General features: G+C 41.0%; 99 protein-coding genes, 2 tRNA genes and 2 pseudogenes (1 of these 103 running past the window's edge). 61 read left to right on the top strand and 42 right to left on the bottom strand.

From position 1 onward, the window contains the following. Positions 1-573 precede the first annotated feature (573 nt). The 7 genes from queG to sufB form a co-directional block, all read right to left on the bottom strand. Positions 574-1521 (bottom strand): tRNA epoxyqueuosine(34) reductase QueG, encoded by a 948-nt coding sequence (gene queG / locus QZR76_RS01055; RefSeq protein ID WP_294139614.1) that lies wholly within the window; start codon positions 1519-1521, stop codon positions 574-576. Between the two features lie 63 nt (positions 1522-1584). Beyond that, positions 1585-1899 (bottom strand): iron-sulfur cluster assembly protein, encoded by a 315-nt coding sequence (locus QZR76_RS01060; RefSeq protein ID WP_294139615.1) that lies wholly within the window; start codon positions 1897-1899, stop codon positions 1585-1587. Positions 1900-1912: 13 nt separating this feature from the next. Beyond that, positions 1913-2329 (bottom strand): SufE family protein, encoded by a 417-nt coding sequence (locus tag QZR76_RS01065; RefSeq protein ID WP_294139616.1) that lies wholly within the window; start codon positions 2327-2329, stop codon positions 1913-1915. A 64-nt stretch (positions 2330-2393) separates the two neighbouring features. Next, positions 2394-3614 carry a cysteine desulfurase gene (locus QZR76_RS01070; protein ID WP_294139618.1) on the bottom strand — a complete coding sequence of 407 codons (1221 nt, stop codon included), beginning with the start codon at positions 3612-3614 and terminating at the stop codon, positions 2394-2396. Between the two features lie 7 nt (positions 3615-3621). Then, positions 3622-4983 (bottom strand): Fe-S cluster assembly protein SufD, encoded by a 1362-nt coding sequence (gene sufD / locus QZR76_RS01075; protein ID WP_294139620.1) that lies wholly within the window; start codon positions 4981-4983, stop codon positions 3622-3624. Positions 4984-5039: 56 nt separating this feature from the next. Next, entirely contained in the window at positions 5040-5807 is a 768-nt protein-coding gene (sufC, locus tag QZR76_RS01080; protein WP_294139621.1) for a Fe-S cluster assembly ATPase SufC, read from the bottom strand. Positions 5808-5890: 83 nt separating this feature from the next. Further along, a complete protein-coding gene (gene sufB / locus QZR76_RS01085) occupies positions 5891-7336 on the bottom strand; it encodes a Fe-S cluster assembly protein SufB (RefSeq protein ID WP_294139623.1) in 1446 nt (481 codons plus the stop codon). A 214-nt stretch (positions 7337-7550) separates the two neighbouring features. Between sufB and thiL the strand changes: the two genes are divergently transcribed. After that, positions 7551-8600, top strand: coding sequence for a thiamine-phosphate kinase (gene thiL, locus QZR76_RS01090; protein WP_294139625.1), 1050 nt, complete (start codon positions 7551-7553; stop codon positions 8598-8600). An 11-nt stretch (positions 8601-8611) separates the two neighbouring features. Next, positions 8612-9220, top strand: coding sequence for a hypothetical protein (locus QZR76_RS01095; RefSeq protein WP_294139627.1), 609 nt, complete (start codon positions 8612-8614; stop codon positions 9218-9220). 36 nt (positions 9221-9256) lie between these two features. Here QZR76_RS01095 and QZR76_RS01100 read toward each other — a convergent pair whose 3' ends face one another. Continuing rightward, positions 9257-9562, bottom strand: a complete 306-nt coding sequence (locus QZR76_RS01100) for an RNA-binding protein (RefSeq protein WP_041502244.1) — start codon at positions 9560-9562, stop codon at positions 9257-9259. A gap of 238 nt (positions 9563-9800) precedes the next feature. On the opposite strand from QZR76_RS01100, the gene QZR76_RS01105 reads away from it, so the two are divergent. From QZR76_RS01105 to QZR76_RS01135, 7 genes and pseudogenes are all read left to right on the top strand, one after another. Then, positions 9801-9873, top strand: a tRNA-Phe gene (locus QZR76_RS01105). A gap of 104 nt (positions 9874-9977) precedes the next feature. Continuing rightward, positions 9978-10370, top strand: coding sequence for an ASCH domain-containing protein (locus QZR76_RS01110; RefSeq protein WP_294139629.1), 393 nt, complete (start codon positions 9978-9980; stop codon positions 10368-10370). A 14-nt stretch (positions 10371-10384) separates the two neighbouring features. Further along, a pseudogene (locus QZR76_RS01115) lies at positions 10385-11060 on the top strand (DUF5712 family protein); the annotation flags it as partial. A 416-nt stretch (positions 11061-11476) separates the two neighbouring features. After that, positions 11477-12514 (top strand): nucleoid-associated protein, encoded by a 1038-nt coding sequence (locus tag QZR76_RS01120; protein ID WP_294139630.1) that lies wholly within the window; start codon positions 11477-11479, stop codon positions 12512-12514. Beyond that, positions 12511-13944 (top strand): hypothetical protein, encoded by a 1434-nt coding sequence (locus tag QZR76_RS01125; protein WP_294139631.1) that lies wholly within the window; start codon positions 12511-12513, stop codon positions 13942-13944. Before QZR76_RS01120 ends, QZR76_RS01125 begins: the two co-directional genes overlap by 4 nt. A gap of 2 nt (positions 13945-13946) precedes the next feature. Further along, complete coding sequence (locus tag QZR76_RS01130; RefSeq protein ID WP_294139632.1) at positions 13947-14987, top strand: nucleoid-associated protein; 1041 nt, start codon at positions 13947-13949, stop codon at positions 14985-14987. 455 nt (positions 14988-15442) lie between these two features. Next, positions 15443-15631, top strand: a complete 189-nt coding sequence (locus QZR76_RS01135) for a TetR/AcrR family transcriptional regulator (protein ID WP_294139634.1) — start codon at positions 15443-15445, stop codon at positions 15629-15631. Here QZR76_RS01135 and QZR76_RS01140 read toward each other — a convergent pair. The 3 genes from QZR76_RS01140 to QZR76_RS01150 form a co-directional block, all read right to left on the bottom strand. Beyond that, positions 15601-17757, bottom strand: a complete 2157-nt coding sequence (locus QZR76_RS01140; RefSeq protein WP_294139635.1) for a tetratricopeptide repeat protein — start codon at positions 17755-17757, stop codon at positions 15601-15603. The two genes, QZR76_RS01135 and QZR76_RS01140, sit on opposite strands and share 31 nt — an antisense overlap. Before the next feature lie 90 nt (positions 17758-17847). Beyond that, a complete protein-coding gene (locus tag QZR76_RS01145) occupies positions 17848-18255 on the bottom strand; it encodes a pyridoxamine 5'-phosphate oxidase family protein (protein ID WP_294139637.1) in 408 nt (135 codons plus the stop codon). A gap of 88 nt (positions 18256-18343) precedes the next feature. Beyond that, positions 18344-18892 carry a DJ-1 family glyoxalase III gene (locus QZR76_RS01150; RefSeq protein WP_294139638.1) on the bottom strand — a complete coding sequence of 183 codons (549 nt, stop codon included), beginning with the start codon at positions 18890-18892 and terminating at the stop codon, positions 18344-18346. Between the two features lie 287 nt (positions 18893-19179). Here QZR76_RS01150 and QZR76_RS01155 point away from each other — a divergent pair, with 287 nt between their 5' ends. From QZR76_RS01155 to QZR76_RS01170, 4 genes are all read left to right on the top strand, one after another. Then, entirely contained in the window at positions 19180-20055 is an 876-nt protein-coding gene (locus QZR76_RS01155; protein WP_294139640.1) for a hypothetical protein, read from the top strand. A 195-nt stretch (positions 20056-20250) separates the two neighbouring features. After that, entirely contained in the window at positions 20251-21108 is an 858-nt protein-coding gene (gene map, locus QZR76_RS01160) for a type I methionyl aminopeptidase (protein WP_294139641.1), read from the top strand. Between the two features lie 242 nt (positions 21109-21350). Further along, the gene (locus QZR76_RS01165; RefSeq protein WP_294139643.1) at positions 21351-22223 is read left to right on the top strand and encodes an AraC family transcriptional regulator; all 873 of its coding nucleotides are present in this window, start codon (positions 21351-21353) and stop codon (positions 22221-22223) included. A gap of 242 nt (positions 22224-22465) precedes the next feature. Continuing rightward, positions 22466-24385: an AAA domain-containing protein gene (locus tag QZR76_RS01170; RefSeq protein WP_294139645.1), complete on the top strand. Its 1920-nt coding sequence runs from the start codon at positions 22466-22468 to the stop codon at positions 24383-24385. On the opposite strand, the gene QZR76_RS01175 is transcribed toward QZR76_RS01170, so the two are convergent. Next, positions 24372-24734, bottom strand: coding sequence for a DUF2023 family protein (locus tag QZR76_RS01175; RefSeq protein WP_294139647.1), 363 nt, complete (start codon positions 24732-24734; stop codon positions 24372-24374). The two genes, QZR76_RS01170 and QZR76_RS01175, sit on opposite strands and share 14 nt — an antisense overlap. Positions 24735-24809: 75 nt before the next feature. Continuing rightward, complete coding sequence (locus QZR76_RS01180; protein WP_294139648.1) at positions 24810-25316, bottom strand: flavodoxin; 507 nt, start codon at positions 25314-25316, stop codon at positions 24810-24812. 259 nt (positions 25317-25575) lie between these two features. Between QZR76_RS01180 and QZR76_RS01185 the strand changes: the two genes are divergently transcribed. Beyond that, positions 25576-26085 (top strand): bacterioferritin, encoded by a 510-nt coding sequence (locus QZR76_RS01185; RefSeq protein WP_294139650.1) that lies wholly within the window; start codon positions 25576-25578, stop codon positions 26083-26085. 56 nt (positions 26086-26141) lie between these two features. Here the strand turns inward: QZR76_RS01185 and QZR76_RS01190 are convergent, their stop codons facing one another. Both QZR76_RS01190 and QZR76_RS01195 read right to left on the bottom strand, forming a co-directional pair. Further along, positions 26142-27440 carry an NAD(P)/FAD-dependent oxidoreductase gene (locus tag QZR76_RS01190; protein WP_294139652.1) on the bottom strand — a complete coding sequence of 433 codons (1299 nt, stop codon included), beginning with the start codon at positions 27438-27440 and terminating at the stop codon, positions 26142-26144. A 261-nt stretch (positions 27441-27701) separates the two neighbouring features. Then, positions 27702-29087, bottom strand: a complete 1386-nt coding sequence (locus QZR76_RS01195) for an outer membrane protein transport protein (RefSeq protein WP_294139653.1) — start codon at positions 29085-29087, stop codon at positions 27702-27704. Between the two features lie 185 nt (positions 29088-29272). Between QZR76_RS01195 and QZR76_RS01200 the strand changes: the two genes are divergently transcribed. The 4 genes from QZR76_RS01200 (at position 29273) to QZR76_RS01215 (ending at position 33531) form a co-directional block, all read left to right on the top strand. After that, positions 29273-29479, top strand: coding sequence for an RNA-binding S4 domain-containing protein (locus QZR76_RS01200; RefSeq protein ID WP_294139654.1), 207 nt, complete (start codon positions 29273-29275; stop codon positions 29477-29479). A 399-nt stretch (positions 29480-29878) separates the two neighbouring features. After that, positions 29879-31972 carry an RNA degradosome polyphosphate kinase gene (locus QZR76_RS01205; protein WP_294139655.1) on the top strand — a complete coding sequence of 698 codons (2094 nt, stop codon included), beginning with the start codon at positions 29879-29881 and terminating at the stop codon, positions 31970-31972. Next, positions 31965-32870, top strand: coding sequence for a Ppx/GppA family phosphatase (locus QZR76_RS01210; protein WP_294139657.1), 906 nt, complete (start codon positions 31965-31967; stop codon positions 32868-32870). The genes QZR76_RS01205 and QZR76_RS01210 overlap by 8 nt, the downstream gene beginning before the upstream one ends. Positions 32871-33066: 196 nt before the next feature. Then, the gene (locus QZR76_RS01215) at positions 33067-33531 is read left to right on the top strand and encodes a GNAT family N-acetyltransferase (RefSeq protein WP_294139659.1); all 465 of its coding nucleotides are present in this window, start codon (positions 33067-33069) and stop codon (positions 33529-33531) included. Here QZR76_RS01215 and QZR76_RS01220 read toward each other — a convergent pair. Next, the gene (locus QZR76_RS01220) at positions 33526-34431 is read right to left on the bottom strand and encodes an AraC family transcriptional regulator (RefSeq protein WP_294139661.1); all 906 of its coding nucleotides are present in this window, start codon (positions 34429-34431) and stop codon (positions 33526-33528) included. The genes QZR76_RS01215 and QZR76_RS01220 overlap by 6 nt on opposite strands. A 159-nt stretch (positions 34432-34590) precedes the next feature. On the opposite strand from QZR76_RS01220, the gene QZR76_RS01225 reads away from it, so the two are divergent. Genes QZR76_RS01225 through QZR76_RS01245 form a run of 5 tightly spaced genes read left to right on the top strand, consistent with a single transcriptional unit; the run spans position 34591 to position 40393 of the window. After that, positions 34591-35847 (top strand): TolC family protein, encoded by a 1257-nt coding sequence (locus tag QZR76_RS01225; RefSeq protein ID WP_294139662.1) that lies wholly within the window; start codon positions 34591-34593, stop codon positions 35845-35847. Positions 35848-35857: 10 nt separating this feature from the next. Further along, positions 35858-36748: an HlyD family efflux transporter periplasmic adaptor subunit gene (locus QZR76_RS01230; protein ID WP_294139663.1), complete on the top strand. Its 891-nt coding sequence runs from the start codon at positions 35858-35860 to the stop codon at positions 36746-36748. Between the two features lie 2 nt (positions 36749-36750). Further along, positions 36751-38211: an ATP-binding cassette domain-containing protein gene (locus tag QZR76_RS01235; protein WP_294139665.1), complete on the top strand. Its 1461-nt coding sequence runs from the start codon at positions 36751-36753 to the stop codon at positions 38209-38211. Between the two features lie 10 nt (positions 38212-38221). Beyond that, positions 38222-39319: an ABC transporter permease gene (locus tag QZR76_RS01240; protein WP_294139667.1), complete on the top strand. Its 1098-nt coding sequence runs from the start codon at positions 38222-38224 to the stop codon at positions 39317-39319. Positions 39320-39334: 15 nt separating this feature from the next. Next, complete coding sequence (locus QZR76_RS01245; protein ID WP_294139914.1) at positions 39335-40393, top strand: ABC transporter permease; 1059 nt, start codon at positions 39335-39337, stop codon at positions 40391-40393. Positions 40394-40440: 47 nt separating this feature from the next. Here QZR76_RS01245 and QZR76_RS01250 read toward each other — a convergent pair. The 5 genes from QZR76_RS01250 to QZR76_RS01270 all read right to left on the bottom strand — a co-directional run bounded on the left by QZR76_RS01250 (position 40441) and on the right by QZR76_RS01270 (position 45349). Then, positions 40441-40513, bottom strand: a tRNA-Lys gene (locus tag QZR76_RS01250). 119 nt (positions 40514-40632) lie between these two features. After that, a complete protein-coding gene (locus QZR76_RS01255) occupies positions 40633-41238 on the bottom strand; it encodes a YigZ family protein (RefSeq protein ID WP_294139669.1) in 606 nt (201 codons plus the stop codon). A 28-nt stretch (positions 41239-41266) separates the two neighbouring features. Beyond that, complete coding sequence (dnaA, locus tag QZR76_RS01260; RefSeq protein ID WP_294139671.1) at positions 41267-42694, bottom strand: chromosomal replication initiator protein DnaA; 1428 nt, start codon at positions 42692-42694, stop codon at positions 41267-41269. A 368-nt stretch (positions 42695-43062) separates the two neighbouring features. Continuing rightward, positions 43063-44250: an MlaD family protein gene (locus QZR76_RS01265; protein ID WP_294139673.1), complete on the bottom strand. Its 1188-nt coding sequence runs from the start codon at positions 44248-44250 to the stop codon at positions 43063-43065. 10 nt (positions 44251-44260) lie between these two features. After that, complete coding sequence (locus QZR76_RS01270) at positions 44261-45349, bottom strand: N-acetylmuramoyl-L-alanine amidase (RefSeq protein ID WP_294139675.1); 1089 nt, start codon at positions 45347-45349, stop codon at positions 44261-44263. Positions 45350-45515: 166 nt separating this feature from the next. Here QZR76_RS01270 and QZR76_RS01275 point away from each other — a divergent pair, with 166 nt between their 5' ends. Beyond that, complete coding sequence (locus QZR76_RS01275; protein ID WP_294139677.1) at positions 45516-48080, top strand: putative LPS assembly protein LptD; 2565 nt, start codon at positions 45516-45518, stop codon at positions 48078-48080. A 31-nt stretch (positions 48081-48111) separates the two neighbouring features. Here QZR76_RS01275 and rlmB read toward each other — a convergent pair whose 3' ends face one another. Together rlmB and QZR76_RS01285 are read right to left on the bottom strand one after the other, a co-directional pair. Next, a complete protein-coding gene (rlmB, locus tag QZR76_RS01280; RefSeq protein WP_294139679.1) occupies positions 48112-48855 on the bottom strand; it encodes a 23S rRNA (guanosine(2251)-2'-O)-methyltransferase RlmB in 744 nt (247 codons plus the stop codon). An 11-nt stretch (positions 48856-48866) separates the two neighbouring features. After that, positions 48867-50825, bottom strand: coding sequence for an ABC-F family ATP-binding cassette domain-containing protein (locus QZR76_RS01285; protein ID WP_294139681.1), 1959 nt, complete (start codon positions 50823-50825; stop codon positions 48867-48869). Between the two features lie 294 nt (positions 50826-51119). Here QZR76_RS01285 and pruA point away from each other — a divergent pair, with 294 nt between their 5' ends. After that, entirely contained in the window at positions 51120-52751 is a 1632-nt protein-coding gene (gene pruA, locus QZR76_RS01290) for an L-glutamate gamma-semialdehyde dehydrogenase (protein WP_294139683.1), read from the top strand. 72 nt (positions 52752-52823) lie between these two features. Here pruA and QZR76_RS01295 read toward each other — a convergent pair whose 3' ends face one another. After that, positions 52824-53432, bottom strand: a complete 609-nt coding sequence (locus QZR76_RS01295; protein WP_294139685.1) for a recombinase family protein — start codon at positions 53430-53432, stop codon at positions 52824-52826. Positions 53433-53771: 339 nt separating this feature from the next. On the opposite strand from QZR76_RS01295, the gene QZR76_RS01300 reads away from it, so the two are divergent. Next, positions 53772-54065 (top strand): HU family DNA-binding protein, encoded by a 294-nt coding sequence (locus QZR76_RS01300; RefSeq protein ID WP_294139687.1) that lies wholly within the window; start codon positions 53772-53774, stop codon positions 54063-54065. 101 nt (positions 54066-54166) lie between these two features. On the opposite strand, the gene pyrI is transcribed toward QZR76_RS01300, so the two are convergent. From pyrI to bamD, 5 genes are all read right to left on the bottom strand, one after another. Further along, positions 54167-54625, bottom strand: a complete 459-nt coding sequence (gene pyrI / locus QZR76_RS01305) for an aspartate carbamoyltransferase regulatory subunit (protein WP_294139689.1) — start codon at positions 54623-54625, stop codon at positions 54167-54169. A 14-nt stretch (positions 54626-54639) separates the two neighbouring features. Further along, positions 54640-55551: an aspartate carbamoyltransferase gene (gene pyrB, locus QZR76_RS01310; RefSeq protein WP_294139691.1), complete on the bottom strand. Its 912-nt coding sequence runs from the start codon at positions 55549-55551 to the stop codon at positions 54640-54642. Positions 55552-55777: 226 nt separating this feature from the next. Next, on the bottom strand, positions 55778-56977 hold the full coding sequence (coaBC, locus tag QZR76_RS01315) for a bifunctional phosphopantothenoylcysteine decarboxylase/phosphopantothenate--cysteine ligase CoaBC (RefSeq protein ID WP_294139693.1): 1200 nt from the start codon (positions 56975-56977) through the stop codon (positions 55778-55780). A gap of 100 nt (positions 56978-57077) precedes the next feature. Further along, on the bottom strand, positions 57078-57434 hold the full coding sequence (locus QZR76_RS01320; protein WP_294139695.1) for a DNA-directed RNA polymerase subunit omega: 357 nt from the start codon (positions 57432-57434) through the stop codon (positions 57078-57080). A gap of 17 nt (positions 57435-57451) precedes the next feature. After that, positions 57452-58327, bottom strand: coding sequence for an outer membrane protein assembly factor BamD (gene bamD / locus QZR76_RS01325; RefSeq protein WP_294139697.1), 876 nt, complete (start codon positions 58325-58327; stop codon positions 57452-57454). A 196-nt stretch (positions 58328-58523) separates the two neighbouring features. Between bamD and QZR76_RS01330 the strand changes: the two genes are divergently transcribed. Beyond that, positions 58524-59774 (top strand): aminotransferase class I/II-fold pyridoxal phosphate-dependent enzyme, encoded by a 1251-nt coding sequence (locus QZR76_RS01330; protein ID WP_294139699.1) that lies wholly within the window; start codon positions 58524-58526, stop codon positions 59772-59774. Positions 59775-59810: 36 nt separating this feature from the next. Here the strand turns inward: QZR76_RS01330 and QZR76_RS01335 are convergent, their stop codons facing one another. From QZR76_RS01335 to QZR76_RS01345, 3 genes are all read right to left on the bottom strand, one after another. Further along, on the bottom strand, positions 59811-61199 hold the full coding sequence (locus QZR76_RS01335) for a DUF5723 family protein (RefSeq protein ID WP_294139701.1): 1389 nt from the start codon (positions 61197-61199) through the stop codon (positions 59811-59813). Between the two features lie 18 nt (positions 61200-61217). Then, the gene (locus tag QZR76_RS01340; RefSeq protein WP_294139703.1) at positions 61218-62795 is read right to left on the bottom strand and encodes a hypothetical protein; all 1578 of its coding nucleotides are present in this window, start codon (positions 62793-62795) and stop codon (positions 61218-61220) included. Positions 62796-62884: 89 nt separating this feature from the next. Next, positions 62885-65614 carry a WD40 repeat domain-containing protein gene (locus QZR76_RS01345; protein WP_294139704.1) on the bottom strand — a complete coding sequence of 910 codons (2730 nt, stop codon included), beginning with the start codon at positions 65612-65614 and terminating at the stop codon, positions 62885-62887. Between the two features lie 91 nt (positions 65615-65705). On the opposite strand from QZR76_RS01345, the gene hydE reads away from it, so the two are divergent. Then, positions 65706-66767: a [FeFe] hydrogenase H-cluster radical SAM maturase HydE gene (gene hydE / locus QZR76_RS01350; RefSeq protein ID WP_294139706.1), complete on the top strand. Its 1062-nt coding sequence runs from the start codon at positions 65706-65708 to the stop codon at positions 66765-66767. On the opposite strand, the gene QZR76_RS01355 is transcribed toward hydE, so the two are convergent. The 4 genes from QZR76_RS01355 to QZR76_RS01370 all read right to left on the bottom strand — a co-directional run bounded on the left by QZR76_RS01355 (position 66768) and on the right by QZR76_RS01370 (position 70756). Next, entirely contained in the window at positions 66768-67427 is a 660-nt protein-coding gene (locus QZR76_RS01355) for a LysE family transporter (RefSeq protein ID WP_294139708.1), read from the bottom strand. A 13-nt stretch (positions 67428-67440) separates the two neighbouring features. Next, positions 67441-69237 (bottom strand): lysophospholipid acyltransferase family protein, encoded by a 1797-nt coding sequence (locus QZR76_RS01360; protein ID WP_294139710.1) that lies wholly within the window; start codon positions 69235-69237, stop codon positions 67441-67443. Positions 69238-69260: 23 nt separating this feature from the next. Then, complete coding sequence (locus tag QZR76_RS01365; protein ID WP_294139712.1) at positions 69261-69527, bottom strand: DUF721 domain-containing protein; 267 nt, start codon at positions 69525-69527, stop codon at positions 69261-69263. Between the two features lie 122 nt (positions 69528-69649). Continuing rightward, a complete protein-coding gene (locus tag QZR76_RS01370) occupies positions 69650-70756 on the bottom strand; it encodes a DNA replication/repair protein RecF (protein WP_294139714.1) in 1107 nt (368 codons plus the stop codon). 191 nt (positions 70757-70947) lie between these two features. Between QZR76_RS01370 and QZR76_RS01375 the strand changes: the two genes are divergently transcribed. After that, positions 70948-71634, top strand: a complete 687-nt coding sequence (locus QZR76_RS01375) for a tetratricopeptide repeat protein (RefSeq protein WP_294139716.1) — start codon at positions 70948-70950, stop codon at positions 71632-71634. Positions 71635-71688: 54 nt separating this feature from the next. On the opposite strand, the gene pyk is transcribed toward QZR76_RS01375, so the two are convergent. Together pyk and aroQ are read right to left on the bottom strand one after the other, a co-directional pair. Continuing rightward, on the bottom strand, positions 71689-73089 hold the full coding sequence (pyk, locus tag QZR76_RS01380; protein WP_294139717.1) for a pyruvate kinase: 1401 nt from the start codon (positions 73087-73089) through the stop codon (positions 71689-71691). Between the two features lie 113 nt (positions 73090-73202). Further along, positions 73203-73616, bottom strand: a complete 414-nt coding sequence (gene aroQ, locus QZR76_RS01385) for a type II 3-dehydroquinate dehydratase (RefSeq protein WP_294139719.1) — start codon at positions 73614-73616, stop codon at positions 73203-73205. A 263-nt stretch (positions 73617-73879) separates the two neighbouring features. On the opposite strand from aroQ, the gene xerD reads away from it, so the two are divergent. Continuing rightward, positions 73880-74794 (top strand): site-specific tyrosine recombinase XerD, encoded by a 915-nt coding sequence (xerD, locus tag QZR76_RS01390; RefSeq protein ID WP_294139721.1) that lies wholly within the window; start codon positions 73880-73882, stop codon positions 74792-74794. Positions 74795-74857: 63 nt separating this feature from the next. Further along, positions 74858-75424 (top strand): hypothetical protein, encoded by a 567-nt coding sequence (locus QZR76_RS01395; RefSeq protein WP_294139723.1) that lies wholly within the window; start codon positions 74858-74860, stop codon positions 75422-75424. A 46-nt stretch (positions 75425-75470) separates the two neighbouring features. Here the strand turns inward: QZR76_RS01395 and miaA are convergent, their stop codons facing one another. Continuing rightward, a complete protein-coding gene (gene miaA, locus QZR76_RS01400) occupies positions 75471-76388 on the bottom strand; it encodes a tRNA (adenosine(37)-N6)-dimethylallyltransferase MiaA (RefSeq protein ID WP_294139725.1) in 918 nt (305 codons plus the stop codon). Positions 76389-76555: 167 nt separating this feature from the next. Between miaA and QZR76_RS01405 the strand changes: the two genes are divergently transcribed. Together QZR76_RS01405 and QZR76_RS01410 are read left to right on the top strand one after the other, a co-directional pair. Then, positions 76556-77077 carry a GNAT family N-acetyltransferase gene (locus tag QZR76_RS01405; RefSeq protein WP_294139727.1) on the top strand — a complete coding sequence of 174 codons (522 nt, stop codon included), beginning with the start codon at positions 76556-76558 and terminating at the stop codon, positions 77075-77077. A gap of 112 nt (positions 77078-77189) precedes the next feature. Continuing rightward, a complete protein-coding gene (locus QZR76_RS01410; RefSeq protein WP_294139729.1) occupies positions 77190-79163 on the top strand; it encodes a hypothetical protein in 1974 nt (657 codons plus the stop codon). Between the two features lie 15 nt (positions 79164-79178). On the opposite strand, the gene QZR76_RS01415 is transcribed toward QZR76_RS01410, so the two are convergent. Both QZR76_RS01415 and ligA read right to left on the bottom strand, forming a co-directional pair. Further along, positions 79179-81680 carry an ATP-dependent Clp protease ATP-binding subunit gene (locus QZR76_RS01415; RefSeq protein WP_294139731.1) on the bottom strand — a complete coding sequence of 834 codons (2502 nt, stop codon included), beginning with the start codon at positions 81678-81680 and terminating at the stop codon, positions 79179-79181. A gap of 77 nt (positions 81681-81757) precedes the next feature. Further along, complete coding sequence (gene ligA, locus QZR76_RS01420; protein ID WP_294139733.1) at positions 81758-84280, bottom strand: NAD-dependent DNA ligase LigA; 2523 nt, start codon at positions 84278-84280, stop codon at positions 81758-81760. A 207-nt stretch (positions 84281-84487) separates the two neighbouring features. Here ligA and QZR76_RS01425 point away from each other — a divergent pair, with 207 nt between their 5' ends. The 12 genes from QZR76_RS01425 (at position 84488) to QZR76_RS01480 (ending at position 96817) form a co-directional block, all read left to right on the top strand. Further along, positions 84488-87487 carry a hypothetical protein gene (locus QZR76_RS01425; RefSeq protein WP_294139734.1) on the top strand — a complete coding sequence of 1000 codons (3000 nt, stop codon included), beginning with the start codon at positions 84488-84490 and terminating at the stop codon, positions 87485-87487. An 80-nt stretch (positions 87488-87567) separates the two neighbouring features. After that, positions 87568-87912, top strand: a complete 345-nt coding sequence (locus QZR76_RS01430) for a DRTGG domain-containing protein (protein WP_294139735.1) — start codon at positions 87568-87570, stop codon at positions 87910-87912. Positions 87913-87921: 9 nt separating this feature from the next. Then, a complete protein-coding gene (locus QZR76_RS01435; protein WP_294139736.1) occupies positions 87922-88338 on the top strand; it encodes an anti-sigma regulatory factor in 417 nt (138 codons plus the stop codon). 21 nt (positions 88339-88359) lie between these two features. After that, entirely contained in the window at positions 88360-89703 is a 1344-nt protein-coding gene (locus tag QZR76_RS01440; protein ID WP_294139737.1) for a [Fe-Fe] hydrogenase large subunit C-terminal domain-containing protein, read from the top strand. Between the two features lie 18 nt (positions 89704-89721). Then, positions 89722-90057, top strand: coding sequence for a DRTGG domain-containing protein (locus QZR76_RS01445; RefSeq protein WP_294139738.1), 336 nt, complete (start codon positions 89722-89724; stop codon positions 90055-90057). 5 nt (positions 90058-90062) lie between these two features. Continuing rightward, complete coding sequence (locus QZR76_RS01450) at positions 90063-90776, top strand: PHP domain-containing protein (RefSeq protein WP_294139739.1); 714 nt, start codon at positions 90063-90065, stop codon at positions 90774-90776. Between the two features lie 281 nt (positions 90777-91057). Continuing rightward, on the top strand, positions 91058-91450 hold the full coding sequence (locus QZR76_RS01455) for a response regulator (RefSeq protein ID WP_294139740.1): 393 nt from the start codon (positions 91058-91060) through the stop codon (positions 91448-91450). A 223-nt stretch (positions 91451-91673) separates the two neighbouring features. Further along, positions 91674-92231, top strand: coding sequence for an ATP-binding protein (locus QZR76_RS01460; RefSeq protein WP_294139741.1), 558 nt, complete (start codon positions 91674-91676; stop codon positions 92229-92231). Positions 92232-92240: 9 nt separating this feature from the next. Continuing rightward, positions 92241-92630 carry a (2Fe-2S) ferredoxin domain-containing protein gene (locus QZR76_RS01465; protein ID WP_286359426.1) on the top strand — a complete coding sequence of 130 codons (390 nt, stop codon included), beginning with the start codon at positions 92241-92243 and terminating at the stop codon, positions 92628-92630. Between the two features lie 74 nt (positions 92631-92704). Continuing rightward, positions 92705-94495: an NADH-quinone oxidoreductase subunit NuoF gene (locus tag QZR76_RS01470; RefSeq protein ID WP_294139742.1), complete on the top strand. Its 1791-nt coding sequence runs from the start codon at positions 92705-92707 to the stop codon at positions 94493-94495. Between the two features lie 61 nt (positions 94496-94556). Beyond that, positions 94557-96329 (top strand): NADH-dependent [FeFe] hydrogenase, group A6, encoded by a 1773-nt coding sequence (locus QZR76_RS01475; RefSeq protein WP_294139743.1) that lies wholly within the window; start codon positions 94557-94559, stop codon positions 96327-96329. A gap of 11 nt (positions 96330-96340) precedes the next feature. Further along, complete coding sequence (locus QZR76_RS01480) at positions 96341-96817, top strand: NAD(P)H-dependent oxidoreductase subunit E (RefSeq protein WP_294139745.1); 477 nt, start codon at positions 96341-96343, stop codon at positions 96815-96817. A 34-nt stretch (positions 96818-96851) separates the two neighbouring features. Here QZR76_RS01480 and QZR76_RS01485 read toward each other — a convergent pair whose 3' ends face one another. Next, on the bottom strand, positions 96852-97979 hold the full coding sequence (locus QZR76_RS01485; RefSeq protein ID WP_294139746.1) for a response regulator: 1128 nt from the start codon (positions 97977-97979) through the stop codon (positions 96852-96854). A gap of 257 nt (positions 97980-98236) precedes the next feature. On the opposite strand from QZR76_RS01485, the gene QZR76_RS01490 reads away from it, so the two are divergent. The 16 genes and pseudogenes from QZR76_RS01490 to QZR76_RS01565 all read left to right on the top strand — a co-directional run. Further along, the gene (locus QZR76_RS01490; protein WP_041502301.1) at positions 98237-98602 is read left to right on the top strand and encodes a response regulator transcription factor; all 366 of its coding nucleotides are present in this window, start codon (positions 98237-98239) and stop codon (positions 98600-98602) included. 379 nt (positions 98603-98981) lie between these two features. Further along, a pseudogene (locus tag QZR76_RS01495) lies at positions 98982-99757 on the top strand (sugar transferase); the annotation flags it as partial. A gap of 16 nt (positions 99758-99773) precedes the next feature. After that, a complete protein-coding gene (locus tag QZR76_RS01500) occupies positions 99774-100508 on the top strand; it encodes a TolC family protein (RefSeq protein WP_294139747.1) in 735 nt (244 codons plus the stop codon). 7 nt (positions 100509-100515) lie between these two features. Continuing rightward, entirely contained in the window at positions 100516-102696 is a 2181-nt protein-coding gene (locus tag QZR76_RS01505; RefSeq protein ID WP_294139749.1) for an exopolysaccharide biosynthesis protein, read from the top strand. Further along, the gene (locus QZR76_RS01510; RefSeq protein ID WP_294139751.1) at positions 102677-104170 is read left to right on the top strand and encodes an O-antigen ligase family protein; all 1494 of its coding nucleotides are present in this window, start codon (positions 102677-102679) and stop codon (positions 104168-104170) included. Before QZR76_RS01505 ends, QZR76_RS01510 begins: the two co-directional genes overlap by 20 nt. Further along, positions 104154-105050: a glycosyltransferase family 2 protein gene (locus QZR76_RS01515; RefSeq protein ID WP_294139753.1), complete on the top strand. Its 897-nt coding sequence runs from the start codon at positions 104154-104156 to the stop codon at positions 105048-105050. The genes QZR76_RS01510 and QZR76_RS01515 overlap by 17 nt, the downstream gene beginning before the upstream one ends. Before the next feature lie 3 nt (positions 105051-105053). Beyond that, complete coding sequence (locus QZR76_RS01520) at positions 105054-106217, top strand: glycosyltransferase (protein ID WP_294139755.1); 1164 nt, start codon at positions 105054-105056, stop codon at positions 106215-106217. Between the two features lie 31 nt (positions 106218-106248). Further along, complete coding sequence (locus QZR76_RS01525; protein WP_294139758.1) at positions 106249-107367, top strand: glycosyltransferase family 1 protein; 1119 nt, start codon at positions 106249-106251, stop codon at positions 107365-107367. Next, entirely contained in the window at positions 107364-108197 is an 834-nt protein-coding gene (locus tag QZR76_RS01530) for a hypothetical protein (protein ID WP_294139759.1), read from the top strand. Before QZR76_RS01525 ends, QZR76_RS01530 begins: the two co-directional genes overlap by 4 nt. A gap of 5 nt (positions 108198-108202) precedes the next feature. Then, positions 108203-108904, top strand: coding sequence for an OmpA family protein (locus QZR76_RS01535; protein ID WP_294139762.1), 702 nt, complete (start codon positions 108203-108205; stop codon positions 108902-108904). An 11-nt stretch (positions 108905-108915) separates the two neighbouring features. Next, on the top strand, positions 108916-109542 hold the full coding sequence (locus tag QZR76_RS01540; RefSeq protein ID WP_294139764.1) for an acyltransferase: 627 nt from the start codon (positions 108916-108918) through the stop codon (positions 109540-109542). 21 nt (positions 109543-109563) lie between these two features. Further along, positions 109564-111045, top strand: coding sequence for an oligosaccharide flippase family protein (locus QZR76_RS01545; protein ID WP_294139766.1), 1482 nt, complete (start codon positions 109564-109566; stop codon positions 111043-111045). Further along, entirely contained in the window at positions 111038-112264 is a 1227-nt protein-coding gene (locus QZR76_RS01550) for a Coenzyme F420 hydrogenase/dehydrogenase, beta subunit C-terminal domain (RefSeq protein WP_294139768.1), read from the top strand. The genes QZR76_RS01545 and QZR76_RS01550 overlap by 8 nt, the downstream gene beginning before the upstream one ends. Further along, a complete protein-coding gene (locus tag QZR76_RS01555) occupies positions 112261-113358 on the top strand; it encodes a polysaccharide pyruvyl transferase family protein (protein WP_294139770.1) in 1098 nt (365 codons plus the stop codon). The genes QZR76_RS01550 and QZR76_RS01555 overlap by 4 nt, the downstream gene beginning before the upstream one ends. A 9-nt stretch (positions 113359-113367) precedes the next feature. Continuing rightward, positions 113368-114294, top strand: a complete 927-nt coding sequence (locus tag QZR76_RS01560) for a glycosyltransferase (protein ID WP_294139771.1) — start codon at positions 113368-113370, stop codon at positions 114292-114294. Positions 114295-114298: 4 nt separating this feature from the next. After that, a protein-coding gene (locus QZR76_RS01565; RefSeq protein WP_294139773.1) for a glycosyltransferase family 2 protein crosses the window boundary here: on the top strand, positions 114299-115343 show its 5' portion. The gene runs 2 nt beyond the window's last position; the window shows 1045 of its 1047 coding nt (coding positions 1-1045); the start codon lies at positions 114299-114301; its stop codon straddles the right edge of the window (only 1 of its three bases is visible, at position 115343).

Here is a 115343-nt window from a genome sequence, read left to right on the forward strand (position 1 = left end):
TTGCATGTGTTAAGCCTGTCGCTAGCGTTCATCCTGAGCCAGGATCAAACTCTTCATGATAAAAAAATTTTACTTTGTCTTCTGTCCCGGTCTCGATTTAATTCGTGCCCCGCGACGTCTCTCGACGCCAGGGGCAACGCTCGCTTCTTTGTCACTTCAATATTTTTAAGAACTCGTCTATCTCTTTTTGATGCTCCCCCCCTTTTTTCGGGGCGAAAGCGGACGCAAAGATAACACCTTTTTATACTTCCCTCCAAATTTTTCCACCTTTTTTTTTAAACTTTTTTCCAACTCCCTCGTTACATCCCTCTTCACCCGGTGTTAACGTTTTTCCTCTGAAAAACGGCGACAAAGATATAATTTCATCTTCTTCTTTTCCAATTTTTTTACCTCATTTTTTCGAAAAAAATCAACCTGATATCTACCTTTCTATTTATCAATAGCTTATTCCTTGTCAAAGTCGGTAATTATAAATTATAGCATTTTGTACTCGTCCGAAGTAAACCTCAAGTACTAACAAGTATAGTGAAAAAAGCGATTTCGTCATTTTTAAATCCGAAATTACAAATTCCATCATTCTCCAATCAGAGGATCACCTAATCCACAAGATTTATCATCAAGGTTATTCTGTAGTTTGTTTAATCCGGCACGGGCCAAAGGACTATCTTTAAAGCACATTTCAAATGTTTTTTCATCTAATTGAAGCCACTGCTCCTTTGTCCATTCCATGATCTCTTTTCCGGGTTGAAACTCAACTACCTCATTAAATACTCTTTTCTGATTCCAGGGACAAACCTCCTGACAAATATCACACCCGAATATACGCGTACCCATTTTCTGCCGAACAAAATCCGGGATTTCTCCCTTGTTCTCTATTGTATGATAAGAAATACACCGTCGCGCATCCAAGGAATAGGCCGTTAATGCTCCCGTCGGGCAAGCTTCCACGCAACGATTACAGTTTCCACAAAAACTACCCTCGAAAGAGGGAGAATAAGTATCAAACTCCAAATTCGAAATAATTACCCCGATAAAACAAAAAGAGCCCCATTTTCGGTGAATAAGCAAGGTATTCCTACCGATCCAACCCAACCCGGCCCTTCTGGCCCATTCATGCTCAAATACCGGAGCAGAATCAACAAACACACGTCCGTGCACGGAAGCACTCGCCTTCTCTTTTAATAAAGCAAACAACCTATGCAATCGTTCCTTCAGAACAAGATGATAGTCCTTCCCATAAGCATAACGGGCAATCGTCGGAGTTCCCTCTGCCTGTCGATGGAATGGATAATAGTTCGTCAGGGTGACAATAACCGAACGGGCTCCTTCAATCAACAATCCCGGATCACCTCTTTTTTCAATATTATTTTCCATATAGGACATTCCGGCATTCTTTCCTTCTTCAAGCCACCCGAGCAAACGTTCTTTCTCCCGCGGCAAAGACTCTGCCAGAGCTACACCGCAGGCATCAAAGCCGATCTCTTTCGCGTATTCCTCCAATGTCGAAGAAGATAAAACCATATTATCATTTATTAAAAACAAAGAGAGTGTTTAACCACCCTCTTTCCATATCTTCCGAGTAAATCAAATTCCAAATCCCAACTCTAACTTAGCCACCTCACTCATTCTCTCCGGCCCCCAAGGCGGATCGAAAACCAAATTAACAGTAGCTTCCTCTATGCCATCAATCGTCATCACGACATCATGCACCTCCTGAACGATCTGGTCGGCAATAGGACATCCCGGGGCCGTTAAGGTCATTGTTACGATCACTTCATCTTTTTTCGGGAACTCTATGCCGTATACCAAACCCAACTCCCAAATATTTACCGGAACTTCCGGATCATAAACGGTCATTAATTTTTCTATCACCAAATCTTCCATTAAACTTTTTCCCATAATCCCCGATTTTTTATGCTTTCGAATAAGCTAAAGCATAATATTTTATTTGTTTGATCATAGACAATAATCCATTCGAGCGGGTCGGTGAAAGATGTTGCGTCAAACCGATCTGGTCAATAAAACTCAAGTCTGCATCGACAATATCTTTCGGATATTGCCCGGAAAAAACCCGTATCAACAAACCTGCAATCCCTTTGGTTATGATCGCATCGCTATCAGCCATAAAGTAAAGCTTATCGCCCTTCATCTCCGCGTGAAACCATACTCTGGATTGACATCCCTTAATCAGGTTATCATCCGTTTTATAAGTCTCATCCATAGGTTCCATTCCCGTACCGATCTCAATCAGATAGGCATATTTATCCATCCAATCATCGTACATGGAAAACTCTTCTACGATCTGATGCTCTATCTCTGCTATTGTCATTTTAATCCTGTTATTTACCTGTTTCCTGTTTATATCACAAAATTATAAAAAAACGGGAAACATACTACATACGGAAAAGCTTTTCCACCTTTTTCACTCCCTCACACAACCCATCGATCTCTTCTCGCGTATTATACATTCCGATAGAAGCTCTTACCATTCCGGTCACTCCATAATGCTGCATCACCGGTTCGGCACATAGTTGGCCCGTCCGCACGGCAATTCCCATTTTGTCTAACAAGGTACCCATATCAAAATGATGTATTCCGTCAATACCGAAAGAAACAACGGAAGATTTTTCAGGTGCCTCCCCGTATAATTTAATATTCGGAATTTCCCGCATACGCTCCATGGTATATTGCAACAACCCGTGCTCATAAGGAGCGATTTGGGACAAGCCTACGGAATTCACGTATTTAATTGCTTCTCCTAATCCTATTATTCCTATAAAATCAGGAGTCCCCGCCTCAAATTTAAAAGGAAGTTCATTGTAAGTTGTTTTTTCAAAACGAACCTCCTTGATCATCTCTCCTCCCCCTTGCCAAGGAGGCAACGCTTCCAACAGACTCTTTTTCCCGTACAAAACACCGACACCGGTCGGCCCGTATATCTTATGACCGGAAAATACGAAAAAATCACAATCCAAGGCCTGCACATCAACCGGAATATGCTGAACAGCCTGAGCCCCATCGATCAACACGTAAGCACCGAAAGCATGAGCCGCTTCTATTATTTGTCTTACCGGGTTTATCGTACCCAACACGTTTGAAACATAAGCTACCGCTACCAACTTCACCCGCTCACTCAATAGAGCAGAAAAAGCCTGCATATCCAGCTCTCCGTTATCTTTAAACGGAACGACTTTTAACACGGCCTTTTTCCGTTCACATAACATCTGCCAAGGCACGATATTAGCATGATGTTCCATTTCCGTAATCAAGATCTCGTCCCCTTCATGAATAAAAGCTTCTCCAAAAGAATGGGCCACCAGATTAATGCTTTCCGTTGTTCCCCGGGTAAAAATCACCTCTTCTACAAAAGCCGCATGGATAAACTCCCGAATAATCTCCCGCGCTTCCTCATTCGCATCCGTACATTTATTACTTAAAAAATGTACCCCCCGGTGCACGTTCGAATTATAACGAAGATAGTATTCGGTCATTTTTTCCACAACGCCACGAGGCCGCTGCGAAGTCGCACCGTTATCCAAGTAAACCAAAGGTTTACCGTACACTTTCTCTTCGAGTATGGGAAAGTCTTTTCTTATTTTACAGACATCCAACATAATCCCTCTATTTTTTACAATGCATCACACAGTTGTGGCATTTAGTCAACTCCCCTCTCAACCTTTTTTCTACCAATTCGTCAATCTTCTCCCGTAAAGGTTCCAGCTTCACCCTTCTTACAATCTCATGGGCAAAACCAAACATCATCATCAATCTCGCTTCGGCAGCGCCGATTCCCCGGGAACGCAAGTAGAACATAGCCTCTTCGTCGATTTGTCCTACCGTAGCCCCGTGGCTACATTTTACGTCGTCCGCATCGATCACCAATTGAGGCTTTGTATTCACTTGTGCCGTATCCGTCAGCAACAAATTATTATTAGCCTGGTAAGCTTCCGTTTGCTGTGCATCGGGACGAACCGTAATTCTTCCGGCAAAATTAGCCACGGCGGCGTCATCCAATACGCCTTTAAAATGCTCATTACTCGTACAATGAGGAGCTATATGATCTATCGAGGTAAAATTATCCACGTGCTGCTTTTTATCCGAGAGATACATCCCGTATAAATTACATTCGCACCCCTCTTCGGTTAAAGCCGCAAACAAATTATTCCGGATAAACCCTCCGTATAAAGATATAACATTTGCATCATAGCGAGAATTACGCTTTTGCGTAACAAAAACACTATTGATCTGAGAAGCTTCTATATGCTGATTCTGCACGTGATAGTACTCGAAAGTGGCATTTTCTCCCACCATGACCTCAGTCGTACTATTGGAAAGAAAAGTATCATCCGACAAAGTATGATCGCAAACCAAAATCGTTGCCTTAGCCTCTTTACCGACAATCACCAAATTACGCTGAAACGACATCAAATCCGCGTTCGCCCGCATCAAATTAACCACCTGTAAAGGCTTATCCATTATTACCCGATCCGGAACATAGACAAATATTCCGTCCTGAGCAAAAGCCGTGTTCAGCGAAATCAAACCATCATTTTCACCCGGCTTCGTGTATTGATTATAATGGGTTTCAAACAACTCTTTATACTTCCGACTCGCTTCCGCCAGACTGCAAACGACAACCCCTTCCGGTAAATCCGGCTTATTGTTGCCATCGAAGAACCAGCCATTTATCGTCAATATCAGGTTCGTATCCAGATCCGGAACATTACATTGAAAAATCTCTCCGACATCTACACCCTGCTTTATATTTTTCAATACGACTTTATAATCCCGGTCAAAAACAGGAAGCAAGTTCGAGTAAAGGTAATCTTCTGTCTTATATGGAATCCCTCCGACGGTTTCAAAATGACGAAAAGCCTCTTCCCGGTATCGATTTATAATCTCCCCGCACCCCTCTCTCAACAAATCCTGTCCCTCTCGAAAAAGAGTCTTAAAATCAGTATTTATTTTCTCTATTTTTTCCATTCCCAGTAATTTGCATTTATTTTAGTTTTCCCTTCCGGAATGACTTTATGCCTCATCTATTTAGACTCTTCAATCTCTTTCTTAATCCAATCGTAACCGTGTTTCTCCAACTCCGTAACCAATTCCTTTCCGGCCGTCTTCACGATACGTCCGTCATACAACACGTGCACTACATCCGGTATGATATAATCCAATAAACGTTGATAATGTGTAATCACAATAGTCGAATTATCCGGTCGTTTCAATTTATTCACTCCGTTGGCTACAATTCTCAAGGCATCGATATCCAACCCGGAATCCGTCTCATCCAAAATAGCCAGCTTAGGTTCCAAAACGGCCATTTGAAAGATCTCGTTCTTTTTCTTCTCCCCTCCCGAAAAACCTTCATTCAGGGAACGGTTCAATAATTTACTATCAATCCCCACCAATGCCATCTTCTCCCGAATCATCTTCAAAAAATCCCCGGCAGGATACGGCGGAAGTCCTTTGTATTTACGATGCTCGTTCACGGCTGTTTTTAAAAAATTCACCGTACTCACGCCCGGAATCTCCACCGGATATTGAAAACTTAAAAATATACCTTCACGAGCCCGGTCTTCTGCCGGCAACTCCAACAAATTTTTCCCGTTGAACCAAACCTCTCCTTTGGTAACCTCAAAACACTCCCGCCCGGTCAACACGGCAGACAAAGTACTTTTACCGGCTCCATTAGGCCCCATGATAGCATGAACCTCTCCCGCCTTCACGTCCAGATTGATTCCCTTCAATATCTCTTTTCCGTCTATAACGGCATGTAAATCTCTTATCTTTAATAATTCTTCCATAATCTTAGATTTTTATTGATTCTGTGATTTCCGATTTTTAATCGTTCGATCTCCCATCACTTCATCATTCAATCATTTTATTTTTATCCGACACTACCGGCTAAACTGATCTGCAACAACTTTTGAGCTTCTACCGCAAACTCCATAGGCATCTTGTTGATGACATCCCCCGCGTATCCTTTAATAATCAATCCTATCGCATCTTCAGTAGATATTCCGCGTTGATTACAGTAAAATATCTGATCTTCACCGATTTTGGAGGTAGTCGCTTCATGTTCCACCTGTGCCGTCGGATTAGCAACTTCCAAGTACGGGAAGGTATGCGCTCCGCACTTGTCACCCAACAACAAGGAATCACATTGAGAAAAGTTACGGGCATTCTGGCAACTCTTCACAACCTTCACCTTCCCCCGGTAAGAATTAGAACTATACCCCGCGGATATTCCCTTCGACACGATACGGCTACGGGTATTATTTCCGATATGGATCATTTTAGTTCCGGTATCTGCCTGTTGATAATTATTGGTCACGGCCACGGAATAAAATTCACTCACGGAACCGTCCCCCTTCAGTATGGTACTCGGATATTTCCAGGTAATAGCCGATCCGGTTTCCACCTGCGCCCAGATCAACTTGGAGTTGTCTCCCTTACAAATTCCCCGTTTTGTCACGAAATTATAAATTCCGCCCTTCCCGTTCTTATCACCCGGATACCAATTTTGAACCGTACTGTATTTCACCTCCGCATTCTTCTCCACAACGATCTCGACAATAGCGGCATGCAACTGGTTTTCATCCCGTTGTGGCGCCGTACATCCTTCTAAATAACTCACGTAACTCTCCTCTTCCGCCACAATCAGCGTCCGTTCGAATTGTCCGGTTTTTGCCGCGTTGATCCGGAAATAGGTGGATAATTCCATCGGACAACGTACTCCTTTAGGGATATAGACAAACGACCCGTCGCTAAATACTGCCGAATTCAAAGCCGCAAAGAAATTATCATTGTAAGGTACCACCGACCCCAAATAACGCTTAATCAAATCCGGATGATCTTTCACCGCTTCGGAAAACGAACTGAAGATCACTCCCCGTTCGGCCAATGCTTCCTTAAACGTCGTTTTGACGGAAACACTATCCATAACGGCATCCACCGCTACCCCCGAAAGTGTTTTCTGTTCGTCCAAAGGAATTCCTAACTTATCAAAAGTAGCTTTCAACTCCGGATCCACGTCATCCCATGATTTCTTCTCCTCTTTTTTAGGAGCCGCATAATAAACAATATCCTGATAATTAATAGAAGGTATATTTAATTTTGCCCAGGTAGGCATTTTCATTGTCAACCAATGACGGTAAGCCTTTAATCGGAATTCAAGCAACCAGTCAGGCTCCCCTTTCTTTTCCGATATCAACCGAATGACCTCCTCGTTCAACCCTTTCCCGATCATTTCGGTCTCTACATCAGAAACAAAACCATATTTATATTCACCCTCGGTTACTTCATTCAATATCTCGTCTTGTTCTTTAGCCATAACTTTACATAATTGAAAAAATAAGAATTGGGAATTGAAAATCATCCACTTCACCAATCCGTGCAAAAGTACAAAAAAATCTCACCCGCCCAACCGGATCGGAGTAGATAATATCTATTACGTGATAAATGTACGTTATGGTTCAAAATCGACTCTTTTGTTTATTGCGTCGTTCATCATTTTAAACTACTTTTGTTGAAATAAAAATTATAACATGAGCGAGAAAAAGCCACTAACCCAACTCTCCACTTTAGGGGAATTCGGGTTGATCCGACACTTGACAAAAGATATAAAATTAAAAAATCCATCTACCCTAAAAGGAGTGGGCGACGATGCTGCCGTTCTGGATTATAAAGACAAAAAAATCCTCGTCAGTACAGACATGCTGATCGAGGGCGTACATTTCGACCTCACCTATACCCCGCTCAAACATCTGGGGTACAAATCGGTAGCCACAAACGCCAGCGATATATTCGCCATGAACGGTACACCCCGGCAAATCACCGTCTCTTTAGCTCTTTCCAATCGTTTTCCCCTGGAAGCAGTCGAAGAGCTATACGCCGGTATATATTTAGCCTGTGAACATTACGGAATAGATTTGGTAGGTGGAGATACCACCTCCTCCAAAACAGGTATGTGTATCAGTATCACCGTTATCGGAGAGGCGGAAGAAGACGATATCGTTTACCGGAACACGGCTAAAGCAAACAACCTGATCTGTGTCAGCGGCGATCTGGGAGCAGCTTACATGGGACTCCAGTTATTGGAGCGGGAAAAAACCGTATACACCGGAAACCCGGAAGCACAACCCGACTTTACCGGTTATGAATACATACTGGAAAGACAATTGAAGCCGGAAGGCAGAGGAGATATCATTCGCCTGCTACAAGAAAAGAAAATCAGGCCTACTGCCATGATGGATGTTTCCGACGGACTCTCGTCCGAGATATTACATATCTGCCACGATTCGGGTATCGGTTGCCGGATTTACGAAGAGAAAATTCCCATCGACTACCAGACTTATAAAATGGCGGAAGAGTTAAATATGAATGCCACCGTCTGTGCTCTCTCCGGAGGAGAAGACTATGAACTGTTATTTACCGCACCGTTGGAATACCTGGATATATTAACTACTCTCGAAGATATCAGTATTATCGGGCACACCTGTAAAGCCGAAGAGGGTTATACCCTTGTCACCCGGGACGGGAACGAATTCGAATTAAAGGCACAGGGATGGACCAATTTCAATACAACAGAAAAATAAATTAAATCGACATGTCCGATCTAAAAGAGATTTTACACGAAATAGAGCAACACAGTAAAAACGGCAACCGGAAAGCTTTGTCCGCATTATTAAAAAGAAGCATTCCGGACAGACTGAATTACTACCATGAAAGCCAGAAGATCGCCCGTCAGGAAGCATTTGCAGATATGTTGTACAAAACGCTTTTACTCGAACTGGACGAGGAAGAAGACGAGAGCATCGAGATGGCCGAGTTAGCCTATTTAGGGATGAGTGAAGGCATCAGCGGTTTGCCGGAGGATATTTACGAAAGCGTCAAAAAACGCGTTATCCTTTTACACTATTTTGCCGACTATTTCACCGATAGTTTGATCGAACTTTTCTTGAAAAAATACAGGAAAGATAATCTTTTAACGGCCAGAAACCTGGCGCTGGAGTCCATTGCCCGCATGCAGCTCTCCGACCTGTTCTACATAGAACAGCATTTCGGGGAACGAATCGACAAAGACGAACAGTTAAACGATGTTTCCAACGCCATTGAAATAGCTCCGAATCTTTCCGACGAAGAACTAAAGGAGGCAGACCTGATGCACAAGGTCTTGTATGCCTACCTGAAAGTAAAGTATAAAAAACACGCGTAAAAAAAGCGCTGTTCAGGTCGAACAGCGCTTCATTCATCAATCTTCTGAATTAAATCTTCTTTCTCTGTGATATCTCTGGCCTCTAGAATCGCCTCCCTCTTCTTTAGGTCTGGCTTTTTTTACAACAATTTTTCTTCCTTTAAATTCTGTTTCATTGAGGGCATTGATAGCGTTGAAACCTTCCGTCTCATCCTCCATTTCAACAAATCCAAAACATTTAGAATTTCCAGTTTCTCGATCCGTAATTACTTTGGCAGAAGAAACGGTTCCGTGCTCTGAAAATAGAGCCTGCAAGTCCTCTCCGGTGGTAGTGGAACTTAGCTTTGCAACAAAAATATTCACAATAAAAAAATTAAAATTAATAATACATGTAGAAGGTTACGTAGAGATATATCTTTGGTTTCAACGATACAAAACTATTTTCTTCTATCGGGACAAATATAACTAATTTATTAATAATCAAAAAGAATATTATATTTTGTTGTCTTATAAAAAAAATATTTTTTCTGCTTTTTCCTTTTTTTCCACGAAAACACTTGCAGATTCCCGAATTTCCATTACTTTTGCACCCGTCAATGATGGTGCCATAGCTCAGTCGGTAGAGCAAAGGACTGAAAATCCTTGTGTCCCCGGTTCGATTCCTGGTGGCACCACAGCAAAGAGAGTCACAAAAGTGATTCTCTTTTTTTATTATACAAATGTTATTTAAGGGTAACAAAACCATCCGTTCTATTTAATCAAACCTAAAAATCATATCATGGAAATAAAACATAAAATTCAATTCGGAGATCAAACGGATGAATTAGCTCAAAAAGTATTGCTCGGAATAAAGACCGCAACTTCATCCCTATATTATCACTATTGTCTAAATCTGAAAAAGATATCGAAAGTAAATGACTACGCCTCCGTCCTAGATTCACTCGGAAACGAAATATGTATTATAAGAATAGAAAAAATTAAAATTATACAATTCCAAAATATAACAGAAACATTTGCCATAGAAGAAGGAGACGGTAATTTAGAGAACTGGTTAAAAATACATACAAAATATTATTCCGGATTATTAGAAAAAATTGGAAAGAAACTCACTCATGAAACGGAACTAGTATGTGAATGGTTTAAAGTTATAAATCCCAATGATATTAAGTGACATTCCCACGTCGACCTTCGGAAAAAGAGCTTCGAATAATGGATAACACCGAACAGGAACAAGCGAAATAATGAAGCAATATATCCGAGAAACGGTTTCCCTGAATATGCAATAAACTTCAACAAAGGACTATCCGAAGCGGATATAAAATTTTATGGCAAAATCCATTTTGACCGTAACCGTTCCGGCAATAAACTAAATATGCACTGCCATTTGATAGTCAGCCGGAAAGACCAAGCCAACAAAAAGAAACTGTCACCGCTTACGAATCATAAGAGTACTAAAGCAGGGACAGTCAAAGGAGGATTTGATCGTGTAAATCTATTCCAACAAGTAGAAAAAGGCTTTGACAATCTATTCAATTATTCCCGCCAACTAACTGAAACGTTTGATTTACATAATACAATGATGAACGGTTCTATCTCCAAACAACTTGAATTACAGGAACAATATTTTACTGGCGAAAAGAAAAAAGAGACGGAAGATGTAAAAATAGGCAGGTATGCATATAAGCAAGCAGATTTGACTGAAAGGAATATTGCAAATAAGCAAAATTCCAATCCGACTGAATTTGGATTATCCTCTGCATTTTCAATCCTTCCTTCGGCGGCGGATGTCAATCCGGTGGACGAGCAACAACCGCTAAAATCCAAGAGAAAGAAGAAACCAAAACGGGGATTCAGGCAATAGTCTGTTCAGTTCCAAAGTTATTTCCAGTTCATGGTTTCGCAGCCTTTTAGAGGAGCGGAAGACGGTGAGAATAACTTCTACCATCCGCATAATAGTGCTCCTGAAGTCGTTTAGAGAAAACTAAATAACAATTCTATTGATTAGTTAAATTCTAATTATTACATTTGCAAATTACCTCAACGATTTGATGAATGGAGCTGAATAGATTAAAGTTGTACTTGTGGAGAGGAAGCGCACGAGCAAATAGCTTGCTGAAGCATTAAAAAGAAATGAAGCAACAGTTTCTCGTTAGGGTACAAACGGATCAAAACCGTCGCTTAAAACACTGTTTGCCACAGCGAAAGCGTAGAGAGTGGATGTAAGAGAACTGTTTGTGAGTACAAAATAATGAAAGACAAATTCTAAAACATAATTCTATGCCTAAAGAAAGTGTTTTATCAGTAGCAGACAAAGAAGCTATTGTAATAGAAAAATTAATATTCCATATCATTTTGAAAGATGATGTACAACCCTATTTTTTGGATGAATTGGAAATTACGAAAGAGCAAACAAAGTTCTTTAAAGACCGATTAGCCGATTCAGCACAAGGAAGGCAATATATATTCACAAGTGAAGATGTTGCAGTTCGTAAACTGGCTCAAACCATCATAAAAGCGCCCGATGCTAATTTTATCAAAGCATCAAAAGATTTAACCGACAGGTTTAAAACTTCACATACAAGTAATACAAATGACGGAGTATTTGTTATTGCTTTGGCATCTATCAAAAAAAGAAAACTTTTATTTATGGTAAAACTCGACCATAAGAAAGTATATGAATACAAATTGAAGGGGAATAAAGCACTTTTGAAAGAAATACAAAATACATTTGTTGAAGACAAAAGCGCCATTCAAAAGGTGGCTTTAATCGATATCAGCGCAAATGTAGTATGGGATGTTTTAGTCTATGATAGAAGCAAACCATCTTCTATTACCGACTATTTTCGGAATTTTTTATCTGTGAATCCAAGAGAAACAGAAAGTCAGCTTACTTCAAATGCAGTTTCTTTTGTTCTTAAGTGGGCAAGTGAAAATAGAAATTTATTAGACCCTGAACAAGAACCATCTCAATATAAAAATCGGGCTATTGAACATTTATGGAATATTGATACATTTGAAACAGATGCTTTCATTAAGTTCGTTGTAAGGGATGATGATAGCAACCGAAGAAGTCGCTTAGAAGCCTCCTTACATGATTTTTTAACAGAAAAAGGACTTGCAGGTCAGTCTTTTGACGTTAATCGCAACGCACTTACGAAGAAAACAAAAAAGAATGTACGGCAAACAGCCGAAGGCGTTAAAATCGAATGGACGGGAGAGCCACAAGACCACAACATAACCATTCCAAATGAACCTAATAACAATGGTATATATTGTATTGTAATTGAAACAAGCGACATTCAAGAAATACAATGATGCTTACTGGAATATTCGATATACTGGATAAGATAAAAAACAGTTTTCAACCAATATGGACTGAGAACTGGGGCTATCTCACTATTTCAGGAGAATATGGCAATGAAAATAAATCCTCATTTAATGAGTTGAACAATATTTTCACAACAAGTAACATTCAATCTGCTCTTACCTTTTTTATTGGGTCAAATAGCTATTCTGCCAATGACTTTATCAATGACTTGCAAAATAATGATTCATGGCGGATAAACATCAACAAAGAGGTTTTAATCAGAAAAGAACAAGAAGGAGGATTTCATTTAAACTTTTTTTATTCGCAAGAAGAGTTTTCAAAATGGAGTTCAAAAGCAAACCCGTTTGAAGAAGCTCATCCGTTCAATACATACAGTCCCATAAAAATAGTTGTTAAGGACATAAAATGCTTTTGGGGAGGTCCCAATATTCTTATTTGCAATCAAAATAATCTTGATTCAACATTTGCTGTATCTAATACAAAATTTCCTACAAACAGGGATATATTAGATATTGTTCATGTGATTTCTGAGAAGCCGTTTTGTATTCATCTAGAAAAACATTTAATTACATTCAGCGAACCAGAAAAATCAATACCAAATGATTTTCTAAAAAATTCCGCAAAAATTCTTCTTTGCTGTTTAGTTAATGAAGTTCAAAAGGATGATAAGGTAATTCTTAGAGGTGTTAGACGGTTAGATATGGTCTTATGTGGGACTGAGAATATTCCTATCAATTTGAAGTTTAATAATGAATTAATGGATGCGGTTCATTGGATTTATGGAGAAAAAGAGAGACGAGATTTACGATTGAAATTATTACTTGAAAGAATAACACTTGATATTGATTTATCAAAGCCTCTTCTTGTTGGATTGCCACATGTGCTTGAAAATAGTCTGCAACAAGCGAAGGAGCGCTATTCATATATTGTATATGAAAGAAAAGATTCTTACCAAAAAGAACTGAAAGATCTTTTGAAAGATTTAAAAAGTCTTTCAGACCTATATTCTAATAAAGTTCGCTCCTTATTGAGCAATTTACTTCGGGATGTACTTGCAGCGTTTATCTTAGTCGGTATTACACTCTTTTCCAAAGCAACAGAAATATTAAAACTTTTTGAAAATAAACTAATCCAATATGTGTTTATCGCATTTGGAGGATATTTTATTATATCGGCAATTTTTCAGATGATTGCTGACTTTTATGATATCCGAAGGAGTAGCAAAGAATTTGATTATTGGAAAAATGTCAGTAGAGAATATATGTCCCAGAAAGATTTTGAAACTCATAAGTCAAAAACGCTCAATAAAAGGGCAAGAGGGAGCATAATTATATATTTGATTATAATAGCGTGTTATATCGCAATTGCTTTTGTATGTTTTAACTTTCCATGTATTTGGAATAAAATAGTGAATTAAAGATGATACAGTTTTACGAAACAAGTATTCAAAGTGTTGCAATCCATCTTGTTGGCAATAAAAATAATGATGAACATATTAAATGCTCTCATTCGGTCTTAGGATTAGACGAAAAAACAAAGAATGTATTGATAAATTATTTTATCAAACCATTTATTCAAAAGCAAGAGTATTATACATTTTGTCATGATATTAACCTAAACATGAATGAGGTTTTTGCTTGTGTTAGTGAAATTTTTGATAATGTGGAATATCTACATAAACAATCTATAAATCTCGCCAAACACTTGTATGAACAAAGTTTTCACCCAAAAGTAAAGGCTGGCGAATTTTATACAGTTTATTTCAACGATTGTATCATAGATGGCGAAACGGTTGATGCTGTTGGATTATTCAAATCCGAAAATAAAGACACCTTCTTAAAAGTTTTCCCATCAGGAGACGATTTTGACGTAGATAGCGAACAAGGCATCAACATCAATAAGTTAGACAAAGGTTGCTTGATATTTAATACCGAACGTGAAAACGGATATATTGTAGCTGTAGTTGATAACACAAATAAAGGAGCGGAAGCGCAGTATTGGATGGATGATTTCTTGCATATTCGCCAGCGAAAAGATGAATACCATAACACACAAAACATTCTATCACTTTGCAAAAACTTTGTAAAAAATGAATTGCCACAGCATTTTGAAGTTTCCAAAGCCGACCAAGTGGATTTGCTAAATAAATCGGTAAAATTCTTTAAAGAGAACAAAAGCTTCAATATGACAGAATTTGCAAATGAGGTAATCGGTCAACCTGATATTATTAACAGTTTTAACCAGTTCAAATCGTCGTTTCAACAGAATTATGATGTGGAGATTGCTGATAATTTCGCAATCTCGGAAAGCGCTGTCAAGAAACAAACCCGTTCGCTGAAAAGCGTTATAAAACTGGATAAGAATTTTCATATTTATATTCATGGAGACCGAGAGCTTATAGAACAAGGTGAGGATAAAAAAGGTAAATTCTACAAGGTTTATTATCAGGAAGAAAATTAGAATATGGCTAAAAAAAATATATAATAAACTTCTACCTTTTGTAAGATCCTAAAAAACAACTACCTTTGCCCTCAGTATTCTCCATGAGCAAACTACAGCAAAAGCACGTAGCAAATTAGTGGGATAAATCATGGGATATGCTTGAAGTTAAAAATATAAAGTTTTTAAATATCAGCATGGTAACTCCGATAGAAGAATTCCAGACGATATATAAACAATGAGATATTTAAATAAAGAATCGTTCTTATAGTAAGCAAAACGATAAAACATAATCATGTGCTAAACATATGGATTCCCAAATTTAAAAAAACTATTAAACGTTGGTAATCAAACAAGAGAAGACAAAAATTCTCTTGCAGGTAAAGTACAAAAAGAGAATCACGAAAACGATTCTCTTTTTTGACGATTGTAGATCGGGAATGGAAGTTTTTAATTTGCAATTAACATTATAAAGATTGGAATTCGGTAAATGGGATGTTTTATGGCTACTTGATAGCACTTTAACCCCGTCCCCAAGTGTTACCCAAAAGCTATTTCTGCGGAAAGGCTATCTGAAAACCTCTACGCGGGAAATTACAAAAAGGGCCGATGTCGGTTTGGGTGATATATACAACTATTTTTCCAATACCTTACCTGCCCGGTAAAGATTCATAACATAAACAATCAAAGGATTATCCGAGTAATACTGAGCCTCACGTAAAGCAAGCGACAACTGAGATTTTCCTTCCCGTTCCTTCCCCGTTTTGATTTGATAGATTCCCCAATAAATATCCGAGACGATCTGATAGGGAGTATAAATAGAAGAACGAATAAGGCTATACTCCGACGCCAAACGCCGTGCTTCCTGAAGATAAGAAGCCGATTCTGTCAAACGACGATCCAAGAAAGAGACCGAACCTAAATTCAATAAAACGGTGATTTTATAAGATGCATAACCAATGGAATCCGACTGAAACAAACGATCGTAAATTTGTAGTGCTTCTCTATAACATTCTTCGGCTCCCTCCTTATCGTTCATTTCCAAATTAACCGTTGCCAGGTTTGTCCATATTTCGGCATAGACGGATTCGTCTCCGGGAGTATCTTTTCTTTTCAAAACCTTTCCATCTAAAGCCGTTTGCAAGCAATCTTTCGCTGTTTTCCACTCTTTTTTATACATATATATCCCTCCCAAGCGAGAAAGTATCCGCATATAGTCCTCTACTTTTAACGAGGAGTCATCTCCTTGAAGCAAATACATATCTCCCGCCTCTTTATAATAAAGGAGGGCATTTTCCGCATTTCCCCCTGCCGCAGCCACCTCCGCTCCTAAAAAACAAACATCGGAGAGAAGAGAAGTATTATTCAACAGATCAGATTCATACAACTGCTTTCCATGTTGCAGGAGTTCAGGCATAACCTCCTGCATACTTTCCACGTCTTTTTCTTTATATGAAAAAAGTGCAAAATCCCGTTCACACGCTACAAACACCCCAAAATATTTTTCTTTATCGCTTACCGATAATTTTTTCATAACCTCTCCGACCTTCCGGAAATATTCATCCGACTTGAGCCAATCGTTTTTCCCTTCGTATAACTTACCTACAAAACAAAGACTCTCCGTGTAAAAAACGGAATACCCGGAAGGATCGTTCTCGTAAAGCTTCCGGGTCATAATTTCCCATTGTTGAAATAAGATCAAAGCTTTATCCCATTGACGGGATAAAGAGTACCACCGGATACAATTCCTCATCGAATTTCGTAAAGTCACGTATCCGGATTCATTTTCTTCGGCTATCTTTCCCCGAATGTTAATTACCTTATCCACACAGGAGTTCATCTCCTCATAAGCTCCTTCCCGAATCAAAAAAGGAATCAACATTTCATACAAATTCGCCAATTCGGCTCTATAACATCCGGAAGTAAATTCCGGCAACCCCTCAGCGATCCCGATCTCCTCCCGATACAATTGTACTCTTCCGTCATTCTCCCTATCTCCCAAGAACATATGGATATCAACAAGGTCGACCAACATCGACGATTTCTCCGTATCATTCTGGACACGATGCAAATCCCTCATCCATTTTTTCCGAAGAACATCTGCCTCCTTTTTTCTTCCGGTGCCCTCATTCAAAGCCATCTGTAAAGCATATACTTTAGTCCTTTCGGCAGGTGTTCGGGCTAATTTCAACGCACGTTTGGCTTCCACCGAAGCTCTTTCAAGTTTTTTTTGTTCTGCCAGAGCATAGGCATATTGAAAAGCATTCCCGTAATTTTTTTTATCGGAAGAAGCCAAGGTTCGATAGATCGTTAAAGCCTTATCTCTATATATTTTCTCTCCCGTAAAAAGACAGAGTACCGCATAGCGGCGTAATATCTTCGCTTCCGAAAGTGCAATTTTTTTTCTTGCCTCCCCGATTTCTCGTATGACCGGCTCTTTTTCGTAAACACGAAGAGCATTCTCAATATCCCCTTCCACGAGCAAACCATACACCTCTTGCTCCGTATCGTTTAGCTCTTTTCTCTCCCGAGAAGCCCAAAAAGAAGAATATTTTTTTAATAAAGTCCGACAAGTCTCCATCTCCCGTCCCAAGGCAATCAATCTCAATTGTCTCTCCTCTTCCGTGATCAGATGCTGGTCGGCCAATGAATCAATCTCACCCTTTTCTCCGATATACCTTTTACTATTATAAAGACTACCTATCCGGTACAGTTTTTCTTCTGACAAAACGGTTCGATCGACCGACACGACATCCCTTTTCAACGTGTCCGTCAAATTATCGTTCTTCACGCACACCCCTTTTTGAACGCCTACGGATAATAATAACAAAAACAAAAGAAAGCTTCTCATACCAATAAAAAGAGACCGTAACAAAGCCGATTATAATTTCTCTTTCACAAACTCGTTCGCAATATAATAAGTAGCCTTCTCCGCCGTAAATTTTAAGACACAATATTCCGGGTCCTCCACTCCTCCGGGAAAATGTTCCAACATCCAATCCTGCCAGAGGGCTCGTCTTACCTCCAAATCCGATATTACCTCCACTCGCCCCGTCAAAGCGACCATATCACCGTTTTCCGTATAACATACTCCGGCTTTCGGATTATTCCGGAAATGCCCGGTTTTTTCTGAGTTTGTTCCCGTGGCCATCCAGATCACATTCATATTTTCCGCCTTCAGTTTAGCCATTACCACGGGACGGGGATATCCCTCCTCGTCTACCGAGGCTAACATTACCACAGGACAACGTCCCAACATATCTACTGCTTTTTGTCGAATCTGTTCCATTGTTTTACACCTAAAATACCGGACAAGGAAAGCGCAGGACGTTAACCATCGCCCTGCAACCTTATCCGCTATCGTTAAACCTAAAAATTTATCTTAACATACCCTGAGCTACTTCGTCGGCAGCCTTTTGAGACTCCAATTCCCGTAACACCGTCAACCCGAAATCCAAGGCAAAAGCCGGTCCTTTACCTGTTACGATACGTCCGTCAACGACAACCCCGTCCGCAACAACATCCACATTGACCAGGTATTTTTCGAATCCCGGATAGGTCGTCATCCTATATTTTCTATCGGTTTTCAGCTTACTCAAAACCAAAGCCGGCGCTGCACAGATAGCCGCAACACGTCCTCCCCGGTCAAAATGATCTTGCAACAATCGAATCAATTGAGGGGAATCCGATAAATTTTGCGCCCCGGGAAGGCCTCCGGGAAAAATCAGGCATGCCGCATCTTCTTTCGTCACTTGATGCAATACGGTATCCGCTTCCACCGACACGCCGTGAGCACCTGTCACGCTCAATTTATCCGAGAGGGACACGGTCTTTATATCGACACCACCGCGACGCAACACGTCGACAATCGCAATAGCTTCCATCTCCTCAAAACCTTCTGCCAAAAAAAGAAATGATCTCTTCATAATTCTCTTGTATTAGTTCAACTTTTCAAATTTATAAAAAAAAGATGACTTTAACAGCATATTCCGCTTTTATCCGAATTTTATCTTTCGTTCTCCACTCCCCAATCGATATGTAGAGAAATTCCACAGTGTGGAACGGGTATTCCTCACTTTCAAATCTCTCCGCCCAAACACAAAAACAATCAAACACCTATATATCAACACGATAATAAAAACACATTATTTTGGCACACCCCTTGTGCTAAGAAAAGCAGCACGAAAAAATGTAAACTTAAAAATTAACAATCATGAAAAAGATTTTTTTATCAATCGGAATATTCTCTCTGTTATTCCTCGGCAGTTGTGTTGAGAGCTCACAAAAATACAAAACTCTAGTCGCCAAATACGACTCATTAAACACAGTGAACGCAAATCAGAATGCAGAGATGGAGAGTGTACTCTCCGGTCTGAACGAGATCACGGCGGGAATGCAATCCATTCGCGAAGCAGAACATCTTTTAGCCTTGGAATCGGCTAAAGACCAAAAGACAAACACGACAAAAGAGCAAATTGCCAAATTGAAAGACGACATCAATGCTCTTTCCGGAGCAATCAGCACCTATAAGGATCAGATTGCCAAATTGGAAAAACAAAACAAAAATCAATCGGCCCAATTCAAGAAATTGATTGCCGGCTTAAACGAAGAGTTGGATCAAAGTAAGGCTAAAGTACAGGAAATGACTCAGCTGTTAGCAGAGAAAGAAAAAGAATTAGGCATTAAAAACCAACAAATTGCAGAGTTAAACCAAAATGTTTCCAATTTACAGGAAGAGTCAACCTCTCAGAAGGAAACCATTTCAAAACAAGATGCCGATATTCACACGGGACATTATCTGATCGGAAGCAGAAAGAATTTGAAAGCCGCTAACGTTATTTCACGCCAGGGGATCTTCTGTCCGCCGATCGTCTCCACTCAGGCCCAGAACGCACGATTCGAGAACATCGACATTCGCGAAACGAAATCAATTGCTTTGAACTCTAAAAAAGCAAAAATATTATCCACTCATCCGGACAAATCTTATACTTTAGAAGCCGATGAAAACGGAATGCAAAAATTAAATATCAACGACGAAAACGCTTTCTGGAAGCAAACAAAATACTTGGTTGTAATGATTTCAGAATAACACTTCACACATAATCAACACACACGACGGTAGATGTCCGGAAAAATTTTCCGGGCATCTTTTTATTCTATTTTACCATTTGACACGGAATAATCTCTAACAAAAATCCGTACCTTAGCGACAAACTTTTAAGAAATTTCATCTTTGCCTCCAGAGTCTTTTTTTCTCCGGGACAATTATTAAAACATTGCAAACATGCTATTCAAAAAAAGCAACGGTTCACAACCTATGAAAGATTTCAAAAGTCTTTCGTTCGAAGAAAAGCTACAGGTATACAGACGTTTGGGTTGTACTGTTCCTCCCCGAAAAATCATAAAAAACGCGGAACAAATTCAAGGTATAAAAGAGAGTGCCCAAATAAATACGGCGGTATTGGATCATGTGTCACAACATATCCGGGCAGGTATTTCCACGGAAGAGATAAACTCTATGGTGTATGATTTTACAGTCGCTCATGGAGCTATTCCGGCACCTTTGAATTACGAAGGATTCCCCAAAAGTGTCTGCACCTCCATTAATGATGAAGTATGCCACGGAATTCCCGATAAAGATATCATCTTGCAAGAGGGAGATATTATTAACGTGGATGTCTCTACCATTTTAAACGGTTATTTTTCGGATGCCTCCCGCATGTTCATGATCGGGAAAGTCGATAAGAAATTACAAAGATTGGTAGAGGTAACCAAAGAGTGTCTGGAAATAGGCATCGCCGCTGCCAAACCCTGGGGATTTTTAGGAGATATAGGTGCTGCCATACAGACGCATGCCGAAACCAACGGTTATTCCGTAGTTCGAGATTTTTGCGGACATGGAGTAGGCTTACAGTTTCATGAAAAACCGGAAGTGGAACACGTGGGCAAAGCCGGGACTGGAATGGTATTAGTTCCCGGAATGATATTTACCATCGAACCGATGATCAATATGGGCTCCTACGAAATCTTTATCGACGAGGACAACGGATGGACAGCTTTGACGGAAGACGGCTTACCGTCAGCTCAATGGGAAAATACGATTTTAATAACAGAAACAGGAGTTGAAATTCTTACCTGGTAATTAAAATAACCGAAACTATTCGTTTCTATGTTTTTACTTGCTTCGGGTTCAAAAAGAGCTCCGGAGAAAGTTAAAGTATAGAATTTATTTAAATATAACTAATTAATAATAAGCAACATAAAAATAACTTTTTATTCCATTTATCACATTGAGCTTATTATGAGATCATTTGACCTCTTTTCATACATTTAAAACATTCAAAGCTGATACTTTTGTATAAATCAAAAGGTGCAAAATCGGTTATGAATACAAACCTATGTAATCAAAAGGATTGTTCATATTACAATTCTCAAATCGTTAATGGATTTGAATTATATAAAATTCCGGCCAATCAAACGATTCTCCGTAAAGGTGATCAGAACACACATTCACTCTTTTTTATATTGTCCGGAAGTGTTTCTCTTTCACTAAGTACCCACCCGACCCTTGTTTTCGAAAAAGGAAGTTTACAATTAATCCCCAAGGGATATTCCGTTACTTTCCAAACCGGAAACGAAGAGTGTGAAATTCTTATTCATCGGTTCACCGGTCTTGAAATATATTGCAAACAAATTAACCTGGCTTCAGTAAATCAAAATAATCATTTTGATTATAAGTTCCAGCCTTTTCAGATAGAGTCTCATATGTTAAAGTTCCTCGAATACATCCGTTATTCTTTGGACACAGACGCATCCTGTCAATTAGTGAATGAATCTTCCAGAAAAGTTTTAATCTCTATATTCATTCAATATTATTCAAAAGAGGATATCTATCAAATTTTCTATCCCATTATGGGGAAAAATGAAAATTTCAGGTCTTTGGTTATTCAAAACTATCATAAAGTGAATAATATCCCCGACTTTGCCAAAGAAACGGGTTGCAGTTTATCCACTTTTAAACGAAAGTTTAAAACCACATTCGGAGAATCTGCCTATAAGTGGTTACAAACCCAAAGGGCAAAAGAGGTGGAAGCCTATTTACAAGATATAAGAATTGATTTCGCAGATATTATCGAAGAATTCCGATTTACTTCACATAAAGCCTTATACCATTTTTGCAGGATGTACCTGGATGCAAGTCCCTCGGAAATCCGCAAAAAAGCCACGTCATTTTTAAAACAGGAACAAGTGAAATAGATCTTTGAAGAGACATTAAAAGTAAGCCAATCAGGGGTTGATTTATATTATTTTTAATGTAATCACAGGCGTTGGGGTCGCAGACTATTAATGCTGCACCCCATGCCTGTTCAAATAAAGAAATCTCTTTTAGCTGCTTTATTCTCAAAAAATCTTCCCCGGGAACGATTCATTTCCCATTATACGATATTCGGTTATGAGAATAATGTATACTTTTGTGCCTGAAATATCCCTCAAGACGCATGAAGCCCGAAATCAATATCTCTCCATTAGTCGACCTGTTACAACAATACAAACTATTGCAACAGGAATACGAGTATGAGAAGGAACTATTTTTTCAGCAAACCCAGTATGCCGGAATAATAAAAAGAGTCCGGCAAGGAGTATGCTGGCATCCTGTGACCGTCCACAAAAGTTATTATAATTCGCTAAATCAATTTACGATAGAGATCAGACGGGAAGAAGGAGAAGAGACCGAACACAACTTTGAATACGGACGCCCTGTTTGCTTCTTCAAATCGGATACTGCCACGGGACGACTTCATTATTTCAGCTTCACGGGCGTCATCAGTTACGTGCAAGAAAACAGCATGTTGGTCGTCATGCCTCATTCCAATGTACTTCTTGATTTACAAGGCGACCACACGTTAGGGGTACAACTCTATTTTGACGGGACTTCATACAAAACAATGTTCTCCGCCCTAAAAGAAGTCATGGAGGCCAAAAACAATCGATTAGCACATCTGAGAGAAATCATTTTAGGAAATACACCCTCTCAATACAGAGAAATACCGGACACCCGTTTTTTCTGGCTGAACCGATCACAAGAAAAAGCCGTCAATCGGGTCATCCGGGCAAAAGAGATAGCGATCGTGCATGGACCTCCCGGAACAGGTAAAACGACGACTTTAGTAGAGGCTATTTACGAAACGTTACGACGGGAAAATCAAGTTCTCGTGTGTGCTCAAAGTAACACGGCAGTAGACTGGATATCCGAGAAGTTACTGGACCGGGGGGTAAACGTCATGCGTATTGGTAATCCGACCCGGGTAAACGAAAAAATGCTCTCCTTTACCTATGAACGGCGATTCGAATCACATCCCGCCTACCCGGCTTTGCGTAATGCACGAAAAAACATTCGGGAGATCATTGCACAAATAAAAAAGACAAAAGGCGATAAAAGAGAGACACTTCTATCCCGTCTACGCCAATTAAGGGAAAAAAATATCGAATTGGAACTCCGCATAGAAGAACAGCTTTTCGGAGAAGCACGTGTCATTGCCTGTACTCTTGTAGGATCGGCCAACAAAACACTAAATGGGAAAAAATTCTCAACCCTTTTCATCGATGAGGCCGGACAAGCATTGGAAGCTGCTTGCTGGATTGCCATCGCCAAAGCCGAAAGGGTTATCTTAGCGGGAGACCATCATCAACTTCCACCCACGATAAAATGTTACGAAGCAGCCCGTCAGGGATTAGACAAAACCCTTCTTCAAAAAATTATTCAACGGAAACCAGAGACCACCTCCATGTTGGAAATCCAATACCGCATGCACGAAGAGATCATGCGCTTCCCCTCTTTCTGGTTTTATCACAACTCCCTAAAAGCATCTCCCGAGGTCTCACGACGGAATATCCTTGAATGGGATACTCCTATCGTCTGGTATAATACGGCATCTTGTGCATTTACAGAAACTTCGGTTTCGGAGAATTTCGGACGCATCAATAAACCGGAAGCAGAACTATTGGTTAAAATACTTCAAGAGTACATTGAGGAGATCGGTATCGGACGGGTTATCGACGAGCGTATCGATTTCGGACTCATATCACCCTACCGGGTTCAAGTCCAATACCTGAGGCAACTTATCAAAAAAAATCATTTTTTTATTCCCATCCGAAAATTATTAACTATCCATACCGTGGACGGATTCCAGGGACAGGAGAGAGATGTCATTATGATTAGCCTTGTCCGGGCCAACGAAAAAGGAGAAATCGGATTCCTAAACGATCTCCGCCGAATGAATGTCGCCATCACGCGAGCCAGAATGAAATTGATGATCATAGGAGATTCTTCCACCCTAACCCGCCATCCGTTTTACAAGGCATTGTATAAGTATATTGCAGAAAACGGAAAGGTCTCAGAGATTTTTAAGCCCGAATAGCATTCCTCTTTTTTTGTTGAAAGAAACGTTCGCATTGTTGGCAGATATCATACCCTAATAAAGTTCCGAGAATAAAATCCTCTTCCGGAGTCAAATCATTCAACGGGCGATCCACGAAAGTCCGCACCACGTTAAGACACTCTTTACACCCGAAGAAAATATTGATATACCCGTTTCCTACCTCCTGACAACAATAATCTATTTCACGTTCTTGTAAACGTCGAACGGCAAAATCTTCTTCTTTTTTTGACAAAGTACACAAGACCATAGAGCGTATTCCCTTTTGCAACTCGTATATGTGATGCAAAAAGATTTTTATATTTCCAGAAAAAGAATTATCAGTCAACATATTCCATATTTTTATTTACAATAAACTAAAAGGCGTTCCGAAACAATTTCCGAACACCTTTTAGAAACAAACGACCTATTCGAGCTCCATCTTCATACTATCCAACCAGGAATCTATCCGTTGGTCCGTATCATCGGGTTCATTACTCTCATCTATAGGCAACCCCACGAATTTTCCATCGACATAGGCTTCTGAAGCATCAAAGCTATACCCTTCAGATCCTATGGCCCCGATAAACTTACACCCTGATCCTTCCAGTTCATGATAAATAATCCCGATAGCATCACAAAACGAACCGCCGAAAGAGACGGAATCTCCACATCCGAAAAGGGCAACACTTTTTCCCGTTAAATTTTCTTTTTTCAGTTTATCTAAAAAAGAGTGCCAATCATCCTGCAATTCTCCAACTCCCCAGGTAGAAGAACCCAAAAGCAAAACATCATAATTCTCGATTGCATTTACAGCCGTATCAGCCACGTTGTGTACATCCGATGCAGCTATATTCAGGCGATCGGCCATTTTTTCTGAAATAGCTTCCGTTACCCCAGTCGTTGAACCATAAAATATTCCTATTTTTTTCATTTGATAAATTGTTTAATGATTACTCTTGTTCATCTTATTCAACATCTGATCAATATTGCATGACAAAAATAAAAGAGAAGAACGTTCCGGGAAATCCCCATTTGTAGTTAAAAAACAATACTCTCTCCCTACAAATGGGGAATACTTGCAAAAATCGATCAATCGGTATTCTCAAAATGCGGTAAGATTTTATGTTTATTTACTTTTTTTTTCTACCTTGCATCATAATAGATTGTATAACTACTTATTTCAAAAAATTATGAGCAAAAAAGAAAAAAGCATTGAATTATTAAACAAAGCCGTTGCGGATGAATTAGTTGCCGTTCATCAATATATGTATTTTCATTTCCGTTGTGACGACATGGGATATGATTTACTATCCGGCTTATTCAAACGCACGGCCATCCAAGAGATGATGCACGTGGAACAACTGGCTGAACGCATTCTTTTTCTAAAGGGAGAAGTTGAAATGAAGCCCGCTTCGGATATCAAGCATATTCACGATCCGAAAGAGATGCTGGAGACGGCAACGGCGATGGAAGAAGGCAGCGTGAACGACTACAACAAATGGGCGAACGAATGTGCTGCCAATGCAGATTCCGTATCTAAAAAATTATTTGAAGCCCTGGTTGCGGAAGAAGAGGTACACCAGGATCAATACGAAACGGAGTTGGATAATCTCGGTAAATTCGGGGCAAACTATTTAGCACTACAATCCATTGAACGCAGCAAGAGTGTAGCAACCGGAGTTCAACCCACCGGAGAGTAAAAACAAAATACTCAAAGCACTGCCTAAATAATAAAATTGGACAGTGCTTTTTGTTTTCAAGAAACTTTTTTCTGTTTCTCTTCCGGCCTTATCCATAAACGCAAAGCCTGGTCATAGGTGACATAGCTCCACATCCAATTGATAAAAATAAACAAACGATTTTTCACGCCTACAATACTCATCAGGTGGACAAACAGCCATAACAGCCAGGCCATTATCCCGCTAAAACGTATTTTATTCAATTCCACCACGGCAGAATTACGCCCGATTGTTGCCATCGATCCTTTATTCCGATACTTGAACACCCGCAAAGGACGCCCATGAAGCATACAATACAGATTCTTAGCCAATAACCGGGCTTGTTGTATAGCCGGTTGAACGACCTGAGGATGCCCGTGGGGATTTCCGGAAGTAATCATTACGGCCGTATCCCCTATTGCAAAAATGTCCCCCATTCCCTTTACCCGACTAAACTCGTCCACGATCAAACGATCTCCCTTACCGTATGTATCAGGTGAAAAACCTTTTAGCCCGTTTGCTTTCACTCCGGCCACCCAAAACACGTTACACGTTTCAATCGATTCCCCATTTACAAAAGTCAACACGTTACCGTCATACTCCTTCACCAAGGCATTCAGACGTATTTCAACACCCCTATTCTTCAAATATCGTTCCGCGTAACCGGAAGACTTCGGTGTAAAGGCTCCCAACACACGATCCGCCCCGTCGGCTAAAATAATCCGCATTTTATCTACATCCAAATCCGGATAATCCGAAGGGAAAACGAACCTTTTCATCTCGGCCAAAGCTCCGGCCAGCTCTATTCCGGTAGCCCCCCCACCGACAATAACAAAAGTCAATAAACGCCTTTGTTCTCCCTCATCCTCACTATTCAAAGCCTTTTCAAAACTCTCAATGATTTTGTTCCGGTCAAACAATGCTTCCGAAGTATTTTTCAACTGCATGGTAAGGGCTCCCAACTCCTGATTCCCGAAAAAATTAGTCTGACTTCCCGTGGCAATGACCAAGTAATCGTAATCGACGAAACCGATCGAAGTCAATAAGCGGTTTTCATCGGGAAAAACTTCCTCTGCCTGACATACCCGAATATGGAAATTTCTCCGGTGTTTAAAAATCCGACGAAAAGGAAAAGAGATTTCACTCGGCTCGATAGCAGAAGTAGCGACCTGATACAAAAGCGGTTGGAACAAATGGTAATTATTTCTATCGATCAATATAATTTGAAATTTTTTATCATCCAATTCCCGGGCTAATTTCAAGCCACCGAACCCTCCACCGACAATCACCACTCTTTTCTTTGTTCCCTTTTCCGGAATATGACTCATTTTTTCCATACTTATCATTTTTATACAATATACGTATCGTAATAAAAAAAGTCATAGACCTCCGAATATTTATTCTCTTTGTTTAAAATTTATTCTCCACAGAAACGGAATATGATTCATATAGCAGATTCGCAAATTTGGACGGATTCCGTACTCTTAAGCACAATCCGATATAAAACGCCTGTAAGGTTTGTCGTACCTTACAGGCGTTTTAAATACTATTTTCATTTACCACTTAATGAAAAAAATTTATACTTTTCGGTATTTTTATTAAAATCGGTACGCGATTCCCAAAGAAGGTGAGAACGCCGTAGATTTATATTTTCCGGAGAATACATCTTTCTGTCCGGGAATAACTACATTCTGAGAGGTATAATTTCCATGGCGGCTGAATCCCTGAATATACAAAAAGGCAAAATCGATCTCCAGGTTTTTGTAAGGAGAAAAAGTTAGCCCGGCAGAGATACCTAATTTATTCATTCCCGGAGTCTCCGGATTATAGTGATTTTTCCGTATCGGACTTTGATCGTAGTAAATTCCGGCACGCAGATCCAAACGATCCGTTGTCTTGTATTTGGCTCCTATCCGGTATATCATGGTGTTCTTATAATTTTTCTGTGCCTTAATAGGCTTAATTCCCAGTTCCGCTTCATTAAAATAGACGTTCAGAGAATCGTAGGCCTGCCATCCCACGTATTGTAAATCCAATGCCAACTCCCAACGATCGGTAGGACGATAACTAACGCCTAATGTCGTATTGGAAGGTAAAGGCAGTTCGGCATGGAAAGTACCTTGATCGTATTTAGGAATAGACAAGTTCGGAACAATAGCCCCCAATTGTCCTAATAAATTTTCAATACTCTGGTTAGCATAGGTCAATTCGGCTTCCCCCTCTTTTACCCTCATTTCAATTTTCGAGCGATAAGAGAATCCTATCGTCACTTTTTCACAAGGTTCATACATTACTCCCACATTAAAACCTACCCGCACATGAGCTTTCCCATCCAAACGAGCGTAAGCCGGAGGGACTTTGGTATCCTTAATCAATTGGACAATCGCTTCTTTTTGTTCATCGGGAATAGGAAGAGGTGCAGCTTCTATCATTTTTCCGACAGTCTGAAACTCGTTAACACTCAGCAATGCACGTGAAAGATTTACCTCACCGAAGGCCAATTGCAAACCAAAACCTACGCTCAAACCGTCCATAATTTTATAAGATAAGGTAGGTTGAATCACATAGGCTTTTAAGCTGATATCTTGAATCAGATTGGCACCTAACCAATTTTTAGGCCACTTCAAAGAGTTACCGTAAGGAGTATTAAAAGCAATACCGGCAGCCAAATTATCATAGATTCGGAATCCGGCATAAGCATATATCGGGGTACTAACAGGATTATCCGTTTTAACGGAATACCCATCCGATGAATATTTTGCTTGCGCCATGACAGCCGACATTCCAATCGAAAGATCTACGGACTGATTCATAAAAACCAGCCCTGCCGGATTAAAATGCATACTTTCCGCCCCTAACTTCATTGCCACTCCGACGTGTCCCATTCCTGTCTGTTTAGTGCTTAACAAATTGACTTGGAAACCTTCAGCAAAAGAAGACAAACTACATATGCATACGAATACAAATACAAAAAATTTTTTCATGCTAATCTATTTTACATTAAAACTAACCGAAGGTCTTTTTCAACCTTCTCCCCCCCCTTTTGAAAAGGAAAACAATCCTTTATCATTTTTAAGAGATTGCAAAAATAACAAGTCGAACTTCAAGTTGTTTCTACTTTACGGTATGCTGCAAAAAATAGTTACCTTTGCATCAAATTTACAACATTATGATAACGTTCGAACTTACTACCGAATACATCGAGTTAATCAAATTACTGAAGATTACCCGCATTGCGGAAAGCGGCGGTATGGCAAAAGTATTAGTGGAAAATGGAGAAGTACGCCGGAACGGAGAAATCGAAAAACGGAAAAGAGCCAAAATAATAAAAGGAGAAACCATTACAGCATTAGGAAAGACCGTCCAAGTCATCTGATCCGTCCACCTTAAAAACAGAAAGAGACCCGAAGGTCTCTCCGTTTTAGTTGGTAAACTAAGTGGTGTTAACAGTACAAATATAAAAAAAATCTTGTCAGAAAAAAACATACATTTAATACAAATTACGTATTTTCTCTTGTCTTTGTTCAACCTCAAGGCATTACAAAATAAAAAATTTATTGATATTCAAATATTCCTGTGATTTTAACACTTATCCCTTAAAGACAACGATACCGGAACAAATATATCATTCTTTCCCCCTCATTTCGTTATCCCCCCTCTTCGTCAAACCGGATTATAGCAGCTCGATTATTACAATAAATATAACCGAAACGTAACAGGTATGTAACCTGTCCGTTCTACTTTTGAGCAAAAAATCAGGAGCAGTCTCCAACGTATGAAAAAGAAAGAAAATTGTATATCCGAAACATACATAGAAAGGGATATTAGCTGGATGTATTTTAATCAACGTATCTTATTGGAAGCACAGAAAACCTCCGTACCTTTGTTAGAACGACTCTGTTTCCTTGGCATTTACTCCAACAATTTGGATGAATTTTTCCGGGTCCGGGTAGCCTCTCTTAATCGCATTATCGAGTACGAGGGAAAATCTTTAAATAACGAACGCAAAATCGCCTTAAAAACATTCAAAGAAATCAATCGTCTTAACTCCATCTATTCCGATAGCTTTGAGAAAACCTTTCAGAACATAGACAATGAATTGAAACGAAACAATATCTGGATATTAAATGAAACGGAGTTAAACGATGAACAAAAACAATACATTCGCCAACTTTACGACAACCAACTCAACGGATCGACCAATCCGTTATTCATATCCAACTTCCGACAATTAAACGATCAACCTGACGACGATATCTACCTCGCCGTTCAACTCTCGATAAAAAACACGAATCGAACCGTACAAAAAGGAAGGAACTACGCGTTAATCGAACTACCGGTAAAAGAGTTCGGACGATTTTTACGTTTACCCAATATAGACGATAAAATATGTCTGATATTCCTCGACGACGTGGTCCGCTTTTGTTTGCCGTTTATCTTTGAAGGTACCCCCTTTTCTTGTTTTGACGCCTACACTTTCAAATTTACCAAAGACGCCGAAATGGAATTGGAAACGGACCTTCGCAATAGCGTGATGCAAAAAATTGCCAAAGGGGTAAAAAGCCGTAAAAAAGGAGAACCCATACGTTTAGTCTATGATGCCCAAATGCCCGCGGGCATGCTTCGCCGTATTACCCGTATGCTTAACATCGATCGATGGGATACGCGTGTAGCCGGAGGCAGGTATCACAATATGAAAGACTTGATGAAATTTCCGAACTGTAACCGACCGGATCTGAAATATGCACCCATACTTCCGATCCTCACGCTCAAATTCGGTGCCGAAGAGAGTTTACTGGAACACATACGCGAGAAGGATCGTTTCCTGCATTATCCCTACCATAGTTTTTCTTCATTCTTGCGACTCTTACGTGAAGCCGCTATAGACCGGAACGTCCACAGTATCAAAATGACCCTCTACCGATTGGCCAAGGACTCTAAAGTCGTCAAAACATTGATATGTGCGGCTCGAAACGGGAAAAAAGTAACCGTGGTCATCGAACTATTGGCCCGATTCGACGAAGCTTCGAACATCAATTGGTCCAAACAAATGCAAGATGCCGGAATCAAAGTTATTTTTGGAGTGGAAGGTCTTAAAATACATTCTAAGCTTCTCCACATCGGAAGTGCGAAAGGAGATATTGCTTGTATCAGCACGGGCAATTTCCATGAAGGAAACGCAAGTCAATATACAGACATAACCTTACTGACGGCTCGCAAAAAACTGGTACAAGAGGTAAATTCGGTTTTTGACTTCATTGAAAAACCTTATACTCCGGTACGTTTTCGTGAATTAGTAGTATCCCCGAACGATACCCGCAAACAATTAATACGCCGGATCGACCGGGAAATTCGAAACGCGAAAGCCGGAAAAATCGCCTATATTCAAGGTAAAGTCAACCATATCACGGATCGGACTATCATTGAGAAACTATACGAGGCTTCAACTGCCGGGGTAAACATAGAGTTATTGGTCAGGGGAAATTGCTCCCTTGTCACCGGAATCCCCGGCCTTAGCGATCACATTCGCATCAACGGAATTATCGACCGTTATTTGGAACACTCCCGTATCTTTATTTTCGCGAACGAGGGCAAAGAGACCTACGTCATCGGCTCGGCAGACTGGATGCCCCGCAATTTTGACAATCGAATCGAAGTTATGGCTCCCATTTACGATCGGGATATACAAAAGGAACTCAAACAGATCATCACTTACGGATTACAGGACAATTTTCAAGGACGAATCGTCGACGGTTCCGGCCGGAATCTTCCCTGGACGATCTCTTCGGGAGAAGCTGTACATTCACAAGAGGCCCTCTATAAACATTATTTGCAAAAAACAGAAATAGAAATCAACAACCATGAGTAAAGTAAATTACGCCGCTATCGATATCGGTTCAAATGCCGTCCGTTTGCTGATTAAAAGTATAAATACGGAATCACTCGTTCCTCTTTCCAACAAGGAACAATTAGTGCGTATTCCCCTGCGACTGGGTGAGGATACTTTTTCCAAAGGCGAAATATCCGAAGAAAAAGGGAAAAAACTACAACGCCTGATGAAAGCCTACCGGCAACTGATGAAAATATACGATGTGAAAAAATACCGGGCTTGTGCCACTTCTGCCGTCCGGGATGCCGTCAACGGAAAAGAGCTGATCAAAGAGATTTCGCGTAAAAGCGGCATTCAAATCGAGATCATCAATGGCGAAGAGGAGGCTCGTTTGATTTATGATAACCATATTGAAGAGTTACTCGACAAAAATACCAACTATATTTATGTGGATGTGGGAGGAGGAAGCACGGAGATCAGTCTGATTCACGAAGGCAAACTTAAAAACTCCCGGTCTTATAATATCGGTACCGTTCGTCTTCTCGAGGGAAGTGTAAAAAAAGAGGTCTATTCCCGTCTCCGCCGGGATCTCTCACAATTCAACATACAATATTCCGACATTCAAATTATCGGTTCCGGTGGAAACATCAATAAACTATTCCGTCTCGCCCGTACCCCTGAAAAAAACAATATTGAATTTCCGGTAGAAGAGCTTCGTCGACTCAATGCCATCCTGAAAACGTTCACGACGGAAGAACGCATGCGGAAATTCAATCTTCGTCCCGACCGGGCCGACGTGATCACCCATGCTGCCGATATTTTTCTGGAAATCGCCGACCAGACCGCATCCTCCCTAATCCTCGTCCCCACGATCGGATTAGTAGACGGCATCATCGACAATCTATATACACAAGACCAGGAACAAAGTCAGGAATAAAGGAATCTCAAAAGAGACTCCTTTATTATTTCAAAAAATCCTATCGAGACAAGATGACAGACCGTATCGCTTACCGGACAACGCACCTTAACCGTTTTTACCCGTTTTTCCCAATAATTTATCCGTATTTAAGTTACCGGATAACTTTAAATACATAATTAATGAATATATTTGACAAATCTAACGGAATAAACAGATGGAAACGATGCAGGTAAAAGTCTTATCAGTAAGGGAAAATCCCGAAATTAAAGATAAAGCGATAGAGTATATCAGCAGCAAATGGTCTTCTGTCTCCCGGATTATTTATGACGACTGCATATCCCATTGCATTACGGCTTTCGCTTCCCTGCCCCAATGGTATATTCTCGTAAAGGGGAATGAATGGATCGGATGCGCAGGGCTTATCACGAACGATTTTATCAGTAGGATGGATTTATATCCCTGGCTTTGCGGTTTGTTTATTGAAGAACACCACAGAGGGCATGCTTACGGACATTTACTGGTCAAAAGGGCCATGCAGGATGCCCAAAGCGCAGGTTTTCAGAATTTATACCTATCAACCGATCACGTGGGGTATTACGAGAAATACGGGTTTAAATATATAGGTATCGGTTACCATCCGTGGAATGAGGAATCGCGAATTTACGGGATAACGTTATAACTCCTGCCGGTATTCATGAGGTGTTTTCCCCGTCATACGACGAAAAAACTTGCAGAAAAACGAGGAATTCGGAAAATTCAACTCATCGGCAATCTGATAGACCAATTTATCACTATGACGAAGTAATATCTCCGCTTCCTGGATAACAGCCTCGTTCACCCAATCCATGACCGTACGATTACTCACCTGACGTATCAAGGTACTTAAATAACGAGGCGTCAAACAAAGATGCCCGGCATAAAAAGAAACGTTGCGTTCACGAATAGCGTATTTATTCACCAGATCGACAAACCGGTTGAATATCTCTTCCTGGCGTGTACATTTATACTGTTCCCCGGAATCACTACTTTTCTGGAGAGAAGCTATCTGATGAAACAACACGGATATCAGATTTTGAATCATCTCCTTTTGAAAAGGAATATCATGCAGAATATCCCACAGAAGGGAGAACAGGGTTTCCAGGCGTCGTTCAGCCGTTTCTTCCAAAGGTAAATAGAGATAAAGCCGTCCCTGCAAATAAGCCATTAACGACTCTTCTTTCTGCCAACCCTCCATAAAGCTATTAGCAAATGCCAACATGGACAAGTCGCAATCCGGAGACATCTCTATCAACTGAATCACGGTACCGGGAGAAGCTACCACCAGATGGCGAGGCGTAACCGTCAACTCGCGCAAATTAGCACGCATGCGGATGTACCCCGAACGTAAATACACAATACGCCCTTCGGTCAACCGGTAAGGTAACCCAAAAACGATCAATGAACCGTTCAGTTCCTGCATTCCCGCAACAGAGCGCACAAACCCCAAGTCCGCAGAAATAAAACGATAGGCATTACAAGGTTCCACCGGGTAATCGTGAACCTGCTTTAAAGCCAAAGCCAATAATCCATTCCGATTCATAAAATTCATCTGATATCCTGCAAAGATAATATTCCATGGTGATACAAGCTATAAGATAATAAAAAATCGAACAAATAGAACATATCATACAACTAATAGAACCTTTGCGTATATATGAAACGTTTACTTTTGTAATAGAAACAATAAAAAATCGATTGTATGATACGGAGCTTTTTTCTAATACTATTTATCTGTCTATGTACACATACGTTCGGACAACTGACATTGGACAGCTGCCGGCAGAAAGCGCATGCCAATTACCCTCTTGTCCGCCAATACAAATTGATCGAGCTATCGGAAAATTATAGCTTAGCCAATGCAGCCAAAGGCAATCTGCCGCAAATCAGCCTCAGCGGGAAAGCCTCTTACCAGAGTGATGTCACCACATTACCCGTTCAATTGTCGGGACTCTCTCTTAAAACCTTACCCAAAGACCAATACCAAATCATGTTGGAAGTAAAACAAAATGTTTGGGACGGCGGACACATCCATTATCAGAAACAACAGATCAAAGCTTCATCGGATGAGGCGGAGCGTCAATTAGACGTTAACATGTACGCACTGAACGAACGGGTAAATCAAGTTTATTTCGGTATTCTTTTGTTGGATGAACAGCTTTTACAAAACGCATTATTGCAGGAAGAACTGGAACGGAACTTGCAAAACATCATAGCCTACCGGGATAACGGAATTGCAAACGACGCTGACGTGGATGCCGTACAGGTAGAAATTCTCAACACCCGTCAACAACGGATCGGTTTGGAGACAAACCGGATTGCCTACCTACGTATGCTTTCCTTATTGACAGGTGAGGAGCTGGCCGCAGACACGAAAATCTCAAAACCGGACATTCCGCAATATCCTCTTCCTCTCACTATTAACCGACCCGAACTACTATTCTACACGGCACAGGAACACCATTTGAATGTAAAAGAACAGTCCCTACGAACCGGATATCATCCCCAATTCAGTCTATTTGCACAAGGGGCTTACGGAAATCCGGGATTAAACATGCTGAAAAATGCTTTTGAACCTTATTACATCGTAGGCGCACGCCTGAGCTGGAACTTCGGCAGCCTGTATACCTTAAGAAACGATAAACGCAAATTGGAAACCGAACGACAGCAAATACAAAGTAATCGAGACCTTTTCCTGTTCAATACCCGTATGCAATTAGCCGAACAGGAAGGAGCTATTACCACTTTACGGAAGCAGATGGAAACAGACAATGAAATTATACGTTTACGTGTCAATATTCGCAAATCGGCTGAAGCGAAAGTAGCGAACGGTACCCTGACCGTGACTGAAATGCTGCGGGAATTGACCAACGAAAGCTTGGCGAAGCAAAACAAAGCGCTTCATGAAATACAATTACTCATGGATATATACCAACAGAAACATTTAACCAACCTATAATAGAGACGCTATGAAATTCTCAAATACTCTCCTTGTCATTGCATTGGCCAGCTTATCGGCCTGCAAATCCGAAAAAGAATTCGACGCCACCGGAACTTTCGAGGCAACAGAGATCATTGTTTCTTCCGAAGCCAACGGCAAATTATTTTACCTGAATGCAGAAGAAGGCAGCAAACTGACTCAAGGTACAGAAGTCGGACTGGTCGATACCGTACAGCTCTACCTGAAGAAGCTCCAATTGCAAGCCAGTATGAAATCGGTCGACAGTCAACGACCCGATATCCGGAAGCAAATAGCAGCAACCCAAGAACAGATTGCCACAGCCAAGCGCGAGAGGACACGCGTAGAGAACCTATTAAAGGCAAATGCCGCCAATCAAAAGCAATTGGACGATTGGGATTCTCAGCTTGCCGTATTGCATCGACAATTAGATGCACAGATCTCCTCCTTACAAAACAGTACCGTCAGCCTGAACGAACAGAGTTCCTCGGTTGCCATCCAAATCGCACAGATAGAAGACCAACTACAAAAATGCCGGATTCTGGCCCCTATCGACGGTACCGTACTGGCCAAATACGCTGAACCGGGAGAATTGGCCTCGACCGGAAAACCGCTTTTTAAAATAGCCGATATGGAAAACATATACCTGCGCGCTTACATCACCTCGGCTCAACTATCATCTGTCAATTTGGGAAACAAAGTGAAGGTTTTCGCCGATTTCGGTCATGACAACAAAAAAGAATACGAAGGTAGCGTAACTTGGATAGCCGATGAAGCGGAGTTTACCCCGAAGACCATCCTGACGGACGACGAACGTGCCAATCAGGTTTACGCGGTCAAGATCGCCGTTCGCAACGACGGAACCATTAAAATAGGCATGTACGGCGAGATAAAATTCTAATCATGAAATACGCGATAGAAGTCGATCATATCAGCAAACACTACGGGGAGACAGAAGCCTTACATGACATATCCTTTCGGGTAAGCAACGGTGAATTGTTCGGGCTTATCGGACCGGACGGTTCCGGTAAAAGTACGCTTTTCCGTATCCTTACCACTTTGTTGGTCGCCGACGAGGGAGAGGCACGTGTTAACAATTACGATGTCATCAAGGAATATCGGCAAATACGGAGTAACATCGGTTATATGCCCGGCAAATTCTCACTTTACCAGGACTTGACGGTTGAAGAAAACCTAAACTTCTTTGCCACGGTCTTCCATACCAGTGTCAAAGCTCATTATGAACAAATCCGGGAAATTTACGAACAAATTGCTCCTTTCAAAAATCGCCGGGCAGGAGCCTTATCGGGTGGGATGAAACAGAAACTTGCCCTCTGCTGTGCATTGATTCATAACCCGGACGTACTTTTTCTGGACGAACCGACTACCGGCGTCGACCCCGTATCACGGAAAGAGTTTTGGCAGATTCTTCATCGATTACAGGAACGAGGTATCACGATCGTCGTTTCAACCCCCTTTATGGACGAAGCCAAGCAATGCGAGCGCATTGCTTTTATCCAGAACGGACATATCAAAGGTATCGACAAGCCGGAAGTCATCCTGGAAGAGTTCAAGGAGATTCTCTGTCCGCCGGGTTTAGAACGAAACACGATGCTACAGAAAGAAAAATCCGTTATCCGGGTTGAGCAACTGGTGAAACAGTTCGGTAATTTTACGGCTGTCGATCATATCTCGTTTGAGGTAAAACGAGGTGAAATATTCGGTTTTTTGGGAGCCAACGGTGCAGGAAAAACCACGGCCATGCGTATTCTTTGCGGGTTAAGCCTACCTACCTCGGGTGAGGTAGAAGTCCTGGGCTACAATGTCCGCACTCAAAGCGAAGAAGTGAAAAAACACATCGGTTACATGAGTCAGAAATTTTCCCTTTACGAAGATTTGGAAGTATGGGAAAACGTACGACTTTTTGCGGGAATTTACGGAGTACCTGCTTCTGAAATCGCACCTCGTACCGAGCAAATGCTAAAGCGTATAGGCTTACACGAAGAACGGAACACCCTCGTACGCGAGCTTCCGTTAGGCTGGAAACAGCGTCTTGCCTTTTCCGTCTCAATCTTTCATGAACCGCAATTGGTCTTCCTGGACGAACCGACCGGAGGAGTAGATCCCGTTACCCGTCGCCAGTTCTGGGAATTGATTTATCAGGCAGCCGACCGGGGGCTTACTGTTTTCGTGACCACCCATTACATGGATGAAGCCGAATATTGCGACCGTATTTCCATGATGGTCGACGGACAGATCAAAGCCCTGGACACTCCTGATTCTCTAAAAGCCCGTTTTCATGCCAAAGACATGGACGAAGTCTTTCAGCAGTTAGCCCGGCATGCCACCCGTTCATCAGATTAATGTAATTATTATGAAACAGTTTATCGCTTTTATCAGAAAAGAGTTCTACCATATTTTACGCGACCGACGTACGTTACTTATTCTCATCGGTATGCCCGTCGTGCAAATCATCCTTTTCGGATTTGCCATATCCACCGAGGTGAAAGATGTACAAACTGCCATCCTGACTTCATCCATCGATTCGGATACCCGTCATATCATCGACCGCATAGATGCAAGCGAATACTTTACGGTAAAATACGTGGTTCATTCTGCCGAAGAACTAAATCGTTTGTTCCGGCAGAATAAAATTGAACTGGGCATCGCCTTTCCCACGGCATTAAACCAACGGCGTTTTGACACAGAAAACATTCAGATTATTGCTGATGCAACCGATCCGAACTTAGCCGTTACCCGCGGTAGTTATGCCAACGGAGTGATCGCTACAGCTCAAGCCGAGTTAGTAGAAACCGGACTAAAACCCGCATTGGCCGTACACACCAAACTACTATATAACCCTCAAATGCGAAGTGCTTATAATTTCGTACCGGGAGTTATGGGATTGATCCTGATGCTGATTTGCGCCATGATGACCTCCATCTCTATTGTCCGCGAGAAAGAGACCGGAACCATGGAGATTCTGCTGGTCTCACCTATGAACCCGTTGTTTGTCATTCTTTCAAAGGCCGTACCCTATTTTGCTCTCTCCATCCTGAACCTGGTTATTATCCTGCTGTTGTCCGTTTTCGTATTAGACGTCCCGATAGCCGGAAGTCTCCTTAGCCTGATAGGAGTATCATTGTTATTTATTTTCGTATCGCTGGCACTCGGACTGCTGATCTCCTGTATCACCCGTACGCAGGTAGCGGCCATGCTGGCCTCCGGAATGGTACTGATGATCCCAACTATTATTTTATCCGGCATCATTTTCCCGATAGAGAGTATGCCTCGTATCCTTCAAGGAGTCTCCTGTCTTATCCCGGCACGTTGGTATGTCACCTTAGTCCGTAAGTTAATGATAGAGGGCGTTCCTTTCGGCTACGTATGGCAGGAAACGGCCATCCTACTGGTAATGGCTATCGTCCTGATCTGTATTACTACCCGCAAATTTAAAAACCGTTTAGAGTAAGGAGGAATCACCATGATATTGCGTTATCTCATTGAAAAAGAATTTAAACAATTGAAGCGAAATAGCTTCCTGCCCCGTCTTATCCTGATATTCCCCTGCATGATGATGCTCGTCATGCCGTGGGCGGCCACATTGGAGATAGAAGACCTGCGACTGGCTATTATCGATAACGATCATAGTCCGTCGTCGGATCGACTGATTCACCGTATAGAGGCTTCCCGCTATTTTAAACTCACAGAACTCCCGTCCACATACGCGAAAGGACTAAAAGCCATTGAAAAAGACAGAGCCGATATGTTATTGGAAATCCCTCGCGGTTTTGAAAAAGAACAGGCCAACGAACGTCCGAGCTCCGTCCTTATCGCCGTAAATGCCGTAAACGGTACGAAAGGCGGATTGGGAAGTGCCTACCTACAACAAATCCTTACACCGCAAAACACTTCTACTTCCATCCGTTATCAGTTTAACCCGCACCTGAACTATAAGGTCTTTATGGTTCCCGCACTTATGACCATGATATTAGTCATGCTCTGCGGTTTTCTTCCCGCGTTAAATGTCGTAAGTGAAAAAGAAGCAGGGACGATCGAACAAATCAATGTAACACCGATCAGTCGTTTTACCTTTACCTTAGCAAAACTATTACCCTATTGGATCATCGGCTTTGTAATCCTGAATCTTTGTATCGGCTTAGCCTGGCTCATATACGGACTCACTCCCGAGGGAAGCATTTTTACCATTTACATTGCAACGCTGATTTTCATACTGGTAGTCTCAGGGTTAGGATTGGTCATCTCTAATCATTCGGCCACCATGCAACAAGCCATGTTCGTCATGTGGTTCTGTATGCTGATTTTTATCCTGATGAGCGGCCTGTTTACCCCCATCAGCAGTATGCCGCAATGGGCACAATATATCACTTATGCCAATCCGCTACGTTACTTTATGGAGATCATGCGTACGGTTTACCTGAAAGGAAGCGGAATCGGAGATATTACGCTCCAGTTAGGCGTACTGGGAAGCTTTGCCGTCGGACTCTACTGCTGGGCCATATACAGTTACAGGAAGCAACAATAATACAAAAAACCCAGATCGTTCATCGTATCGATCTGGGTTTTATTCCGTGATCCAGCTGGGATTCGAACCCAGGACCCCAACATTAAAAGTGTTGTGCTCTACCGACTGAGCTACTGAATCGTCAATTGTTTTTCACAATTGCGGTGCAAAGATAGTGATTCCTATTGATTCTACAAGGATTTACGGGGAAAATTTCAAAAAAGTTTTCGGTATAAAAAAAATTCAGTACCGTAAGAAAGTCAGGTTTCGGGTATTTCCAAATTCAGGGATTCGATTTTCAACAAACGCTCCTGAAGACGAATGGCATCTTTTTTTCTAATACTTAACAACATATCACAATCCATTTCAAAAGTTCGCTCCAAAATCTCCGGTTCCTCCTCTTTCAATACTTTCATCACGTCATTCATCACCAGGTAGCTGAATCTGATACGAAGTAATTCATTTACGGTTTTTTCAATAATCGTGGCATGTGCGATCGCATCAAAGGCCGCTTCTTTATAGGCCTGAATCAAACCGGAAACACCTAATTTTGTCCCCCCGAAATACCGGATCACGACAATCAGGACATTCGTCAGCTCGTGGGCATGGATTTGTCCGAGAATCGGCTTTCCGGCCGTGGAAGAAGGTTCACCATCATCGTTAGCCCGAAATCGCAGTCTGTCTGTACCCAAGCAATAAGCGTAACAATGATGGCGGGCATCGTAGTATTGAGTCTTCAGACCGGCAATAATCTCTTTAATTTCTTCTTCGTCAGATACCGGATAAATATAAGAAATAAAGCGACTGCCTTTTTCCTTGTACAGGCCTTCGGCAATCGCTTCTACTGTCTTATAGGTATCTTCCATGAACAATTACAATACGCTATTGTTTAGGTTAATTATTACAATACAATTTTTTCTGTAACTCCTCCACCTGAGAACGGAATGCCCGATCCGTTTCCATTTGGTCGGCCACGGCCTTGCAAGCGTAAAGGACAGTCGTATGATCTTTTTTTCCGATCTGGTTACCAATATAGGAAAGGGAAGCATTGGTAAAATTTTTGCTGAAATACATGGCTAACTGACGAGCCTGTACCACCTCCCGCTTCCGGGTTTTCTCCTGCAAAAGTTGAGCCGGCATATTAAAATGTTCACATACCACCTCCTGAATACGCTCCACGGTAAGCTCTGCCATTTGCCGTTTCACCATTTTACCCAAGATCTCTTTCACGACTTCTACCGTCAGATCCTTCCGGTTAAAAGTGGACTGTGCCAAAAGAGAGATCATCGCACCCTCCAATTCACGTACATTATTATTCACGTACTTACAAATGTATTCCAGTATCTCATCCGAGAAATCAATTCCATCCTTCTTCGCCTTAAAGCGGGCAATCTCCATGCGGGTTTCAAAATCCGGAGACTTGATCTCTGCAGACAAACCCCATCTGAAACGAGAAAGCAAACGCTCTTCCAGACCACTTAATTCAGCCGGAGCCCGATCGGAAGTCAAAACCAACTGTTTACCGGATTGATGAAGATGATTGAAAATATGGAAGAAAGTATTCTGTGTTGCGGTTTTTCCCGCCAATTCATGAATATCATCCAGTATCAAAACGTCTATCAGTTGGTAAAAATGCAAGAAATCGTTGATTTCGTTTTTACGAACAGCTTCAGTAAACTGAGTTTGAAAAACATTCGTCGTAACATAAAGTACTACCTTATCCGGAAAGTTCTGTTTTACCTCCAATCCTATTGCCTGGGCCAAATGCGTTTTTCCCAAACCGGAACCACCGTATATCAGTAAAGGATTAAAAGCGGTACCCCCGGGACTTTGTGCAATAGCAACACCTGCAGATTTCGCCAAACGGTTGCAACTTCCCTCTATATAACTCTCCAACGTGTAAGAAGGATTCAGCTGAGAATCGATTTGCAAACGATTATTACAACGCTCAAATGGATTTTTTAAGGCGGTTCCATTTGTCGTCTTATCGTAATAGGCCGTATTAGGTTCGACTTTTTTCGTATTGCTGGATGACATCTTTACAGATAAAGGTTCCGTACGACGACTCTCCTCAACGACAACGGAATATTCCAACTTCGCCGTCGGACCGATCACCGCACGAATGGCATTCCTTAATATCTCCACGAAATGCTCTTCCAAACACTCGTAAACATATAAACTCGGAACCTGAATAATCAACACATCTTGTTGAAAACTCAAAGCACGTATCGGCTCAAACCACGTTTTAAAGGTCTTTGGCGGTACCTGCTCCCGGATCAAACTTAAACATTCTGACCAAATACTATTACAATCCATTCTCATTTGTATATCGTTTAGATTTCACCTCGTGGTGAAATGGAATGCTAAATTCGAAAAAAAAAATCAGAAAAAAAATGCCGTTTTTGTTTGTTTTTTACCAATTCCGGCTTACAAATTAGGTATCAACAGCTTAGATTCAACTATTTGATAATAAAAGTATTACATAAATAACTTAACATAAAAACCTTACGTCATTAATTCAAATCACTTAACATAATTGTAACATAATCGAAGGGCATTCAAAAAAGGTAAAGCTTTAAAACATAGAGAAGAGAAACAATTTATTTTATCTTCAAGATACAAAATAACACACATAATTATGTTAAATGAAACAAGTACTCGTTTTTACTATTTAGAATAATTCTATTTTATTAAATAAAGTCGATTTTAACAATATATGCGTTATCGTATCGTTTAATAACATTATCCAATTGACGTTGTGCTGACCTCAACTTTTTATACGTATTCCAAATATATAAATATTTTCCCTTATATCTAACTTCTTTTAAATCAGGATTTTGTTTATAAAGTTCAGCATCAGGCAATAAGCGATTTTCCGATTCGTAAATCACAATGCCATACTCCATAGCGTCCTTTTTACCGGAGGAAAAATCTACTAACGAAAGGTTAATAAACTTTTTAGGATTATACCTAAACTCAACTAAAAGGCGATTCAGATTTTCTGATACCTGATTCAGATTGTAATAAAATTCATCATTATTAACAAATGCACCTAAGGTTCCTCTACCCTCATTCAGTTTCACTAATATGGAATCCACCTCAGACAATGCGTTTTGCAAAACAAGTAAGGTTTGCTTCAAGTTTGCTTGTCGAATAGAATCGCTAATTGCGGCAAAATTGGATAAAGTTCTTGAAATCTCTCCGTTGTTCTGTTCCAGATTAGCCGTTATACTATTTATATGGGCTAATATCTGGCTGATACGCCCGGCTTCCCCTTCTATCAAGGTATCCAGATTTCCCGAAGCTCCTTCCAAATGGTGTAGCGTCCGATCAATACTACGAAAGCTATTAGCCAAATTTTGTTTTGTATCCTCATTAAATAACCCCTGTATGATGGAAAGAACAGAATCCAAAGATGAAAAAAGGTGTTCGGCCTTTTGTTTTAAAGGTAACATCTGGTTACTCACCTGTTCCATTAGTCCCTGTTCCAACTGAGTTCTTAACGTATCTCCGTTAACCGCCAGTTGTTGAGCATTTCCCGGAATCAAATTAATGATTTTCGATCCCATTAAGTCCGCACTTTGAATATAGGCGGAAGTATTCCGGGCCAATTCCAATCCTTTTTTGACAGAAAATTCCACTAATACCTTATCAAAACGCTCTCCGGTAAAAGAGATCGAAAGTACTTGCCCCACCTGATATCCGCGATAAACAACACCACTTGAAACCTTCAGTCCGTCAACCCGGTCATAAAGTCCGTAAAAAATATTTCTGGACTCAAACAAAGAACTTCCTTTCAGAAAATTTATTCCCCAAATCAAAATAATTACCGCCAACAATGCCGTTATCGCTAATTTAACCTCCCTTTTTATCTTCATAAGTTACATTTTATTTCTTTTCCCATTTTTTCGCTTCGGACAGAGGCACTACCCGACCGTTCGAAATAGCAATTACGAAACAGTCTTTTACGCTTTTACGCAGTCGCTTTTGTACTTTTAGAATCTCCTCATAAGAAGAAGATTTACCCACATAATATTTATATCGACCGTCACTATGTATCTCCTCGATCTTATCTTTCAAATGTAAACGTTTCAGGTCCGTAACCTTAGTAGCAGAAGAGAGCACCTGTACGGCATAGAACCACTCTCCGTCGGGCGATACGGACTTAGGTTCTCCCTTTAAAACGATACTATTTTTCTCCATCTTATTTTTGTATTCCCGAAATGCATTAAAAATCGCCTGAGCTATTTTTTGTTGTCCCGATTCACTCGTCAGGTATTGCAAATCTTTCGCGTTGGAAATAAAACCGGTTTCGACCAATATGGCAGGCATGCCGACATCCATCAACACGATAAAACCGGCTTGCCGTACTTCCCGATTGACCGATCCTAAGCTTTTCACCAACTCCTGCTGCACCGGGGTTGCCAGTTCAATACTATTGATCAGGTAACTGTTCTTCATAAAGTTGAACATGATATACGACTCCGTTTTTTGAGGATCGAATCCATCGTATTTCACCGTATAGTCTTCCTCGTAATGGATGGCTTCATTTTCTTTCATCGCAACCTGCAAACTGGCCTCCGATTTATGTAATCCGAGTACATATGTTTCCACTCCCCGGACCGTCGGATTCTTAAATTTATTCACATGGACCGAGATAAACAACTGAGCTTTTTCCTTGTTGGCAATCTTCCCTCTTTCTCTCAAATCAACCGCTACATCCTTTTTACGGGTATACACTATTTTCATATCAGGATAGTTCTTGTGGATCAAATTCCCTAACTTCAGGGCAATAGCCAAAGTAATATCCTTTTCCTTAATCTTACCATTTATCGCTCCCGGGTCCTTTCCGCCATGCCCTGCATCAATACAAATACAGGAGATTTTTCCCAACTGATCCTGTGCAGACAGGTGGCCGAAAAAACCAAACAGACAACAAATAAGCATTAAAACTATAATCCTGTACCGATTTATCATGTTATTTAAAACTTTTTAAAAAGAAACATGAGTATTAACATCAATATTTTTTACTTTTGCAAAGCGAAAAGCTATATCGCGTCAGCAATATTAGTCACAAAAATAATATATTAAATTGCAAATTAGATTATATACAGGGCTTTTTATTAAGAAATGCATCATTTTTATGGCTATTGCCCTGCCTATTATACTCTCGTCGAATAGTTTTGCTGCCGAATATTTATTCGGGGAATCACTATGGAATATGACGGCTGATACGACCGGACAACCGGGAGACAGCCTTCGGATCGTGTATGATTCCATCGGAAATCCTGTCGACACCATCCGGAGAGATAGTGCCCCGGAGGCAAAACCGTTATTTGACGATCTGATTACATACGAATCAACGGACTCTGTTAGATTTTCCATTGCCGACAAAAAAGTTTTCTTTTACAAAGATGCCAACATCAAATACATTAGAACGGAATTAAAAGCCGATTATATCGATCTTGACATGGAAAAAAAGCTGGCCTTTGCTTCCGGAGTCCCGGATTCGGCCGGAACCCTGATCGGAAAACCGCACTTCAAAGACGGAGGACAGGAATTCGACAGTAAAGAGCTACGGTATAATTTTGAAACCCGCAAAGGTTTCGTAAAAGAGATCATCACACAGGAAGGAGAAGGATATCTGCAGGGCAAACTGACTAAAAAGCAAAGCGACTCGGTCTATTGTGTAAAAAACGGGTGGTATACGACCTGTGACGAGCACGACCACCCTCATTTTTATTTCCGTATGAGCAAGGCTAAAATGATCAAAGACAAAAAAGTTTTTGCCGGTTTTACCAATTTAGTACTGGAAGATGTACCTCTTCCGCTTTTCCTTCCATTCGCTTATTTTCCGATTACCAAAAAAGGAACATCCGGTATTATCATACCGACTTACGGAGAAGAAAGGATGAGAGGTTTTAACTTACGCAACGGGGGGTACTACTTCGCGATAAACGATTACATGGATCTCACCGTTACCGGAGATATATACACGAACGGTTCCTGGGGCGTGCGACTGGGATCGACCTATAGGAAGCGTTATAAATTCAACGGTAATTTCGATTTTTCGACGAGCAAGAACTACGTTAGCGAGAAAGGAATGCCCGATTATCAAGAGTCGAGTGACTGGTCCGTACGCTGGACTCATTCGCAAGACGGGAAAGCAAATCCCTACAGTACGTTTTCTGCTTCCGTGGATATGTCTTCTGCCAACCAGAACTACTTTAATTCCACCAACATCAACGAAATAGCCAATCAACGAAAGCAATCCAGTATCTCATGGAGCAAGAAATGGCCCGAAAAACCGTTCAGTTTAAGTGGTTCTTTCAATCATAACCAGAACAGCCAGGACTCATCCATATCCGTTACCCTACCCAATCTGAGCTTCCGAATGAGTCAGATCTATCCCTTCCGTAAAAAAGGGAAAGTAGGAGAGATGAAATGGTACGACAATATCGGTATCTCTTATTCGGCCGATTTAAAAAATAATATTCAAACCAAAGAGGACAAGCTGTTCAAATCCTCTTTTACCAGAGACTGGAATAATGGTTTTAAACATAATATTCCTCTCAGCCTCTCTTTTAAACTGGCAAAAGACGTCACGCTCACTCCTTCGCTCAACTATAACGGTTACTTGAACCTAAAAACAATTGAAAGGGTATGGGTTCCGGACACCACCGCAAACGGGGGACATTTCATCCAGCGAGACATTCCGGGCATCAATTATTCTCATGATTACTCCGCAAGTGCTTCCATCGGCTATACACCGACCATATACGGTATGTTCCTATTTAAACCGGGTTCTAAGGTCTATGCCATCCGGCATGTGATCCGTCCTACACTTTCGGCTTCCTACACTCCTCCGATCAACCCATTGGGGAGCTACACGAAGACCTACACAGACGGTGTCACCGTCACGGAATATTCCATATATGAAGGTATGACTTACCGTCCTTCCACGCAGACCAGCAAACAGTCGGGAAGTATCAGCTTTAGTGTAGATAACAATATTGAGATGAAGGTGAGAAACGATCAGGATACAACCGGGGAGGAACAATTTCGGAAGATCAAACTATTGGAAAGTTTCAGGATACAAGTCAACTACAATCCATTTGCCGATAAATTCAAGTTCAGCACCATCGGTTTGAGTGCCCGGACAAAACTATTCAACAGCAGGATTGACCTTAACTTCAACGGGACTTTAGATCCTTATGCCTTGGATGAAAACGGAAATAAATTGAATAAGTATCATGGAGGAATCGGACGACTCACCAATGCTTCTCTCAGTACAGGAATCAACTTTTCCGCTGATAACGGTAAAAATAAAGAGGAAAAAAACGAAATGATCGGGGGATACTATGACCAATACTTAGACTTTGACGTACCCTGGTCCATCAATATAGATTATACATTCAATTATAGTAAACCCGCTTTCAAATCTACGGTAACGCAGATGATGGGTATCAACGGAGACTTCTCTCTAACACCCAAATGGAAAATCAGCTTCAGCAGCGGTTATAACTTTGCCACCAAAGAAATTTCAGCCAGTAGCTTTCAAATTACGCGCGATCTGCATTGTTGGGAAATGAGTTTTAATTGTATTCCGTTCGGACAACACCAGTCCTATAATTTTCAGATCAACGTACGTTCCAGTATGCTAAAAGATTTAAAGTTAACCAAGAGAGCTTCCTGGTATGACCTATAAAAAAAAGCATTCCGAACGGAATGCTTTTTTTTTATCCTCTTTGTCTGACGGCTTCATACAGGACAATTGCTGCCGCCGCAGATACATTCAACGATTCGATAGCTCCTTTTTGCGGGATTTTAATCTGCTCGTGAGCGTGTCTCAGTAACTCTTCGTCAATTCCGGTATCCTCCGAGCCCATAATGATAACGCACCCCTCTTTCATGTTCACCTCCGTGTAATATTTCTCTCCTTTTTCACTGGCAGCATACACCATCATACCCCGCCGTTTTAATTCCTTAATTACTTTCTTCAGATTTTGTTCCCGGCAAACCGGCAAATGATAGAGCGCACCCGCGGAAGTTTTAATCGCATCAGACGATATCTTAGCCGAATTCTTGTTTGGAATAATAAGGGCATGTACACCGGCACATTCTGCCGTACGGGCAATTCCACCCAGATTACGGACATCCGTGATTCGATCCAATACCAGTATCAACGGCATTTCCCCGGCTTCAAGCACCCGATCCATCACCTCGTTGATATCCTGATAAGTGATAGGGGAAACTTCCGCCAACACGCCCTGATGATTTCGCCCCTCAAAAGGTTTGAACACCTCTTCGGGTACATACTGAAAAGGAATCCCCTTATCTCTCACCATAATAAATAGTTTCTGAAAGAGTTCTCCTTCCCGCAACCCCTTTTTAAATACCACTTTATCAATCTCCTTTTCTTGTTGGATGGCTTCGATCACAGCACGAAGTCCGAATATACACTCTTGTTTATATTTTGCCATAACCCATTGATTTACGATTTATAATTTTTAATAGTAGATTTTAAATTCTCCAGATGCTCGTTCTCTCCGCTCCATTCACTCATGCATTGGTCCAACCTTGTCTTTTTCTCCTCATATGCTCTCAAAAGCTCTTCGTTTACAACTCCTTCCGACATTTTTTCTTCGATATTTGCGATCTCTTTTTCCAACGTCGCAATCTCCTCCTCCAACTTCCCGACCCGAACCTCCACCCGCTTTATCTCCTTATTGAACTGCTTCCGTTCCAGAAATGCCTGTTTATTTTCCGAAACATTCTCTTCATTCTCTTCCGTTCCTATAATCTTGCCGCACCCCGGATGCATTTGTTCGTATTCCCGGAAACATTCCAATTTTTTTGTTTCCAAGAAATGAGTGACCCCACCCAAATACTCCTTTATTCTTTTATTCGCAAATTCATATACTTTATCAGCCAAACCCGTCAAAAAATCCCGGTCATGCGATACAACGATCACAGTCCCTTCAAATTTTTTCAAAGCCTCCTTCAATATATCCTTTGTCCGCATATCCAGATGGTTGGTAGGCTCATCAAGGATCAACACATTGTAGGGCTCCAGCAATAAACGAACCATGGCCAGGCGTGTCCGCTCTCCCCCGGAAAGTACCCTTACCCTCTTTTCCACATCCTCTCCGGAAAACAAAAATGCACCCAGGATATCCCGGATCTTTTTCCGGATCTCTCCAACAGCTACCTGATCTACCGTATCCAATACACTCAAAGAGGGATCCAATAAATCGGCTTGATTTTGTGCGAAATAACCGATATTCACGTTATGGCCGATTTTTAGTGTCCCTTCATACGGAAGCTGGTCCATGATCATTCGTACCAACGTCGTTTTTCCCTCACCATTACGCCCCACAAAAGCCACCTTCTCCCCCCGCAATATATCGATATCAACATCTTTCAACACCAAATGATCTCCGTAAGCCTTAACCAGATCCCGACCGTGAACGACCACGTCTCCGGAACGAACAGCAGGCTGAAAACGCACGTTAATCCGGGCCTTATCTTCCTGTTCTACTTCTATCCGCTCTATCTTATCCAACTGTTTAATCCTGGACTGAACCTGCACCGATTTGGTCGCTTTATAACGAAAACGTTCAATAAAATCTTCCGTATCCTTAATCTGCTTCTGTTGGTTCTCGTAAGCCCTCATCTGTTGTTCGATGCGCTCCTTTCTTAATTCCGTGAACTTCGTGTAGGAAACCTTATAATCGTATATTTTCCCCAAAGAAATTTCTATCGTACGAGTCGTAATATTATCCAAAAATGCCCTATCGTGCGACACCATCACAACAGCACCCGGGTAATTTTGAAGAAAAGACTCCAACCAGGAAATAGATTCTATATCCAGATGATTGGTAGGCTCATCCAATAGAAATACGTCAGGATGTCCCAGTAATATCTTCGCCAACTCTATACGCATCCGCCATCCCCCACTAAACTCTTCGCATCGACGATCCAAATCCTCTTGCTTAAATCCAAGACCTTTCAAAATAACTTCAACTTCCCCATTCACATTCTCTCCCCCCCGCATCCTTAATTGCTCGTCTTTCACATTCAATTGATCGATCAGCTTCATATAGCCGTCCGACTCGTAATCCGTACGTTCGGCCAACTCCAAGTGTAAACGTTCGATCTCTTCCCGCAAGGCCAGGACATCGTCAAAGGCCGATTCCGCTTCTTTTCTGACGGTCTTACCCTCGGCATACACCTTGGTTTGAGGCAAATACCCGATTTTCAAATCAGAAGACATGGAAACACTCCCTTCCGAAGGTTCCTGTACTCCGGCCAGAATCTTTAATAATGTAGATTTACCTGCCCCGTTACGCCCCGTCAAACCGATTCGATCTCTCTTATTTACCAGAAAAGAAATAGATTCCAACAACGAGAAACCTCCAAACAAAACGCTAACACTATTAACAGATATCATATCCCTTTAAAAAATTAAATGAGCCGCAAATATACGAAACTTATTTTTATTGAATCACACAACCAAGGCGTATCGTTTTAATTTGCCCACAAATAGTTTATATCCTAAATAAAGCGATCGCGGAAATAGAGCGGATTACCTCCACGATAAATTCATTTTTATTTAGCCCGATTTCAAAAACTGACATTTGTCTTGTTTTATAAGTCAAATATTTTTTATATTTGAAAAATTCATTATAAAACAAGGAGTACAAATTTGTACAAACATAATATTAACTGCTTAAATTGATATAAAATGCCTAAAGGAGTTTACAGACTACCAAACATTACCAATGAACCGATCAAAAGCTATGCTCCAGGTTCACCGGAAAGAAAAGAGTTAAAAGCACAAATCAACGAAGTAAAAGCAACAACCGTAGATCTTCCTATGATTATCGGAGGTAAAGAAGTTCGTACGGGAAAATTGGCCGATATTCGTCCTCCTCACGATCACAAACATCTGTTAGGACATTATCATCAAGGAGATGCCTCTCATGTACAAATGGCTATCGATGCAGCATTAAAAGCCAAACCGGCATGGGAGAAAATGGGATGGGAAAGCCGGGCCGCCATTTTCTTGAAAGCCGCAGACTTGCTTACAGGCCCTTACCGTCAAAAAATGAATGCTGTTACCATGTTGGGACAATCCAAAAATGCCTTCCAGGCAGAGATCGATTGCGTGTGTGAATTGGCAGATTTCTTTCGTTATAACGTAAAAAATATGTATGAGATCTACCATATGCAACCCAATTCCGCCCCCGGAATTTGGAACCGTACCGTATGGCGTCCTTTAGAAGGCTTTATTTTTGCACTCACTCCATTTAATTTTACTTCTATCGCCGGAAACTTACCGGGAGCTCCCGCACTTATGGGAAATGTGTGCGTATGGAAGCCATCCAAAACCGCCGTCTACTCGGCACACCTGATCATGGAGATATTAAAAGAAGCCGGACTTCCTGACGGAGTAATCAATCTGGTATATTGTTCCGGACCTACTGCAGCCGATGTTATTTTTAAACATAAAGACTTTGCCGGGGTACATTTTACCGGTTCGACAGCCGTCTTTAATGATATTTGGGCCAATATAGTGAATAACATCAACAAGTATCGCTCTTACCCGCGAATCGTAGGAGAAACCGGAGGTAAGGATTACATATTCGCTGATCCTACCGCTTCAGCAAAAGAGGTTGCAACCGCAATCGTAAGAGGAGCCTTTGAATACCAAGGACAGAAATGTTCCGCGGCTTCCAGAGCATATATTCCTTCCAATCTATGGCCGGAAGTCGAAACTTTGGTAAAAAAAGATTTAGCGGAAATTAAAGTCGGAGGAATCGAAGACTTCAGAAACTTTGTAAATGCCGTAATCGACGAAACCTCATTCAACAAACTATCCGAAACCATCGATGCGGCCAAGGCCTCAAAAGATGCAGAAATTGTTGCCGGCGGTACTTACGACAAATCTGTCGGATATTTTATACAACCAACGGTCATCCGCGCTTTAAAACCGGACTATATTACCATGCAGGAAGAGTTATTCGGACCGATTATTACCATTTACGTGTATGAACCGGATAAGGTTGAAGAGACTTTGGATATTCTCGACAAGGGTTCCGCTTACGCCCTTACGGGTGCCATCTTCTCCAACGACCGCAGTCACATAGAAAAGTTAACAGAGCGCTTGACGCACACGGCCGGTAATTTCTATATCAACGATAAACCGACCGGCGCCGTTGTGGATCAACAGCCATTCGGCGGAGGACGCGCATCCGGAACCAACGATAAAGCAGGAACCGTATTCAATCTGTTGAGATGGGTATCCCCCCAAGCCATTAAAGAAACTTTCGTTCCGGCTACTAATTATATGTATCCGAATTTCTTGGAAGAATAAACGACTATAACTGTCGATTAAGAGATTTTACGGAATTACTAAATCAGAATAAAGGTGCTGAAAACAGCACCTTTATTCATTCCGTTTAAGAATATGATAATTGCGGTCTGCCATATAAAATGTCTCTCTGGAAACCTTATAGTGGCGACAAATATGAGAAATAGACTTACCCGCCTGATACATTTTCTCTATCTCCTTCTGATGTTTAAACAAAAAATCTTGTTTGGTCGTACCTCTGGGACGTCCCAATTTAACTCCTTCCGCCTTTCTTACGGCTAAAGCCTCCTTGGTTCTTATCGATATCAGATTATGTTCGATCTCCGCAACTAAAGCAAAAGCAAATGCCAAGACCTTGCTATTGATACTATTGTCAAAAGCATAACCGTCTTTGGTACTATAAATAACAATTTCTTTTTCAAGACACCGATTCAGGATAGACATGATATCCAATAGTGTCCGACTCAAACGGGAAAGTTCCGTGACAATCAATACATCTCCTTTCTGCAAACTTCCCATTAATTTCCCTAATTTTCTTTCTCTTTCTTTCTTCTTTCCGCTTACAATTTCTGTTACCCAACGTTCAATTTTTAATCCTTTTCGTGAAGCATACTTCACAATTTCTTCTCTCTGATTAGCTAAGTGTTGTTTTCCCGTGCTAACCCTCAAATATGCGATTACCATAATTATCCTATTAAAGTTTACAACACCTATATAAAGAATTGCAAACCTACACATATGTAAAAAGCTAAATATCAGTAATGAAAAATAAGATAATTTGTCTTACAAAACGTTCGCTTTTTTGGACAGGGATTATATTGTTTTTATAGATAGAATTTATACTCTTGCTATTTTGATTAAGTTCTTTATATAGAATATTTTTAAGTCGTATTTTTTCTTTATTTTTAAATTTATTATATTTGTCCATGACAATGAACGATTATTATGACAGAATTGTTTGAAAAACAATCACAAATTATCTAAATAAAATCATTATAACGTTAATCATTATTTTAGGCCGTCATGAACAAAAAAGAACTTACCAAAAAAGTTGCCTCAAAGAGTGGGCTGACCCAATCATTAACTGCCAATATCGTAAATACGGTCATTGAAACGATTCGAGAATCTCTTGCAACAGGAGAAAGTGTTACAATTCACGATTTCGGAACCTTAGCCGTAAAAAAACAAAAGCCAAGGGGACGTTTTAATCTAAACACCCACGAAGTAGAAGATGCCATCCCCAGAGAATTTATTAAATTCATCACCAGCAAGTCTCTTAAATTACAACAAAAAAACAAAGCACATGTTTCGAATTAGAGAAGTAGTGAAACTCTAAAAAATGAGGGTAAGATTTTATATCTTACCCTTATAAATCAAAAACCGCCAACACTAAACGGTCTCTTTTTCTTATCCGTTAATTAAATAATCACGATATGTTCCTGATCCGTCAATTTTTCACAGTAGTGACATTTCAGCACGATAGGAGCGCTTCCTACCACGGCAAATTTTGTCCGGACATGCTGATTATTCGTAATGCATTTCGGATTCACACATTTCACAATACCCTCTACGTGTTCCGGAACACTAACCGTCTTTTTCTCTGCCACTTCAAAATCTTTGATAATATTGATTTTGGCAGAAGGAGCTACCAAAGCCAGCTTATTAATTTCATCGTCTCTCAAAAATTTATCGGAGATTTTAATAATCGCCTTTTTACCGAACTTACTACTTGACAAATTATACCCGAAAGTAACGGTATTCTCCGTGTGTTCAATACCTAAAATATTAATCACGTCAAACAACTTATCAGCAGGGATGTGGTCTATCACCGTACCGTTTTCAACGGCACTTACCTGTAATTCTTTTTTTGCTGCCATATCTTTTTTCTTTATTACCATTTTAAATCTAATGCCTTAAATATAATCGCCTGACGGGTGTAAACACCATTCAATGCTTGTTGGAAATAGTAGGCCTTTTCATTTTCATCCACATCCTCGTCGATTTCGTTTACCCGGGGTAGCGGATGTAAAATACGCATATTCGGTTTGGTCCCACTCAACATGGCGTTCTTTAAAATATACACGTTTTTCACTTTCTCATACTCTAACGGATCAGCAAATCTTTCTCGTTGCACCCGTGTCATATAAAGGATATCCGCTTCATTAATCACATCGTCCAATTCCGTATGTTCATAGTAGGGAATATGCAATTCATCCAGAAACAATTTATAAGCAGCCGGCATTTCTAACTCTTTGGGTGAAATGAAGTGGAATGTCGGATTGAAATGACTCATTGCTTGTAGTAAAGAATGTACCGTTCTCCCGTATTTTAAATCTCCTACCATAAAAATATTCAGATTCTCCAGGGTTCCCTGAGTTTTATAGATAGAATAAAGATCAAGCATTGTTTGAGTCGGATGCTGGTTAGCACCGTCTCCGGCATTAATCACAGGCACGGAAGCGACCTCGCTTGCAAAACGGGCAGCTCCCTCCAAAGGATGGCGCATAACGATCAAATCGCAGTAATTATCCACCATTTTTGTTGTATCTTTCAAAGATTCTCCTTTTGTCGTACTGGAAGAAGAAGCATCGGAAAATCCTACAATCCGACCTCCCATACGACTAATTGCAGTCTCGAAACTCAACCTGGTACGTGTTGAGGGTTCGAAAAACAAGGAAGCGACTACCTTACCGGCCAATAAATTGCGGTTCGGATTTTTTTCAAATTCTGAAGCGGTTTTCAATACTTCCAGAATCTCCTCTTTCGAGTAATCGGTAATGGATACTAAACTACGTTTGTTCATATTGTTTATATATTTAAAGATGTTTGCTTAAACATTTATCCATAAAAAAAAACCAACAATGCTATCAAAACAATGTTGGTTTTTAATATCTTATCAAAACGACGTTCTCTTTTCTGCCTAAACTGGAGGCAAGAATAAAAAGTGTGCCGAATATTTTGATGTTCAATCTTCATATCGGAATACAAATATAGATATATTTCTATCCCGAACAAACTATTTTAGCAATTTATTTAAAAAATTCTGCTATCCGATCGGCAATATCAATAGCCACTTCCGATTTTGTTTTTAAGTCGTAAATCCATTTATTTTCATCCTTATCGATCAGCGTTACCTTATTGGTATCTCCCCCGAAACCGGCTCCCTTATCCTGTAAGCTATTCAATACGATCAAATCCAGATTTTTCCTTTTCATTTTTGAGACGGCATTGGTTTCTTCGTCATTGGTTTCCAATGCAAATCCGACCAACAATTGTCCCGCTTTTTTCTTTCGTCCTAACTCGGCCGCAATATCTTTGGTCGGTGCCAACTCTAACTTCAGATCATCTTCTCCCCGTTTCAATTTCACAACAGCCTGTTCTCTGGGAGTAAAATCCGCCACAGCAGCACTCAAAACAGCAATATCACTTTCCGGAAAGACCGTTATAGCCGCCTGATACATTTCGGCAGCCGATTCCACATCTATTCTCCTGATCTGTCTATTGGATAATTTCAGGTTTACCGGTCCGGTAACAAGTGTTACTTCGGCCCCCCGGGCAGCCATCTCTTCGGCCAAGGCAAATCCCATTTTCCCGGAAGAGTAGTTACCGATAAAACGTACGGGATCTATTTTTTCATAGGTAGGGCCTGCCGTAATCAACACTTTCTTTCCCGTATAACACTCGTCCACGGCAAAAAAGCGGCTCATAAAAGCCACGATTTGATCCGGCTCTTCCATCCTTCCCTTTCCAACCAACCCACTCGCCAACTCACCGCTTTCAGGTTCGATAATCAAATTTCCACAGGATTTCAACACCTGCAGGTTCCGTTGAGTAGCCGGATGAAGATACATGTCCAGATCCATGGCAGGAGCTACAACGACCGGGCACTTTGCCGATAAATAAGTTGTCAATAATAAATTATCTGCTATACCGGCAGCCATTTTCCCGATTGTATTCGCGGTAGCCGGAGCGATTAAATAGGCATCTGCCCACAACCCCAAATCCACATGTGAATTCCAATCTCCATTTTCGGGATTATAAAAATCCACCAGAATAGGATTTTTAGACAGCGTGGCCAAAGTCAAAGGAGTTATAAACTCCTTCGCTAAAGGCGTCATTATAACTTTCACGTTAGCCCCTCCTTTTACAAGACCTCGTATTAACAGAGCCGCCTTGTAGGCAGCGATACTCCCCGTTACTCCTAATATGATATTTTTTCCCTGTAACATATGTCGTTTTTTTTATCATCTGAAAAAAAGAGGCTGTCTGAAAATTCATCCGACAGCCCTTTTATCTTTTCAGATAATTTTCCCATTATCCGTTTCTAATCTATTCTTCCTCTTCCTCCAACTTTATTGCTCCTTTTTCCTTTGCCGGATTACGGAAATAAAGTTCTCCATCCTCAAACTCCTGAGTAGCGATCAACACCGGTTTAGGAATACGCTCGTAATACTTGGAAATCTCGATCTGTTCGCGATTCTCAAATATCTCTTCCAAATTATCCGCGTATGAGGCAAACTCTTGAAGTTTTCTGCTCAACTCTTCTTTCATTTCAACCGAAATCTGATTGGCACGTTTTCCAATGACAGCTACAGCTTCATAAATATTATCCGCCTTACCGGCTAACGCAGCCGTATTCCTTGTAATGGTATTATTCGGTGCCTTTACTTTCTTAAAATCTACCATGGTTAATTTGAATATAATTATTTATTCTGATTATTCTGACCTTCCTGATTCGTGGAATTCGTTTGATTATTCTGTTCGTCTTCCTTATATTCGTCCGGATCATCGTATTGTTTCAGGAAGTCGTTCAAAACTTCATATTTTTTGGCCATTTCCTTCGCATATACGCTATTAGGATATTCGTCCACAAAATAATAATACTCTTCCTTTGCTGTTGTATAACGCTCGTATTTTTTATCCTCCACACTATTTACGGCCATTTCGTACTTCGAGTTAAACAACATCCACATGATCCTTTCCCGGTATTTCGTCCCGGGAAAATCTTTCAGACAATTCTCCAAGCTGACAACGGCAGCCTTATAATGTTCCCGCAAATAATAGTTTTCCGCTCCCAGATAAGCCTTGTAAGAGAGCTTATCACTCATGTCGTCCATGTATTTGTTTATTTGCTCTTTTCGTGTAGAATTGGGATAACGGCTCAGGTACAGTTGAAAATTATTCATAGCTTTTTCCGTCACCGTCTGATCCAAACGCACCCTCGGCGAAGCCAAGTAATTACAATACCCCATCATATACAGACACTCTTCCATGTAGGAACTTTCCGGAAACATCGCCACAAACTGTTTAAACAGTTCGGCTGCATTTTCATAATCTTTTTGATTATAAGTACAAAAAGCCCGGTAGTAAGCTATTGTTTGAGCTCTTGAGGTCCCCGCAAAAACGGTTCGAATACCGTCAAACAAATTCAAAGCCCTTGTATAATCTCCTTTATTATAATATTCTACTGCTTTTTTATACATAAGAGAATAGTCCCCACTCTTCAAAAGTTTTTGGTACTCTCCACAGGAACTCATCAGTACAATAACAAGTAGAAAACCTAAAAAATTCTTCATCATAAGCGCTATTTTTGCATCACGCAAAGATAATCTATAAATATCAATATGCAATAAGTTCATCCACATTTCTTTTTGAAAAAATAGGATAAAGGACAAAAACAACTTTTCAATAAAGAAATCCTTCATAATAAGAATTTTTAGTTACCTTTGCTACGCATTTGTATCAAAAATTTAAGAATTTCAAAATATTATCGAAGTGGACATTTTTGAAAGAGTAAAAAATCAGAAAGGAAATATCGGACAATACGCCAAGCAAGCTCACGGCTATTTTTCATTTCCGAAATTAGAAGGAGAAATCGGTCCCAGGATGAAATTCCGCGGGAAAGAAATGTTAAACTGGAGTTTAAATAACTATATCGGTCTCGCTAATGATCCTGAAGTAAGAAAAGCGGATGCAGAAGCAGCGGCAAAATACGGCATGGCCTATCCCATGGGAGCTCGCATGATGAGTGGGCAAACTTCTCGTCATGAATACCTGGAATCCCAATTAGCCGATTTCGTGGGTAAACCGGATGCATTTTTACTGAATTTCGGGTATCAGGGTATGGTTTCTATCATCGATGCCATGACTTGCCGTCATGACTGTATCGTTTACGATGCCGAAGATCATGCCTGCATTATGGATGGCCTGCGTTTATCTCCGGCAAAACGTTATGTATACCAACATAACGATATGGATAGTTTACGCAAACAACTCGAACGGGCAACCAAATGGGTGGAAGGTACCGGAGGCGGTATTCTCGTAATCACGGAAGGTCTTTTCGGGATGGCCGGAGATCTGGGAAAATTAGACGAGATCGTCGCCATGAAAAAAGATTTCAATTTCCGTCTATTGGTCGATGACGCTCATGGTTTCGGGACCATGGGGCCGAACGGTGCAGGTACCGGAGATCATTTCGGAGTAATGGACCAAATAGACCTTTACTTTGCAACCTTCGCCAAAGCGATGGCCGGAATCGGAGCCTTTATTGCCTGCGAAGAAGATATATGCATGTATCTGAGATACAACATGCGTTCCCAGACATTTGCCAAATCCTTGCCTATGCCTATGGTGGAAGGAGCCATCAAACGCCTGGAGCTATTGAGGAGCAGACCGGAATTAAGAGAAAAATTATGGACGATTGTCCGGGCTTTACAAAGCGGGTTGAAAGCAGACGGATTAAACATCGGTAAAACAAATTCTCCGGTTACACCCGTTTACTTATCCGGTAGTGTTGCCGAAGGAACTCAGGTAGCGATGGATTTAAGAGAGAATTATAATCTTTTCTGTTCCATCGTGGTTTACCCGGTGATTCCCAAAGGACAATTATTACTTCGTTTGATTCCAACGGCCATGCATACGCTGGAAGACGTGGAATACACCGTTCAAGCCTTTAAAACGGTTGCGAAGAAATTAGCTAACGGAGAATACAATAAAGAGACGGTAGTCGATGCCAATGCTTTATAATAAAAAAAGCCCGCCGAACGGCGGGCTTTTTTTATTTTATCTTTGATAATGTCCGAATAGCAGATTAAAACCGAATCGTGCGCTCGCCGTTCGAGTACTCGTATAGTTGGCTGCCAACACATTATCCGTTACCACGAAAAATTGGAACGGACCGAATTTAGCGGTTAATGCCGCTCCTATATTAGCAAAGTCCCCGTTTATCATAGAATAAGATACCGAAGCACTAATATTCCGAATCGGACGTAAATTAGCAGACAAGGTTACTGCCGGGAATAAACGCCCATCCATGACCGACGCTTTCAACAGACCGCCGAAATTAACCCACTCTCTCATCTGATAAGTTGCTCCCGCGTATATTTTTGCATTCAACATCGTCGTATAGGCCGCTTGCTTATCCGTTAACCGGAAACGATTTTCCAACGAATCGGTCATCTCCTCGAAGGCATCACCGAAATCCTTATAATTCGGATCATCCTTATTAAGACTATTGGAAAGGTCGGCTCCCGTCCAGTCAAAACTCGTGTTTTGTTTGAAATTATAGGTATTCTCTTCCCAACGAATAAAACCTAAATCCAGCACACTCGCGTACAAGGTCAGCTTATCCATCAATTTGTACTGAGCTCCCAAATCCACGCCGAATCCCATATTACCCGTTCCAATAAGGAATTTGGCATCGACAGCATCATCATCAAATTCGATGTTATCCCATTCCACGTATTCCCCATCTTTCGTATATTTAATCGGAGCCGAAACCCGAATATTCTGACGAGAGGATAGCCGGATCGTATCTCCGTCCGGCGAAGAGTAAACTCCCATCTTCGAATCGGTCATATCGGCATTGGCAATCCCGAACAAAACCTTAAAGCGTCCACCGACCGTCAACCGATCGTTTACTTTCTTGGATAATCCAAAACCTATTTCGTTGTATGCCGTTACTTTTAATCCTAAACCTCCCCAGTCAAATGTCTGACCAAGATAATTGGCATTACCTTCTTTGAAGAAAGTGATAATATCTTTATTAAAACTAAAGACAATATCATTCTTTTGGGTTATATCGAATGTCGCATACCAGGAATGAATTCGAAAACCGATTGCCAGAATAGGCACTTCCGTGTTCAAAACAAGAGAATTCTTCTCCCGTAAAGCTTTATGCAAACGGTTTACATCATAGATTACAGAATCAGCCTTATCTCCCGTTCCCCATCTTAACAGGTCGTCTACTTTAAATGCATTACTGAAATTCAAAGAGATACCGCTCAATCCGGGTATTCCCACATAGGTTTTGTACTCCGGTTGATAAGCCGGATTCAACTTCACCCGCTGAGGGGAATTGGATAAAAAATAAAGCGTATTGTTCCCGTCCTGAGCCATTACGAACCCAGGTAAGAGGACAAGGAAAGATATAATAGTAATTAATTTTTTCATCTTGAATACATTTTAATCTTACTTGATACCGAGTTTGACCTTCACTAACACCTTCAATTCCAGTTTGGCATCTGCCTTTACTTCTACCGGAGTTTGTCCATTACCGGCAGTCGCCATACTGGCAATCAGAATCAGATGCTTTGTCCGTTCCAGGTTATCTATATTTGTCTCGGACAGCTCCACGATATGTTCACCCTCTTTTACCGCAATAACATTACCGTCGGCATCTATCTCCGGAACATCAATCAATTCATCCGCGTCGATCCGATCCACTTCTTGGAAATTCTCATCTACCATCAGGAACTCTTTCACCCCGATTTTCAAGGGCGTACCGTTTTTGGCCCGCAGGATCAAGGCCATCTTCTTAATCTGATCCGGGTTATCCAGATCTATATCCTTAATGGTATCCCGGAAAGTAAGATTCTCGGCTTTAAAGTAAAGCGGTATCTCCACTTTCACGTCGGCCGATAATTCAGCGTTTTCCTCAATGACACACGCCGTTTGCATCCCTCCTTCATTAATGAATATATTACCGCTATACGCAATCGAATCTTTAGGCGGTAAGGAAAGCAGTTCATCCACATTAGAATTATCCCTCGTGTACCCTTTTTCATTTACCGTCTCACCCGTTTCGTTAAACGTGTCAAATATAAGCGGTTCACCCGTAAAATCCCTTGTTTCTCCTTCCTTATAAGCGATAAAGTCAGGCATCAATTTAATCGGAATATCAACACCTTGACTCTTCACGATCAATTTCAACGTAGGATCTGCAAAATAGAAATCCCCCGTTACATCATTCCAGAAATCGATATTCATTTCAAAACATCCCCGATCAATATTGATCATCGGGGGATTTATCTGGCCGACTACCTTATGGAATACAATATCAGACAATAAAAATTCCAGGTTCAAAGACTCTCCGGCCGCTATTTCCACCTCCTGGTCTTTCGGTATAAAGCAACGAATCTGATAACGAACCCGATCACTCTCATCGTTCATATCGAACTCCAGCTCCCGGTCTTCGAAAAAGATATCCGTTTGATTCGCATTCACAACCCGTTCCAACTTATAAGGATTACCTGCTTCATCTTTCACATCGGGCAAGGTCAAGGTTACGATATAATTAAAGGAGTAGGCCGGAAGCTCTCCGGAAAACCTTACCTTGGCCGAAAGAAAAGAGAGTTTTCCGATTTCTCCGAAATCAAAATAGGTCTCCCCGTTACTGGATATATCGATATCCTGAGGTAAGTTTCCACTAATCGAATTCGGGGATAAAACAAGATTTGCATCTAATGAAACCTGTTGTTCCGGCATATCCCAGAAATCTTTTGCCTCCAGGCGCACGATGTCTTTTTCTTCATAATTAATGATAATCCGGTTATCACGTTCGATCATCGATTCATCCGGGTCATAAGGATTCAATAAATCCCACATGGTATAATCCCCATATCCTACCGGTAGTATAAAATCTGGCTCCCATTCGATAGACTCGGTCATTTTGTCCGAGTTGAAAAGTTCCGAATCGCCACAAGAAATGATACACATACCTAATAACCCTATTATCAGGTAGAGTTTCCACACACACATTTTTGTCATAAATTACAGTTATTATTACACTTACACTAAAATTCAGGAAACAAATATAAGGATAAAAATAAAAGACACACCAAAAATATTTAAAAATATTATCTTATAAATCGGTATTTTAACAAGCTATCGTTCTCACTTCCCACGTAGAGATAGAACCCCACGTTTCCGGTATTCTGGAATACAATAGAAAAGGCAGAAGTCCCCGTAATCGGAAATCCATTCGACTGCACCCCTCTATCCAGCAAATACAAATCCGAATGAACCTCATCCAACATCCCCACGCGCGTATCACGAGCGGAAAAACGATACACGTACGGAAAGCCCAATTTTCCCTCTTTTACTTGTGTTTCCCACAAAACTTTACCGTTCCGGTCATACACGTATACATCCTCTCCGTTCGAAAATATAAAATCATCATTCCCGTCTCCGTCCATATCGGCTACATTAAACAGATAGCCACCCGTAACTTTACCCGGTTTTAATGACCGGGATGTCCCTTTAAAATCAACAAACTGCAATTCGCCTCCGGCATTTCCAAAAACCAAAGATTCATTTTGTCCCTTTCCTGTCAAGTAAATCATCGTCCCCGGAAGCAGATCGTATAAAGTTCGTATTTTTACCCGTTCCCGTCCCCTCCGGTCCAGAATATAGATTCGATATCGATCGGCAAACACGATATAATCTTTATCCGCAACCCTAAAATAATATACTTTAGACACCGGATCATTATCACTTTGAGGTTTACTCCACCCTTCAACGGGATCTCCGGATAATTCATACAGGTATATTTTCCGATCCGCACAAGGGGCAAATACCCGATAGTTCCGGTCATTATCATAATCATAGACCGTTATGCCCGAGGGGCACGAACTTTTAAACGCCAGAGGATAACGAGGTAAGTAATTCCCATTCCGATCGATCAGGTATAGTTGTTTCGACGTAGAGAAAAGATATTGCAATTTTCCGTTTTTATAAAAATCGACCTGATACACCTCGCTATTGATCTTTCCGTCTATCGGCAATTTCCATAGAATTCTTCCCATATCGTTAATCAAATAGACCGTATGTGATTCGTCCTGTACAAACAGTTCTCTCTCCCCATTATTATGATTAACAACAACCACGGGTTTCATGGTAAGTTTAGCATCCAGCTTCGTTTGCCAAACGACTTGTGCCTGTGGCTGCTCGACTTTTTCCGTGTTCAGGAAAATACTTTGATACAACATCTCTTCTTCACTAATCCACTGTAAACCTATTGAAGAAAATACATCTAAACGTTCTTTATTTCGAGTGAAAAAATCTTTCAAGCCATTATTCGCCATATCTTGATAGAGAGGGTACATACTCCCCGTTTCTGCCAGATACATCCAATTGTATTTGGCAGACATCTTCACCCTGGTTTTCTTATACCAATCCATATCCTGAACATTCAGACGTCGCATATAGTTCTCCGCAAAACGGCGTATGACCGATTCGGAAGAGGCTAATACCAAATAATTATCCTGAATCATAGCATAACGAGAAGGGACGCCATCCCATACATACCCCCACAATACTCCGGCCAAATCCGTCACGGGCATCTTGTAATACGTTACTTTTTTCTCCTGGTCCAAAGCCGTTGTCCTCTCGAGGGAAGTTTCATGTATATTTACCTTCTCGGCATACTTCCGAAGCATATTTTTCAACAAAGTCTGCCCTATGCTACCAGACTTCAAATAAACCATCACGAAACCTTCTTCTTTCTTATCTTCCGGATCATACGAATATACACCTTTAGCAAACTCCCCCTGTAACAACTCCCTCCAGCTTGCCTCCGTCTCATCTCCGAATAGCCGGGTAAACTCAGCTTTTCTCTTCCTGACATGCTCTATAATACCTGCCGTATGACGAAACTTTTCCAAGGCTGTCAGATAAGCTTTCGTATCGCTCAGGTTCAATACGGTCACGGCATTCACTCCGGAAGGAATAACTCCTTCTATACGGGGAGCCATCGGCTGTTGTCCCTTAAAAACATTCAGAAAGGTAGTCTTCATTCCGCCATAATACATGAAACCGTTAAAACTGATTCCGTCAGGTTGAATATCTCCGTCCAAAGCTCCCCATTTAAACCATTTTGTAAGATCCAAATGAGGAGAAACAATGTTTCTATTCATGTATAAAGGCCACAAATCCGAAAAAAAAGAAGTATTTAAAAAAACATTTATTCCCGCTGTTTCCGAAAAATAACGGGTTATATTTTTATATAAAGGTATACTTTCCTGATCGGTTTTTTTCTCCTCGTTAATCTGTTTTAATGCATCTTCCAAATATAATTCAGAATCCGACAACAAAACCATTCCTCCCACCACGGTAAAATAAACTTCTGTTTCTTTATCTTTGAAAGAGTATATCTTAAACTTATCATATAAACGCTCTTTGAGCTCTGCCTTCGCGTAATACCCCGTCAAAAAATGAACTACCTCACTACGCGAAGCCGTTACAACCCGGTTTAAAATATATAAAAAACGGACACTCTTTTTCCCCTCTCTCCTTAGCGCCAAAACCCACGAGGTATTTTCCACCAATTTCAACTTTTGCAATGTATCGACACTCCGATAAAAGATACTCTTATGATAGCGAGCTAATTCTGCCGCAAACGCCTCTTTCAATCGAGGAGACAAGGTCACGTTGGCGTGAATATTAAGTACCACAGCCGAATTAGTAGGAATAAATGCCTCCTTCGGGACATCCAGGCCTTGCTCCCGTTCATTCACTCTCCATAGGATCCAAACGATACATCCCATCAATAAAACTCCCAAAAGGATCAGTATGATTTTTTTGACCATGTCCGAAAAACTTTACGAGAACAAATTTAGCAAAATATTTTATATCCCTGCTTTTTCTTACCTTTGCGATATGAAACAAAAATAAAATGTAGTGGAAAAATATACTCTTTCTGATTTGGTATACCGACTCTCCTGCACCGGCAAGGAAGAAGAAAATCTTTACAACGAGGCCGAAAAAATAAGAAAAGAACACATCGGGAATGGGGTTTACTTACGCGGGCTGATAGAAATATCCAATATTTGTATCAAAGATTGTCTTTATTGCGGAATCAGGAAATCGAACACCGGGACAGCCCGTTACACGCTTACCGATCGAGAGATATTGGAAGCCGCTGATTTTGCTTATATCCATCGGTTCGGTTCCATTGTATTACAGGGCGGAGAACGCAATGATTCCCCTTTCATCGAACGCATCGAATATTTATTAAAAGAGATCAAGCGCAGAAGTAATAACGAATTAGGCATTACGTTATCGTTAGGAGAACAGACCCGGGAGACCTACCAACGTTGGTTTGACGCCGGAGCTCATCGTTATCTGCTCCGGTTCGAAACCTCGAATCCGGACCTTTATTCCAAGATTCATCCGAACAATGCATTGCATTCGCACGCCACAAGATTGAAATGCATCGAATATTTGCAGAAATGCGGCTACCAGACAGGTACGGGAGTCATGATCGGATTACCCTTCCAGACCTTAGAAGATCTTGCAAACGATCTGCTTCTTCTCCGATCCATGAATATCGATATGGTGGGCATGGGACCTTATTTAGAACACCGGGACACTCCCCTCTATGCTTATCGTCACGGATTACTCCCTTTACAGGAACGGCTAAAACTATCCTTACACATGGTCGCCCTATTGCGAATTCTTATGCCGGATATCAATATTGCAGCGACCACAGCCCTCCAAGCCATCGAACCGGAGGGAAGAGAAAAAGCCATGCAAATCGGAGCGAATGTGGTTATGCCCAATATCACTCCCACCTCCAACCGAACACTTTACAAATTATACGAGAACAAACCCGGTACACACGAAGGGGCCGACGAGTCCATGAGAAATCTCGAAGCCAGCATACGCCGAAGCGGTTGTCAGGTCATGTACGGAGCATGGGGAGATTCCCGTCATTTTTACAAGCGAAAAGAAGAGGAATAATTACATCGGCAACATCGACTTAAAAGGCTGGAAAGCAGCTAAAATAACCAAGGCGCCCAATATGGCAATAATCAAACCCGAAACCCGGTTGATTGTCACCAATACCCGTAAACGGAATTTCTTCCTGAAAATATTCACCAGGGTCGAAAGCGTATACCACCATACTCCGCCTCCCAACAACACTCCAACCACAACCAACAACTCTCCCAAAGCAGATGCAGACTCCCCGAATACCGACATTCCGGCAAATACAGCCATAAACACAACAATCGTAATCGGATTGGAAACCGTTAGAAAAAAGAGAGAAATATAATCTCCCAATAAGCCTTTCTTGCTCACCCGCCCATTACGTTTTTGCTTAATCTGACGAATCGGATTATCGAAATAGATCTTCAATCCGATAACAATTAAAAATATCCCTCCGATAATCTGCAATAACAATTCGTGGGTCTGCACGGTACTAATCACAAATCCTAACCCAAAAGCAGCGACCGAAGCGTAAAAGAAATCAGCCGAAGCCGCTCCCATTCCGGCAATAAAACCGGATAACGCCCCTTTATGTAGTGTTTTCTGAATAATCAGCACCCCCATCGGTCCTAACGGGATCGATACCATCAACCCTACCAGCATACCTTTAAAAAGATAGATTATATCGTACATGCCTTATTTTATTTCAAATATCTACATTATCTGACGAAAAACGCGTCAGAATAGTTTCATCATTAATTTCCTTCGATAAAGATTCGATCGTTTTCATCGGAACGTCAAAAATATCTAAAATTAACAAACCATCCAAACACATACTGAACTTCGGATCAATATTGAATCCTATAATTTTCGCATTCAACGAGATATATTTTTTCAACAACACGGGTAATTTATCACTCGAAGGCTCTATATCTCCGATCATCTTATCCAGCACGCTGATATCCTTATGAGCCACATCGAGCATAACTTGAATTCCGGGTTCATTTGTTCCCACCAGGTATTTGGAACGCGGAAGTACATAACGGGCCATATCATAATTATAATGATTAGCCATGATAAATTTCATGATCAACTCTTTAGACACTTCCGTATATTTTCCGCTAATGGTTACCGGACCTATCAGATAACGATATTCCGGATTTTTCAATAGAAAATAGAGGATACCTTTCCATAACATAAATAAAGGGAGAGGCTTACGTTGATAGGCTTCCGTAATGAACGAACGCCCCAACTCTATGGACTCGTACAGGACAGGCAACATCTCTTTTCTCATCTTAAACAAGGAATTGATATAGAAACCTTTCATCCCGTAACGGTCAACAATCTCTTTTCCTTTACCGACCCGGTATGCCCCTACGATTTTTTCTTCTTCTTTATCCCAAATAAACAGATGATAGTAATATAAATCATATTCGTCCAAATCAATACTACGATTCGTTCCTTCACCTACAGCCCGGAACGTTACTTCCCTCAAACGACCGATCTCATTTAAAACATTAGGAATTTTTACCGACGGAGAACAATAAACATCATAGTTCTTCATCGTAAACAAGAGATAATCCTCCGCGATGTCGGCTATCTCTCTTTTCAATACATTATTCTCAATTTCCGATGCGATCGGTTCTGCTTTTGGCATAGCTTTTTGCGATTTTATGAAAAATTTCTTCACCTCCAAAGAAGAACCTAACAAATAGGTCTTCGCTCTCAAAAACTTCCCGTATTGTACTATGTCGTGAAACGAATTCTGACTTTCAACCGATATCGGATTTCCGATACGCAGTTTTACTACCCGATTTTTTTTATTCAATAGCTCGGAAGGTAATTTCACGTTACGTAACATCGGATGGATCAACCCCAGCAAATAAAACAACAAGCTATTGGAGCCTTTAAAATAAATCGGTACAACCGGAACCTTTGCCATTTTAATCAACTTTAGCGCAGGTAGGTTCCATTCCGGATCCTCCACATGATTGGAATCCGGTTGATAAGAAGAAACATCCCCGGCAGGAAAAACCCCCAACGGTTTACCCGACAGCACATGACGCATCGCCTCTTTCAGTCCCCCCGATTTAACATTCATACGTTGCTCTTCCTGTGGTTCCATCCCCAGAAAATACTCCTGTATCGGAGCGATCTTTTTCAACAAGAAATTGGCCAATACTTTATAATCAGGGCGAATCTTACTCAACAATTTTACCAAGATAATCCCATCCAATCCGCCGAAAGGATGATTTGACACGGTTATGAAAGGCCCCGTCTCCGGAATTTTCTGCAGATCTTCATCACTAACCTCAACCGTCACCCCCAATGTATCAATTAAATTATCAAGAAAAACCTCAGGATTATCATCATACACTTTCGAACAGAGTTTGTTTAATTTGTCCAACCGCAAAATATACATTACCAATTTTGCCATCAAACTATTACCGAAAGGATTAAATCCGCGCATAGGCAATAAATCTCCCGAATTAATTAATTTCATTTATACTTCTTTTAACTCCCTTTTCAGGACACAATCAACTCTTTTACAACACCTTCACCTACCCGGTCATTCAAAGCTTTTAACAGCCCTTCCTTAACCAATAGAATTTCATTCTTCACGACAGACGAGGAAAAGCTAACAAAAAGCTTGCCATCGACCATTCGTAGATTTTTTGTTTTCGAGGCAATCATTCCCCCCACGACCTCCGGCCAAAGCTGACATACCTCCCTCTCTTTGAAACGTTGAGTCAATCCCATCTGTTTCAAATAAAGTTTCATCAACTCATCCATCTTTAATGTTTTGCCCTGCTTCACGACGTATTTCAAATTATAAATCTATGGTATTACGCGAGTGCAAACACCAAAGACTTTCTAATTTGCAAAATTACCATTTTATTCGATAAAACAAAGAATCATACACACACCTCTTTTATAACCCCTTCTTCCACCACGAAAATCTTAAAAGAGGAAGTATGTTGCTTTACTATTTCATCTATGTGCAGCCGATTCGTATCCGTAATAAATACTTGTCCAAATGTTTTTTCCGAAACGATACTCACGATCCGGCTTACCCTGGAGGTGTCCAATTTATCAAATATATCATCCAATAAAAGCAACGGTTTTATTCCATTCCGTGCCGATAAATAAACGAACTGAGCAAATTTCAATGCCACTAAAAAACTCTTTTTTTGTCCCTGCGATCCCATTTTCTTTACCGGATATCCTCCTAATTCAAGCCCCAAATCATCCCGGTGTGTTCCGACCGTCGAATAAGTCAATATTCGATCCCGTTCAAAACTTTCCTTGAGGGAAGCAAGCAGGTCGTCATGTTTTATCGTCGTCACGTACGTTAACGAAACTTGTTCTTTTCCTGAAGCAAGCAAATCGTAATAATGCTGGAAGATAGTGCTCATTTCAAGGACAAAATCCCGGCGTTTCTTTAAAATCAACATCCCGCTTTCGGCCAACTGCTCATCCCAAACCGCAAGCATATCCATATCCATTCCTCTCCCCGCATACTCTTTCAGCAACATATTTCGTTGCATTAAAATCCGGTTATAACGAATCAAATGCGTCAAATATTCTTTGTCCTGCTGGCTAATTACGCCATCGACAAAACGACGTCTCTCCTCGCTTCCTCCATCTATTAAAATCGTATCCGCGGGAGAGACCATTACTAATGGCAGTAGTCCGATATGATCGGATAGGCGATCATACACTTTCTTGTTTTTTTTAAATACTTTCTTTTGGCCTCGTTTCACTCCACTATACACCTCAACCCTCTCGCCTCGCCGTTCATAATTACCCTGTAACACAAAAAAAGGCTCTCCGTGACGAATATTCTGTACATCCGGTAAGTTGAAGTAGCTCTTACACATGGATAATTGATAAATAGCATCCAATACATTTGTTTTTCCCGCTCCGTTGTTTCCTATAAAACAATTAAAACCGGAACAACATTCAATTTGAGCCTCCGATATATTTTTATAATTAACAATATCCAAATTTTTTATTTCCATCTCGATGTTTTATAGGTTAGGACCAGCACCCTCGTTCTCTTCTCCCCCAAAAGTAAGGAAAAGTAAAATAGATTTTATCGAATGTAGAATTTTTTGCATAAAATTTCGTGGAGGCTCTCGGCATATGAAAAAAAAAACTAATTTTGCAGGTCGATGAATAATGTGTAATAGATAACAAAAAACATATAACGATGTCAAAAGAGAAACAAAAACACGGAGATGGCTTCGAACAGATAGAAGAAGTTACGATATCAACCGAACAATTCATTGAGAAAAATCAGAATTTATTAATCAAAATCATCATTGTAATTATCGTTGTAATCGGTGTTGTGCTGGGATACCACAAGTTCTACAAGCAACCTCTCGCTAAAGAGGCTATGAATCAAATGTTCAAGGCTGAAAATCTTTTTGAAAGAGATTCATTCAACTTAGCTCTTAACGGAGAGGGAGATGTTCTTGGTTTCCTTGATATCATCGAAAAATACGGTTCAACGCCAAGCGGTAACTTAGCAAACTATTATGCCGGATTGTGTTACCTCTATAACGGAGATTACAATAATGCCATTAAATATTTAGAGAAATTTTCATCTAACGATTTTGTATTCAAATCATTAGCAAAATCAAATATCGGAGATGCCTACATGCAGTTAGGCGATTACAAAAAGGCAGCCGATTATTACAAAAAAGCGGCTAACGAAGATACGAATGAATTGACAGCTCCCATCATTTTAATGAAAGCAGGACTTGCTTTCGAAAAAGCGAACGATTACAAGTCGGCTTTAACAATGTACGAGAGGATAGAAAAGGAATTTATCTCTTCGATGGAGTTCCGCGATATCGAGAAATACATCACGCGAGCCAAAGAGAAAATAAAATAATATCTTTTGATCTCAAATAAAAAATCCCCGGAATTCCGGGGATTTTTTTATTATTCAATGAATCTCTCCGATTTTACATACTTCAATAAAAGAGGCACCTTTACCATGCCCGAAGCTTCCTCCCACAACAACGACATAATCATCAGCATGAATTCCTCTTTTCGTTAACATCGCCGGTAGGTCGTTCATAAATTCATCACGAGACATCGGTTTTTCGGTAAAATAAGGATAAATACCGAAAGAGAGAGCAAGCTCCCGCATCACTTGATCGTTATAGCAACGCGCAAACACAGGCAAATCTCCCCGGAAAGCAGACAAATAGCGTGCGGTACGCCCTGACAACGTATCCACGACAATAGCTTTTACCGGCAAGACCGTGGCTGTTTTGACAGCAGCACGAGCCAACGCCGCCGTAATTTCATTATTAATCCGGACCAGACTCCGACCCGCATCCGGAGCCACGGAACATTCGTTTTCCTCCGCCACATTTCTCATTACGGTGACAGCCTCTACCGGATAAGCCCCATAAGCCGTCTCCCCACTCAACATGATAGCATCCGTTCCCATGTAAATAGCATTGGCAATATCGCTAATTTCAGCCCGGGTAGGTCTCGGGTGTTCTATCATCGTATGAAGCATCTGAGTGGCAATAATCACGGGCTTTTTACTTTCGATGCATTTATTTACGATATAACGCTGAATACGAGGTATTTTCTCTGCCTCAATTTCAATTCCCAGGTCTCCCCGGGCAACCATCACCCCATAGGCATAATCCAAAATCTCGTCGATGTTATCAACTCCTTCCTGGTTTTCAATTTTAGCGATGATCTTTATCTTACTCTGTCGTGCGTCCAATATCTGTTGTACCGCTATCACGTCCTCCTTATTACGTACAAAGGAGTGGGCAATAAAATCCACGTTATTATCTATTGCAAAATTGATAAACAACTTATCCTTATCGCTTAAGGATTGCAATTTCAAATTAGCCCCGGGCACATTCACGCTTTTCCGATCCTTTATCATGGCTTCATTGGTTGCCATTACCTCCAGATAGTGTGCATATTTTTCCACGACGACCAATTCGACATCTCCATCGTCGATTAAAATACGATCTCCGGTTTTAATATCATCCGCAAAATAAGGATAAGATACATGGATTAATTTTCCCTCCATCTTTAAATCCACATCTCCCGTAAGAAACAGGCACTCTCCTTTTTCTACCTGAAAAGGAGTATCAACTGACACGGTCCTTACTTCCGGCCCTTTCGTATCGACCAAAATAGCGATATCTCCGGATACGGTACGAACATTATCTATCACTTTCTTTGCCTGTTCTATATTCTGATGAGCCGTATTCAAACGAACTACATTCATTCCTGCACGATACAGATTTTGTAAAAAATCCACATCACATCTTTTATCCGATATGGTTGCTACAATCTTTGTTTTCTTCATATAAACCGATTACTTAACGACATTAATTCTTATCAAAACTTTTCTTTACTCTCTTTTTCTCATATAAAATATCTACGAAAAGAAACAAAAAAAGATTTAGAAAGTTTTCTTTTTTAAAGAAACGCCCGTAACGCCAGCTCGTAGGACTTCAGTCCGAATCCGGCAATAACTCCCCGACAAACCGCTGTCAAATAAGATTTATGCCTAAATTCTTCCCGTTTGGCCGTGTTAGAAATATGCACCTCAATGACAGGAGTTTCGATTGCGGCAATGGCATCCGCAATGGCAATAGAAGTATGAGTATAGGCCCCGGCATTCAGTATAACTCCGTCATAAGAAAAACCAACCTCATGTAACTTATCGATCAATTCTCCCTCTATATTGGATTGAAAATAACCGATTGCCACCTCCGGATATTCTTTCCGCAAAACCTCCAAGTAATCCTCGAAAGAGGTCTCGCCATAAATTGATTTTTCCCTGACACCCAAAAGATTGAGATTGGGTCCATTCATAATTAATATTTTCATACTTTTCGTTTTTATTCTTCTGCAAAATTAACAAAAAACGATCGCAAACAGGCTGTTTTTCCACCAGAATATTAATTTTTTATTACGACACCTATCTGAACTTTTTCTTTGTTAAACTTACCAAATGGTGTCGGTCGCATATAAAAATCCCTTATCTTTAGCCATCGAATTTCCCATTTTATCCTTCATTATTACCTTCATTGAATTGAAGGCAGAGGATATATAGGGCTATATAAACGGACAATATTTAATTTATAAACACGATGACCTGGAATGAAGCGATAGATAATTTTAAAACGTATTTAACCCTAGAAAAATCTCTTTCAAGCAATTCAGTAGAAGCTTATCTGAACGATATAAAGAAGTTGGCATCCTTCAGCTTACAATCTGAACCTCAACTTCAACCCGAAGAGATCACTTATACGATCCTAAACAATCACTTATCCCAATTAAAAGATTCGGGAATTACGGCCAGAAGCCAGGCCCGAAGTATTTCCAGTATAAAATCTTTTTTTAAATTTCTGATTTACGATGAAGTAATCACCGTCAATCCGGCAACCTCTTTAGATACTCCAAGAATAGGGAAAACATTACCGTCGGTACTGAGCGTAGAAGAGATCGAAGCCATGATTGATGCGGTTAACCTAAAGAAACCGGAAGGACAACGCAATAAGGCAATCATAGAGACGTTATACTCCTGCGGACTACGCGTATCGGAACTGGTAAACCTGAAACTTTCCAATATCAATTTCAGGATGGGATACATCAAAATAGAAGGAAAAGGTAATAAAGAACGTCTGGTACCGTTAAACAACAAAGCAAAAGACGAAATACGGATATACACGAAAACAGACAGGGCTGCCACCCCTAAAGCCAAAGGGTATGAAGACATCCTTTTTTTAAATAAAAAAGGAAAAGCTCTTTCGAGAGTAATGGTATTCAACATCATAAAGGAATTAGCCTTAAAAGCAGGTATTAATAAAACCGTTTCTCCACATACCCTTCGACACTCGTTTGCCTCTCATCTTGTAAACGGAGGTGCTGACATACGGGCTGTTCAAGATATGCTGGGGCACGAGTCCATTCTTACCACGGAAATTTATACCCATCTGGACAATACCTTTTTAAGAGATACGATCATAAATTTCCATCCCAGGGCAAAAAATTCCCGCAAATGATCACTATCTTTGTATACTTTTCCTTTTCACATACGAGGGGAAGAGCCTTAATTCAACACGATCATGGAAAACAAGCAAGATATTCTCAAAAAATTAGGAAGTAACGATATCGAACAGGTAGTGGAAGCAATAGAACGGATTAAAACAGAGGGAGATCTGTCTATTATTCCGGAATTACTGGACATTTTACTCCTATGCAAAGAGCCTGTCATTATCACCAACATTACCTCCCTTCTCTCCGACATCAAAGATTCGGGATTCAAAACCATCCTGATGGAAAAACTGATTCAGGCATCCAATGACTCCGAAAAATCAAATCTATTACGTATATGCTGGGAATCGGCCATTGATTTTTCCGAATACATTGATGTATTTCTGGACATTCTCCTGAAAGATGATTTCATTTCAGCCCTGGAAGCATCGACCGTCATCGAGAATCTATCGGATAATCTACCCGAAGAAAAAATAAAAGGAGCCATAGAACAAATAAAAGCATTACCGGCAGACGACGATAAGGCCTTCCTGTTTGAAAGTGTTCTTTCCCATCTGGAAGAGATGCTTGTATCCCAAAAAGAAAGAGAAGATGATGAAGAAGAACATCATCATTGCGGATGTGACGGACATGATTAACATTGTAGATTGTAAATTGATTTTTGAATTGTAAATCAAAAATCAATCATGTTGTCTTAAGCCAGGTTTTCACCCGGTCTACTTTTTCATCCAAGGGCATATCTCCGTTCAGCCACTTGATATCAAAACCGTCTCGTTCCATTTTCCTGAACCAGGTCATTTGTCTCTTGGCAAATTGGTGGATGGCTATATTTAATTTTTCAACCATTTCATCGTATTCCAAACGACCTATTAAATACAGGGTTATATATTTGTACTCCAAACCGTAATAAATCAGGTCCTCCGACTTAACTCCCCCATCCAACAATCCTTTCACCTCCTCAATCATTCCATTTTTCAGACGAGCTTGTAACCGTTCGGTTATTCGTTGTCTCCGTTTCTCACGATCAAACAAAACTCCTACAATCAAAGATCGTATTTCGGGGAACGCACCCTCTTCCGGTTCATGAGTAAGATAATATTCGGCAATCTCTATACCCCGAATAGCCCGTTTTACCGTATCCGTATCCGTCGTATTATGTAATGTTTTATAAGAAGCTAATATCTCTGTCAACTCAGCTAACGATTTAGAAGCTAAGCGAGCCCTTAATTCCGTATTTTCGGGAACCGGAGTCATACGATAAGCTTTCAGTATGGATTCCACGTACAATCCGCTCCCTCCGCACAATACAGGAAATACATTCCTGCTCTTGCAATCTTCCCACACTTTCAAAAAATCCTGCTGGTATTCAAAAAGATTATACCGATAACCCGCATCTGCAATATCCATCAAATGATAAGGAATAAGACGTCCCTCGTATTCATATTCGGACAAATCCTTACCCGTACCGATATCCATACCTCGGTATATTTGACGCGAATCAGCCGAAATAACCTCTCCGTTTAACTCTGCCGCCAACCTAACTGCCAACGCCGTCTTTCCCGTGGCAGTTGCCCCGACTATACTCAGTAAATTATAATCCATAGTTCCTATAACATTCCAAAACCTTTTCAATGGGTTTTCAAATTTAATTTATTTTTTTGAATCCCTTAGATTAATTTCAAAATTAACATGGAGGAAAGGAGGAAAATAGTATATTTGGATGCTGATAAAAAAATAGATTAGAAATAAACTCATAAAATCATCAACTTATGATCAATGACGAAACAATTCGACTAAGACCATTAGAACCCGAAGATTTGGAATGCCTTTATAAATGGGAAAACGATATGGATCTATGGGAAGTAAGCGATACCTTAACCCCATTTTCCTTATTCACGCTAAAGAAATACATCGAAAGTTCCCATCTGGACATTTACACGACCAAGCAACTTCGTCTCATGGTTGAACTTATAGATCCGGTGACTCCCGTGGGGTTAGTTGATCTATATGATTTTGACCCTTACCATCAACGGGCAGGAATCGGAGTTATGATTCACAACAGCGAATACCGAAAAAAAGGTTATGCGACATCCGCCATTCGTTTAATGCTCGATTACTGTTTTGAAACATTAGGCCTCAATCAGGTATACAGTAGTGTTCCCAGCGGCAATATCGGTAGCCGGAAACTTTTTGAAAAATTAGGTTTCGAGCAGACGGGCTATCGTAAAGACTGGCTTCGCAGAGGTAATGAATGGGAAGATGTTGTTTATTTCCAATTACTTAATCGATAATAATCAAAAAAAATATCAGGAAGCTGTCGAATCTGAAACAGCTTCCTATTTTTATTTCTACACGTCATATCTTTATACTATGAACAAAAAAATCCTTAAGCATTCATTATTTATGGTGTGTTTATTTGCCGGCTTAACAACCCGAGCTTCCATACCGGAAGAAACCATCCAGACAACGATTACAGCAATTCAGTCAAAAGGAGATACAGATAAACAACTCGTAGAGGCTGGAGTCAGACAAGTAGCTCGCCTCTGGCAAACAGAGGATGGGAACGCAAACGATTTCCAATCCTTTTGTATCAAAAATTATCTTACGGATCCCGTAACCAAACAACGGGTTTTCGAAAAGATCAGTAACTATTTTGAAGCTTTGTGGGGACATTTCAATGAAATAACCCTACAATTACAATTGAACCTTCATCAAGATAACGGGCCTTTAGACGAAATTGATCCCATGTTCGGCGCTTACAGTCCCGGTTCTCACCTGATTAACGATTTTTACGCAAATAAAATCGGTTTTATTATCGCATTGAATTTTCCGGAAGTTCCCTTAAAAGTGAAAGAGACTCTCGGAACCAACCGACAGGCTTGGGCTTATGCCCGCCTGGGAGACATTTTCACCTCCAGAGTTCCTTCCGAATTAATCCAAGCTCAAGTAAAATCGGAGAGCGATGCAGATGTTTATATATCCGATTACAACATATACATGGGACACGTGTTGAATGCCAGGGGGAAAAAACTATTCCCGGAAGATAAGATTCTACTCTCGCATTGGAATCTCCGGGATGAAATTAAGGCGAATTATAATAAAGGAAAAGAGGGATTGGATAAACAACGCACCGTATACGAAGTCATGAAGCGAATCATCACGCAAGAGATTCCCACGCAAGTAATCAACTCCGGAACGTACGATTGGAACCCCTATTCCAATACCATCAGCTCCAACGGCGAGCCAACCACCGTAATCCCCGAAGATACGGAACGTTACCAGCGGATGTTAAATAATTTTCATGCCGTTAAAGCCATAGATCCTTACACGGGTAAAAACTTTATCGAACGAAAATTCTCCGGGGAGATGGAAATATCCCTTAACGATGTCAAAACCCTATTTACCCAATTTCTAACCGCACCGGAATTAAAAGCCGTAGGAAAAATCATATCCAAACGACTCGGACGTAAATTAGAGGCTTATGACATCTGGTATGACGGATTTAAGGCAAGAAGTAACCTGGACGAAACAAAATTAGACGCCCAGACCCAGCAACTTTACCCGGATGCTGCCGCATTTAAAGCCGGACTTCCCGATATCCTCATCAAATTAGGATTCACTCCCGAAAGGGCTGACTATATTTGTGATAAAATTGCCGTCGATGCAGCGAGAGGCTCCGGACATGCCTGGGGGGCAGCCATGAAAGGACAACAATCACACCTGCGTACCCGTATTCCGGCAAAAGGAATGGATTACAAAGGGTATAACATTGCCGTCCATGAATTCGGACACAACGTGGAACAAACACTCTCTATGTACGATGTGGACAATTTCATGATGAGCGGTGTCCCCAATACCGCCTTCACGGAAGCCCTTGCTTTTATTTTCCAGAAACGGGATCTTCAATTATTAGGAATCGAAGACCATAATCCGGAAAAGGAAGACATGGACGTATTGGATAAATTCTGGAGTTTATACGAGATCATGGGAGTTTCGATGTTAGACATTGCCACCTGGGAATGGATGTATGCTCATCCCGATGCAACAGCATCCGAATTAAGAGATGCCGTTATCTCCCTTTCAAAAGAGATATGGAACACATATTACGCTCCGGTATTCGGAAAGAAAGACGAAACGATCTTAGCTATTTATTCCCATATGATCAGTTATCCCCTCTACTTATCAGCTTACGCGTTCGGACAGATCATAGAATTCCAACTGGAAGATTATCTGAACGGTAAAAACTTCTCTCGGGAAGTAGACCGTATTTTCAGGCTCGGACGCCTTACTCCCAACGAATGGATGTTACAGGCTACCGGGCACGATTTAAGTGTAGAGCCCATGGTAAAAGCCGCTCAAAAAATAATAAACAAATGAAAAAAAGAGGCTTTTTCAAGCCTCTTTTTCATTTATAATAATTTTATCATTCTCTTTATCGTAATCTACCTGAAGCTCGCTCCCTTCCGGGATCCCCTTTATAATGACTTCCGCCAATTCATCTTCCAAGTATTTTTGTATCGCTCGTTTCAACGGACGTGCTCCATATTGAGGATCAAAACCTTTTTCGGTAATAAAATCTTTCGCTTCATTCGAAATGGAAATCTTCAAACCGAGATCACCTACCCGTTTAAACAAACCTTTCAATTCGATATCGATTATCTTATAGATATCTTCTTTCGACAAGGAATTAAACATGATAATATCATCAATACGATTCAAAAATTCCGGCGAAAAGGCATTCTTCAATGCTTTCTGCACGACTCCCCTCGCGTAGTCGCTATCCCCGGTCCGATCCTGTGATCCGAAACCGATTCCGCGACCAAAATCCTTCAATTGACGACTACCGATATTAGAAGTCATAATCACAATTGTATTTTTAAAATCGACCTTACGTCCCAAACTATCGGTCAATTGTCCGTCATCCAATAATTGCAAAAGGATATTGAACACGTCGGGATGGGCTTTTTCAATCTCATCCAACAACACGACAGAATAAGGTTTACGACGTACCTTTTCCGTCAACTGTCCGCCTTCCTCGTACCCGACATAACCCGGGGGAGCTCCGACAAGACGAGATACGGCAAACTTCTCCATATACTCACTCATATCGATACGAATCAGTGCGTCTTCGGAATCGAACAGATAACGGGCAAGTACTTTAGCCAATTGCGTTTTACCTACTCCGGTAGGCCCCAAAAAGATAAACGAACCGATCGGACGATTCGGATCTTTCAATCCGGCCCGGTTCCGATGAATCGCTTTCACGATTTTTTCAATAGCCTCCCGTTGTCCTACGACACTCTCGCATAGCTCGTCATGCATCTGCAGTAATTTCATGCCTTCTGTCTTGGCTATCCGTTTCACAGGTACTCCCGTCATCATAGCCACGACCTCAGCGACATCCTCTTCCGTCACCGTAATCCGGTTCTCATCCAATTCCTGCTGCCATTTATTTTTTTCATCCTCCAACAACTTCAACAGCTGTCGCTCCTTATCTCTAAAAGCAGCGGCAACCTCGAAATTCTGCTGTTTTACCGCATCCTTTTTCTTCTCCTTTACCTCTTCTATGGAAGTCTCTAATTCTTCTATAATCGGCGGAACATTAATATTAGCAATATGCACCCTCGATCCAGCCTCATCCATCGCATCTATCGCTTTATCCGGCAATGCCCGGTCGGATATGTAACGGGTCGTCAACTTCACACAAGCCTTTATCGCCTCATCCGTGTAACGAACATTATGATGATCCTCGTAACGGGATTTTATGTTATTCAAAATCTCTACGGTTTCATCAAATGAAGTCGCTTCTACCAATACTTTCTGGAAACGACGTTCCAAAGCTCCGTCTTTCTCTATATTCTGGCGATATTCATCCAGCGTCGTTGCCCCTATACATTGGATCTCTCCTCTGGCTAATGCCGGTTTCAACATATTGGCCGCATCCAAATTTCCTCCCGAACCTCCGGCCCCTACAATGGTATGAATTTCATCAATAAACAAAATAATATTTCTGTTCTTGGCTAATTCTGCCAATATAGCTTTCATCCGTTCTTCGAACTGTCCGCGGTATTTCGTACCGGCGACAATCGAAGCGATATCTAAAGCGATTACTCTTTTATCAAACAACACCCGGGAAACTTTCCGTTGTACGATCCGGATGGCCAAACCTTCTGCAATAGCCGATTTGCCGACCCCGGGATCTCCGATTAACACCGGGTTATTTTTCTTTCGACGACTCAGTATTTGAGCCAAACGCTCGATCTCCCGGTCACGTCCGACAATCGGATCCAACGTCCCCTCCTCTGCTGCCTTGGTAATATCGATACCGAAATTATCCAGAACGGGAGTATCCGATTTCACGGACGTCGAACCTCCCTGACGATAAGGATTATACATAGAAGAATCATCTTCGGAGTCTTCCGAATCATCTCCCTCTTCGTTATAGTCTGATTGCATACGCATTTTCTCTTTTAAGACAGCCTCTTTAAAAATGTCATAATCAATATTCATGCTTTTGAACAATTTTGTCACAAATCCCGCCTGATTCCTCAAAATGGCCAATACCACATGTTCGGATTCCAACTCTTCATCACCTAAATCCCATGCCTCTTCCACAACCCGTTTCAATACACTATTAGCCGCAAGTGTAAAATCAATATCGGTTACATTTTCCGATTTATAACGTTTTCCACCGAGCCGTTGTTCTATCCTATCCTTCACCTCATAAAAATCCAATCCCAAGGATATTAATATATCAATTGCCCGACCGCTTCTCAACCTCAACAAACCCAGAAATAAGTGCTCCGGGTAAATCTTAGAGTTACCCAAACGTCTTGCTTCTTCTCCTGCAGAGGTCATTATCTGTTTTAATCGTCTTGTTTCTTCTCTTCCCATAATTCTTGTCGTTTCCCGACTTTTATTAATTAACGTAAAGATAATACTTTTATACCAGAAATATCATGTATCTCTCATTATTCACTTTTTATTATCTTATTAAACTCTTCTTCAGACAAAATAGTTACATTTAATTTCTCTGCTTTTTTTAATTTGCTTCCGGCACTCTCTCCGGCCAAGAGATAAGTTGTCTTCGAAGACACTGAATCACTTACCTTTCCACCCGCTTTTAAGATCAAAGTCTTAAAATGCTCTCTGGGTAAAGAAAGAGTACCCGTGATCACAAAAGTCATTCCGGCAAGGATATCACTCTCCCCCTCTTCTCCACGGATCTCTCCCCGTATACCCCGTTGAAGGAAACGGGCCATCATCGCCCTGTTTTCCGGTTTTTCAAAATAACGTTGTACGCTCCGGGCCATCTGTTCTCCGATATCCTCGACTTCTATCAACTGCTCGTAAGAAGCATCCATGATCGCCTGCAACGATTTAAAATGACGAGCCAGATTCCGGGAAGCACTTTCTCCTATATAACGAATTCCCAAAGCATTAATAAAATCAGGCAAATCCGCTTCTTTTGATTTCTCAATCCCGGTAATCAAATTATCTACCGACTTCTCCTGCAAACGATAGACCCTTAAGGTATTCAACTTACGGACAAATTTCTCTTTTCCTTGCAGGAACAGGTGTATCCGCAAGGCCTCCTCTTCACTTATCCCCTCTACTGCCGCAATTTCTCGCTCAGAGGCTGTCGCCAATCGATAGAGATAATCAAATTCAACCGCCAACCACTCTGCCTTATGACGATCTATTCCCGGAATATCCAAGGCGTAAATCACCTGATTCAAAGGAATCATATCCACCTCCCCCGCTTCTTTCAATCGCTCTAACACCTCGTTAAAAGGCATACGAAAATAATCCACTATTTTATTCACGCTCTTTCTCCGATCTCCAGTAAACTGTAATTTATCAATCGCCAGTAATTCTTCCCCGGAAGCTTCGCTATACGCCTTTAAACTACCGAAATGTTCCGCCAACACCTCCGCATTTTTTACCGATATGTTTTTTATTCCTATTTCAAAAGCATAAATAACCTTGGATAAAGGAATACTATTCATCACATAACTTTCAGGATAAATGATTTTTTCCATTCCGATCAACTCTTGCCGATGGGCTGGCAACTCATAGATGTCCGAAACGTCCCGGATCCACCCTTTACTCAATAATAGTTCGATAGTCTCTCCCCCCATCCCCTCTATATCCATTGCTTTACGACTCACAAAATGTTCGATTTTTCCCGCTATTTGAGGAGGACAATGATCTTCATTCGGACAATAATGATTGGCCTCCCCCTCGTGCCTTATCAACTCCGTACCGCATTCCGGACAATGAGTAATAAATTGAACGACAGGAGCGTTTTCCTCTCGTTTGGCCTTATCGACACCGACAATTTTAGGTATAATCTCTCCCCCTTTTTCCACGTAAACCCAATCGTGAAGATGTAAATCCAATTCCCGTATAATATCTTCATTATGTAAAGAAGCCCTTTTTACGGTTGTTCCGGCAATATGCACCGGAGCCAAATTAGCTACCGGCGTAATGGAACCGGTACGCCCCACCTGGTATACCACATCTATTAACCGGGTTTCCACCCGTTCCGCCTTGTATTTAAAGGCAATAGCCCAACGGGGAGACTTTGCCGTATATCCCAGTTGCAATTGCTGACGAATGCTATTCACTTTTATCACGATTCCGTCTATAGGTACCGGTAAGGTTTTACGTCCCTCGTCCCATCTTCTGATAAAACTTAAAATCTCGTCTACATTCCGACAAATCTCTATATTCGTGGGAATTTTAAATCCCCATTCTCTGGCCTTCTGTAAATTACCGTAATGAGTCGGAGCAGGAGTATCATCCCCGGGTATATAATACAAATAACAATCCAATTGACGTTTAGCCACGATAGAAGAATTCTGTAGTTTCAAGGTTCCGGCAGCTGCATTTCGCGGATTGGCAAACAAGGCTTCTCCCGCTTCTGTCCGCTCCTCGTTCAAACGGTTGAAAACAGTAAACGGCATCAATATTTCTCCCCGTATCTCAAACTCCTTCGGGTAATCATCTCCCTGTAATCGCAAGGGGATCGTACGAATTGTCCGCACATTCGCCGTAACATCATCTCCCTTCTCTCCATCCCCGCGCGTAACGGCAACTTTCAAATTCCCGTCCTCGTATCGTAAACTAATGGATGTTCCATCGTATTTCAACTCACACACGTACTCTACCTCCTCATTTCCAAGTCCCTTACGAACCCTCTCGTCAAAATCCCGTATTTCCTGTTCGCTATAGGTATTGGCCAAAGACATCATACCGTACTTATGGGGTACTTGAACAAACTCATTCGTGGAATCGTTGCCCACGCGCTGAGTCGGAGAATTCGGATCGTACCATTCCGGATGCTTGGCTTCCAAAGCCTCCAACTCGTGCATATATTCATCGAATTCCATGTCAGAAATCTGAGGAGCATTTTTTACATAATAGAGATAATTATAATACTCCAATAATTTCCTTAGCTCTGCTATTCTTTCTTTTTCTACATTCTCCATATATTCCTCTGTTACAATTCATTTAGGAAACAACCAACCCTGATTCCAATTTTATCCGTTTATCTTCTCCCCGTGTCCCAAACCCTACAAACCCATTGTACGTAAGTTCGTTCACAAAGATAATTTATCTGGATGTAGAAAATATTAAAATAAAAATATATTTTAGCGCATCTGTATCATTTTACAAACCGGTTGAAATTTACAAACATGAGATGTCACCCTGCTTCGAAGCCATTATTTATCTGTATATTAGCATTTTTACTTTCCACTTTCACGTTATCGACGGTAAAGGCTCAATTTGTCGACTTAGGACAAGATCCGTGTTTCACCCGCTGGCGTCAAATTAAAACCGATGAATTTCAAATTATATACCCCGATTTCTTTGAAGAACAAGCTCAATATCTGGCTAATATATATGCCAAACTATATGCACACAGTAACTCATTAGGCGTAAAAGCCAAAAAAATATCCATGATCGTACGGGCCAACGGAGGAATATCAAACGGAAATGCCGGATGGGCTCCTAAAAAGAGTGAACTATACACGACTCCCCCTCAAAGCTCCGACGACAACTGGTTGGAACATCTTTGCGTACATGAATTTCGTCACGTCGTACAATACGATAAGGTAAATCAAGGATTCAGCAAAGCGCTTTATTATATTTTCGGGGAACAAATTACAATGGCCATTATCGGAATTTACATCCCGATGTGGTACCTCGAAGGAGATGCTACTGATTTTGAAACCTCTATCGGGACAAACGGCAGAGGACGATCTCCGGAATTTTTAAATGAAATGAAAGCCCAGATTGTAGAAAAGGGACTTTACACTTACTATAAAGCCGTATTGGGTTCATTGCAGGATTTCGTTCCGGATCGTTATACGATGGGGTATTTTATGGTCGGGAACAGCCGGGTTCATTACGGAAACAGCATCTGGCAAGATGCTCTCACGAGAGTCGGGAAACGTCCGTATGGAATTACTCCGTTTGCCAAGAGTTTGAAAATAACCTTAAAACAGAAGAGGGACTCTCTATGGGATATTCCTCGTTTCCGCTCTTTCTTCGTCAATCCGGACAGTGTGAAACAGGCAAATACTTATTGCGATGCCAAACGTACCCTTTACCGGGATAACTTTAGCGAACTACAACAAATATGGAAACGGGAAGCCGATAGTATACAGAATCACTTCGATACGCTTGATACCCGGAATCCGGTTTATGCCAATTACCACTACCCGACTCCCACGGAACAAGGCGAAATCATCGCCTACAAACAAGGCTTGGGACAAGCAGGAGCTTTTGTTGAACTAAAGTCTGGAGAAGAATCGATTCTCGTACGCCCGGGAGTATTGTACGATTATAAATTTGCCTACAATCAACATCAACTGGTATGGTCGGAATATAAACCGAATCTTCGCTGGCAGCACGGAGGAAGAATGGTTTTAGCCAGCTTCGACATGCAAAAACGGAAATACACGCGACACCCGGCGACTTTCAACCGGTTTGCCCCTTTTGCCGTCGGTAAAAACTGGGGATTCGTGGAAGTCAATAAAGAAAATCAGTCTTCGATTGTCATCACGGATCATACATTTAAAAAAGAGATATTCCGTTTAAAAGGAAAAGAACAGGAACTTTTCGTTCACCCTTCCTTCGACGGCAAGGAAAGCATTTTAACGGTGGTCGTTTCACCTTCCGGAAAAAGATTAGAACGGATCAATCTGAAGGATGGAAAAAGAGAACCCGTTACACCGGAAACAACTTACGAATTAGACAATCCGATCGACCTCGAAGGAGAGACTATTTACCGGGCGGCATTCAACGGCAATAACTCCTTCTACCGGCAAAAAGACTCTTTATACTTCGGGGAAAACATCTTAAACGGTCGTTTTGGAATCCGTTATCCTTCTCTCTCTCCACAAAAAGACACGCTTTACTTTTCGTTCTATACGGCAGACGGCTATAAACCGGGGAAAATAGCACTACAACAGCTAAAGGGAACGGCCATCCAATCCAAAAGTTTTCCATTAGCTCAGGAATTAACCCGCCTGGAAAACTGGAAATATAAATTCACACGGGATTCCGTTTACAGAAGCAAGAAATACAACAAAGCCCTTCACCTGTTCAATTTTCATAGCTGGGGTCCGATTTTTCCGGATAAAGATGAAATGGATATCGACTTCGGCATCGCTGTCAGTTCTCAAAATAAATTAAGTACACTATTTCTTACGGCAGGCTATGTACGAGGACGAGACTATCCCCACGGTAACTGGCAGATCAAAGCTACCTATAAAGGATTCTGGCCCGTTTTCCAGATTGAATTCAAAAGCGGAAGACAAGACGATTATATGACGAACATAGATTACCATGCCACGAACCTGATCACCCGTAAACCAGACACCGTTCTCATATACAATACCAATCGATACACCCAACTAAATACGGTCGTACAATTTCCATTTACATTGAATGTCAAAAACTATCTCAGAACTTTAACTCCTTATGTTAAATACGAATTAAAAACCCTGCATCAGAACAGAATAAAAGAATTCGGCTCCGTATACGACTTCAAAAAAAATCTCTGGCAAATTGCCAATCCTAACGACTATCAATTTAAGAATCCAGATAGAACACTGCAAATCATGCAATACGGTATTATATTTTACAACCAAACCCGTATGAGCGAACGCGATGTAAACCCTCGTTGGGGACAACGGTTAGAGGCCGGTTTCGCTCATACTCCTTTTGAAAACCTGAATTACGGAAATACCTGGTGGGGGGAAGGCAGATTTTACCTGCCGGGATTTGCCCTGCATCATTCATTTTACGCTTACTTAGCGCATCAGGAAAAATCAAACATAAATAATTATTTCAGTAATGAAATCCTCTCTCCGAGAGGTATGACACTCAGAGGCTACCGGTTGTCCACCCTTCATTCCGGTTACAAAATGCCCATTTGTTATCCGGACGCACACGTAGGTCCCGTTTTATACATGAAACGCCTGACTACAGGGGTATTCTTCGATGCAGGAAAAGAAAAAAACAGACTACGTTCAAAATTTTTCTATTCCTATGGAATCGAAGCAACCGTGGATACCCATTTTTTCCGCCTGCCATTCCCGGTTAATCTGGGTTTCAGGACAGGTTACGAGACTAAAAAACAATCCATGTTTTTCGACGTTCTGTTTTCCGTGGCATTGACCATCTGAATAATTTTCCCCAAGCTCTGATTCGGATTCTTGTTTTTCTGAAATATTCTCATTATTTTAGGAACGTGTAAAAAAAGCCCATGACCCTACAAGAGATTGTTATTTTATTGCAAGCCGAGGTGATATATGAAAATCATCACCTCGATAAAATGATTAAGCACGCCTTTGCTGCTGATCTCATGAGTGACGTACTACGTCTGGATACCAGTGAAATGATCCTGATTACGGGATTAGCTAATCTTCAGGTCTTACGGACGGCAGAAATGTCAGATATCTGTTTTATCCTTTTTGTTCGGGGTAAGCAGGTTACTCCCGAAATGGTCGAATTAGCCAGAGAGAGTAACATCGCTTTACTCCAATGCAAACAGAGTATGTTTAAAGTATGCGGTGAATTATATGCTGCCGGTTTAGAACCTATTTATTAATCCGAAAAAATGGAGTTTAATTACAATATCGAAGGGGGAAATTTTTCCAAAGCAGGGCAAGCCTCTAGTGAAGTAAAAAAGATTCTCAAGCAACTAAACATCGATGCAATGCTGATCAAACGCATTGTCGTCGCACTATACGAAGCGGAAGTGAATGTCGTGGCTCATGCCTACGAGGGTATGATGAAAGTAGCCGTTAATCCTGAATATATCGAGGTAATCATTAGCGACAAAGGGCCGGGTATTCCCGATATTTCCCTGGCCATGCAAGAAGGCTATTCGACCGCTTCCCCGAAAGTACGGGAGATGGGATTCGGGGCAGGAATGGGATTACCCAATATGAAAAAGAACTGCGATAAACTGGAGATCGAATCCAAAGTAAACGAAGGAACAAAAGTAACGATGACCACGTATTTTTCAAACTAAAACGGAACATTCGAAGTAAATATGGAACCTTTCTACCATGCCTTAAAAGTTGCGTCTCAAGCGTGTATCGGATGTACTCATTGCATGAGTCTATGTCCGACACAAGCGATACGTATCAGGCACGGGAAGGCAAGTATATACGAAGCAGCTTGTGTAGATTGCGGTATGTGTCTGAAATCCTGTCCCCAACATGCCATTATCGTGGAACAGGATGATTTCAATCAGATTTTCAATTTTAAACACCGGGTCATTTTACTTCCCACCGTCTTATTCGGACAATTTTCCGAAGATATCACGGAAGAACAGATTTTTTCGGAACTACATGATATGGGATTTACTTATGTACTGGAAGTTGCACAAACATCCGGTATTTTGACAGAAGCAACCCGGGACTACATGAAAAACAACAGTCATCTAAGACCGTTCATATCCAGTTTTTGTCCGGCTATCGTCCGGTTGATTCAGGTCAGGTTCCCTTCACTAATAGGGCATATCGTCCGTTTAAAACAAGCCATGGATTTAGCGGCCATCTATGCCCGGCAGAAATTAATCGATCAGGGTATTCCTAACGAGGAGATCGGAATTTTCTACGTTACCCCTTGCGCTGCCAAAATCGCAGCCGTAAAATCTCCCGTGGGAGAAGAGGGATCCGCTGTAAACGGAGTTATTAACATTGACTTTATTTACAACAAGATACAATTAGGTATCACTCAACACAAGAATCAACCGCTCATTCCCGTCCCGGAACAAACTTACTTATCACCGGAAGCCATTGCCTGGACTCTTACTGAAGGCGAAGCTTCCCGTTTTGACGGACGCTGCCTCGCTATTGACGAAATTCATAATGTCATCGATATTCTCGAGAAACTGGAAAATGACGAAATCACGGACATTGATTTTCTTGAATTACGGGCTTGCGACCACTCTTGCGCGGGAGGAGCTCTTGTCATAAACAATCGTTTCTTAACGATAGAGCGTTTACGTAAGCGCATGAGGACAAGCGAAATGCAAAATCGGACCAGTCCGGACGATATACAACAATACAGGTCTTTTCTATACAAACTCATGCCCCTCACGGGTAAGATTCCTCCCCGTTCCATCGAAAAACTGGACGAAGACATGCTCGTAGCCATGGAAAAAATGGAAAAGATCAACCGAATCATGGAGTTCATTCCTAAAATAGATTGTGGAGCTTGCGGAGCTCCCTCCTGCCAAACCCTTGCCCGAGACGTCGTTCAGGGGAAAGCCAAATTGAACCAGTGCGTGTTTATGCAAAAAATTCTTTGTAAAGAGGATTTAATGACCCCGGAAGAATCCCTCGACATTTCAGAAAAAACCTGGGGGAAGAAAAGATTTGAATCATAATTAATCGAATATAAAATCATGACCGTACAAGAACTTATAACCAAACTAAACCTTACTCTTTGTAGTGGAGCTTCCGGTACAAACCGGGAAATTAAAGGAGGATATACATCCGATCTGTTAAGCGACGTCATGGGTAACGCCCGGGAAGGGGACATATGGGTTACTCTTCAAACCCATAAAAACATTATGGCTATCGCCTCCTTAAAAGAGATTGCCGCCATCATACTCGTGAAAGGACGTACCCCCGAACAAGATACGGCAGCAGAGAGCGATTCCGAAGGAATTCCAATCCTGTCCACATCTTTGGAGACCTTTGAAATCACGGGAGAATTATACAAAACCATTAAAGGCTAAAATCCATGATATTCCGGGCCGATTTACATATACATACCGTACTCTCCCCTTGTGGGGACCTGGATATGAGTCCCCGGAATATTATTGCCACGGCTAAACAAAAAAAATTAGACATCATCGGTATTACCGACCACAATTCCACCAGACAGGCTACCGTTATCCAGGAAAAGGCCCAAAAAGAAGGAATCTTTGTTCTTACGGGAGTAGAGATCTCAACCCGGGAAGAGGCTCATTGTTTAGCTTTCTTCCCTACCGGGGAACGACTCGGCGAATTCCAACTTTTTTTAGACCGACACCTCCCCTATATTCAAAATAACCCGGAAAAATTCGGCTATCAAGTAGTAGTCGACTGGGAAGATCAAATTTTATACGAAGAAGAACGCCTGCTAATTTCCGCTCTGGATCTGCCGATCGAAAATATAGAACATGAAGTACATCGGTTAGAGGGTATCTTTATTCCCGCCCACATTGACAAAAGCTGTTTCAGTATTATTTCTCAATTGGGATTTATTCCTCCCGACCTACAAGTGGAAGCCTTGGAACTCAGTCCTCACACGACCAAAGAAGCATTTTTAAAAAACAATACTTACCTTCAGAATTATGCCTTTATTCGTTCCTCCGATGCCCATTATACCAATGACATCGGTAAGGTATACACGGAACTATCCCTTTCATCTCTCTCTTTTGAATCTATTAATCAAGCGATTAGATCCCTATAAATCCTCCTTAAATGTTTTTTGAAAAAACTACAAAATAAAGAATGGAATCAGGGGAAATAATATATTTTATATACATAATTATCACAGAATCAACTTCATCTATCTATCAATAAACGAACGTTTTATGATTTTGGCTATTTAGAAAGGGACAAAATAGGCTTTAATGTGCTTTATTATTGATTTATAATTTTTTAAAATAAATCAATATAGCATATTTTTCGAATAAAATCCGTATATTTACGCCATCATAAAACGTTCATTTTTTTAAATTGAGTAGAAGAATGACAGGAAAGGAAAATGATCATATTAATCCATCCAAAACAATACTTATTGCCGAAGACAACGAAAGTAATTTTCTTCTTTTAGATACGATTCTAAGAAAAGAATACTCTATTGTTCGTGCCCGGGACGGGGTGGAAGCGATCCAAAAATTCAAATCTCATTTTCCGGATCTTATTTTAATGGATATCAAAATGCCTCAAATGGACGGCTTAGAAGCCACCCGCGAAATACGAGAAGCAAATTCAGATATTCCAATTATAGCCGTAAGTGCTTTCGCCTTTCCCCAAGACAGAGAGGCGGCAGAGGCAGCGGGATGTTCCGACTACATTGTAAAACCTATCAATTGCGCCCTCTTGAAACAACTCCTCCAATATTACCTTTTTCCAGATTAAATTATCCCACTCATTTTTATTTGTGTGGTAGCCTAGTGAACAAAGGTTTAAAAACTTTATTAGAAACAATCTATATAACAAAGGTTGACATCATGTCAGTTGTTTATTGCGATATTTCTACTATATTTGAGACGAATTATTTTCAATTGAAAGTTTATTTTGAAAATAACCGTAAATTTATAAGTGGAAGGTGCGATTTCCCTCACATTTAGAAGTGACGAAGATGCAGGATTTATCAGCTCATATTATGGACATTGCCCAAAATTCGGTGCGGGCAGAGGCCACAAAAATAGAAATTGATATTGAAGAAAATATCAAAAAAGACCTCTTTAGCATCACGATAAAGGACAATGGATGCGGTATGGATAAAGAAACATTGGCTCGGGTAACGGATCCATTTTTCACGAGTAGAACCGTTCGAAAAGTAGGATTGGGTATTCCCTTGTTAAAACAAAATGCAGAGCAAACCGGAGGTTCGTTAACCATTCGTTCTCATAAAGGAGAAGGCACAACCATTCAGGCTATTTTCTCTCACTCCCATCTGGATCGTCCTCCCGTCGGTAATATAGCCAATACGATCGTTCTACTTGTAGCATCGAATCCGGACATCCATTTTGTCTATCACCATGTCACAGAAAAAGGGACATATCTTTTTGACTCAAAAGAGGTGAAAGATTATTTGGAAGGTGTTCCTATTAATGACCCGGAGATCATACTTGCTCTACAGCAAATGATAGAAGAGAACTTAAAAGAGATAACTTATACAACAAATAAACCTTAATCATTAACTATGGAGAAGATAAAATCATTAGCAGATCTTAAACGTATCAAAGAAAACGTTCAGGCTAAAATCGACCTTCGTGAAAAAAGCGAACAAGCAGATAACCTGATTCAGATAAAAATAGCCATGGCTACGTGCGGGATTGCAGCCGGAAGTAAGGAAACCATGAATTATTTTATCGAAAATTTAGAAAAAAACGGGATTGCGGCTGTTGTGACACAAACCGGTTGTATGGGATACTGTTACGCGGAACCGACCATCGAAATCACAAAACCCGGTAAGGAGCCGATCGTTTTTGGTCATGTAACCCCGGAAAAAGCAGAAGAAATCATTCAGAAATATTTAAAGAACGACGAACTCGTGGAGGGAATAATTCCCGTTAATTATAACACGATTTAATCGTTGCAACCCGATTATAATCTGTCGAGTTGTGTTGAAAACAAGAAAATTAACCCTAACAAAACCTTATATCTATGAGTTATAAAATGCATGTTCTCGTATGCGGTGGGACCGGATGTAGAGCATCCGCCAGTCAACACATTATCGGGAAACTGGAAGAGTGCCTGAAAGATAAAAACCTCGAAGATGAAGTTCAGGTCATTGCGACAGGCTGTTTCGGTTTCTGCGAAAAAGGCCCTATCGTAAAAATCATGCCGGACAATACTTTTTACGTTCAGGTAAAGCCGGAGGATGCCGAGGAAATTGTGAATGAACATATTATCAAAGGACGTAAAGTCGAGCGTTTACTCTATAAAGATCCGGAGAAAAAAAGTGCCGTAAGTGATTCCAAGCACATGGGATTCTATAAAAAGCAACTCCGTATCGCCTTACGTAACTGTGGCTTTATCAATCCTGAAAATATCGAAGAATATATTGCTCGTGACGGGTATGCTGCATTGGCAAAATGCCTGACGGAAATGACCCCTCAAGAGGTGATCAGCGAAATGAAACTTTCCGGCCTACGGGGAAGAGGCGGCGGCGGATTTCCTACCGGTATGAAATGGGAATTTGCCAGCAAATACCAGGCAGATCAAAAATACGTGGTATGTAATGCCGACGAAGGAGATCCGGGGGCATTTATGGATCGGTCCATTATGGAAGGAGACCCTCACTCTATCGTGGAAGCCATGGCCATTTGCGGTTACAGTATCGGTGCTACAAAAGGATTGGTTTATATTCGTGCCGAATATCCACTGGCTATCAACAGATTGAAAACGGCTATCAAACAAGCTGAAGAGTATGGACTCTTAGGACAACACATCTTAGGAACCGACTTCCATTTTTCCATCGAATTACGATACGGAGCAGGAGCCTTCGTCTGCGGAGAAGAGACGGCCCTGATCCATTCCATGGAAGGACAACGCGGTGAACCGACGATGAAACCGCCTTTCCCGGCAGAAGCAGGTTACCTGAAACGTCCCACGAACGTAAATAACGTGGAAACATTGGCCAATGTTCCGGTCATTATCACGAAAGGTGCGAATTGGTTTAACAAGATTGGAACAGAACGTTCCAAAGGAACAAAAGTATTTGCCTTAGCCGGTAAAATCAATAACGTCGGTCTGATTGAAGTTCCCATGGGAACAACTTTACGGGAAGTCATCTACGAAATCGGAGGTGGCATCAAAAACGGCAAGAAATTCAAAGCAGTCCAAACCGGTGGTCCTTCCGGCGGTTGCCTGACGGAAAAACACTTAGACGTGCCTATTGATTTCGACAACCTGTTGGCCTCGGGTTCCATGATGGGTTCCGGAGGAATGATCGTTATGGATGAAGACGATTGTATGGTTGCCGTTGCGAAATTCTACCTGGATTTCACCGTAGAGGAATCTTGTGGAAAATGTACTCCGTGTCGGGTAGGAAACAGACGACTTTACGAGCTACTGGATAAGATCACCAAGGGACAAGGAACCATGGAAGATCTCGATACGCTGAAAAACCTTAGCCGAGTAATCAAGGATACGGCTCTTTGCGGTCTGGGACAAACCTCCCCGAATCCGGTACTTTCGACTATCGACAATTTCTACGATGAATACATCGCTCACATTAAGGACAAAAAATGTCCGGCCGGTAAATGTAAAGATTTGCTGACCTACCACATCGATCCCGAGTTATGTATCGGATGCGGACTCTGTGCACGAAATTGCCCGGTTGACGCGATTGTCGGCGAAAGAAAAGAGGTACACTTTATCAACACGGCCAAATGCATCAAATGCGGTGCCTGTATGGAGAAATGTAAATTCAAAGCCGTAAGCACGAGATAAGACTTTTCTCCTAAAATAGGAGAAAGGTGGAAAGCTAAAATTTCACGATTAAGATTTTAACATGGAAAACAATATAACATTAAAAATAGATAACCGGGAGGTAAGTGTCCCCAAAGGCACTACTATTCTGGAAGCCGCACGAGGAATGGGAATCGATATTCCAACCCTCTGCTACATGAACCTGAAAGACCTGTGTATCCAAAACATTCCGGCTTCTTGCCGTATATGTGTGGTAGAAGTGGAAGGTAGAAAAAACTTGGCTCCCTCTTGTGCCACCAAGTGCGAAAACGGCATGAACGTACGTACGAATACGATCCGCGTTCTGAACGCCCGTCGCGTTGTTCTCGAATTGATGCTATCCGATCATCCTTCAGACTGCTTGGTTTGTCCGAAGTCCGGGAAATGCGATTTACAGACCATTGCCATTAAATTAGGTATCCGCGAAATTCCTTTCGCCGGCGCCCAAACCACTTATAGGGTGGACGAATCTCCTTCCATCCGCCGGGACATGAGTAAATGTATCTATTGCCGCCGGTGCGAAACCATGTGTAACGAAGTACAAACCGTCGGTGCACTTAGTGCGGCAAACCGGGGCTTCGGTTCCGTCGTTATGCCGGCCTTCGATCAGAATCTGAAAGATTCCGAATGTACTTTCTGTGGACAATGTGTTGCCGTTTGCCCCGTGGGTGCTCTAACGGAAATAGATCACACGAATCGTTTGATTCGGGATCTGTCTAATCCGGAAAAGACCGTGATCGTACAAACAGCTCCTGCCGTGCGGGCCGCCTTAGGAGAAGAGTTCGGATTACCGGCCGGCACATCCGTTACCGGAAAAATGGTTGCAGCCTTACGTCAATTAGGCTTTGCCAAAGTATTCGATACCGATTTTGCCGCCGACTTGACCATTATGGAGGAAGGAACCGAACTATTAAGCCGTCTTGGAGCCTTTTTGAACGGAGACAAGAATGTCAAATTGCCGATCATCACTTCTTGTTGTCCGGGATGGGTCAATTTCTTCGAAAACCAGTTCCCGGATCTTTTGGACATGCCTTCGAGCGCCCGATCTCCACAACAAATGTTCGGAGCCGTAGCCAAAAGCTACTGGGCCGAAAAGATGGGTATAAAGAGAGAAGACCTGATTGTCGTATCCGTCATGCCTTGTTTAGCCAAAAAATTCGAATGCGAGAGGGACGAATTTAAAACGGACGGAGACCCGGATGTAAACTACTCCATCTCTACCAGAGAATTAGCCGCCTTGGTCAAACAAACCAATATCGATTTCATGCAACTCGAGGACGAAGAGTTTGATTCGCCTCTTGGAGAATCAACCGGAGCTGCCGTTATTTTCGGAGCGTCGGGAGGTGTTATGGAAGCCGCTTTACGTACAGCCTACGAAATACACACGGGAAAAACTCTCGATAACGTTAACTTCGAAGACGTTAGAGGTATCAGCAACTTGAAAGAAGCGACCATCGACGTAGACGGTTTCGAGCTGAAGGTAGCCGTTGCCCATGGCCTCGGGAATGCTCGTAAATTAATGAACGAGATTCGAGCAGGAAAATCTCCGTACCACGCCATCGAAATCATGGCTTGCCCTGGCGGTTGCATCGGCGGAGGCGGCCAACCGCTTCACCACGGAGACTCTTCTCTATTGAAAGCCCGTACAAAAGCCCTTTACCAGGAAGATGAGGCAAAACATTTACGCAAATCTCACGAGAATCCTTATATTATCTCTCTTTATGAAGAATACTTAGGAAAACCGATGAGCGAAAAGGCACATCATCTTTTACATACATGTTACTTCAACAGAAGTAAAGAAATTACTGAACAATAAAAGAACGGAATATGACAAAGATAACATTAGCCAAATGTAAGGTGGACGAATTGGTTCAACTATGCGAAAGACATGGTAATCAACCCGGAGAATTGATCAACATCCTGCACGAAGCACAAGAGCTTCACGGGTATCTACCCAGGGAAGTACAGGAGATCATCGCCCGGCAACTAAGCATTCCTGTAGCCAAAGTATACGGAGTGGTAACGTTCTATTCCTTCTTCACGATGACTCCGAAAGGAGAACATCCGATTTCAGTATGTATGGGAACAGCCTGTTACGTGAGAGGAGCCGAAAAAGTACTGGATGAATTCAAACGGATTCTAAAAATTGACGTAGGCGAAACAACTCCGGATGGAAAATTCTCCCTCTCCAGCTTACGCTGTGTAGGGGCCTGTGGACTTGCTCCAGTCGTTCTGATCGGGGAAAAAGTTTACGGACGAGTTACTCCGGCAGAAGTCGAAAAGATTTTGAAAGAGTTCAACTAAAATAAAAAGAGTGCTTCGATGAAGCACTCTTTTTTTATTCGTTCTTTAACGGTAAAGAGAAACTGAAACTCGATCCCTGGCCGTATACGGATTCAAACCAAAGGCGTCCTTTATTCTTCGTCACGAAATCTTTACACAGTAAAAGTCCCAATCCAGACCCCTCTTCGCTATTTGTTCCGAAAGTGGTAAAATGAGTCGCCGCATTCAATAATTTAGGCTGATCTTCCTCTTTTATACCACATCCTTTATCCGATACGGTTACGATAACCTCCTCCCCTTCTACTTTCAAATTTACCGTTACCGTCGTATCTTTATTACTAAACTTTATCGCGTTGGATATTAAATTGCGCACAACGGATTTAATCATTTCGATGTCCACACACACATTTATTGCCTCCCGATCGTTATGAAGTTCCAATTGAATACCTTTACTCTCGGCTATAGGACTAAACACTTCCACAACGCCTTGTGCCAACCCGATAATTTCCACATCCTGAGGCAATAACGACAATTTCCCCAACTGGCTTTTGGTCCACTTCAGTAAATTATCCAATAACGAGAATACCTCTTCGGCCGTCTTATTCGTCATCTCCAGCATTTCAAACACGTCAGAGGTCAACGAATTGGGCTCAATGGTCATCATGATCATATTACATAACATTTTCATAGAAGCCATAGGAGAACGCAAATCATGAGCGATCACGGAATAAAGCTTATCCCGTCCCTCTATCGTTTTACGCAATTCCTCCGTTTGTCTTAAAATGATGCGTCGGGACTCTACTAATAACAATTGATGTTGCACACGTATCAACAACTCCTCTCTTCGGAAAGGCTTGGAGATAAAATCACTCGCTCCCAATTGAAATCCTTTGACCACACTGGCCGAATCATTCAAGGCCGTGAGAAAAATAATCGGGATCTCTGCATATTCCGGCTCAACTTTCAGACGCCCGGCAACCTCAAAACCGTCCATGTCAGGCATCATCACATCCAATAACAACAAATCGGGCCGCTCTTTTTTTACCACTTCCAATGCCTCCGCACCATTCATCGCAAAAACGATATTAAATCCTTCCCGCCCTAATAGAGCTTTAAGTAGTAAAACATTTGATTGCACGTCATCTACAATGAGTATTTTATATTCCGAAGGCGTCAGGTTCATATAGTATCACAATTTAATTTTAGCACGATTAAGCTTTTACAAAAATACAAACTAATCACATATATTCAAATCTGTATTCTATTATTCTTTCTGGCAAATTTATTTTTATTAACCCACTAATTGACTATCATTTATAAAAAAAAAGATTTATTTCCTCATTTTTCACACAAAAAAAAGAGAAGAACAATATATTTAAATGAAAATATGGCTATCTTGCATTAATATCGTATATTTGCAAGTTACTAAAATGCATGCCTATGGACAAAACTATTCTGATCGTTGATGACAAGCCGGAAATTGCGAAGGTGATCATGTATCAGTTATCGAAAGATTATAATGTACACTCTGTTAATAACCCTATACAAGCTTTTAATTGGATGCACGAAGGAAATATTCCCGATTTAATTATTTCCGACGTGTATATGCCAGAAATGGACGGTCATACTTTTTTGAAGAAACTAAAGAGTAGCGAGATGTTCAGTTTCATTCCCGTCATCATTTTATCCAGTATGGAAAGTACGAATGACCGTATCGGATTATTAGAGGATGGGGCTTCTGATTTTGTTTTGAAACCATTTAATCCACAAGAGCTTAAAATAAGAGTAAGGAATTTATTAAGATAGGACTATGTTTGCTTACTATATTGGTATTAATCCCCAATGGAGCGAATACATTCAATCGAAATTGAATGTAGCATTGACTGTTTTAGAAAATCCTATTCGGCTCTTTCTACATCTGTCAAAGCAAAAAGACGCAAATGAAGAACCTTCCTATATTTTTATAGAATCGAAAAAAGAACGGGACTTCTTGTGGTTAAACCATATTCAAAACGGTAATTTAAAAAATACTTATCTTATCGTCGTGACCGACAAAATAGATAAAAAGGATATTCCTCAGTATCTTAAAGCCGGAGCGCATGAGATGATAAGCATACATGTCGGTAAGGAAAACTTACAGGACATATTAATGCTATTACCCCAATTGAAACAATACTCGACCGATAAAAGAGAGAGAGTAAACGTTTTCAACTTCCGCTATGGAAACGGATATTCGACATTGTATTCTCTCTTTTAGCCTTACTTTTTTTATCCCCGCTTCTACTTCTTACGATGCTGGCGATTCGTTTGGAGAGTAAAGGATCTATCGTGTATAAATCCAAGCGGGTCGGAAGTAATTACGATATTTTCAATTTTTTGAAATTCCGTTCCATGTATATAGATGCAGACAAACGACTTAAAGAATTTGAGGCTCTGAATCAATACAGGGAAGAAAATTCTTCACAGAAAGCCGAAACAAAACATGAAATAGAAACCCCTCAACATATCTCTGAAAACGAACCTATTTTTGTGGCCGATGATTTTGTCACGACAGAACGCGATCTTTTACAAAATCGGCATAAAAAGCAAAAAAATGCATTCGTAAAATACGAGAACGACCCCCGCATTACCAAAGTGGGTCGCATCATTCGAAAGTACAGTATCGACGAACTTCCTCAATTGATAAACATCCTAAAAGGAGATATGTCTATTGTAGGAAATCGTCCGCTCCCCCTCTACGAAGCAGAACTTCTCACTTCCGATGATTACATCGAGCGATTTATGGCCCCCGCCGGTTTAACGGGGTTATGGCAAGTCGAAAAAAGAGGTGATCAAGGCGCTCTCTCCGCAGAAGAACGAAAACAATTAGACATCAAATATGCCCGTCATTTCTCGTTTTGGATGGATATCCAAATCATATTCAAAACATTCACGGCATTCATACAGAAAGAAAATGTATAACCTTTTAGTAAACCATATGAAAAAATATATTCTTAGCATCGTTCTGTTCATAAGTTTAGGAATACCTTATGCAGAAGCACAAAACACCACGGTTCTGACATTCATGCCGGACGACTATTTAAATTTCCACCTTCCTCCTTTGGATACGTTATTCAGGAATGTCGAAAAGAATCCCAGGATAACCCAGACAGAGACATTGGTCGAGACCGAAAAAAACAAATTAAAAACAGAAAAAAGAAAATGGCTTTCTTTCTTCAATATAAGAACCGGATATACTTATGGAGTTCTCGGGAACTACACCTCTTTCTCCGATGAGAATACACCTCTAATGACAACTTATAGCGGTAATGCCCAGAGCAGCTGGTCCGTAGGCGCTTCTCTGGCCATTCCCTTAAATATATTATTCAATATGCGTACGGATGTAAAGACTCAAAAAGCAAGGGTCTATTCATCCGAACTGAATAGAGATATCGCACTCGATGAATTAAAAGGACAGATCATCGAGCTCTATTCCAGCATTCTATCGGGACTAAACATCATAAAATCAAAAATAGAAGTTCTTAATTTTGCCAAGGCTCAGTATGAAATAGATGAAAAAGATTTCAGACTCGGAAAAACCACATCGAGTGTTTTGGCAAAAAGTAAGGCGACTCAAAATGAAGCCTACGAAGCATATGAATCTTTCCGGGCTCAGTTAAACACACAAATCCTCAAATTAGAAATTATTTCTCACACGAAACTAATTAAATAATTACGTTATGGACTACATACTATATATCGTAAAATTCATATATAAACTTAGGTTTTGGTTGACTATCGTCCCCTTGTTGGTAGCACTTATCGTTTTCTTGCAAACGGCCAATATGGCTCGTAATTATACGGTGAACAGCACCATATACACGGGTGTTATTTCCGGATTTAATATTTTATCCGAAAACCAAAATCAAACCAGTGCGGCAATCTCGAATAGTATCATGGACAACCTGTTCAATATTATTCATTCCGATCATACCTTGAAAGAAGTATCGTTAAGGTTGTACGCCCGTAGCATGATCAACGGTAATCCGCAACAAGACAATATGTATATCAAAGCGGTTAACTACCGGAAAATCTACAACCACGCTCCCCAGTACATACGGGACCTGATTGTTAAAGACAGCCCGAACGATTCCATCAATGAGGCAAGAACTCTCGAGAACCTGCATAAGTTTGAGAAAGCAGACCCCAAAAACTACGTGTACGGCATCTACAACTGGAACCTGGAATATTATAACCGGACCTCATTAAAAAACATATCAGCCAGAAGAGACGGAAAGAGTGATATGTTGGAACTCTCTTATTCCGCTACCGATCCCGGTTTGACTTATCAAACCTTAAAAATCTTATGCGATGAATTTATAAAACAATACCAAGATTTACGTTTTGGAGAAACCAATGACGTTATAAAATATTTCGAAGGAGAATTAGCCAGATACAGCAGACTTCTAAAGCAAGCGGAAGACTCGCTGACGGATTACAGTATCGCAAAACGGGTCATTAATTACGATGAGGAAACCAAACAGGTCTCCATATTGAATTCCGATTACGATATCAAATACTGGGAATTTCAGTTAGCTCATAGCAGTACGCAAAAATTAATTCAGGAGTTAGAGAGAAGACTGAAAGATCAAGCGGAAGTCTTTCGAAATAATTCCCAATTCATCAGTACCCTGAATAAAATTTCGACCCTATATACTCAAATCAGTCAAAAAGAGTTATTCAGCAATGATTCTCTCGCATCGCAAAAAACAGCTCCGATAAAAAAGGATCTTCAAAAAACAGAGGATGAATTTTACGATCTGTTGAAACATTACGGAGAGCATAAATACACCAAAGAAGGTATTGCCAATGAAGAAATCCTCCAGCAATGGTTAGGACAAGTCATTCTATTGGAAAAGACCAAAGCGGAATTGGAGGTAATGAAAGACCGGAAAAAAGACCTTGATAACAAGTATGTCTACTTTTCGCCTATCGGTTCCACGTTAAAAAGAAAAGAGCGTAATATCAATATCATAGAGGCTCAATATATGGCTATACTGAATGCATTGAATGCAGCCAGGTTAAGGCAAAAAAGCTTGCAAATGACCTCAGCGACCTTAAAGATCATTAATCCTCCCGAATTTCCTCTCTACCCGGAAGAATCCAAGAGAAAAAAGATCGTAGCCATCGCTTTTGCCATCACGTTTATTTTCATCCTGGGCTTCTTTATATTGGTTGAATTCCTGGATCGTACGTTGCATAACAGTTTCAGAACAAAACGAATCACGGGAGGGGATGTATTGGGAGCCTATACCCGACACTTCAGTTTCCAGCACCGGAAATACAATACCATATACCAGACGTTAGAAACAAAGGCATTAAGTAATTCCATCCTTACTTACTTAAAACCGGATAGTAATAATATCGTTAATATCCTAAGTACGGCACACGCCGACGGGAAGAGTTTCGTATCTGACCAATTATTCGAGTATTGGAACTCGTTAGGAATGGACGTCAAACAACTTTCATGGCATAGCGATTTCGACCTGGAGAATGAAGAATTATTAAATTCTTTACTCAGATCAGGCATTCATAACAAACCGGAAAAAATGACCATTATTCTTGTAGAATATCCGCCGTTGGAAGAATCCTCCGTCACGCAAAAACTCCTGCAAGACGTAAGCCTCAATTTATTGGTTGTCAATTCCAGACGCACCTGGAAGAACACGGATCAGGCTTTATATACCCGGTTGAAAGAGCTATCCGGCAGTATTCCTCTGTTCTTTATCCTGAATCACACGAAACGCAATACGGCAGAAGAGTTCACCGGCTTATTACCGCCCTATACATTCTGGAGAAAGTTATTATATAGATTGTCACAACTCGGTTTAACGGCTATCGATGAACGTAAAAAACAGTAATATGTCTCTTTGGAACAGATTCATCAATTTCATGGCCTCCCAGGGATATTTATATATCGGATTACTGTTAGGTATCATCATCATATATAAATTGATTCTCCTGAAAGGGATCATGATGGCTACTCTGTTCGCCTGCCTACCGATTCTTTTGCTTGCTTTGGGATGGTTTATAAAAAACCCTTCCCATAGCTTCATTGCCCTGTACGTATTGAATTACGTAATCATGGGCATCAACCGTTATGTCCCTCTAAAAAGCGGATTAATCATGACCTCACTCACGCTGGCTTTAATGGTTCTTCTGCTTTTAAGAAACAATTACCAGGCGTTGGGTTTTGCCAAAGCAAAGAACAGCCTGACCTTTTTGTGGAGTATCTGGCTAATATATTGTCTTTTCGAAGTGTTCAATCCCAGTGCCATGTTTGAGCCCTGGTCCATCGCTTTCACGACCTATGCTTTGTATCCTTTTGTTATGGCCATCTGTATACCTTCTCTTTTTCCTAAATACCACCATTTGAAACTCATGTTGATGCTCTTGGCGTTTCTTACTTTATTGGCTTCAGCAAAAGGTTACTGGCAACGAAACAGAGGATTTGACCGCGCCGAATTATACTGGTTATACGTGGGAGGAGGTGCGTCTACCCATCTGATATATACCGGCGTACGTTATTTCTCCTTTTTCCCGGATGCGGCCAATTTCGGTACAGGAATGGGATTTGCCATGATTGTTTTCGGGATCTCTGCCGCATACGTGAAAAACAAGTGGCTAAAAATTTATTTCGCCATCGCAGCCTTGGCCGGAGGTTACGGAATGTTGATCGCCGGGACAAGAAGTGCCATGGCCGTTCCTTTTGCCGGAATCACGTGCTTTGCCGTTCTGAGTAAGAATTATAAAGGTGCACTGACAGGCATATTGATACTGATTGCCGCCTATTTCTTTTTTAACTATACCAATATAGGGAACGATAACGGTTTGATCCGGCGCATGAGAACCGCCTTCAATTTTAACGATGCTTCTTTTCAAGTCCGGAAAAAAAATCAGGAACAATTGAAAACTTATATGGCCTCCCACCCTTTCGGGGTCGGACTCGGCCTGGGAGGAGGAAAAGCCAAACGATTCAAGCCCAAAGCCTTTATTTCTCAGGTCCCTACCGACTCCTGGTTGGTAATGACTTGGGTCGAAACCGGAATCATCGGATTAATTCTATACATGGGGATCATCATGGCAATACTTGCCAGAAGTGCCTATATCATCATGTTTAAACTTAAAAATAAAGAGTTAAAAGGGGTATGCTCCGCTCTTTTGAGCGGTATATTCGGTATGGTAGTTTCTTCCTACGGCAACGAAGTCTTAAGCTATCCTAACGGTATGATCGTATTTACCGCTATGGCATTTATATACATGTCGAGATATTACGACAAAGAACTTGAACAAACTGACAACAAACAACTTACGCCTCATGAACAACCAGCTTAATATATCGATTATAACCGTAAATTACAACGGGATGAGAGATACTTGCGAGCTTATTGAGTCTCTTCATCGATATGTTTCCGTCTCACACGAAATCATTGTTGTGGATAACGGGTCCAAGTCGAATGAGGCGAGTCTATTACAGGAGAAATATCCCTGGATTGTTACAATCCGTAGTCAGCACAACCTGGGTTTTGCAGGAGGTAATAATTTAGGCATTCGACAAGCCAAAGGAAAATATATATTCTTACTTAATAACGATACTTATGTCACGGAAGACACCTTCGGCTTTTTGCTTGAAGCTATCGAGAAAAAGAAGGAGATCGGTGCAGTATCCCCTAAAATTAAATTTGCATTTCCACCACAAAATATTCAGTTTGCAGGTTATACTCCGTTGTCCCGTATCAGTTTACGCAACCAATTGATCGGTTTCGGACAGCCGGATAAGGATATCTACAACAGAGCAATCCCTACACCTTTTCTACATGGAGCCGCTCTTTTATTTAAAAGGGAAATCCTCGAGAAAGTAGGATATCTTCCGGATATCTATTTTCTCTATTACGAAGAATTGGATTGGTGTACCCAGATCACCCGTCATGGCTACGAATTATGGTATGAACCTCGTTGTACGGTTTTTCATAAAGAGAGTCAAAGTACCGGACAAAACAGTCCGTTGCGCACATTCTATTTGACCCGGAACAGACTTCTGTACGCGTGGAGAAATCGGAAAGGAGGATACCGGCTTTTAGCTATCCTTTATCAACTATTCATTGCCGCCCCTAAAAATACAGTAATCTATTTATTGCATGGTCGGCTAAAACTCATTCACGCGACAGGCAAAGGGATAGCAGCATTTTTCACATTAAAACATAAATTGGCATAGCTTATGGAGCACATACTACATATTATGGACTGCATCATTTGGTGTATACTGGCAATATCCACGGGTTACCTTCTTGTATTCAGTATTGCTGCACTACCCAAACGGGCTTTTCACTATCCCGCAAGCCGGAAACAACATCGGATAGCCGTATTATTTCCCGCTTACCAGGAAGACGCCGTTATTATAACAGCCGTTCATTCCTTCCTCCGGCAAGACTATCCCCGGGACCTGTATGATGTCGTGGTTATCTCCGACCACATGGAAGAAAAGACAAACAACGAACTGGCCCGACTACCTATTATCCTGCTCATGGCTGCTTACGAGAACAGCTCAAAAGCCAAAGCCCTGAATTTGGCCATGGACAAACTTCAAAACGACTACCAAATAGTGGTCATCCTTGATGCGGACAACAGCGTCGACTCTCTGTTCTTGGAACATATAAACAACGCTTATGCATCCGGTTCCAAAGCCATGCAAGCTCATAGAAAAGCCAAAAATCGCAATACGGATGTGGCCGTATTGGATGCTGTCAGCGAAGAAATTAATAATTCCATTTTCAGGAAAGGACATGTAAACCTGGGACTTTCTTCAGCTCTTATCGGCTCGGGAATGGCTTTCGATTACGACTGGTTCAAAGAAAATATAAAAAAGATCTTTACCGCCGGAGAGGATAAGGAATTGGAAATTTTACTTTTAAAACAACGCTATTTTATCGATTACCTGGAAGAAGTTTACGTGTATGACGAGAAGACACAAGGAAACAAAGGATTTTATAACCAACGCCGCCGATGGCTTGCCGCACAATATAGTCAATGGAGTCGGATCGTTCGTGATCTGCCGGGAGCCCTGTTCTCGTTTAACATTGATTACTGTGACAAATTATTTCAATGGATGATGCCTCCCCGTTTGTTGCTATTGGGAAGTATCGGCTTTTTCGCTTGTCTTTCCCTGTTCATTCATTGGGAATACTCCTTAAAATGGTGGGGATTATTTATCGTTACGGGAATAACCCTCTGTCTGGCGATACCCGATTATCTTGTCGACGATCGCTTTAAAAGGGCCATCCATAAAATCCCCCTGCTATTTATCATGATGTTTGTCAATCTATTTCGCATGAAAGGGGTAAATAAAAGATTCATTCATACAGCACATGGAGAGATAAAATAAAATCACGAGTGTAAAACTAAAACAAAGGGGTATGAAAATCGCTATCGAAGCTCAACGTATATTCAGAACAAACAAACATGGAATGGACTTTGTAGCCTTGGAAACGATCCGGGAGTTACAAAAGATTGATAAGGAGAACGAATACTTCATTCTTGTTGCCCCGGGAGAAGATCGGTGTCTTTCCCCCAGTTCCAATATGCATATCGTGGAGATTAAATGTCCCACCTATCCCCTATGGGAACAAATAGCACTACCTCGTGCGCTGAAAAAAATAAAACCCGATATGTTGCATTGCACCAGCAATACGGCACCCATCCGTTGTTCCGTTCCGCTCGTTTTAACTTTACACGACATTATCTTTCTGGAAAAAAGACAACACAATAATCGTTCCATCTACCAAAATATGGGATGGTATTATCGTCGTTTTGTCGTCCCCCGCATTTTACCCTCTTGCCAAAAAATCATTACCGTATCGAATTTCGAGTGCAAGCGCATTCAAGAAGCTTTACACCTTGAACCGGAACAAATAACGGCCGTTTACAACGGCTTCAGTAAACATTTCCACCCCATCGGTCAACCGGAAAAAGTCACAAGAAAATACATTGATACGGATAAATACATTTTCTTTTTAGGGAATACAGATCCGAAGAAAAACACAAACCGTACCTTAAAGGCTTACGGGATATACGCCGAACGCTCTCAACATCCCGTTCCTTTAGTCATTGCCGATTTAAAGGAACCCATTATCGATGCCATTCTGAAAGAAGAAAAAATAGAACACCTGAAACCGTTATTACGTTATCCCGGTTATATTCCTAACACGGATCTACCGGCCATATACAGCGGAGCGTTTGCTTTTCTATATACCTCATTACGAGAAAGTTTTGGGATACCTATTCTGGAAGCGATGGCTTGTGGAACCCCGGTCATTACTTCTTCCATAACCGCTATGCCTGAAATTGCAGGAAAAAATGCTATATTAGTAGATCCGTTTAAAGAAAATGACATTGCCGATCAACTACTTGCTCTGGAAGAGGACAGCACATTCTATGACAAACAAGTTGCTTACGGCCTGGAACGGGTAAAATCATTCTCATGGGAGAATACAGCTCGAAAACTATTGGAAATTTATAAATCATTACCTCTATGAACAGCTATACATTCATTTTTATATCTCTGATCCTATTTTTGTTTCCTTATCTCGGTAAGATTTGGTTTAATAGAAATACGCTCACTTCTACCGTCGTCTCGTTGGGATTATTTTGTACCTTTTGTGGCATTATCTGGGCCCTGTTCAATTTCGATGTAAATGATATCGAAGTCGCCCTTCCACAACTACTGGACCATATCAAAACAACCTTTTACAGTTCTGTTGCAGGTATGCTGACCTCTATTATCCTGAAAGTATTTCCGGCATTCTATGGGATTCGTTCAACGAAAAACGTTTACCCATCCTCTTCTTCCCAAGAAGACCGCATTCTGGAATTACTATCCAACATAGAACAAAAAATAGGTTCCGTACCTCCGTCCTCTTCTGAAACGATCAATAATCTATTCAATGAATTGAATACGACGCTTATCGAATCTCATAAACAACAAATAGAACGAGCCGACGAATTGAATCATATCAATCAAAAACTATCCGACTCTTTAAAAACAATCGGAACGGCTATCGAAAGATTAGGAGAAAACACGAATAAGACATATCACACGGACTATGAAAATATTAACAAACAACAATCCGTATTGGACTCTGAAATCATTAACCTGAACGCTTCTTGTAAGAAACTGGATTTAATGATCAACAATACCAAAGAACTTCTACAAGAACAGATGAATAATGTAGAAGAAAGATTTGCAACCAAGCTGGACTCCATGCAGGAGTTCTCACAAACATTATTAGCCATCGTGAAAAAACTGACACAGGATCACAATACCATTCTCAAGCAGCAGAATTCCAAACAAGAACCCTCAAAATAATCATTATGAGTATTTTTAACGGACAAAACGAAGACAATCATTGGTTTTCCATTGCAGATTTAATGTCGGTTTTAATGTTGATATACATCTTTATTTCTGTTATCTATATCATCAAAATTACTCATGAAAAAAACAGGATTGAAAAAATTGCCGTCTCTTACAATCAGCTTCAATACGAATTATACAAAGATTTGGAGAGCGAGTTTAAAGATGATTTGAAAAAATGGAATGCCGTTTTAGATCAATCGACCCTATCTGTCCGCTTTGAAGAACCCATTATATTCTTCAACCGGGGAAGTGCGACCCTCAAAGAAGAGTTCAAGGTGATACTTAATGATTTTTTCCCTCGTTACCTGAAAATATTAACATCGGACAAATACCGCGACGACGTCGAAGAAATCAGAATAGAAGGTCATACCTCGAGTGAATGGGCAGAGAACCTTTCTAAAGATGAAATCTATCTGAAAAACATGGAATTATCCCAGGACAGAACTCGAAACGTTTTGGCCTATTTGCTGGAACACCAACAAAATAATGAACAATTAACCATGATTCTTCCTAAAATTACAACGAACGGTTTATCTTCCAGTAAACTGATCATGAAAAACGGAGTGGAAGACAAAGAAGCTTCCCGAAGGGTCGAATTCCGGGTCAGAACCAATGCCGAAAAACAAATTACAAGAATATTAACCGTCCCGTCCAACTAAAAATTACTGCTATGAACATGGCCCGATTAAAAGAACGGATAAAACAAAATCCCCAATTAAAACAGTTTATTTTGGCCTGGATGGTTCATCCGGTAAAAACCCGTCCTCGACGTTGGCTACGTTTTTTACAACCTCTCTATTTAAAACGGAAAAAAGGTTCTGTCATCTACCGTAATGTACGAAAGGATCTGGTGCCTTTCAATTCGTTCACTTTAGGTAAAAAGTCCGTTATTGAGAGTTTTTCTACCTTAAACAACATGGTTGGTGAAATCCACATCGGCGACCATAGCCGTATCGGGTTAGGTAACACGATTATCGGTCCCGTTTTCATCGGAGACAAAGTTAATCTCGCCCAAAACATCACGGTTTCCGGCTTAAACCATAATTATCTCGATCCGGATCAGTCGATTATAGATCAAGGAGTATCGACCGCTCCTATTCATATAGAAGATGACGTTTGGATCGGAGCAAATGCCGTTATCCTGGCCGGAGTCACCATCGGTAAACATGCCGTTATTGCGGCAGGAACGATCGTAAACCTTTCCGTTCCTCCCTATTCCGTCTGCGTGGGAAATCCGGGGAGAATCATAAAACAATATGATTTTACAAGAAAAGAGTGGGTAAAATACAATAAATAACCGATCTTTCAACCAAGTATTATGTCAACCTATTCAAACATAGCCAAAACAACAGGAATCATTGGTGCCGTAAAAGTAATCATGATGTTTTTCGGAATCATACGAGCTAAAATCATCGCTATGGTTCTCGGCTCCGCCGGTTTTGGCTATTACGGGTTATACAACAGCGTGACGGATTTGGTCTCCACCGTATCCAGCCTGGGACTGAACCAAAGCGGAGTTCGTCAGATCGCCAAGTCGAATGCTCAAAACGACAGTCAACAAGTCTCCAAGACTTATACCATCTTGCACCTGTCGATTTTAATCACCTCTTTATTAGGTACATTATTTATCTGTATCTTTTCCAAAACCATCAGTTTAAAATTATTCAACACGACAGATTATTATTGGGGAGTATGTATTGTTTCCCTGGTCGTACTATTCAATGGGGTTTCCAACGGACAAATAGCCGTTTTAAACGGACTGAAACAAATTAAGAGTATGGCTATCTGTCAAATAATCGGAGCTGTTTTCGGTTCGTTATCTACCATTATTCTTATCCTGCTTTGGGGAGATGCGGCGATTCCGGCAAGCATAGCCTTAGTTGCTCTGACGATGCTTCTCAGTACCGGTTACTACTTAAAAAAATTACATTTGAAACCGACCCGTCTCTCTTTTGCCGAGATGAAGACGGAACTGAAAGGCTTGTTGGGCATCGGTATCAGTCTATCCATAGCTGCAGCCGTGGCAAATTTAATGACCTACTTCTCCAGAATTTACCTGAAAGATGCCATGGGAATAGAAGTGGTCGGTATATACCAATCCTGTTGGACACTATCCAACATGTACGTGGGTATGATCCTGTCGGCCATGGGGGTTGATTTCATGCCCCGGATTATGACCTACATACAAAATAATGCAAAGGTCTCCGACTGTATCAACGAACAGATTGAATTGGGTGTATTGATAGCCGGTATCGGAATTTTAGCGAGCTTCATTTTTGCTCCTATCATGCTCAATCTGTTTTACTCCAAAGAGTTCGAAATAGGAACATCCATCATTCGCTGGCAATTGGTCGGGGTTCTTTTCCGTGTTTTCGGTTTCTCCTTCGGTTACGTTATCACGGCCAAAGGAAAAGGATTGCTGTATATTATCATCCAATCGCTCTTTTTCATATCGGAATATTTACTGTTGATCGGATGTACCAAATGGTTCGGTTTGGATGGATTGGGAATAAATTATTTCATTGCCTATCTGCTCTATATCTTTGTCGGAGGTTTCACTTGCGCCAAAATAGTCGGTTACCGTCCTTCCGCCTTTTTATTCCAGATCACGGGAGCCCTGTTTATCTTCATTTGTATTGTCGCCCTGCTGAACTATTTCATATCGAATCCATGGATTTTCTACGGAATCAGCTCACTGGTACTTGCGGTCAATCTCTATTGGACACATAAAACATTAACAACCCGGATGGGAATAAACCTTATACAACTCGTCCGGTCTAAATTAAAGAAAAATGCCTAATCTACCTTCTCATAAAAACTGTAGCGGCTGTCTTGCTTGTATAGATTGTTGCCCGGTTCAAGCTCTTTCAATGAAACGGAAGAACGGTTTTTTTCACATTATCGTCAATCACTCCACTTGTATAAAATGTAAATTATGTGAAAAAGTTTGTCCGAATCTGACGTTTAAGACATCGAACAAGGAAACAGATACAAAAGTATACGCCGTTTGGTCCTTGAATCAAAACATCAGATTTCAGAGTGCCAGCGGAGGAGCTTTTGCCGAATTAGCCCGGCATTTTCTTGTAAACGGAGGACACGTGGCAGGAGCCGTCTTGGAAAACAATCGGGTCTTCCATAAATTTATCCATCATGCCGACGATTTAAGTCAATTACAAAATTCCAAATACATCCAGAGCGATACCAGAAACATATATAAAGAGACACAGAAGCTCTTACTCCGAAACGAGAAAGTGCTATTTTCCGGAACTCCTTGTCAAATCGCCGGACTTTTCCGGTTCCTGAAAAAAGACAATACAAAAAACTTACTTACGGCTGAGATCGTATGCAATGGCGTAGAATCGGAACTCGTCTTACAGGATCATTTACACCACTTCCAAGCCGATCGGATCATTAGTTTCCGTGATAAAACGCAGGGCATGAAGTCTTACGGGACGACCACCCTTTCCATACAAGGTAGTTCACGTAAAATACCTCAGAAAGAAGATATTTTCGCTCGTTTCTTTTTTGGCGGATTGACATTGCGTCCCAGTTGCTACAACTGCCCGTTTTCAATACTGCCCAGAACAGCGGATATCACGTTGGGAGACTATTGGGGAAGCGACGAATGGCCGGAAGAAACAGAGAAAGGTATATCCCTTGTTATCACCAATAACTCCCGCGGAGCATTAGCTTTTCACGAGTTACAGGAATCCGGGAATATAGAATCCTATCCCGTAAAATGGGAAAAATGTTTACCTCACAATCCGCGTATATTCACCGGAAAAAACTATTTACAATACCATCCGGCAAGAATGTTTTCAAAGCTCATCCGTCTGATTATCCCGGCCAAACTACAACGAAAGATATTTTCACATCCGGTACCATTTGCCTTTGACAAGTTCAGCCTGAAAATCATTACCTTTATAGCTGATTATTTCTCCTCCCGAACACGTAAAAAATGTCAGGAAGCAGTCTCCCGGATGAACCGATTTACAAACGAAAAAAAGGAAATCATATGAAAATAGGGATATTAACTTTTCATAGAGCACATAATTATGGAGCCGTTCTTCAAGCTTTCGCTTTACAGGAATACTTGCGAAAAGCCGGACACGACGTGAAAATTATCGATTATAACCCGCCTTTTTTGGAAGCCAATTACAAGGTATTTGCTTTCAAAAAATTTTTGACGACTAAGGTTCATGTCTATTATTTACTCAAAGGAGCCGCTATCGAGTTCTTAACTCTTCCGGTCAGGGCAAAACGTTACAAGGCTTTTTCCTCTTTTATCCGCTCGAAGTTAGCTCTCTCAACTCCGACCGTTTACCATAAAGAAGAGATTCCGAAGGATTTCGATGCCTATATCTTCGGTAGTGATCAGATTTGGAATCCGAAGATTACCAAAGGATTCGACGATGTCTATTTCGGTTTGTTTTCTTCTCGCCCGGAGGCTCGAAAGATCGCTTACGCGGCCAGTATGGAGACGAGTGCCCTGAACGACGAAGAGAAAGAATTTCTCGGTAAAGCCCTCTCTCAATTGAACACGATCGGTGTTCGGGAGTCTAAATTAAACGACTTACTACAACCTCTCGTTAAACAAAAGATTCAAACCGTAGCAGATCCGACCATCCTGTGTTCAAGAGAAACTTTCGATAACATTGCCGTGAAACCGATAATACAAGGCAAATACGTACTTGTTTATCAGGTAAAAATCATGCCGGAGACCCTTTCTTTCGCCCAAAAATTAGCAGATCGTATCGGGGGAAAAGTCATACAATTGGTATCTACTCCCGTTTTAACCAGTCGCCCCGGAGTATTCAACTGTGCCTCCCCCGAAGAATTTATCGGCTGGTTTAAACATGCCGATTTCGTGGTAACGACCTCTTTTCACGGAACCGTATTTTCTCTTCTGTATCAAAGAAATTTTTACGCCCTGGAAATTCACGCTATAAGTACGCGTATCCGTTCGTTACTTCAAGATGTTGAGCTTTCGGAACGTTACGTAAAACCGACGGACCAACCGGATACGACATCCGTCGATTTTACCCGGGCAACACAACATTTAGCCCGGTTACAACAAGAATCCGCACTTTTCTTACAAAATGCATTAAAATAAAATGTAAACATGGAACAGCCTAAAGTTAGTGTCATTATACCCATATACAATACGGAAGCTTATCTCAAAGCGACTGTCGATTCCATCACCCGGCAAACACTGCACGAGATTGAAATCCTTCTCGTCAATGACGGCTCCACCGATCAAAGTTTACGAATCATGCAAGAGTTGGCGGCAACAGACAATCGCATCATCCTATTTTCACAGGAAAACAAAGGGTTGTCCGCTACACGTAACCAGGGCCTGTCTATGGCAAAAGGAGAATATATCTATTTTATGGACAGCGACGATCTGTTAGAAGCAACTACTTTAGAAGAGTGTTATTCCAAATGCCAGGCTCATCAACTGGACTTTATATTTTTTGATGCGGATACTTTTTCCGATGACGATCACATACGTTTAGATAATAAATATTCTCGAACACAAGGGTTAGAAGATCGTGTCTACAACGGGATCGAAATGCTGAATCTGCAATTGGATACCTTCCGGTTTCAATCATCAGCCTGCCTGAGCTTCGTCAAACGCTCATTTTTAGAGCGCATAAAATTACTGTTCCTACCCGGAATTATCCATGAAGACCAGCTCTTTACCGCCCAACTTTACATGCAAGCCGACCGGGTAGGATTCATTGCAAAACCCTTTTTCAAAAGAAGGATAAGGGCAAATTCCATCATGACCCGAAGATTTTCATATCAAAATATGAAATGCTATTTCATTGTTTCTTCAAAATTATTGGAATTTGGCAAAGACAAAAATAACGAAACAAAAAAGACGATTCGCCGGTTTATCTCCATCATGTTAAATGCGACAGTCTACAGAGGCAGGGAAATGACGGTAAAAGAGAAGTTCCGTACCCTCGGCAGATTCGTTTTTTCCTATCCCCGACTCGTCTCCGCCAAGAGTATGCTAAGATTGTTTATCACTAAAAAATCCTGATCGCATGACTTACAAAGTAACTTTAGCCATGCCCGTTTATAACGTGGCTCCCTATATAAAAGACTCCTTACTCTCAGCCCTTAATCAAGATTTCGATGGATTGGAAATTCTTTTGCTGGATGACAAAGGAAACGACGGTAGTCTCGATATTGTTAAGGAAATACTCCGTACTCATCCCCAAAAAGAAAACGTGCGGATCATAGACCAAAAAATAAACCAGGGACCCGGATTAGCCCGCAATCGGGCCATAGAAGAGGCCCGGGGAGAATACATTCTGTTCATGGATAGCGACGACCGGCTCTCTGCCGATTGTGTCAGGACGCTATACCAAAAAGCCATGGAATACCCCCGGGCGGACATAATTGCCGGAAATACAGTTTATGTCACTCCTTCCGGAGAAAAAAGCTATCCCTTTCATAAACGCCAATTCTCCGTATTGGACTCTCCGGAAAAGGTAATGAACTTCTATGTTAATCCCGATACGTTAATGGGACTTGCGACTTGGAACAAACTATTCAAAATCAGCTTTTTGAATGACTTCCATATTCGCAATAAAGAACACCGAATACTCGAAGATCGTTATTTCTTTATTCAAGAGTGTATGAATGCCCGATTTGTGGTAGCTCTGGAAGAGATCACCTATTACTATTTAATCCGGGAAGGTTCCACTTCCAACTCGGATGCGGAACGTTATTCCATCACCCGCTCTCTCCTGTTGCAACGCACGGAATTAATAACGGATTGCATTCATTATGTCATGAGTCATCCCGATCCTTTAGCTCGTATATACGGGACAATGATTATTCTGGAGCATATCCGGCAACTCTTACCGCTTGCCGCCAATTGCAAGTATGTTACTTACCGGGAAAAGAGAAAAATAATAACCTCTCTGTATGATCCTGAATTATTCCAATTAGCCCATACATCCGATTTGATAAAAAAGCGACTAAACAATAAACGATACCGGATACTGTTTTTCAGTTTTAAACTACCGGCTCTATTTTATCCCGCATTTTGGATATTTATTGAAAAAATACACCGAATAATTT

It is taken from the genome of uncultured Sanguibacteroides sp., from assembly GCF_900543425.1.
In the GTDB taxonomy this organism is placed as follows: Bacteria; Bacteroidota; Bacteroidia; order Bacteroidales; family Marinifilaceae; genus Gabonibacter.

Bases quoted from the DNA above. Each gene is read 5' to 3' on its own strand.
- queG (WP_294139614.1), bottom strand. From the start codon at position 1,521: ATGGTTTTATCTTCTTCGACATTGGAGGAATACGCGAAAGAGATCGGC.
- QZR76_RS01060 (WP_294139615.1), bottom strand. From the start codon at position 1,899: ATGGGAAAAAGTTTAATGGAAGATTTGGTGATAGAAAAATTAATGACC.
- QZR76_RS01065 (WP_294139616.1), bottom strand. From the start codon at position 2,329: ATGACAATAGCAGAGATAGAGCATCAGATCGTAGAAGAGTTTTCCATG.
- QZR76_RS01070 (WP_294139618.1), bottom strand. From the start codon at position 3,614: ATGTTGGATGTCTGTAAAATAAGAAAAGACTTTCCCATACTCGAAGAG.
- sufD (WP_294139620.1), bottom strand. From the start codon at position 4,983: ATGGAAAAAATAGAGAAAATAAATACTGATTTTAAGACTCTTTTTCGA.
- sufC (WP_294139621.1), bottom strand. From the start codon at position 5,807: ATGGAAGAATTATTAAAGATAAGAGATTTACATGCCGTTATAGACGGA.
- sufB (WP_294139623.1), bottom strand. From the start codon at position 7,336: ATGGCTAAAGAACAAGACGAGATATTGAATGAAGTAACCGAGGGTGAA.
- thiL (WP_294139625.1), top strand. From the start codon at position 7,551: ATGAGCGAGAAAAAGCCACTAACCCAACTCTCCACTTTAGGGGAATTC.
- QZR76_RS01095 (WP_294139627.1), top strand. From the start codon at position 8,612: ATGTCCGATCTAAAAGAGATTTTACACGAAATAGAGCAACACAGTAAA.
- QZR76_RS01110 (WP_294139629.1), top strand. From the start codon at position 9,978: ATGGAAATAAAACATAAAATTCAATTCGGAGATCAAACGGATGAATTA.
- QZR76_RS01120 (WP_294139630.1), top strand. From the start codon at position 11,477: ATGCCTAAAGAAAGTGTTTTATCAGTAGCAGACAAAGAAGCTATTGTA.
- QZR76_RS01125 (WP_294139631.1), top strand. From the start codon at position 12,511: ATGATGCTTACTGGAATATTCGATATACTGGATAAGATAAAAAACAGT.
- QZR76_RS01130 (WP_294139632.1), top strand. From the start codon at position 13,947: ATGATACAGTTTTACGAAACAAGTATTCAAAGTGTTGCAATCCATCTT.
- QZR76_RS01145 (WP_294139637.1), bottom strand. From the start codon at position 18,255: ATGGAACAGATTCGACAAAAAGCAGTAGATATGTTGGGACGTTGTCCT.
- QZR76_RS01150 (WP_294139638.1), bottom strand. From the start codon at position 18,892: ATGAAGAGATCATTTCTTTTTTTGGCAGAAGGTTTTGAGGAGATGGAA.
- QZR76_RS01155 (WP_294139640.1), top strand. From the start codon at position 19,180: ATGAAAAAGATTTTTTTATCAATCGGAATATTCTCTCTGTTATTCCTC.
- map (WP_294139641.1), top strand. From the start codon at position 20,251: ATGCTATTCAAAAAAAGCAACGGTTCACAACCTATGAAAGATTTCAAA.
- QZR76_RS01165 (WP_294139643.1), top strand. From the start codon at position 21,351: ATGAATACAAACCTATGTAATCAAAAGGATTGTTCATATTACAATTCT.
- QZR76_RS01170 (WP_294139645.1), top strand. From the start codon at position 22,466: ATGAAGCCCGAAATCAATATCTCTCCATTAGTCGACCTGTTACAACAA.
- QZR76_RS01175 (WP_294139647.1), bottom strand. From the start codon at position 24,734: ATGTTGACTGATAATTCTTTTTCTGGAAATATAAAAATCTTTTTGCAT.
- QZR76_RS01180 (WP_294139648.1), bottom strand. From the start codon at position 25,316: ATGAAAAAAATAGGAATATTTTATGGTTCAACGACTGGGGTAACGGAA.
- QZR76_RS01185 (WP_294139650.1), top strand. From the start codon at position 25,576: ATGAGCAAAAAAGAAAAAAGCATTGAATTATTAAACAAAGCCGTTGCG.
- QZR76_RS01190 (WP_294139652.1), bottom strand. From the start codon at position 27,440: ATGGAAAAAATGAGTCATATTCCGGAAAAGGGAACAAAGAAAAGAGTG.
- QZR76_RS01195 (WP_294139653.1), bottom strand. From the start codon at position 29,087: ATGAAAAAATTTTTTGTATTTGTATTCGTATGCATATGTAGTTTGTCT.
- QZR76_RS01200 (WP_294139654.1), top strand. From the start codon at position 29,273: ATGATAACGTTCGAACTTACTACCGAATACATCGAGTTAATCAAATTA.
- QZR76_RS01205 (WP_294139655.1), top strand. From the start codon at position 29,879: ATGAAAAAGAAAGAAAATTGTATATCCGAAACATACATAGAAAGGGAT.
- QZR76_RS01210 (WP_294139657.1), top strand. From the start codon at position 31,965: ATGAGTAAAGTAAATTACGCCGCTATCGATATCGGTTCAAATGCCGTC.
- QZR76_RS01215 (WP_294139659.1), top strand. From the start codon at position 33,067: ATGGAAACGATGCAGGTAAAAGTCTTATCAGTAAGGGAAAATCCCGAA.
- QZR76_RS01220 (WP_294139661.1), bottom strand. From the start codon at position 34,431: ATGAATCGGAATGGATTATTGGCTTTGGCTTTAAAGCAGGTTCACGAT.
- QZR76_RS01225 (WP_294139662.1), top strand. From the start codon at position 34,591: ATGATACGGAGCTTTTTTCTAATACTATTTATCTGTCTATGTACACAT.
- QZR76_RS01230 (WP_294139663.1), top strand. From the start codon at position 35,858: ATGAAATTCTCAAATACTCTCCTTGTCATTGCATTGGCCAGCTTATCG.
- QZR76_RS01235 (WP_294139665.1), top strand. From the start codon at position 36,751: ATGAAATACGCGATAGAAGTCGATCATATCAGCAAACACTACGGGGAG.
- QZR76_RS01240 (WP_294139667.1), top strand. From the start codon at position 38,222: ATGAAACAGTTTATCGCTTTTATCAGAAAAGAGTTCTACCATATTTTA.
- QZR76_RS01255 (WP_294139669.1), bottom strand. From the start codon at position 41,238: ATGGAAGATACCTATAAGACAGTAGAAGCGATTGCCGAAGGCCTGTAC.
- dnaA (WP_294139671.1), bottom strand. From the start codon at position 42,694: ATGAGAATGGATTGTAATAGTATTTGGTCAGAATGTTTAAGTTTGATC.
- QZR76_RS01265 (WP_294139673.1), bottom strand. From the start codon at position 44,250: ATGAAGATAAAAAGGGAGGTTAAATTAGCGATAACGGCATTGTTGGCG.
- QZR76_RS01270 (WP_294139675.1), bottom strand. From the start codon at position 45,349: ATGATAAATCGGTACAGGATTATAGTTTTAATGCTTATTTGTTGTCTG.
- QZR76_RS01275 (WP_294139677.1), top strand. From the start codon at position 45,516: ATGGCTATTGCCCTGCCTATTATACTCTCGTCGAATAGTTTTGCTGCC.
- rlmB (WP_294139679.1), bottom strand. From the start codon at position 48,855: ATGGCAAAATATAAACAAGAGTGTATATTCGGACTTCGTGCTGTGATC.
- QZR76_RS01285 (WP_294139681.1), bottom strand. From the start codon at position 50,825: ATGATATCTGTTAATAGTGTTAGCGTTTTGTTTGGAGGTTTCTCGTTG.
- pruA (WP_294139683.1), top strand. From the start codon at position 51,120: ATGCCTAAAGGAGTTTACAGACTACCAAACATTACCAATGAACCGATC.
- QZR76_RS01295 (WP_294139685.1), bottom strand. From the start codon at position 53,432: ATGGTAATCGCATATTTGAGGGTTAGCACGGGAAAACAACACTTAGCT.
- QZR76_RS01300 (WP_294139687.1), top strand. From the start codon at position 53,772: ATGAACAAAAAAGAACTTACCAAAAAAGTTGCCTCAAAGAGTGGGCTG.
- pyrI (WP_294139689.1), bottom strand. From the start codon at position 54,625: ATGGCAGCAAAAAAAGAATTACAGGTAAGTGCCGTTGAAAACGGTACG.
- pyrB (WP_294139691.1), bottom strand. From the start codon at position 55,551: ATGAACAAACGTAGTTTAGTATCCATTACCGATTACTCGAAAGAGGAG.
- coaBC (WP_294139693.1), bottom strand. From the start codon at position 56,977: ATGTTACAGGGAAAAAATATCATATTAGGAGTAACGGGGAGTATCGCT.
- QZR76_RS01320 (WP_294139695.1), bottom strand. From the start codon at position 57,434: ATGGTAGATTTTAAGAAAGTAAAGGCACCGAATAATACCATTACAAGG.
- bamD (WP_294139697.1), bottom strand. From the start codon at position 58,327: ATGATGAAGAATTTTTTAGGTTTTCTACTTGTTATTGTACTGATGAGT.
- QZR76_RS01335 (WP_294139701.1), bottom strand. From the start codon at position 61,199: ATGAAAAAATTAATTACTATTATATCTTTCCTTGTCCTCTTACCTGGG.
- QZR76_RS01340 (WP_294139703.1), bottom strand. From the start codon at position 62,795: ATGACAAAAATGTGTGTGTGGAAACTCTACCTGATAATAGGGTTATTA.
- QZR76_RS01345 (WP_294139704.1), bottom strand. From the start codon at position 65,614: ATGGTCAAAAAAATCATACTGATCCTTTTGGGAGTTTTATTGATGGGA.
- QZR76_RS01355 (WP_294139708.1), bottom strand. From the start codon at position 67,427: ATGTACGATATAATCTATCTTTTTAAAGGTATGCTGGTAGGGTTGATG.
- QZR76_RS01360 (WP_294139710.1), bottom strand. From the start codon at position 69,237: ATGAAATTAATTAATTCGGGAGATTTATTGCCTATGCGCGGATTTAAT.
- QZR76_RS01365 (WP_294139712.1), bottom strand. From the start codon at position 69,527: ATGGATGAGTTGATGAAACTTTATTTGAAACAGATGGGATTGACTCAA.
- QZR76_RS01370 (WP_294139714.1), bottom strand. From the start codon at position 70,756: ATGGAAATAAAAAATTTGGATATTGTTAATTATAAAAATATATCGGAG.
- QZR76_RS01375 (WP_294139716.1), top strand. From the start codon at position 70,948: ATGTCAAAAGAGAAACAAAAACACGGAGATGGCTTCGAACAGATAGAA.
- pyk (WP_294139717.1), bottom strand. From the start codon at position 73,089: ATGAAGAAAACAAAGATTGTAGCAACCATATCGGATAAAAGATGTGAT.
- aroQ (WP_294139719.1), bottom strand. From the start codon at position 73,616: ATGAAAATATTAATTATGAATGGACCCAATCTCAATCTTTTGGGTGTC.
- xerD (WP_294139721.1), top strand. From the start codon at position 73,880: ATGACCTGGAATGAAGCGATAGATAATTTTAAAACGTATTTAACCCTA.
- QZR76_RS01395 (WP_294139723.1), top strand. From the start codon at position 74,858: ATGGAAAACAAGCAAGATATTCTCAAAAAATTAGGAAGTAACGATATC.
- miaA (WP_294139725.1), bottom strand. From the start codon at position 76,388: ATGGATTATAATTTACTGAGTATAGTCGGGGCAACTGCCACGGGAAAG.
- QZR76_RS01405 (WP_294139727.1), top strand. From the start codon at position 76,556: ATGATCAATGACGAAACAATTCGACTAAGACCATTAGAACCCGAAGAT.
- QZR76_RS01410 (WP_294139729.1), top strand. From the start codon at position 77,190: ATGGTGTGTTTATTTGCCGGCTTAACAACCCGAGCTTCCATACCGGAA.
- QZR76_RS01415 (WP_294139731.1), bottom strand. From the start codon at position 81,680: ATGGGAAGAGAAGAAACAAGACGATTAAAACAGATAATGACCTCTGCA.
- ligA (WP_294139733.1), bottom strand. From the start codon at position 84,280: ATGGAGAATGTAGAAAAAGAAAGAATAGCAGAGCTAAGGAAATTATTG.
- QZR76_RS01425 (WP_294139734.1), top strand. From the start codon at position 84,488: ATGAGATGTCACCCTGCTTCGAAGCCATTATTTATCTGTATATTAGCA.
- QZR76_RS01430 (WP_294139735.1), top strand. From the start codon at position 87,568: ATGACCCTACAAGAGATTGTTATTTTATTGCAAGCCGAGGTGATATAT.
- QZR76_RS01435 (WP_294139736.1), top strand. From the start codon at position 87,922: ATGGAGTTTAATTACAATATCGAAGGGGGAAATTTTTCCAAAGCAGGG.
- QZR76_RS01440 (WP_294139737.1), top strand. From the start codon at position 88,360: ATGGAACCTTTCTACCATGCCTTAAAAGTTGCGTCTCAAGCGTGTATC.
- QZR76_RS01445 (WP_294139738.1), top strand. From the start codon at position 89,722: ATGACCGTACAAGAACTTATAACCAAACTAAACCTTACTCTTTGTAGT.
- QZR76_RS01450 (WP_294139739.1), top strand. From the start codon at position 90,063: ATGATATTCCGGGCCGATTTACATATACATACCGTACTCTCCCCTTGT.
- QZR76_RS01455 (WP_294139740.1), top strand. From the start codon at position 91,058: ATGACAGGAAAGGAAAATGATCATATTAATCCATCCAAAACAATACTT.
- QZR76_RS01460 (WP_294139741.1), top strand. From the start codon at position 91,674: ATGCAGGATTTATCAGCTCATATTATGGACATTGCCCAAAATTCGGTG.
- QZR76_RS01465 (WP_286359426.1), top strand. From the start codon at position 92,241: ATGGAGAAGATAAAATCATTAGCAGATCTTAAACGTATCAAAGAAAAC.
- QZR76_RS01470 (WP_294139742.1), top strand. From the start codon at position 92,705: ATGAGTTATAAAATGCATGTTCTCGTATGCGGTGGGACCGGATGTAGA.
- QZR76_RS01475 (WP_294139743.1), top strand. From the start codon at position 94,557: ATGGAAAACAATATAACATTAAAAATAGATAACCGGGAGGTAAGTGTC.
- QZR76_RS01480 (WP_294139745.1), top strand. From the start codon at position 96,341: ATGACAAAGATAACATTAGCCAAATGTAAGGTGGACGAATTGGTTCAA.
- QZR76_RS01485 (WP_294139746.1), bottom strand. From the start codon at position 97,979: ATGAACCTGACGCCTTCGGAATATAAAATACTCATTGTAGATGACGTG.
- QZR76_RS01490 (WP_041502301.1), top strand. From the start codon at position 98,237: ATGGACAAAACTATTCTGATCGTTGATGACAAGCCGGAAATTGCGAAG.
- QZR76_RS01500 (WP_294139747.1), top strand. From the start codon at position 99,774: ATGAAAAAATATATTCTTAGCATCGTTCTGTTCATAAGTTTAGGAATA.
- QZR76_RS01505 (WP_294139749.1), top strand. From the start codon at position 100,516: ATGGACTACATACTATATATCGTAAAATTCATATATAAACTTAGGTTT.
- QZR76_RS01510 (WP_294139751.1), top strand. From the start codon at position 102,677: ATGAACGTAAAAAACAGTAATATGTCTCTTTGGAACAGATTCATCAAT.
- QZR76_RS01515 (WP_294139753.1), top strand. From the start codon at position 104,154: ATGAACAACCAGCTTAATATATCGATTATAACCGTAAATTACAACGGG.
- QZR76_RS01520 (WP_294139755.1), top strand. From the start codon at position 105,054: ATGGAGCACATACTACATATTATGGACTGCATCATTTGGTGTATACTG.
- QZR76_RS01525 (WP_294139758.1), top strand. From the start codon at position 106,249: ATGAAAATCGCTATCGAAGCTCAACGTATATTCAGAACAAACAAACAT.
- QZR76_RS01530 (WP_294139759.1), top strand. From the start codon at position 107,364: ATGAACAGCTATACATTCATTTTTATATCTCTGATCCTATTTTTGTTT.
- QZR76_RS01535 (WP_294139762.1), top strand. From the start codon at position 108,203: ATGAGTATTTTTAACGGACAAAACGAAGACAATCATTGGTTTTCCATT.
- QZR76_RS01540 (WP_294139764.1), top strand. From the start codon at position 108,916: ATGAACATGGCCCGATTAAAAGAACGGATAAAACAAAATCCCCAATTA.
- QZR76_RS01545 (WP_294139766.1), top strand. From the start codon at position 109,564: ATGTCAACCTATTCAAACATAGCCAAAACAACAGGAATCATTGGTGCC.
- QZR76_RS01550 (WP_294139768.1), top strand. From the start codon at position 111,038: ATGCCTAATCTACCTTCTCATAAAAACTGTAGCGGCTGTCTTGCTTGT.
- QZR76_RS01555 (WP_294139770.1), top strand. From the start codon at position 112,261: ATGAAAATAGGGATATTAACTTTTCATAGAGCACATAATTATGGAGCC.
- QZR76_RS01560 (WP_294139771.1), top strand. From the start codon at position 113,368: ATGGAACAGCCTAAAGTTAGTGTCATTATACCCATATACAATACGGAA.